At 72.0% G+C, this 115,343-nt stretch carries 98 protein-coding genes, 1 tRNA gene and 1 pseudogene (2 of these 100 running past the window's edge); 43 read left to right on the plus strand and 57 right to left on the minus strand.

Translation table 11 applies throughout. The features are described 5' to 3' along the window. Both OE229_RS12565 and OE229_RS12570 read right to left on the minus strand, forming a co-directional pair. A protein-coding gene (locus tag OE229_RS12565) for an FKBP-type peptidyl-prolyl cis-trans isomerase (protein ID WP_071404621.1) crosses the window boundary here: on the minus strand, nt 1-217 show its beginning. The gene continues 755 nt to the left of window position 1, outside the view; 217 of the gene's 972 nt are visible here — the first part of the coding sequence; the start codon lies at nt 215-217; its stop codon lies off the left edge, out of view. A gap of 6 nt (nt 218-223) precedes the next feature. Next, the gene (locus tag OE229_RS12570) at nt 224-733 is read right to left on the minus strand and encodes an OsmC family protein (RefSeq protein WP_262138278.1); all 510 of its coding nucleotides are present in this window, start codon (nt 731-733) and stop codon (nt 224-226) included. A 34-nt stretch (nt 734-767) separates the two neighbouring features. Here OE229_RS12570 and OE229_RS12575 point away from each other — a divergent pair, with 34 nt between their 5' ends. Continuing rightward, on the plus strand, nt 768-1,760 hold the full coding sequence (locus tag OE229_RS12575; protein ID WP_262138279.1) for an asparaginase: 993 nt from the start codon (nt 768-770) through the stop codon (nt 1,758-1,760). A 17-nt stretch (nt 1,761-1,777) separates the two neighbouring features. On the opposite strand, the gene OE229_RS12580 is transcribed toward OE229_RS12575, so the two are convergent. The 22 genes from OE229_RS12580 to OE229_RS12685 all read right to left on the minus strand — a co-directional run bounded on the left by OE229_RS12580 (nt 1,778) and on the right by OE229_RS12685 (nt 29,456). Then, complete coding sequence (locus tag OE229_RS12580; protein WP_262138281.1) at nt 1,778-2,545, minus strand: hypothetical protein; 768 nt, start codon at nt 2,543-2,545, stop codon at nt 1,778-1,780. A gap of 65 nt (nt 2,546-2,610) precedes the next feature. Continuing rightward, nucleotides 2,611-4,602, minus strand: a complete 1,992-nt coding sequence (locus tag OE229_RS12585) for a zinc-ribbon domain-containing protein (RefSeq protein ID WP_369076257.1) — start codon at nt 4,600-4,602, stop codon at nt 2,611-2,613. Further along, nucleotides 4,599-7,076 carry a DUF3488 and transglutaminase-like domain-containing protein gene (locus tag OE229_RS12590; protein WP_262138283.1) on the minus strand — a complete coding sequence of 826 codons (2,478 nt, stop codon included), beginning with the start codon at nt 7,074-7,076 and terminating at the stop codon, nt 4,599-4,601. Before OE229_RS12590 ends, OE229_RS12585 begins: the two co-directional genes overlap by 4 nt. After that, entirely contained in the window at nt 7,073-8,386 is a 1,314-nt protein-coding gene (locus tag OE229_RS12595; protein WP_262138284.1) for a DUF58 domain-containing protein, read from the minus strand. Before OE229_RS12595 ends, OE229_RS12590 begins: the two co-directional genes overlap by 4 nt. A 98-nt stretch (nt 8,387-8,484) precedes the next feature. Next, a complete protein-coding gene (locus OE229_RS12600; RefSeq protein WP_262138286.1) occupies nt 8,485-9,456 on the minus strand; it encodes an AAA family ATPase in 972 nt (323 codons plus the stop codon). Between the two features lie 67 nt (nt 9,457-9,523). Further along, nucleotides 9,524-15,397 carry an Ig-like domain-containing protein gene (locus tag OE229_RS12605; RefSeq protein ID WP_262138288.1) on the minus strand — a complete coding sequence of 1,958 codons (5,874 nt, stop codon included), beginning with the start codon at nt 15,395-15,397 and terminating at the stop codon, nt 9,524-9,526. After that, entirely contained in the window at nt 15,394-16,806 is a 1,413-nt protein-coding gene (locus OE229_RS12610) for a serine/threonine-protein kinase (RefSeq protein WP_262138291.1), read from the minus strand. The genes OE229_RS12605 and OE229_RS12610 overlap by 4 nt, the downstream gene beginning before the upstream one ends. 130 nt (nt 16,807-16,936) lie before the next feature. Further along, on the minus strand, nt 16,937-17,758 hold the full coding sequence (locus tag OE229_RS12615; protein WP_017885739.1) for a PP2C family protein-serine/threonine phosphatase: 822 nt from the start codon (nt 17,756-17,758) through the stop codon (nt 16,937-16,939). Between the two features lie 3 nt (nt 17,759-17,761). Continuing rightward, nucleotides 17,762-18,577: an FHA domain-containing protein gene (locus OE229_RS12620; RefSeq protein WP_262138292.1), complete on the minus strand. Its 816-nt coding sequence runs from the start codon at nt 18,575-18,577 to the stop codon at nt 17,762-17,764. Between the two features lie 28 nt (nt 18,578-18,605). Further along, complete coding sequence (locus tag OE229_RS12625) at nt 18,606-19,163, minus strand: hypothetical protein (protein ID WP_182065790.1); 558 nt, start codon at nt 19,161-19,163, stop codon at nt 18,606-18,608. 109 nt (nt 19,164-19,272) lie between these two features. Beyond that, on the minus strand, nt 19,273-20,043 hold the full coding sequence (locus OE229_RS12630; RefSeq protein ID WP_315973851.1) for a YaaA family protein: 771 nt from the start codon (nt 20,041-20,043) through the stop codon (nt 19,273-19,275). Next, complete coding sequence (locus OE229_RS12635; protein WP_027465776.1) at nt 20,040-20,303, minus strand: F0F1 ATP synthase subunit epsilon; 264 nt, start codon at nt 20,301-20,303, stop codon at nt 20,040-20,042. The genes OE229_RS12630 and OE229_RS12635 overlap by 4 nt, the downstream gene beginning before the upstream one ends. A 1-nt stretch (nt 20,304) precedes the next feature. Then, nucleotides 20,305-21,759, minus strand: a complete 1,455-nt coding sequence (atpD, locus tag OE229_RS12640) for a F0F1 ATP synthase subunit beta (protein WP_017885744.1) — start codon at nt 21,757-21,759, stop codon at nt 20,305-20,307. A 47-nt stretch (nt 21,760-21,806) separates the two neighbouring features. Beyond that, complete coding sequence (locus OE229_RS12645; protein WP_027465777.1) at nt 21,807-22,709, minus strand: F0F1 ATP synthase subunit gamma; 903 nt, start codon at nt 22,707-22,709, stop codon at nt 21,807-21,809. Then, a complete protein-coding gene (atpA, locus tag OE229_RS12650; RefSeq protein ID WP_110859011.1) occupies nt 22,710-24,338 on the minus strand; it encodes a F0F1 ATP synthase subunit alpha in 1,629 nt (542 codons plus the stop codon). A gap of 108 nt (nt 24,339-24,446) precedes the next feature. Further along, nucleotides 24,447-25,241, minus strand: coding sequence for a F0F1 ATP synthase subunit delta (locus OE229_RS12655; protein WP_182065789.1), 795 nt, complete (start codon nt 25,239-25,241; stop codon nt 24,447-24,449). Between the two features lie 2 nt (nt 25,242-25,243). Beyond that, nucleotides 25,244-25,798 carry a F0F1 ATP synthase subunit B gene (locus OE229_RS12660; protein ID WP_182065788.1) on the minus strand — a complete coding sequence of 185 codons (555 nt, stop codon included), beginning with the start codon at nt 25,796-25,798 and terminating at the stop codon, nt 25,244-25,246. Between the two features lie 9 nt (nt 25,799-25,807). Next, on the minus strand, nt 25,808-26,044 hold the full coding sequence (gene atpE / locus OE229_RS12665) for an ATP synthase F0 subunit C (protein WP_027465781.1): 237 nt from the start codon (nt 26,042-26,044) through the stop codon (nt 25,808-25,810). Between the two features lie 61 nt (nt 26,045-26,105). After that, nucleotides 26,106-26,966 carry a F0F1 ATP synthase subunit A gene (atpB, locus tag OE229_RS12670; protein WP_259362816.1) on the minus strand — a complete coding sequence of 287 codons (861 nt, stop codon included), beginning with the start codon at nt 26,964-26,966 and terminating at the stop codon, nt 26,106-26,108. Nucleotides 26,967-27,070: 104 nt separating this feature from the next. Continuing rightward, nucleotides 27,071-27,562, minus strand: a complete 492-nt coding sequence (locus OE229_RS12675) for a hypothetical protein (protein WP_259362814.1) — start codon at nt 27,560-27,562, stop codon at nt 27,071-27,073. Then, nucleotides 27,559-28,785, minus strand: a complete 1,227-nt coding sequence (locus OE229_RS12680; protein ID WP_182065787.1) for an MraY family glycosyltransferase — start codon at nt 28,783-28,785, stop codon at nt 27,559-27,561. Before OE229_RS12680 ends, OE229_RS12675 begins: the two co-directional genes overlap by 4 nt. Continuing rightward, on the minus strand, nt 28,782-29,456 hold the full coding sequence (locus OE229_RS12685; protein WP_182065786.1) for an L-threonylcarbamoyladenylate synthase: 675 nt from the start codon (nt 29,454-29,456) through the stop codon (nt 28,782-28,784). Before OE229_RS12685 ends, OE229_RS12680 begins: the two co-directional genes overlap by 4 nt. Nucleotides 29,457-29,493: 37 nt before the next feature. Between OE229_RS12685 and OE229_RS12690 the strand changes: the two genes are divergently transcribed. Further along, a complete protein-coding gene (locus OE229_RS12690) occupies nt 29,494-30,147 on the plus strand; it encodes an HAD family hydrolase (RefSeq protein ID WP_262138293.1) in 654 nt (217 codons plus the stop codon). A gap of 34 nt (nt 30,148-30,181) precedes the next feature. On the opposite strand, the gene prmC is transcribed toward OE229_RS12690, so the two are convergent. The 9 genes from prmC to argS form a co-directional block, all read right to left on the minus strand. Then, a complete protein-coding gene (gene prmC / locus OE229_RS12695) occupies nt 30,182-31,057 on the minus strand; it encodes a peptide chain release factor N(5)-glutamine methyltransferase (protein ID WP_410007335.1) in 876 nt (291 codons plus the stop codon). 24 nt (nt 31,058-31,081) lie between these two features. After that, entirely contained in the window at nt 31,082-32,164 is a 1,083-nt protein-coding gene (gene prfA, locus OE229_RS12700; RefSeq protein WP_017885756.1) for a peptide chain release factor 1, read from the minus strand. A gap of 3 nt (nt 32,165-32,167) precedes the next feature. Next, nucleotides 32,168-34,498, minus strand: a complete 2,331-nt coding sequence (gene rho, locus OE229_RS12705; protein WP_262138294.1) for a transcription termination factor Rho — start codon at nt 34,496-34,498, stop codon at nt 32,168-32,170. Between the two features lie 182 nt (nt 34,499-34,680). Next, nucleotides 34,681-35,664 carry a homoserine kinase gene (thrB, locus tag OE229_RS12710; RefSeq protein ID WP_262138296.1) on the minus strand — a complete coding sequence of 328 codons (984 nt, stop codon included), beginning with the start codon at nt 35,662-35,664 and terminating at the stop codon, nt 34,681-34,683. Between the two features lie 32 nt (nt 35,665-35,696). Beyond that, complete coding sequence (gene thrC / locus OE229_RS12715) at nt 35,697-36,776, minus strand: threonine synthase (RefSeq protein WP_182065782.1); 1,080 nt, start codon at nt 36,774-36,776, stop codon at nt 35,697-35,699. Between the two features lie 87 nt (nt 36,777-36,863). Continuing rightward, nucleotides 36,864-38,171, minus strand: a complete 1,308-nt coding sequence (locus OE229_RS12720) for a homoserine dehydrogenase (protein WP_027465790.1) — start codon at nt 38,169-38,171, stop codon at nt 36,864-36,866. 65 nt (nt 38,172-38,236) lie between these two features. Beyond that, nucleotides 38,237-39,658 (minus strand): diaminopimelate decarboxylase, encoded by a 1,422-nt coding sequence (gene lysA / locus OE229_RS12725; RefSeq protein ID WP_262138297.1) that lies wholly within the window; start codon nt 39,656-39,658, stop codon nt 38,237-38,239. Between the two features lie 59 nt (nt 39,659-39,717). Further along, entirely contained in the window at nt 39,718-40,473 is a 756-nt protein-coding gene (locus OE229_RS12730) for a DUF2993 domain-containing protein (RefSeq protein ID WP_262138299.1), read from the minus strand. A gap of 144 nt (nt 40,474-40,617) precedes the next feature. Further along, the gene (gene argS, locus OE229_RS12735; protein ID WP_056068838.1) at nt 40,618-42,288 is read right to left on the minus strand and encodes an arginine--tRNA ligase; all 1,671 of its coding nucleotides are present in this window, start codon (nt 42,286-42,288) and stop codon (nt 40,618-40,620) included. A 59-nt stretch (nt 42,289-42,347) separates the two neighbouring features. On the opposite strand from argS, the gene OE229_RS12740 reads away from it, so the two are divergent. The 4 genes from OE229_RS12740 to OE229_RS12755 all read left to right on the plus strand — a co-directional run bounded on the left by OE229_RS12740 (nt 42,348) and on the right by OE229_RS12755 (nt 48,851). Next, nucleotides 42,348-42,923, plus strand: coding sequence for a hypothetical protein (locus tag OE229_RS12740; RefSeq protein ID WP_262138301.1), 576 nt, complete (start codon nt 42,348-42,350; stop codon nt 42,921-42,923). Nucleotides 42,924-43,169: 246 nt separating this feature from the next. After that, a tRNA-Arg gene (locus OE229_RS12745) sits at nt 43,170-43,241 on the plus strand. 298 nt (nt 43,242-43,539) lie between these two features. Next, the gene (locus OE229_RS12750) at nt 43,540-47,436 is read left to right on the plus strand and encodes a Pls/PosA family non-ribosomal peptide synthetase (protein WP_262138303.1); all 3,897 of its coding nucleotides are present in this window, start codon (nt 43,540-43,542) and stop codon (nt 47,434-47,436) included. Nucleotides 47,437-47,450: 14 nt separating this feature from the next. Further along, nucleotides 47,451-48,851, plus strand: a complete 1,401-nt coding sequence (locus OE229_RS12755; RefSeq protein WP_262138305.1) for a M1 family metallopeptidase — start codon at nt 47,451-47,453, stop codon at nt 48,849-48,851. Here the strand turns inward: OE229_RS12755 and OE229_RS12760 are convergent. Beyond that, entirely contained in the window at nt 48,814-49,083 is a 270-nt protein-coding gene (locus tag OE229_RS12760) for a helix-turn-helix domain-containing protein (RefSeq protein WP_259578032.1), read from the minus strand. The two genes, OE229_RS12755 and OE229_RS12760, sit on opposite strands and share 38 nt — an antisense overlap. A gap of 32 nt (nt 49,084-49,115) precedes the next feature. On the opposite strand from OE229_RS12760, the gene map reads away from it, so the two are divergent. Continuing rightward, nucleotides 49,116-49,883, plus strand: coding sequence for a type I methionyl aminopeptidase (map, locus tag OE229_RS12765; protein ID WP_262138307.1), 768 nt, complete (start codon nt 49,116-49,118; stop codon nt 49,881-49,883). Here the strand turns inward: map and OE229_RS12770 are convergent. Both OE229_RS12770 and OE229_RS12775 read right to left on the minus strand, forming a co-directional pair. Next, a pseudogene (locus OE229_RS12770) lies at nt 49,867-50,178 on the minus strand (4'-phosphopantetheinyl transferase superfamily protein); the annotation flags it as partial. The gene map and the pseudogene OE229_RS12770 overlap by 17 nt on opposite strands. 313 nt (nt 50,179-50,491) lie before the next feature. Beyond that, nucleotides 50,492-50,695, minus strand: a complete 204-nt coding sequence (locus OE229_RS12775; RefSeq protein WP_071255966.1) for a hypothetical protein — start codon at nt 50,693-50,695, stop codon at nt 50,492-50,494. A 284-nt stretch (nt 50,696-50,979) separates the two neighbouring features. On the opposite strand from OE229_RS12775, the gene OE229_RS12780 reads away from it, so the two are divergent. The 5 genes from OE229_RS12780 (at nt 50,980) to OE229_RS12800 (ending at nt 56,405) form a co-directional block, all read left to right on the plus strand. Then, a complete protein-coding gene (locus OE229_RS12780) occupies nt 50,980-52,899 on the plus strand; it encodes a TPM domain-containing protein (protein WP_262138311.1) in 1,920 nt (639 codons plus the stop codon). A 96-nt stretch (nt 52,900-52,995) separates the two neighbouring features. After that, complete coding sequence (locus OE229_RS12785; RefSeq protein WP_182065772.1) at nt 52,996-53,721, plus strand: PspA/IM30 family protein; 726 nt, start codon at nt 52,996-52,998, stop codon at nt 53,719-53,721. Nucleotides 53,722-53,765: 44 nt separating this feature from the next. Beyond that, entirely contained in the window at nt 53,766-54,587 is an 822-nt protein-coding gene (locus tag OE229_RS12790) for an arginase family protein (protein ID WP_262138313.1), read from the plus strand. A 55-nt stretch (nt 54,588-54,642) separates the two neighbouring features. Further along, nucleotides 54,643-56,046 carry a dihydrolipoyl dehydrogenase family protein gene (locus OE229_RS12795; protein ID WP_262138316.1) on the plus strand — a complete coding sequence of 468 codons (1,404 nt, stop codon included), beginning with the start codon at nt 54,643-54,645 and terminating at the stop codon, nt 56,044-56,046. 29 nt (nt 56,047-56,075) lie between these two features. Next, nucleotides 56,076-56,405, plus strand: coding sequence for a Fe-S oxidoreductase (locus OE229_RS12800; protein WP_262138318.1), 330 nt, complete (start codon nt 56,076-56,078; stop codon nt 56,403-56,405). Nucleotides 56,406-56,655: 250 nt separating this feature from the next. Here OE229_RS12800 and OE229_RS12805 read toward each other — a convergent pair whose 3' ends face one another. Beyond that, nucleotides 56,656-57,474 (minus strand): ABC transporter ATP-binding protein, encoded by an 819-nt coding sequence (locus OE229_RS12805; protein ID WP_209134284.1) that lies wholly within the window; start codon nt 57,472-57,474, stop codon nt 56,656-56,658. After that, entirely contained in the window at nt 57,474-58,376 is a 903-nt protein-coding gene (locus OE229_RS12810; RefSeq protein WP_259362808.1) for a siderophore-interacting protein, read from the minus strand. Before OE229_RS12810 ends, OE229_RS12805 begins: the two co-directional genes overlap by 1 nt. A gap of 66 nt (nt 58,377-58,442) precedes the next feature. Here OE229_RS12810 and OE229_RS12815 point away from each other — a divergent pair, with 66 nt between their 5' ends. From OE229_RS12815 to OE229_RS12840, 6 genes are all read left to right on the plus strand, one after another. After that, nucleotides 58,443-59,453 (plus strand): alpha/beta fold hydrolase, encoded by a 1,011-nt coding sequence (locus OE229_RS12815; protein WP_262138319.1) that lies wholly within the window; start codon nt 58,443-58,445, stop codon nt 59,451-59,453. Beyond that, a complete protein-coding gene (locus OE229_RS12820; RefSeq protein ID WP_262138321.1) occupies nt 59,450-60,994 on the plus strand; it encodes an ABC transporter substrate-binding protein in 1,545 nt (514 codons plus the stop codon). The genes OE229_RS12815 and OE229_RS12820 overlap by 4 nt, the downstream gene beginning before the upstream one ends. Before the next feature lie 64 nt (nt 60,995-61,058). Beyond that, nucleotides 61,059-62,012: an ABC transporter permease gene (locus OE229_RS12825; RefSeq protein WP_262138324.1), complete on the plus strand. Its 954-nt coding sequence runs from the start codon at nt 61,059-61,061 to the stop codon at nt 62,010-62,012. Beyond that, nucleotides 62,009-62,875: an ABC transporter permease gene (locus tag OE229_RS12830; protein ID WP_182065766.1), complete on the plus strand. Its 867-nt coding sequence runs from the start codon at nt 62,009-62,011 to the stop codon at nt 62,873-62,875. Before OE229_RS12825 ends, OE229_RS12830 begins: the two co-directional genes overlap by 4 nt. After that, nucleotides 62,872-63,693 carry an ABC transporter ATP-binding protein gene (locus tag OE229_RS12835; RefSeq protein WP_262138326.1) on the plus strand — a complete coding sequence of 274 codons (822 nt, stop codon included), beginning with the start codon at nt 62,872-62,874 and terminating at the stop codon, nt 63,691-63,693. Before OE229_RS12830 ends, OE229_RS12835 begins: the two co-directional genes overlap by 4 nt. Beyond that, a complete protein-coding gene (locus OE229_RS12840; RefSeq protein ID WP_259578056.1) occupies nt 63,690-64,475 on the plus strand; it encodes an ABC transporter ATP-binding protein in 786 nt (261 codons plus the stop codon). Before OE229_RS12835 ends, OE229_RS12840 begins: the two co-directional genes overlap by 4 nt. Nucleotides 64,476-64,629: 154 nt before the next feature. Here OE229_RS12840 and OE229_RS12845 read toward each other — a convergent pair whose 3' ends face one another. Beyond that, entirely contained in the window at nt 64,630-66,075 is a 1,446-nt protein-coding gene (locus tag OE229_RS12845; RefSeq protein ID WP_262138328.1) for an amidase, read from the minus strand. A 40-nt stretch (nt 66,076-66,115) separates the two neighbouring features. On the opposite strand from OE229_RS12845, the gene OE229_RS12850 reads away from it, so the two are divergent. After that, nucleotides 66,116-66,415 (plus strand): hypothetical protein, encoded by a 300-nt coding sequence (locus OE229_RS12850; protein ID WP_262138329.1) that lies wholly within the window; start codon nt 66,116-66,118, stop codon nt 66,413-66,415. A 36-nt stretch (nt 66,416-66,451) separates the two neighbouring features. Here OE229_RS12850 and OE229_RS12855 read toward each other — a convergent pair whose 3' ends face one another. Next, the gene (locus OE229_RS12855) at nt 66,452-66,868 is read right to left on the minus strand and encodes an HIT family protein (RefSeq protein ID WP_262138330.1); all 417 of its coding nucleotides are present in this window, start codon (nt 66,866-66,868) and stop codon (nt 66,452-66,454) included. 52 nt (nt 66,869-66,920) lie between these two features. On the opposite strand from OE229_RS12855, the gene OE229_RS12860 reads away from it, so the two are divergent. Next, nucleotides 66,921-68,594 carry an ABC-F family ATP-binding cassette domain-containing protein gene (locus OE229_RS12860; protein ID WP_262138331.1) on the plus strand — a complete coding sequence of 558 codons (1,674 nt, stop codon included), beginning with the start codon at nt 66,921-66,923 and terminating at the stop codon, nt 68,592-68,594. A 43-nt stretch (nt 68,595-68,637) separates the two neighbouring features. Further along, entirely contained in the window at nt 68,638-69,561 is a 924-nt protein-coding gene (locus OE229_RS12865; protein ID WP_262138332.1) for a L,D-transpeptidase, read from the plus strand. 17 nt (nt 69,562-69,578) lie between these two features. On the opposite strand, the gene OE229_RS12870 is transcribed toward OE229_RS12865, so the two are convergent. Both OE229_RS12870 and OE229_RS12875 read right to left on the minus strand, forming a co-directional pair. Beyond that, nucleotides 69,579-70,151: a gluconokinase gene (locus tag OE229_RS12870; protein ID WP_182066492.1), complete on the minus strand. Its 573-nt coding sequence runs from the start codon at nt 70,149-70,151 to the stop codon at nt 69,579-69,581. Next, entirely contained in the window at nt 70,148-71,704 is a 1,557-nt protein-coding gene (locus tag OE229_RS12875; RefSeq protein WP_262138334.1) for a GntP family permease, read from the minus strand. Before OE229_RS12875 ends, OE229_RS12870 begins: the two co-directional genes overlap by 4 nt. Nucleotides 71,705-71,911: 207 nt before the next feature. Here OE229_RS12875 and OE229_RS12880 point away from each other — a divergent pair, with 207 nt between their 5' ends. Continuing rightward, entirely contained in the window at nt 71,912-72,610 is a 699-nt protein-coding gene (locus tag OE229_RS12880) for a FadR/GntR family transcriptional regulator (protein WP_262138336.1), read from the plus strand. Nucleotides 72,611-72,743: 133 nt separating this feature from the next. On the opposite strand, the gene OE229_RS12885 is transcribed toward OE229_RS12880, so the two are convergent. From OE229_RS12885 to OE229_RS12905, 5 genes are all read right to left on the minus strand, one after another. Beyond that, nucleotides 72,744-73,349, minus strand: a complete 606-nt coding sequence (locus OE229_RS12885; RefSeq protein ID WP_027465815.1) for a GNAT family N-acetyltransferase — start codon at nt 73,347-73,349, stop codon at nt 72,744-72,746. A 9-nt stretch (nt 73,350-73,358) separates the two neighbouring features. Further along, nucleotides 73,359-74,042, minus strand: a complete 684-nt coding sequence (locus tag OE229_RS12890) for a uracil-DNA glycosylase (protein WP_262138338.1) — start codon at nt 74,040-74,042, stop codon at nt 73,359-73,361. Nucleotides 74,043-74,047: 5 nt separating this feature from the next. Continuing rightward, nucleotides 74,048-74,767, minus strand: coding sequence for a Type 1 glutamine amidotransferase-like domain-containing protein (locus tag OE229_RS12895; protein WP_262138339.1), 720 nt, complete (start codon nt 74,765-74,767; stop codon nt 74,048-74,050). Further along, nucleotides 74,764-75,291 carry a phosphoribosyltransferase gene (locus tag OE229_RS12900; RefSeq protein WP_051596753.1) on the minus strand — a complete coding sequence of 176 codons (528 nt, stop codon included), beginning with the start codon at nt 75,289-75,291 and terminating at the stop codon, nt 74,764-74,766. Before OE229_RS12900 ends, OE229_RS12895 begins: the two co-directional genes overlap by 4 nt. A 126-nt stretch (nt 75,292-75,417) precedes the next feature. Beyond that, nucleotides 75,418-76,191: an SDR family oxidoreductase gene (locus OE229_RS12905; RefSeq protein ID WP_262138340.1), complete on the minus strand. Its 774-nt coding sequence runs from the start codon at nt 76,189-76,191 to the stop codon at nt 75,418-75,420. Nucleotides 76,192-76,314: 123 nt separating this feature from the next. Here OE229_RS12905 and OE229_RS12910 point away from each other — a divergent pair, with 123 nt between their 5' ends. The 6 genes from OE229_RS12910 (at nt 76,315) to OE229_RS12935 (ending at nt 83,921) form a co-directional block, all read left to right on the plus strand. Then, nucleotides 76,315-77,403 carry an acyltransferase family protein gene (locus OE229_RS12910; protein WP_262138341.1) on the plus strand — a complete coding sequence of 363 codons (1,089 nt, stop codon included), beginning with the start codon at nt 76,315-76,317 and terminating at the stop codon, nt 77,401-77,403. Between the two features lie 316 nt (nt 77,404-77,719). Next, entirely contained in the window at nt 77,720-79,051 is a 1,332-nt protein-coding gene (locus OE229_RS12915) for a bifunctional o-acetylhomoserine/o-acetylserine sulfhydrylase (protein WP_263344538.1), read from the plus strand. A gap of 299 nt (nt 79,052-79,350) precedes the next feature. Next, nucleotides 79,351-80,553 carry a homoserine O-acetyltransferase MetX gene (gene metX / locus OE229_RS12920; protein WP_263344539.1) on the plus strand — a complete coding sequence of 401 codons (1,203 nt, stop codon included), beginning with the start codon at nt 79,351-79,353 and terminating at the stop codon, nt 80,551-80,553. A gap of 133 nt (nt 80,554-80,686) precedes the next feature. Continuing rightward, nucleotides 80,687-81,844 (plus strand): sensor histidine kinase, encoded by a 1,158-nt coding sequence (locus OE229_RS12925; RefSeq protein WP_182066483.1) that lies wholly within the window; start codon nt 80,687-80,689, stop codon nt 81,842-81,844. Next, a complete protein-coding gene (locus OE229_RS12930; protein ID WP_262138343.1) occupies nt 81,841-83,163 on the plus strand; it encodes a hypothetical protein in 1,323 nt (440 codons plus the stop codon). Before OE229_RS12925 ends, OE229_RS12930 begins: the two co-directional genes overlap by 4 nt. 86 nt (nt 83,164-83,249) lie before the next feature. After that, nucleotides 83,250-83,921 carry a response regulator transcription factor gene (locus OE229_RS12935; RefSeq protein ID WP_262138345.1) on the plus strand — a complete coding sequence of 224 codons (672 nt, stop codon included), beginning with the start codon at nt 83,250-83,252 and terminating at the stop codon, nt 83,919-83,921. Nucleotides 83,922-84,088: 167 nt separating this feature from the next. Here OE229_RS12935 and OE229_RS12940 read toward each other — a convergent pair whose 3' ends face one another. Beyond that, on the minus strand, nt 84,089-85,354 hold the full coding sequence (locus OE229_RS12940) for an MFS transporter (RefSeq protein WP_262138346.1): 1,266 nt from the start codon (nt 85,352-85,354) through the stop codon (nt 84,089-84,091). Between the two features lie 303 nt (nt 85,355-85,657). Then, nucleotides 85,658-85,843, minus strand: coding sequence for a hypothetical protein (locus OE229_RS12945; protein ID WP_259578086.1), 186 nt, complete (start codon nt 85,841-85,843; stop codon nt 85,658-85,660). Nucleotides 85,844-85,967: 124 nt separating this feature from the next. Between OE229_RS12945 and OE229_RS12950 the strand changes: the two genes are divergently transcribed. Beyond that, nucleotides 85,968-86,162, plus strand: coding sequence for a hypothetical protein (locus OE229_RS12950; RefSeq protein ID WP_259578088.1), 195 nt, complete (start codon nt 85,968-85,970; stop codon nt 86,160-86,162). Between the two features lie 59 nt (nt 86,163-86,221). On the opposite strand, the gene OE229_RS12955 is transcribed toward OE229_RS12950, so the two are convergent. Next, entirely contained in the window at nt 86,222-86,530 is a 309-nt protein-coding gene (locus OE229_RS12955) for a thiamine-binding protein (protein ID WP_262138348.1), read from the minus strand. Continuing rightward, nucleotides 86,527-87,783, minus strand: a complete 1,257-nt coding sequence (locus tag OE229_RS12960) for a glycosyltransferase 87 family protein (protein WP_262138350.1) — start codon at nt 87,781-87,783, stop codon at nt 86,527-86,529. The genes OE229_RS12955 and OE229_RS12960 overlap by 4 nt, the downstream gene beginning before the upstream one ends. Before the next feature lie 83 nt (nt 87,784-87,866). Here OE229_RS12960 and OE229_RS12965 point away from each other — a divergent pair, with 83 nt between their 5' ends. Next, nucleotides 87,867-88,574 carry a YceI family protein gene (locus tag OE229_RS12965; RefSeq protein WP_262138352.1) on the plus strand — a complete coding sequence of 236 codons (708 nt, stop codon included), beginning with the start codon at nt 87,867-87,869 and terminating at the stop codon, nt 88,572-88,574. Between the two features lie 259 nt (nt 88,575-88,833). Here the strand turns inward: OE229_RS12965 and OE229_RS12970 are convergent, their stop codons facing one another. Next, nucleotides 88,834-89,694 (minus strand): ADP-dependent NAD(P)H-hydrate dehydratase, encoded by an 861-nt coding sequence (locus OE229_RS12970; protein WP_182066477.1) that lies wholly within the window; start codon nt 89,692-89,694, stop codon nt 88,834-88,836. A gap of 24 nt (nt 89,695-89,718) precedes the next feature. Between OE229_RS12970 and OE229_RS12975 the strand changes: the two genes are divergently transcribed. The 4 genes from OE229_RS12975 to OE229_RS12990 all read left to right on the plus strand — a co-directional run bounded on the left by OE229_RS12975 (nt 89,719) and on the right by OE229_RS12990 (nt 94,034). Next, nucleotides 89,719-90,351: an HAD family hydrolase gene (locus OE229_RS12975; protein WP_111223986.1), complete on the plus strand. Its 633-nt coding sequence runs from the start codon at nt 89,719-89,721 to the stop codon at nt 90,349-90,351. Nucleotides 90,352-90,360: 9 nt separating this feature from the next. Beyond that, entirely contained in the window at nt 90,361-91,443 is a 1,083-nt protein-coding gene (locus OE229_RS12980; RefSeq protein ID WP_262138354.1) for an NADH:flavin oxidoreductase/NADH oxidase, read from the plus strand. A gap of 156 nt (nt 91,444-91,599) precedes the next feature. Further along, entirely contained in the window at nt 91,600-93,000 is a 1,401-nt protein-coding gene (locus tag OE229_RS12985) for a hemolysin family protein (RefSeq protein WP_262138355.1), read from the plus strand. Next, complete coding sequence (locus OE229_RS12990) at nt 92,997-94,034, plus strand: hemolysin family protein (RefSeq protein ID WP_262138356.1); 1,038 nt, start codon at nt 92,997-92,999, stop codon at nt 94,032-94,034. The genes OE229_RS12985 and OE229_RS12990 overlap by 4 nt, the downstream gene beginning before the upstream one ends. 96 nt (nt 94,035-94,130) lie before the next feature. On the opposite strand, the gene guaB1 is transcribed toward OE229_RS12990, so the two are convergent. Further along, nucleotides 94,131-95,570, minus strand: coding sequence for a GMP reductase (gene guaB1, locus OE229_RS12995; RefSeq protein ID WP_182066473.1), 1,440 nt, complete (start codon nt 95,568-95,570; stop codon nt 94,131-94,133). Between the two features lie 177 nt (nt 95,571-95,747). Between guaB1 and OE229_RS13000 the strand changes: the two genes are divergently transcribed. Continuing rightward, a complete protein-coding gene (locus OE229_RS13000) occupies nt 95,748-99,536 on the plus strand; it encodes a multifunctional oxoglutarate decarboxylase/oxoglutarate dehydrogenase thiamine pyrophosphate-binding subunit/dihydrolipoyllysine-residue succinyltransferase subunit (RefSeq protein ID WP_262138358.1) in 3,789 nt (1,262 codons plus the stop codon). Nucleotides 99,537-99,615: 79 nt separating this feature from the next. Here OE229_RS13000 and OE229_RS13005 read toward each other — a convergent pair whose 3' ends face one another. The 3 genes from OE229_RS13005 to OE229_RS13015 all read right to left on the minus strand — a co-directional run bounded on the left by OE229_RS13005 (nt 99,616) and on the right by OE229_RS13015 (nt 101,229). Continuing rightward, nucleotides 99,616-100,056, minus strand: a complete 441-nt coding sequence (locus OE229_RS13005) for a GNAT family N-acetyltransferase (protein WP_262138360.1) — start codon at nt 100,054-100,056, stop codon at nt 99,616-99,618. 136 nt (nt 100,057-100,192) lie between these two features. After that, entirely contained in the window at nt 100,193-100,435 is a 243-nt protein-coding gene (locus tag OE229_RS13010; protein ID WP_262138362.1) for a zf-HC2 domain-containing protein, read from the minus strand. Beyond that, nucleotides 100,432-101,229: a sigma-70 family RNA polymerase sigma factor gene (locus OE229_RS13015; protein ID WP_315973852.1), complete on the minus strand. Its 798-nt coding sequence runs from the start codon at nt 101,227-101,229 to the stop codon at nt 100,432-100,434. Before OE229_RS13015 ends, OE229_RS13010 begins: the two co-directional genes overlap by 4 nt. 135 nt (nt 101,230-101,364) lie before the next feature. Between OE229_RS13015 and aroA the strand changes: the two genes are divergently transcribed. The 4 genes from aroA (at nt 101,365) to hisN (ending at nt 106,114) form a co-directional block, all read left to right on the plus strand. Beyond that, a complete protein-coding gene (aroA, locus tag OE229_RS13020) occupies nt 101,365-102,750 on the plus strand; it encodes a 3-phosphoshikimate 1-carboxyvinyltransferase (protein ID WP_262138363.1) in 1,386 nt (461 codons plus the stop codon). Between the two features lie 3 nt (nt 102,751-102,753). Next, nucleotides 102,754-103,800, plus strand: coding sequence for a ribosome small subunit-dependent GTPase A (rsgA, locus tag OE229_RS13025; RefSeq protein WP_209135498.1), 1,047 nt, complete (start codon nt 102,754-102,756; stop codon nt 103,798-103,800). Nucleotides 103,801-104,133: 333 nt separating this feature from the next. Further along, a complete protein-coding gene (locus OE229_RS13030; RefSeq protein ID WP_262138365.1) occupies nt 104,134-105,306 on the plus strand; it encodes an ABC-2 transporter permease in 1,173 nt (390 codons plus the stop codon). 19 nt (nt 105,307-105,325) lie between these two features. After that, the gene (gene hisN, locus OE229_RS13035) at nt 105,326-106,114 is read left to right on the plus strand and encodes a histidinol-phosphatase (RefSeq protein WP_262138367.1); all 789 of its coding nucleotides are present in this window, start codon (nt 105,326-105,328) and stop codon (nt 106,112-106,114) included. 18 nt (nt 106,115-106,132) lie between these two features. Here hisN and OE229_RS13040 read toward each other — a convergent pair whose 3' ends face one another. Then, a complete protein-coding gene (locus tag OE229_RS13040; RefSeq protein WP_262138369.1) occupies nt 106,133-107,692 on the minus strand; it encodes an MFS transporter in 1,560 nt (519 codons plus the stop codon). A 525-nt stretch (nt 107,693-108,217) separates the two neighbouring features. Here OE229_RS13040 and OE229_RS13045 point away from each other — a divergent pair. The 4 genes from OE229_RS13045 to OE229_RS13060 all read left to right on the plus strand — a co-directional run. Further along, the gene (locus tag OE229_RS13045) at nt 108,218-110,917 is read left to right on the plus strand and encodes a helix-turn-helix transcriptional regulator (RefSeq protein WP_262138371.1); all 2,700 of its coding nucleotides are present in this window, start codon (nt 108,218-108,220) and stop codon (nt 110,915-110,917) included. A 423-nt stretch (nt 110,918-111,340) separates the two neighbouring features. Further along, nucleotides 111,341-113,155, plus strand: a complete 1,815-nt coding sequence (gene glmS, locus OE229_RS13050; protein WP_209135489.1) for a glutamine--fructose-6-phosphate transaminase (isomerizing) — start codon at nt 111,341-111,343, stop codon at nt 113,153-113,155. A 163-nt stretch (nt 113,156-113,318) separates the two neighbouring features. Next, on the plus strand, nt 113,319-114,032 hold the full coding sequence (locus OE229_RS13055) for a M50 family metallopeptidase (RefSeq protein ID WP_259578121.1): 714 nt from the start codon (nt 113,319-113,321) through the stop codon (nt 114,030-114,032). 86 nt (nt 114,033-114,118) lie between these two features. After that, nucleotides 114,119-115,343 carry the 5' portion of an O-acetylhomoserine aminocarboxypropyltransferase/cysteine synthase family protein gene (locus OE229_RS13060; RefSeq protein WP_262138374.1) on the plus strand. Its footprint extends 161 nt past the window's final position, so the window shows 1,225 of its 1,386 coding nt (coding positions 1-1,225); its start codon is at nt 114,119-114,121; its stop codon lies beyond the right edge, outside the window.

Raw genomic sequence — 115,343 nt, forward strand, 5'->3', positions numbered from 1 at the left:
TCACGGTCGGGGCCTTCGGTCCACCGAACGACCCGGTCGCCTTGATGGCATCGGACGACTTGCCCGGGTCCGGGCAGGAGGTGATCGCCGAGGCCGTGGCGCTGGCCGAGGGGGTCGGCGAGGCCGAGGACCCGTTCGAACCGGAGCCGGAGCAGGCGGCGAGTCCCAGCACGACGGCGGGGACGATGGCGATCGGGAGCAGGCGGAGACGCTTCACGAGGACCTAGTCTGCCCCACCTGCCGAAGAGTCCCCTGCCAATGACGCAGGTCGGACGACCAGCTGCGGCTCGTGGTGCACCGGGAACGCCACGGACCGCGCGATGAAGCAGAGCTCGTTGGCGGTGACGTGTGCTGCTTCGGCGTCCGCGACCCGGTCGGCTTCGAGGATCGTGACGACCGGGTGCAGGGTCGCCTCGGTCAGTTCACCCGAACCGTCGCGGTTCAGGCGGAGCGACGCGGTCGCGGTGTCCTGGTAGTCGACGACGGTGAAGCCCTTCGTCACCGCGACGTGCAGGTAGCTGAGCATGTGGCACTGGGCCAGCGCCGCGACCACCATCTCCTCGGGGTTCCAGCGGTCACGGTCCCCGCGGAACGTCGGGTCGGCGGAGCCGGGGACGTCGGGCTTGCCGGTCGCGGAGACCACGTGCTCGCGGCCGTAGTCGCGGTACCCGGAGGTGCCGGTCCCGCGGTCACCGGTCCAGCTGACGGAGACCTCGTAGGAGTGGTCGTGCACGGGTGCGCCCCTTCGCCTTGGCTAGCATGGCGGCATGACGGTGAGCCCCGAAGTCCGCAGTGATCGCCATCCTCTCACCGCCGACGGTTCCGTCGAGCTGGCGGTGCTCGAACGCTCAGGGTTCGACGAGAGCCGGCACGTCGGCGCCGGCGTCGTCGTCGACGCGACCGGCGCGGTGATCGACTCCGTGGGTGACGTGACGGCGAGCATCTACCCACGTTCCACCATGAAGCCGTTCCAGGCCCTGGCGGTCCGCCGTGCAGGTGCGCTGTTCTCCGACGAGGAACTCGTCCTCACCACCGCGAGCCACGCCGGCACCGCGGCGCACCAGGCGCTCGCCCTGCACATGCTCGAGTCCTTCGACCACGTCGAAGCCGACCTCGGCTGCCCGCCCGACATGCCCTTCGACCGCGGGGCCGCTCGGACGATGGACGGCCCCCGCCGCCTGGCGATGAACTGCTCCGGCAAGCACGCCGGCATGCTCGCGGCCTGCCGGGTGAACGGCTGGGACGAAGCCACGTACCTGGACATCGAGCACCCGTTGCAGCAGCGGGTGCGTTCCGTCGTCGAGGAGTACACGCACGAGACCGTCGACCTCGTCGGCACGGACGGCTGCGGCGCCCCTGTCTTCCCGCTCACCCTGACGGGGCTGGCACGCGGGTTCGCCGGTGTCGTGGCGCGGGCCGACGACGACTCCGCTGCGCTGACCGATGCCGTCCTGGCGCACCCGTGGGCGATCGACGGCGTCGGACGCGCGAACACGGTCACCATCGAGCGCCTGCAGGTGCTGGCGAAGCTCGGGGCCGAGGGCGTCATGGTCATGGGCTTGCCCGGAGGCGCCGCCGTGGCCGTGAAGGTGCTCGACGGCTCGCAGCGGGCCGGCACCCTGGCGGCCCTGGCGCTGCTGGAGCGGAACGGGCTCGTCGCATCGGACGGGGTGGCCGAGGTGCTCGAGGCGACCGGTGAGCGGGTGCTCGGCGGTGGTGTTCCCGTCGGCGCGGTGCGGGTCGGCGCCGGGTTGCGCTGATCGCCGCTCGGCGCTGGTCATCGATCGGCGCTCACGGTGTCGGGTACGAGGACCGGCAGCGCCGGGGACACCCGGTCGACCGTGTGGTCGTCGGGTCGACGGACGGAACAGCCGTACCGCGAGACCTCGACGGTGACGTCCCGCTGACGGGGCGCCGATCCGAGTCCGGCCACGAGCACCACGGAGCCGTGGGGTCGGCCGTCGGCGCCCATCCGCACCGCGACCGAGGTCCCCGACGGCAGCGCGTGCACTGACAGGGTGCTCGCTGACCGGGTGCTCCGGGCTTGATCGGCGCTGCCGATCCCCACGGCGTCGAGGACCTCGGGAGCAGCGGCCCAGCGCAGGTCCTCGTCGGTGTGGACGGCAGCGGCTCGGAGCTGCTCGGCGAGCCCGCGGAACACCGCGACGGCGAGTGCTCCGGCACCGACGACCACGAGGTGGGACGCGGCGTCGACCCGGAGCACGCGGCCGCCCGGACAGTGCCCGAGGACGATCGCCGGCGTGCCGTCGCCGTCCTCGGGGACCGTTCCGGTCGGCGCCTCCGGCACACCGAGCGGTTCGAGCTCGGCGGGCTGGTCGGGCCCGGGCGGCGCGACGAACGCGACCGGAGGGGTCCCGGGGTCCGGCGACGCCGAACGGTGCAGCACCACGTCGACCAGGGCGCAGCACGCACCCGCGCCGAGCAGGACACCCTGCCCCGCGCCGCTGATCGGTGCGATGACCCCGGCCACGACGAGCGCGACCGCGGCCCCCACGACCACGCAACGAGCGGCGAACCGGGACATGACCCCATCGCACCAGGAACGAGTGGCTCAGCGCCGGCCCGGGACCCGATCTGTGGAGAAGTCGCCTACTGCACCAGGAAGAACTGCTCACCGATGTCGACGCGTGCACCGCGTTCGACGCGGTACCGCCGGCCGGGCTCGCAGCGGCGGATCGATCCGTCGATGTGCCGCACGACCGTGCCGTTGCCGGAGAACCGGTCGGAGACCCACAGGTCGTCGCCGTCGCGGCCGAGCTCGAGGTGCGTCTTCGACACGGACTTGCCCGGGTCGTGCACGGTCAGCAGGTCGTCGTACCGCTCCCCCGGCTGCGGTCGCGGCAGTCGGCCGAGCAGGCCCGTGCCGTGCACCCCGAGCCGCTCGCCCGTGCTGAAGTGCAGCACGAACGGCGCCCGGGTCGGGGTCTTCGCGACGATGCGGGTCTCGTCGACGTCCTCGTCGGGGTCGTCGAGCGCATCGGCCACCGCGTGCGACTCCGACCGGTCGACGGGCGGGAGCGGCAGCGCGGGTCCGGTCGCTCCCGGGATCGGGGGCAGCGGTGCAGCAGCGGGCGCGCCCGTGGTGGTGGCGGACGGCACCGAGGAGGGGACGGTGGCGGAACCGGGCACCGGCGGGATCGGCGTGCGCGGCACGGCGGACGTCCCGGTCGGCGGATCGGGCTCGATCACCGGGGCAGCGTGCGCCCCGCGGGGGCGTCGGCCGACATCGGACTGCTCGACCTCGGCGCGCAGGGACTCGTCGTCCATCGGGATCCCGTGGTGCGGCTCGTCGCCTGCGGCGCGCGCATCGGACCCGGTCGAACCCGCGGGCTCAGCCGGACCCGGGTCAGACCCGTCCGGTTCGTCCGGCTCGTTGCCCGCGTCGGGGGCCTGCGTGCCGTCGGACTCCTCGGCTGCCCAGTCGGGTCGGGTCATCGGCAGCGGCATGACCGGGCCGGTGAAGGCCGCGGTGACCGCCGGACGGACGGCTCCGCACTCGCCGCAGAAGATGTCATCGGGCTCGAGCCGGTTGCCGCAGACGTGGCAGATGGTCGTCTCGTGCATGCCCGGGGTGACGAGCGGGGCCGGACGGGGCGGTCGACGGTCGATCAGCGGCTCGACCACGGCGGTGTCCCCGGGCTGCGGGGGCGACACGACGGCCGGCTGGTCCTCGGTGGCGCTCTTCTCCGACGCGGCCACGACCAGCTCGTCGGGCTCCGTCCCGGAGGCGTTGCTGCCCTCGTGTGTTTCCTGGGCCTGCCGGGCGAGCTCTTCGTCTGACGCAGGAGCAGCGGTGTGCTGCTCGGTGTCCTGCTCGGTGTCCGGCTCGGAAGCAGGTTCGGCGGGTGCTCCCGGCATCGGCGGGACGACCGGGTCGGCCGGCGCCTCGGCAGCCGCGGTACCGCGGCCCACCCACCAGGACGGACCAGCGGGTGCCGCCGGGGGTGCGGTGGGAGCTGGCGGTGCCCACACCGGCACGGAGGGCTCGGCAGCGGGCTGCGGCTCGACGGACTGGGGCTCGACGGGCTGGGGCTCGACGGGCTGTCGCGCCGCCTGGTCCGGGACCGACGACGCAGCATCGCGGATCGGGTCCTCGGGCGTCTCGGGGCGACCGGGAGCCGGCGCGATCCGCGTGCGTTCGGGGTCGTCGGCATCGAGGGGTCCGGACGGGTACGCGTCGGGATCGAGGGGAGGCTCGGACTCGGACTGGCTCGGTGCACCCGACCAGTCCTCGAGCCCGGACCCGGCACCGTGCACGTGGGAGGGGGCCTGGCGCGGGGCGAAGTCGTCGGGCCGCTGCACCGGCACGGGTGCCGGCGGTTCGGTCCCACGACGGTCGGCACCGGTGAGCCAGGCACGCGTGGCGGGATCCAGCGTGGCTTCGGGCAACCAGGCGTCGGAGGCCGGGTCGGACCGTCGGCCGTGGGCGTCGGGTTGTTGCAACGGTGGCGGCGGTGCCTGTTCGACGGGGGTCGGCGCGACCGGGCGACGGTTCGCCGCGGCGGTGACCGCGCGTCCGCACTCACCGCAGAAGATCGCTCCGTCCGGGAGCATCGATCCGCAGTGTTCGCATCTGATCACGTGGTGCCTCTGTCCTCACTCGGCCGTCCACGACGCGCGTCCGGCCTCTGGACATCGTAGTCGCCGTGCCCCGACGCAGCCTGGCCGTCGGTCGTCCGACGGGACCGTGCCGACGGACGGCGTCCCGTTCCCCGCAGTGACCGGAGCGAGACGGCGGTGCGGAACCGCTCCCGCCGGGTCCGCCCCCTCCGGAGCGAACCGATCGCGTCGTCGGTCGCCGACCACATGCGGTCTGCGGTGGTCTGGTCGGCATCGCTCGGACCGAACACCGCACGGTCGGCCAGCGCGGCGAGTCCGGCGCCGCCGTCGCCCGGTGCACCGACCACGGCTTCGCGTCGGGTGGCGGACCGCCGCACGTCGTGCCCGCGGTCGAGCAGTGCGTCACGGTACTCGTCCCAGGCGCCGACGATGCGACCGCGGGGTGTGGTGGCGTTCCGCCGTCGTCGGCGCCGCAGCCGCTTCAGCAGCACGATCACGGCGAACGGCAGCAGGACGAGCGCGACCACACCGAGGGTCCCGAGGGCCCAGGGCAGCACCGCGAGCAGGATCTGGAGCCAGAGCGGCTGCACCGGCGGCGTGTTCCGGTCGCTCTCGGGCGGCGCCTGCTGGTCCTGGTCCTGCTGGTCGACCGGGGGCGGCGGCACGACCGTCTCCGGTCGGGTGACCGGCTGCGGGGTCTGCTGCTGCTCGTTCGGGATCTCGCGCACCTCGGGGTTGGGATTGAGCATCACCCATCCCCACTGCGCCGTGTCCACCTCGATGCGGGCCGTGACGTCGGACCCACGGAAGGTCGTCGTCCCGCCACGCACTGCGGCGCCGTCGCGGCCCGAGTCTCCCCCGGCCGTGAAGCCCATCACGACCCGTGCGGGGAACCCGATCTCGTCCGCCATCAGCGCAGCCGCCGCGGCGTACTGCTCCTGGTCCCCGATCATCAGGGGTGCGGTGAGGAGCTCCTGGACACGGTCCGCGCCGTGGCCGGACCGACTCATCCGTTCGTCGCCCACACCGTGGCTGACGTACCCGTTCCGCTGCAGGGACTGCACCGCGGCGAGGAGCTTCGCACCGGGTGCCGACACGTCCTTCGTCGTGGACTCCACGGTGTCGCGCACGGCGTCGGGGACGTCCCGTGCGGTGGGCACGGCGGCGCTCCCCGGGCGCGCGGTGGCCAGCTGCCGTTCCGTCGGCTGGTCGGGCAGCACCGCCGTCAGGTCGTAGGACGTGCCGTCCCCCACTCCGCCGACCACGGCGCCGGTGCCGGTCGATCCGTTGTAGAAGAAGGCGCCGCGCTCGTCGTCGGCGTCCTGCCCGGTGAACTCCACGCGCTCCAGGTCACCGACCGTCGGCAGCCACACACCGCGGTACCCGTCGACCGTCACACCGACGTCGACCGTGGTGCCCCGGACGCCACGGACGTCGACCGCGGTCGGCACACGTTCGAAGGTGCCCGAGCCGGCCGAGCCGTCTGCCCCGCCCACGCGGTAGACGACGCCGTCGTAGGTGTCGAGCGTCGCGATGCGGACGAACCCGCCCTCGGGCAGGCCGGTCACCCGGAGCTGGGTCGCGTCCGAGGCGGTGGACTCCTCGTACGCGCGGAACCCGCTGAGCGGACTGACGTAGTCGCGCGGGTCGAACGGCTTCACGACGTCCGTGCGTGCGACGGTGCGCTCACCCGACGGAGGTGCGACGAGTCCGAGTCCGGTCGCCACGACCGCCGCCGCCACGATGGTGCCGGTTCCCACCAGGGCGGGACGGACGATCGACCGCGCCACCGGCACGCGTGCACCGATGGTGGTCGCCACCGCGACCGCGCGACGCGCGTGCCGCACGGTCAGCGCCCAGACGAGGGCGAGGCCGACCAGGACGACCGCGGTCAGGATCGACGTGTCGAGCCGGCTCGGCCCGACGACGACGCCCACCGCGAAGAGCACCAGTGCCGGGATGCTCGCGAGTTCCTGCCTGGAGGCGCGGGTCGCCACGCTCACGGCCGTCACCGTGGCCACGAGCAGCGTCACGGAGTACGGCACGAGGAGCGCCTCGTAGGAGCCCACCGGCAGGCTGATGGTCACCAGCTGCTTCCAGCCGAGGGCGACGCCGGCGAAGAGGTCGAGGAGTCCGCGTCCGGTGGGCAGCAGGCCGTTGGCCTGACTCGGCACGGCGGCGGGGACGCCGGTGAGTGTGAAGGCGGCGACGCTCGCGATCGCCACGACGGCGGTCGGCAGCCGGAACAGGGTGCCGAGGAGCGCGACGACCGTCCCGACGACGATCGCCGTGACGGCGGCCGTGATCATCGCGCCGTCCCGGTACACCGGCCACCAGGACGTGCTCGCGACGGCCAGCAACAGCCAGACCGCCAGCGTGCCGCCGGCGAGCCGGAACGGCACGAGCCGCCGTGCGTCGCGACGGTCGGAACGCCGCGTCGAGCGCCTCGCCCGGTCCACGGCGGGGGCCGGGGCGGTCACGGGAGCGCCGCTCATGCTGCCGACGCCGATCGGTGCAGGGCGTGCCGGAGGTCGTCCAGGTAGCCGATGGTCATCACCGTCAGACCCGCGACGCGCAGGAACCGCGGCTGGGCCTCGGGCTCGCAGATCACCGCGACGACCTCCACCCCGACGGGGAACCGCGTGGCGGCGAGTCGGAGCGCGGGCAGGCCGACGGTCGACCCCACCACGAGGAACGCGACGGAGATGCCCTCGGTGTCGCTCCCGACGATCCGGGAGACCTCGGCGATCGGCAGGCACGCGTCAGCGAGGCCGACCGAGGCGAAGTCGTCGAGCAGGCGCGTCGGCGTCACAGTGGGGAGCGTCCGCACGGCGTACACGGCACGCTTCGCGAACTCGGGCGTGCGCTGGGACACCACGACCGAGACCTCACGGCCGTCGCGGATCGCCCGCGCGCCGAGGGACGCGGCCGCGCTCACCGCGAGCTCGAACTCCTCGTCGTCGGCGAACTCACCTCGGGCGATGCCGAGCGCGACGACGAGGTGCGAGCGACGGGTGTCCTCGAACTGCCGGACCATGAGCGCGCCGGACTTGGCCGTCGACTTCCAGTGGATGGTGCGCGGGTCGTCGCCGGGCATGTACTCGCGGATGGCGTGGAAGGCGATGTCCGCGGGCGACAGGTCCGTCGTCGCCTGCCCCTCGAGGTCGCGCACCAGGCCGGTGCTCGTCGACGGGATCGCGATCGTGCGCGGGTGCACGATGACCTGCTCGCGGGCGGTCCAGACGAGCTCGCGGCGGACGAGTCCCACCGGGTCGGCGCGGACACCCGTCACCGGACCGACGTCGAGCACCCCGCGGCGGAGCGTCGGGACCGGGACCTGCCGCTCGAAGGTACCGTGCGGCCCGATGGCCGGGATCGCGACGTCGACCAGGCCGGATCCGACCGGCACCTCGACGGTGGTCGGCACCGACGGCAGACGCGTGGGGTTCTCGGCCGTGATGACCACGCCGGCGTCGTCGCCGACCGCCACACGGTGCTGCGGCAGCCGCATCCGGATCGCCAGCCGCGACCGGCCGATCAACGCCATCGCGGCGACCACCGCGAGCACGGCGCCGGCGAACCCGACGACGACGATCTCCCGCAGCCCGAACCGGTAGCCGGTCACGAACGCGACGAGCGTCAGGGCGGCGACCGTCCACCCGAGCCCGGTGACGACGGACGAGACCTCGCTCCAGAGACGCAGGACGAGCCTCCAGGCCGTTGCCCAGAGCCGGACGATCCCGATGACCGCATCAGCTGCCACGCCCTCACGGTCACCGACGATGCGCGTCCGGACGTTGGTCATGCCGGTGACCGTCCCCGTGCGCTCGTACGCCGTCGTGCCACGACGCGACCGCGTCGAGGACGGACGGCGCGAGCGCGTGGAGACGGGCCGGCGGTCCGTCACGTCGTGACCCGGTCGGCGGGCGGCGAGGTCTCCACCAGGAGCTGCGCGATGACGCTCGGCGCGCTGACGCCGTCGAACTCGGCCTCGGCGTCGAGCACCAGGCGGTGCGCGAGGACCGGGACGGCCAGCGCTTTCACGTCGTCCGGCGTGACGTAGTGCCGGCCGCTCAGCGCCGCGAGGACACGGGAAGCGCGGATCAGGCCCATCGCCCCACGGACGCTCACGCCGAGCCGGACCTCGCTCGCGGAGCGGGTCGCGTCCACCAGGCGGGCGACGTAGTCGGCGATCACGGCATCGACGTGCACCGTGCGCGCCAGCGCGGCCATCTCGGTGATGGTCGCGGCGGGCACGACGCTCGCCAGCGGGACCGAAGCCGACGGTGCGGACGAGGTCTCGAGGATCTTCACCGTCGCGGCGTGGTCGGGGTAGCCGATGGAGGTCTTCATGAGGAAGCGGTCGAGCTGCGCCTCGGGCAGGCGGTAGGTGCCGGCCTGCTCGATCGGGTTCTGGGTCGCGATGACCATGAAGGGCGCGGCGAGACGATGGCTGACGCCGTCGACCGTGATCGCGGACTCCTCCATCGCCTCGAGCAGCGCGGACTGGGTCTTCGGGCTCGCACGGTTGATCTCGTCGGCGAGCACGATGTTCGCGAAGACCGGCCCGCGGTGGAAGTCGAACTCCTGCGTCCGCTGGTCGTAGACGCTGATGCCGGTGATGTCGCCCGGTAGCAGATCAGGGGTGAACTGGATGCGGTTCGTGGTGCCCTGCACGCTCTGCGCCATCGCCCGGGCGAGGCTCGTCTTGCCCGTTCCGGGGACGTCCTCGAGGAGCAGGTGCCCCTCGCTGAGCATCGCCGTGACCGCGAGGCGGATCACGAACGTCTTCCCGAGGAGCACCTGCTCGACGTTGGTCACGATGCGGCCTGCGACGTCGGCGAACCAGGTGGCCTGCTCCGGGGTCATGCTCATGCGGGGTGGTCCTTCGGTCGTGGGGAGAGGTGCGGCGGAGGGCGGGTCTGGGCAGGTCGGGCGGGCGTCAGCCGCCGGGAGCGGGTTCCGGGGCGGGCTGCTCGGGAGCTGGCTGCTCCGGTTCCGGTGCCGCATCGATCGACGCGCTCGGCGGGTTCGGGTCCTCGTGGCCGTCGACGATCGCCGCGACGTACACGTAGCGCGAGAGCGGTGCGTCCTCGACCGTCGGCAGGGCGTCCGGCGCGTAGACCGTGCCCTCTCCGCAGAGCTGGTAGTACCGAGAGGCGCAGAAGACGACGCGGTAGCCGGTCGGCTGGAGCCCGGCGTTCTGCGGCGGAGCAGTCACCGTCAGTTGCGTCCCCGCCGTCACGGAATCCGGCAGCGTAGCGCGGGTCTGCACCGGGCGCAGCCCGCCCACCGTGGAGCCGTCCCCGCAGAAGTTGGACGTGCCGTCCGCACAGGCCACCACGGTCACGCTCACCGTCGCGCCGAACGCGGCACCGGTGACCCAGGCGCCGTTCCCGCCGAAGGACACGAGGCCGCCGCCGTTGACCGAGTAGGCGTAGTGGTCGATCGATCCGTTGGGGCTCGGCTGGGCTCGTGGGTTCCGGATGCGGATCGCGAACGTGCCGTCGTCCTCGCTGAACCGCTCGACGCCGATGTCGGCCGACGCCGTCCCCGGAGCGGAGAACCCCTGCACGGACGCCGCACGGCTCGGCGTGCAGAACAGACCGTTGTCGGCGAGCGCGACGTACTGGAAGTTGCCGTTCGAGTTCAGCGTGTCGTTGGCGCTGCCGCCGTCCCAACGCTTGTCCGAGCCGGTGGTCGAGCAACCGTTCGGGATGTTCGCCGCGGGCGGGTACCGCACGATCGTGAGCGTTCGGCCACCCCCGGCCCAGTCGCTCTCGGCCGCACTGAGCGACACGTTCGTCCGCCCGGGCGACACGTCGCGCGACGCGTTCAGCGTCGGGACGCCCGGTGTCCCGACGGCGCTGCCGGTGGCGGACGCGGAGTTCCACTGCACGACGGTGCCGTTGCGGTCGGCAGCGTTGCGAGCGGACACGGTGACCTTGTACTGGGCTGCACCCTGGGCGCCGGTGAACGAGGTGCTGGTGGCGGTGCCGGTGTGCCGCGTCGTCGACAGGCCGGGGCCCTCGATCGTGACGATGTAGTCGTCGACCGCGCTGCCGTTGTTGGGCGCGGACACCTTGCCCCACTTGACGTCGAGCTGGTTCGGCGTCGCCTTGCTGGGCGTGACCGTGATGCCCTTCGGCGGTGCCGGCACGAAGTCCGCACTCATCGGACCCGAGCGGGCCGAGGGCTTCGAGTCACCGATCGCGTTGGTCGCGACGACCTGGAACCGGTACGACGCCTTCGGATCGAGTCCGGTGATCGTGCACACCGTCGCGGTCCCGCAGTTCTTCGAGACGCCGTTGGTCCCGACGACGCGGTAGCCCGTGATCGGCGAGTTGTTCCCCTGCGGTGTCGACCAGGTGAGCGTGACCTGACCGCCGTCGTAGGAGCCGGTGCGGGTGGGCGCTCCAGGAGCGTCCGGGACGTCCTGCACCGAGATGGTGACGTCGCCCCAGACGTACCGGTCGGGGTCGTTCGTCGCGTCCGCCACCTGGTACTGCAGGTGGGCGTCGCCGGGCTTCGCGGCGTCCGCGACCGAGACCTGCAAGCGCGTGCGGTCACCGCTCGGCGTCACGGTGACGCCGCTCGGCAGCCCGCCGGACAGACCCCGGATGTTCACGACGCGCAGCCGCTCTCCCGGGAACGGGTTGGTCGGCCGGTCGTTCGTGAGCACGTCGATGGTTGTGGTCGCTCCACGCTTGGTCACCGAGCGGTCGGCGCCTGGCTGGACCACGGGACGGGTGGAGGCGACGACGCCCACCGTGACGGTGCCGGCGCGACCGCTGTTGGCGTCGTCCGCGACACCGATCCCGATCGACGCGGTGGTGTTCTTCCTCGCGGTGTCGGCGACCGCGATCGTGAGCTGCTGCTTCGCGATCGACGCGGTCGTGCCGGCAGCGGGCCGGCCGACGATCGAGTACCGGAGTTCCGGCAGGTCCCGCGGGTACGGGTAGTCGGTCAGCTTCGTCAGGTCGATCTTGCGCGTCTCCCCCGGCTGCATCTCGAGCGAGGACCCCGTGAACGCCGGCGGCTGGTTCGACCGGGGCGTGACCGTGATCGGGAGCACGAGCGTGGCGACGCGGCCCTTGCCGCCGTTCGCGGACGACCCGTCGGTGACCTCGAACGAGATCGACGCCTTGCCGTAGTAGAGCTTCGCTGACGTGAACTGCAGCGTCGACGAGTCCACCACCAGGCTCTGCCCGTTGGCGTGGGTGGCCTTGACCGTGCCGCGGTCGGTGATCTTCGCGGTCTCGCCGTTCGCCGTCACGACGAAGTCCTGCAGCGGGATGCGGACGGTCGCCTCGCTCTTCACCGTGACCGCACCGGCGCTGCGGTTGATCTGGGGCAGGGCGTCGTCGAAGCCCGGCACGTTGATGAAGCCGTAGGAGACGATGTCCGGGTGATCGGTCCGGGCGACCGAGAACGGGATCACCTGCGAGTCGTCGGTCAACCGGACGGTGATGCGGCCGTCGTCGGTCGGCGTCGCCGTGTCACCGTAACCGGGGACGACCCCGACCCGGAGGTCGGCAGCGGTGCCCTCGGCGAAGAAGACGTTGTCGAGCACGTCGACCGTCACGCTCTGCCGGTGCAGGATGTCCTGCAGGTCGAGGGTCGTGTCGTCGACCTCGGGCCGGAGCGGCTGGGCGTCGGGGTCGACGGTCACCGTGAGGAAGGCCGTGCTCGATCCCCCGCTGCTGTTCGCGACCGTGTAGAGCACCGCGAAGTCACCGCTCGTCGCCGACTTCGGGGGCGTGACGCGGATCTGCTGCTTCTGGAGGACCTTCGCGGTGACGTCCTCGGCGGTCGGCTCGGCCTGCGATACGGTCAGCTGCCCACCTTCTGGGTCGGAGTCGTTCTGCAGGACGCGCACCGTCACCGACCCGCCGGGGCGGATCGTGACGTGGTCGGCCTCGGCCACCGGGTTCGAGGCCTGTTCGGCACGGGGTGCGATGCCGACCCGCACGGTGCCGGTGGCGCGGGCACCGAGGGCGTCGACGACGGTGTAGGTGAACTCGTCGGTGCCGGCCGAGTAGTCGCCCGCCTCGTAGGTGAGGGCGTCCGAGGCCACGTCGGTGACCGATCCCTTGTCGGGGTTGGACCCCACGCCGACCAGCTGGACGGAGTCGCCGTCCGGGTCGATCCCGTTCAGCGGCACGCTGACCCGCACCGACGACCCGGCGACGACGCGCGCGGTGACGGTCTGCGGGACCGGCGGGTTGTTCGTGGCGGCGTCGCGCTCGCGCACCGAGATCGACACCGCGGCGTCGGCGTACTGGCCGTCCGGCCCGGCGACGCGGTAGACGGCGGTGTGGTTGCCCGGCGTCTTCGGGGCGAGGTAGCGCAGGTGGTCGCCGGAGGCGAACAGCAGGCCGCCGTCGCCCGGCACGTTCTGCACCAGCTCGGGCTGGAGCGTCAACGGCTCGCCCTCGGGCTGGGTGTCGTTGCCGAGCACGTCGATGTTCGCGACGTCTCCGACGCGCACGGTGGCGGTGTCCGGCTGGGCGACCGGGGGCTGGATGCGGTCGGGCTTCGGGATCTCGACGACGGTGATCGTGCCCGGGGACGACGCCAGGCCGTTCGTCTCCGTGTACCCGAACGACACCGGACCGTCGAGCGGCGCCGTGAGCGTGACGCGGACCGTGTGCTGGTCGAGGATGCTCGCCTGCACACCGCTGCCCCGTGCGGGCCCGTCCAGCGCCGTCACGAGCAGCACACCACCCGCCGGGTCGATGTCGGTCGCGGTGACGTCCGTGTCCTTCGTGGACAGCGTGTTGACGAACACCGTCTTCGGCGTGGTGATCGGCGCCGTCGAGGCGTCCGGCGGCGCGAGGACGGTCACCCGGACGATGCCGCTCGAGGTCTTCACGCCGTCCGTCACCGTGTACTCGAGCTGGTGGTCGCCCGCCCGCTCCCCCTGCACCCGGAAGGTCCCTGCGTCGTAGCTCGGGGTGACCGTGAGCCCGGACGCCGACGACACGCTCGTCAGCGTCACGGTGCCGTTGCCACCGCGCACGTGGTCGAGCGGCTCGACCGTGAAGGCCTTGCCGGCGTAGCCGGACACGGGGAACGGATCGGCGCGCAGCGGGACGGTGCCCTGCTTGGCGACCCGTACCGTCACGGCTCCCCGTCCGTCGGCGCGTCCGTCGCTCACGACCAGCTGCACCGACCGCTCACCGGTGCGGCCGCTGTCGTTCCGGAAGTCGAGCAGGCCGTCCGGCGTGGTGGACACCCGGTCGCCGTCCGACGCGGTCGCCGACTCCAGGTACACCGGATCGCCGTCCGGGTCGACCCAGTCGCCGAGGACGTTCGAGACGACGTGCCCGTTCTGGACGACGTCGGCCGAAGTGTCGCGGACCTGTCGCGGGGCCTCGTTCTCGCTGTCGGGGCGCACGCTGATCCGGACGGTCGCGGTGTCCGATCCCCCGTTGCCGTCGGTGATCGTGTACGGGAACGTCACGGTCCCGGTGGCGCGCGACGACAGCGTGACCTGCAGACGTTGACCGTCGCCGACGATCGCGACGCGACCGGCGGACTTCGAGATGGTGCCGACCTCACTCACGATGATCGGGTCACCGTTCGGGTCGTAGTCGTTGAGCAGGACCGGGAGGCTCGTGGTGCGTCCCGGACGAGCGCCCAGTTCGTCGTCCACCGCAACCGGCGGCTTCTGGTCCTTGTCGACCTCGGGGTCGTCGTCGGAGACCTGCTCCTGCTGCTGGTCGTCGTCCTGCTTGATCAGGTCGGCCCAGTTGTCGATGAGCTGACCGCTCCGGTCGATGGCCCAGGAACGGCCGCTCGTCGGGTCGTTGGCGACGACGGTGGCGCCGTTGTGCAGGATCTGCAGTTCGCTCGTGCCGCCGGTGCTCGCCAGCCGCTGCAACGCGCTGCCGTCACACGTGTCGATCGCCTGTCCGCCTGCCCAGGCCGCGTACGTGCAGGAGCCGTCGACGTAGGGCCGCGCGGCTCGTCCGGACACCTGGAGTGCGGTGGCGTCCACGGTGCCGGAGGCGCTGACGCGGACCAGGCCCGCCGTGCCCGCGACCGTGACCTGGGCGGTGCTGTCGGAGGACCGTTGGAGGGCCGGCGACGACCCGACCCGGTCGCCGAGCTCGACCGTGCGGCCGTCGACCGACAGGGCACCGCTCGTGCGGTCGAGCACGGCAAGGTGCCGGTCGAACGTGGCGACCTGGAAGTCGTCGCCCCGGTCCATGTCGACCTTCCACCGTTCGGCGACGGTGAGGGTCGCGCCGACGTCGACCAACGACGCCGTCCCGGTCTTCGCGGAGTAGACCGCGACGTGGCCGTCGGAGGCGTCGAAGACGGTGTCGGCGCCCAGGGTCAGGTCTGCCTTGGCCGACGCGTCGAACTCGGCGAGGTCGCTCGCGGGGGTCGCCCAGAGCTCGCCTGTGTCCGCGTTGCCGATGACCGCGGTGTCGCCCGCGAAGAAGACCTGCGGCGTCCCCGCCGGCAGCGTGATCGCGTCACCCACGGTGGCGTCGGCGACGTCGACCCGGGCGACCGTGCCCTTGGTCTCGTCGACGCTGTAGACGGTGGAGCCGCGCTGGAGCACGGACAGGTCGTCGCTGGCCGTCTCGACCGCGGTGTTCAACTGCAGGATGCCGGTGTTCGCCCGGCCGACCGCGCCGTACTCGGCCGACGGCACCCACACGGTGCCGTCGCCGAGGTCGACACGTTGTGTGTGGTACCCGGTGGAGACGATGGCGGTGGTCGCGACGACGGCGGCGACGAGCACCGAGGCACCGGTGGTCACGGCGGCGGAGCGGTGCTTGGCGAGGAGTGCCCGGATCACCCGGCGCTCCCGATCGTCGCGCACTTCTGCGCGCTCGCCGCGCCCGTCTTGCCGTCACGGTTCACGGCGACGGCGATGCACTCCTCGTCACCCCGCTCGCCGGAGACGACGAACGTCGTGCCGGTCTGCTGACTCGAGGACCCGTCGGACGAGATGACGTACGTGTCGCCGCTGCGCAGCCCCGGGTCGGTCCAGCTGAAGGACACGGACTGCGGCGACGGCTCGGCACGGACCTCGTCCACGACCGGGATGGCCCCGGCGCCGAGCCGACCGACGACCACGACCGTGGCGATCGCGAGGGCGGCGACCACGACGACGGCGAGGGACGTCGCCCACACCAGGGTCGAACGGGTCCGGCGCCGGGCACGGGTCACGGACCCCGTGCGGTGCACGGTGCCGACGCTGTGCGAACCGCCGGCCACGACCCCGCCCTGCACCGCGCGGCGGGTGCGACGACGCCCGCCGACCCGGGTGGGTGGCTGCAGCTCACGGATCACGGTGCGGTCACCGTGCGGGGTCGGCGTCGAGATCGCCCAGGCCTCGACAGCAACGTCGGCGGACGTCTGCGGGATGCCGAGCTCGGCCTCGACCTGCTGGAACCCACGCACGAGTTCGATCACCGTCGCGGGACGTCCCTGCGGCTTCCGGGACAGCGCCGTCGCGAGCAGGCGCTCGAGCGAGGGCGGCACGTCGGTGCGACCGGTGGGCTTCACGCCGCCCTTGTCGATCCGGTGCATCAGGTCGTTCGCACCGTTCTTGCCGCCGCGGACCTCGAACGGGCTGCGCCCGGCGAGGAGCGAGTACACGGTCGCCGCGAGCGAGTACACCTCCGACTGGATGGTGCCGCGCGACTCGTCGATCAGGACCTCGGGCGCGGACCACGGGATCGACATGCCGATCGGCTCGTCCGGGTCGGTGCCCCCGATCGTCGCGGCGATGCCGAAGTCGGAGAGCACGGGGTTGCCGTAGGCCGTCAGCAGGATGTTCGACGGCTTGATGTCGCGGTGCAGCACGCCCTCACGGTGTGCGGTCTCGAGCGCCGAACCAATGCGGATGCCGATCGACAGCACCTCGGACACGGGGATCGGTTCGCGACGGTAGCGCTCGCTGAGGGACGAGGAGCAGAGCTCCATGACCAGGTAGGGACGTCCGTCAGCGGCGACGCTTGCCTGGAAGACGGTGAGGATCGACGGGTGCGTGCTGAGCCGGGCCATCAGGTTGGCCTCGGCCTGGAACATCTGGCGGACGCGGTCGTCGACGACCTCGTCCAGCAGCACCTTCACCGCGACCTGTCGTCGGGGCATGTCCTGCTCGTACAGGAAGACGTCGGCGAAGCCACCGGACCCGAGGACGTGCACGGGACTGAAACCGCCGATCACGGGCGGGTGGGACGGCAGGCGTCTCGCCATCGTCCTCTCCTCCCCCGGCCGAGCGGCCAGCTCTCTCGACGTGGCCATGTCATTGTACGAAGCGTGGGTGACCGACATTCCGCACGCCGATCCCCCACAGCTCGACGTGTTCCCCCAGTTCGGGGGCCAGCTAGTGCCGCGGCAGCGTGTCCTCGAGGTCGCCGTCGTCCGGCGCGGCATCGACCTGCAGCACCACGACGGTGACGTTGTCACGGCCGCCTGCCACGACGGCGTCGCCGACCAGGCGCTCCGCAAGGTCCTGCGCGCCCGGCTCACGTGCCGCGATGCGTGCGATGCCTGCGTCGCCGAGTTCCTTGGTCAGCCCGTCGGAGCAGACGATGTAGCGGTCACCGGCCCGCAGGGGCAGGGTCCACCAGTCCGGCGCCGGCGGTTCGCCGAAGCCGACCGCTCGCGTGATGACGTTGCTGTCCGGGTGCTGTTCGGCGTCCTCGGCACGCAGCAGGCCGGCGTCCACCATCTCCTGCACCACCGAGTGGTCGACGGTGACGCGGCGGAGCACGCCGTCCTCGATGCGGTAGGTGCGGGAGTCGCCGACGTTGAACACGAGCGCCGCGGGCTGCCCGAGCGACGCCACGAGTGCGATACCGGTGACCGTGGTGCCCGCGCCGATGGCGTTGCCACCGGCCGCACGCTCGATGTCGGCGGTCGCGAGGAGCAGTGCACGCTGGATGCCCTGGCGCGTGGTGAACGGCTCGGCCGTCACCTGTTCGAGCCGACGCACGACCGCGTCGCTGGCGCGGTCGCCGGCGAGGTGCCCGCCCATGCCGTCGGCGACGACGAAGAACGGCGCGCCCACGATGTAGCTGTCCTCGTTGTGGTCACGCCGTCGACCGACGTCGGTCGCGGCTCCCCACGAGAGCGTCAGGGTGGCGCCGTCGGCACCGGGGACGTCGATGGCGTGCGCAGTGGCTGCTCGGCCGAGTTCGGTCACGTGTCAGGATCGCTCTCTGGTGGGTCGGGGCGTGCCGTGTGCTGTCTGATCGGAGGGCCACGGGGGAACCGGAGGCAGCCCCTCTGCCGTCGGTGCGACCCGGAGGTACGGCGAGAGGACCTCGATGGCGTTGCCGTCACCGATCTCGACTACCGTACCCGTCAGCGCGACGATCGACGCACCCGATGCCATGCGGTACGCGGGCGCGCCGGCCGGGCGGACGACGGTGCCGTTCGTGGACCGGAGGTCCTGCACGACGACGGCTTCGCCCTCGGCGTGCATCCGGACGTGGGACGACGACACCTGGCCGTACGCCGACCGCACGGTCACGAGTTCGGGCTGCGGGCCACGGGTGACCCGCGGCAGCGACGGCCGTCTGCCGATGACCACGGGGTGGTCGAGCCGGAAGGTGCGGTCGCCGATGCGGATCGAGGGCACGCGTGCCGTGGGGGCGGCGGGTACCGCCGGGACGGACGGGAGGCCCGGTGCAGCACCCACGAACGGGCTCGCTCCGGCGCCGGGTCGCGCCGGCACCCGGACGACGGTGTCCTCCGGATCGACGTCGACCACGGCTGGCGGTGGCTGACCGGGTGCCCCGGGCGCGGGCCGGATGACCGTGTCACCGAGGACCCCGTCGTCGGACCCGGGGTCTGGATCGGGGTCGGAGTCGGGACCGGGGACGACGGGAGCTGCGCCGCGGATGACGGTGTCGTCGATGGCGTCCGCCGTCCGGTCGCCCAGCGATCGTCGGGGTCGCCGGATGACGGTGTCCTCGATGTCGTCGTCGCGCAACCGGAGCCCTCCCAGCGTGGTCCCCACCACCGTAGACGATCCGGTCGACCCCACGTCATCGACGCTCCCACGACGGCCCGCTGCCCGCGACGACCGAGCGCAGGACGAGGCCGGCGAGCGGGTCGTCCGCGCGGGTCTCGAGAGCGTACCGCGCACGCGTCTCCGCCCGGGCCCACGACCCGAGCGCCCACGCGCACCAGGCACCGAGCGACAGGGCACCGGCAGCGCCCGACGATCCGTCGAACGGGCCGTCCTGCGCCCGCCACACCCGCCACGCTTCGGCGCACCGGTCGCCGGCAACCCGCACGCGGGCCCGATCGGGAGCCGGGCCGAAACCATGGAGCGCGGGCGGAGTCGGATCCGCGAAGGGGTCGAACACCCGGATCGAACGGGGATCCGGCGTGCCCTGCGCCGCGATGAACGGCACCAGGGCCATCCGGGGCGCGAGTGCGCCGCACGCCGTCACCACGGCCGTCGCAGCGGCCGTCGACAGGACGGCGCGGCCGGGCGCGACCAGCGCGGCCGCTGCAGCGGGGAGGGTGACCGCCGCGGCGATCTCGCGAGGGAAACGGACTGCGGAGCCGGGACCGGACTGTGCCGTGAGAGGGATCATGCACGCCATCGAAACGTGCCGCGGGCCTCCAGGCAGGGGCGCCCCGACCATCTGTGGACCGGAGCGACCCCGCTCACGCCTGTGGAGGACGGGCCGACCCAGCACCCGCTCAGGCCGCGACCGGCTCCAGGCTCTCAGCGACCAGGTCCCAGCTGCCCTCGTTGCGCTCGACGACCACGCCGTTCGCGGCCGCCCAACTCACCAGGTCGTCCATGCTGCCGATGCGCGCGCCGGTGCGGGCGAGCAGCGCCACCAGGCGGCCCTTCGCGGTCTTGTTCCAGTGGTTCAGTGCACGACGACGGCCGGAGCCGTCGACGCTCACCACCCGTGGTGCCACCGCCCCGGACACGGGCCCGAGCTGCCGGTACCCCTCGGACCGCAGGTCGAGCACCAGGCCGTCCGCACGGGTCAGCAGGGAGCGGGTCGACACCGCGGGCCAGTGCGCTGCCAACCGGATCGACCCGAGCCGGGAGTCGTGCGAGAGCCGGTACGCCGGGATCGGGTCACCGGCACCGATCGGCCCGAACATCGCGGACTGCACGATCACGTGCTCCGCCCACCACGCACGGGTCGCCACATCCGCGTCCTGCGCGCCCAACGGGTCGTACAGGACCCCGGTGTACCGCTCGATCGCGGGCATGATGCCCGAGGTGTCGAGCTCCAGGTTCCGGAGCCGCTCGGCGATCGACTTCGGACCGAGTTTGAGCGCCGTCCTGGCCGAGGACTCCTCGGAACTGACGAAGCGGGCCGCGGTCATCACCGCGGCCCGCTCATCGGCCAGTTCCGGGAACGAGAGCGCACGCAGATCGAGCGTGCGGCTCGTGTCCCCGCCCTCCCGCTTCGTCTCCGAAGGCGGGAGCAGGACGGTCAGTCCGGTCAGGACGCCAGCGCGGCCTGCCGCGCGACGATCGTCACCGTGTCGTGCTCGACCGACAGGAAGCCGTCCTCGGCGTCGACCGCGACGGTCGACCCATCGGCCCGCGTGATGCGGACCTGACCCTGCGCCAGGATCGCGAGCATCGGCTCGTGTCCGGCGAGGATGCCGATCTGGCCCTCTGTCGTCCGTGCGACGACCATGGTGGTGTCGCCCGACCAGACCTCACGGTCGGCCGAGACGACGCTCACGCTGAGACCCGCCATGTCAGCGGTTCTCCTTCTGGATCTGAGCCCACTTCTCTTCCACGTCGTTGATGCCACCGACGTTGAAGAACGCCTGGGTCGCAACGTGGTCGAACTCGCCGTCGGCGATGGCACGGAAGGACTCGATGGTGTCCTTGAGCGGCACCGTGGATCCCTCGACACCCGTGAACTTCTTCGCCATGTAGGTGTTCTGCGAGAGGAACTGCTGGATACGACGAGCGCGCTCGACCGTGATCTTGTCCTCTTCGGAGAGCTCGTCGACACCGAGGATGGCGATGATCTCCTGCAGTTCCTTGTTCTTCTGGAGGATCTGCTTGACGCGCGTGGCCGTCTCGTAGTGGTCGGCACCCAGGTACCGCGGGTCCATGATGCGCGACGTCGACGCCAGCGGGTCGATCGCGGGGTACAGACCCTGCGAAGCGATCTCACGGGAGAGCTCGGTCGTCGCGTCGAGGTGCGCGAACGTGGTGGCCGGAGCCGGGTCGGTGTAGTCGTCAGCCGGCACGTAGATCGCCTGCAGCGAGGTGATCGAGTGACCGCGCGTCGAGGTGATGCGCTCCTGGAGCACACCCATCTCGTCGGCGAGGTTGGGCTGGTAACCCACGGCGGACGGCATGCGGCCGAGCAGCGTCGAGACCTCGGAGCCGGCCTGCGTGAAGCGGAAGATGTTGTCGATGAAGAGGAGCACGTCCTGCTTCTGGACATCGCGGAAGTACTCCGCCATCGTCAGCGCCGACAGGGCCACGCGCAGACGCGTTCCCGGCGGCTCGTCCATCTGGCCGAACACGAGGGCCGTCTTGTCGAAGACACCCGCCTCTTCCATCTCACCGATGAGGTCGTTGCCCTCACGGGTGCGCTCACCGACACCGGCGAACACCGACACACCGCCGTGGTCCTGCGCAACGCGCTGGATCATCTCCTGGATGAGGACGGTCTTGCCGACGCCCGCACCACCGAAGAGGCCGATCTTGCCACCCTGCACGTACGGGGTGAGGAGGTCGATGGACTTGATGCCGGTCTCGAACATCGAGGTCTTGGACTCGAGCTGGTCGAAGGCCGGAGCCTTGCGGTGGATCGGCCAGCGCTCGGTGATCTCGAGCTTCTCGTCCGTGTTGAGCACGTTCCCGAGGACGTCGAAGACCTTGCCCTTGGTGACGTCGCCGACGGGGACCGAGATCGGAGCGCCCGAGTCACGGACCTCCTGACCACGGACCAGGCCGTCGGTCGGCTTCAGGGAGATGGCACGGACGAGGTCGTCGCCGAGGTGCTGCGCGACCTCGAGGCCGATCTCCTGCGACGAGTCACCGATGGTGATGGTCGTGAACAGGAGGTTGTACATCTCCGGGATTGCGTCGTGGGGGAACTCGATGTCGACGACGGGGCCCGTGACACGGGCGATCCGGCCGACACCGGGCGCCGACGACGTCTCGACCGCGGTGGTTGCGGTGTCGGTCATGGCTGGTGCCTTCCTGAGGGTGGGTATCTGTCCGCGAACGACGCGGACTACTTCTTCTTCGACGAGAGGGCGTCGGCGCCGCCGACGATCTCGGAGATCTGCTGGGTGATCTCCGCCTGACGCGCGTTGTTCGCGAGTCGGGTGAAGTCACGGATCAGCGAGTCGGCGTTGTCGCTGGCCGCCTTCATCGCCTTCTGACGCGCGGCGTGCTCGGAAGCAGCCGACTGCAGCATGGCGTTGAAGATGCGGCTCTCGATGTAGACCGGGAGCAGCGAGTCGAGCACCGCGTCGGCGTCCGGCTCGAACTCGTAGAGCGGCAGAGGCTCGTTGCCCTCGGGCTCGTCGATGCCCTCGACGACCTCGAGGGGCAGCAGGCGAACGACCTGCGGCTCCTGGGTCGCCAGGCTGATGAACCGGTTGAACACGATGTGGATCTCGTCCACGCCGCCGTCAGCGGTGTCCTGGAGGAACTTCGCCACGACGGCGTCGCCGATCTCCTTGGCCGTCGAGAACTCCGGCTGGTCGGTGTTGCCGACCCACTGCTGCTCGGACGGACGCTCACGGAACGCGAAGTACCCGACGGACTTGCGGCCGACCAGGTAGTAGACGACGTCCTTGCCCTCGCTGCGGAGCAGGGAGGCGAGCTCCTCGCCCTGCTTGAGGACGTTCGTGCTGAACGCGCCGTTCAGGCCGCGGTCCGAGGTGAAGAGCACGACGGCTGCACGGGTCGACGACTCCGGCTCGGTGGTCAGCACGTGGTCGACGTTCGAGAACGTCGCCACGGCCGACACCGCACGCGTGACGGCCCGCGAGTACGGACCGGACGCAGCCATGCGGGCCTGCGCCTTCTGGATCCGCGACGCCGAGATCAGCTCCATGGCGCGGGTGACCTTCTTCGTGGTCTTCGCCGACTTGATCCGCTGGCGGTAGACCCGGACCTGCGCTGCCATCTAGCGACGACCCTTGACGATCTGCTCCTGGTCGACGTCCTCGGCGTCAGCCGCGTCGAACTGCTCGGAGCCGAGGGTCTTGCCGTCGCTCGTCTGGAAGCTCTTCGTGAACTCGTCGATCTGCTTGTCCATCTCGGCGACGGTCTCGTCGCTGAGCTGGTTCGTCTCGCGCAGGGTCGTGAGGACGTCGGAGTTGCGACGCAGGTGGTCGAGCAGTTCGGACTCGAAGCGGAGCACGTCCGGCACCGGGACGGTGTCGAGCTTGCCGTTCGTGCCGGCCCAGATCGAGACGACCTGCTCCTCGACCGGGTACGGCGAGTACTGCGGCTGCTTGAGGAGCTCGGTCAGACGTGCACCGCGCTCCAGCTGACGACGCGACGCCTGGTCGAGGTCGGACGCGAACATCGCGAACGCCTCGAGCGAGCGGTACTGCGCCAGCTCGAGCTTCAACGTGCCGGAGACCTTCTTGATCGACTTCACCTGGGCGTCACCACCGACGCGGGACACCGAGATGCCCACGTCGACGGCCGGACGCTGGTTCGCGTTGAAGAGGTCCGACTGCAGGAAGATCTGACCGTCGGTGATGGAGATGACGTTGGTCGGGATGTACGCCGAGACGTCGTTCGCCTTGGTCTCGATGATCGGGAGGCCCGTCATCGAACCGGCGCCGAGCTCGTCGGACAGCTTCGCGCAACGCTCCAGCAGACGGGAGTGCAGGTAGAAGACGTCACCCGGGTAGGCCTCGCGGCCCGGCGGACGACGCAGGAGGAGCGACACCGCACGGTAGGCCTCGGCCTGCTTGGACAGGTCATCGAAGATGATGAGGACGTGCTTGCCCTGGTACATCCAGTGCTGGCCGATGGCCGAACCGGTGTACGGGGCCAGGTACTTGAAGCCGGCCGGGTCAGAGGCCGGGGCGGCGACGATGGTGGTGTACTCCATCGCACCGGCGTCCTCGAGCGCACCCTTGACCGAGGCGATCGTGGAGCCCTTCTGACCGATGGCGACGTAGATGCAGCGGACCTGCTTCTCCTCGTCGCCGGACTCCCAGTTGGCCTTCTGGTTGATGATCGTGTCGATCGCGATGGCCGTCTTGCCGGTCTGGCGGTCGCCGATGATCAGCTGACGCTGACCACGGCCGACGGGGATCATCGCGTCGATGGCCTTGATGCCGGTCTGCAGCGGCTGGTGGACCGACTTGCGGGCCATGACGCCGGGGGCCTGGAGCTCGAGGGCACGACGACCCTCTGCGGCGATCTCGCCGAGACCGTCGATCGGGGCGCCGAGCGGGTCGACGACGCGACCGAGGAAGGCGTCGCCGACGGGGGCGGAGAGGACCTCACCCGTGCGGGTGACCTCCATGCCCTCCTCGATGCCGCCGAACTCGCCGAGCACGATGGCGCCGATCTCGTCTTCGTCGAGGTTCTGCGCGAGGCCGAGCGTGCCGTCCTGGAAGCGGATGAGCTCGTTCGCCATGACGCCGGGGAGACCCTCGACGTGGGCGATGCCGTCACCGGCGTCGGTGACGTGCCCGACCTCGGCCGTGGAGGCCTTCGTCGGCTCGTAGTTCGAGACGAAGTCCTTCAGGGCATCACGGATCTCATCGGGGCTGATGGTGATGTCTGCCATGGGATTTTCCTTGTGGTTTTCCGGGGCCCTTCGGCTCCGAGAGGGTGACGCTGCCGGACTCGGCAGTTCCCGTTGTGGACTTGGGGAGGAGCGGCTTCGACCGTACGCCTAGCCGGCGAGCTGGAGCCGGAGCTCCGAGAGTCGCGTGGACACGGTGCCGTCGATGACGTCGCCGCCGATCTGCACCCGGACCCCGCCGACGACCGTGGGGTCGACGACCTGGTTGATGCTGATGTCCTTGCCGTACCGCTCGGACAGACCGCGTGTGACGCGGGCCGACTGTGCGGGGGTCAGTGGCGTCGCCGTGACGACGGTCGCGACGAGCTTGCCGGCCTGCTCGGCCACGATGCGCGAGGCATCACGGACGATCTCACCGATGCGGCGGCCGCGGGGCTGCTGCACCAGGGCCGAGACGATCGTGATCGTCTGCTCCGATGCCTTGGCACCGAGGAGCCGCTCGACGAGCGCGCCCTTCTGTTCGGGGCTGCCGAGCTTGGTGCCGAGCGCCAGCTCGAGGGCGGCGTCCGACCGGACGGCGGTCTCGAAGGCGAACAGCTCCGACTCGATCGACGAGTCCGGACCCGCGGTGGCGGCGACGGCGCGGATGCCCGCGTCCTCGATGCCGGCGAGCAGGTCCTGCTGCGAGGACCAGCGCGAGCCGGCCACCGCGGTCAGGACCGCACGCGTCGCGTCCGACTGTCCGGCGAAGACACGGTCGATGAGGACCTTCTTGCCGGCCGGGTCGGCCGTGGGGTCGGACAGCAGCCCGAGCAGCTGCGGCGCACCGGCGATCGCACGCCCGGAGGCGAGGATCTCGGCACCCGCGGCCAGGCCGGCGCTCGGACCGAGGTCCGACAGCACCGCCCTGGTGGACGCGAGTGCTTCCCTGGTAGCGCTGCGCATGCTCAGTGCTCCCCCGTCTTCGTGGCCTGCGAGGCCTCGAGGTCGGCGAGGAAGCGGTCGACCACTGCGGTCGACTTGGCGTCGTCCTTGAGGGACTCACCGATCACACCGGACGCGAGGTCCAGCGCGAGGGTGCCCACTTCGGACCGGAGCGCCTGAACGGCGCTCTGACGCTCGGCCTCGATCTGCGCCTGGGCGTTGGCCGTGATGCGTGCTGCATCGGCGGCCGCCTGCTCGCGGACCTCGTTGCCGATCGCCGTGGCGTCGGCGCGGGCCTGCTCACGGATACGCGATGCCTCGGCACGTGCATCGGCGAGCTGCTTGTTGTACTCGTCGAGCGCGGCGGCGGCCTGCTCCTGAGCGGCCTCGGCCTTCTTGATGCCGCCCTCGATGGCCTCGGTGCGCTCATCGAGCATCTTCGTGATGCGCGGCGTGACGACACGCCACATCACCACGAAGATGATGACGAATGCGAGCGCCGACCACACGATGTCGTACAGCGGCGGGATCAGCGGGTTGTGCGCTTCCTCCGCTGCGATGATGAGTGCGTTCTGCATCGAGGAACCTTAGTTGGTGAAGATGAAGTACGTGGCGATACCGATGAAGGCCAGGGCCTCGGTGAAGGCGATACCGATGTACATGAGGGTCGTCAGGCGGCCCTGGAGCTCGGGCTGGCGAGCGACGGACTCGATCGTCTTGCCGACGACGATGCCGACGCCGATGGCCGGGCCGATCGCTGCGAGGCCGTAGCCAACCGTCGCGATGTTGCCGTTGATCTCCGCGAGAACGGTCGTTGCGTCCACGTGTTTTCCTTTCGAGGTGCGGGTCCGACGGTCGCCGGTCCCGTAGGGGGTCAGTGAGGAATCAGTGCTCGTCGGCCAGCGCCAGCTGGATGTAGACGGCGGTGAGGAGCATGAAGACGTAGGCCTGCAGCAGCGCGACGAGGATCTCGAAGAAGCTGAACGCGATGCCGAACGCGATGGTCCCGACGCCGAAGGCCTTGAAGCCGAGCGATGCGTCGAAGAAGAAGAACTGCGTGGCCGAGAAGAACAGCACGAGGAGCAGGTGCCCCACGACCATGTTCATCAGGAGTCGCAGCGTCAGCGTGACGGGACGGAGCACGAAGGTCGAGACGAGCTCGATCGGCGTCACGATGATGTACAGCGGCCACGGCACCCCGGGCGGGAAGAGCGAGTTCTTGAGGAACGTGCCCGGGTGCTTGCGGAGGCCGGCGTAGATGAAGGCGAGGTACGCGACGATCGCCAGGATCATCGGCATCGCGATGCGGCTGGTGCCGGCGAGGTTCATGCCCGGGATCAGACCCGTCAGGTTCATGAACAGCACGCCGAAGAAGATCGTCGCCAGGAGCGGCAGGAAGCGCTTGCCGTCCTTCTCTCCGAGGTTGTCGAAGGTGTTGCGACGGACGACGTCGAACGCGTACTCGATGAACGCCTGACCGCGGTTCGGCACGAGCTTCAGTGCACGGGTGCCCACGAACGCGAACACCAGGAGCACGGCGACGGCGAAGAAGCGGATGAGGACGACCCGATCGATCTCGAACGGCGTCCCTGCCCACAGAAGAGCATCGGGGAAGAACTCGTTGATCGACGGACCATGGAACTCGGCGGCCTTGCTGCTCCCCGCCGCGACGGTGTCAACCGCAGCGGAGAGGGACAGGGGAAGAGCGTGGGATAGCAGCGCTGTCTCCTGTGTCGGCGCGCGCACATCATGGCACGCGATGGTGGACGTTGTGGAGGCTTGTCCGCCCGAGCGGGGCTCCGGAAGCGGACGTCGAGAAGCCTATCAGGTGCGAGAGGCTTCCCGGCTTCTCAGTTGGGCGGGGTCGTGTTCCCAGCGTCCGCGGAGCCGGCACCCTCGTCGCCCGGCAGGCGGACGCCGATCGGGATGCGGGCCTTCGCGACGGCGACGACGTCGATCACCAGGGAGCCGACGACCCCCGCGATGATCACGATCGCCAGCACCGGGAAGTCGACCCAGTCACGGTCCTTGAGCAGGACCAGCAGCACGATGAAGACGATGAACTTGAGCAGCCAGGTGCCCATCACGATGCCGAAGAAGGCACCGGAGATCATCTGGCCCTTCGAGACGCGCAGCGCGACGAGGACACTGACCGCGGTGAGCCCGAGGAACACGACGCTCAGCACGGCGCCGAGCAGTCCCCCGACCAGCCCGGGACCGTCCGCGACGAGGAACCCGACGAGTCCGCCGACCACCGCCAGGGCGACGGCGAGGACCGCTCCCCAGGTGATGATGCGGCGGAACACCGGCCGGACGTGGTCGAGCGCGTTCGGTGCGGTCACGTGAGGTCTCCAGGGATCGTGCGGTCGTTGGCGGCCCGGTCGAGCGGGTCGAGGCTGGCGTCCACCACGGCGGCGGAGCGGTTGGCGGTCTGGGCGGCGATCTCGGTGCGTTTCCGGCCGAGCGGCGCGAACGTGGCGACGGCACAGACGGTGAAGCCGACGGACACGAAGACGACCACCCAGTACCAGTCCACGAAGAGGAACAGCAGACACCCGAAGGCGACGGTCGCGGTCCACGCGTAGAAGATCAGCACCGCGTGGAAGTGCGAGTGCCCCATGTCAAGCAGGCGGTGGTGCAGGTGTTTCCGGTCGGCCGAGAACGGCGACTTGCCCGCGCTGAGTCGGCGGGTGACCGCGAGACCGAAGTCCAGGATCGGCACGATCAGGATCGCGAACGGCAGCAGGATCGGGATGAACGCCGGCAGCAGCGCTTGGCGTGTCTGCACCGCCGCCGGGTCGATGTTGCCCGTGACCGAGACCGCGCTGGTGGCCATCAGGAACCCGACGAGCAGCGCGCCGGCGTCACCCATGAAGAGCTTGGCGGGGTGCCAGTTCAGGATGAGGAAGCCGAAGCAGGCTCCGACGAGGACCGCGGTGAGCAGCGAGGGCAGGTTGAAGAAGAACTCGGTCTGCACGACCACGCGGTTGATGAAGAACGTGTAGAGGAAGAACACCCCACCGGCGATGATCGCGACGCCGGCCACCAGGCCGTCGAGCCCGTCGATGAAGTTCACCGCGTTCATCACGAGCACCACCGCCAGCACGGTGAAGATCAGGCTCATGTACGACGAGCCGACGCCCAGTGTGTTGCCGATCGGGAGCGACACGATCGCGACGCCCTGCCAGGCGAGGATGCCCGCCGCGATGATCTGCCCGGCGAGCTTCGTCATCCAGTCGAGGTCCCAGATGTCGTCCGCGACGCCGAGGACCACGATGATGGTCGCTCCCCCGAGCACCGCGAGCACGCGGCCGGGTTCGGAGAACACGAGCCGGAAGTAGTCGGTCCCCGCGATCGACGGGAACAGGAACCAGGCCGCGAGCAGCGAGACGATGACGCCGATGTACATCGCGATGCCACCGAGCCGCGGCGTCGGCGTCCGGTGCACGTCCCGCTCGCGGACCTGCGGGTACCACTTGTACTTCAGCCCGAGCTTCCAGACGATCAGGCTCATCCCGAAGCTCACGACCGCGGCGATGGCCCCCGCGAGCAGGTAGTACTTCATGTGACGAGGTCGGCTCCGACGACCCGGGTGATCTCCTCGTCGGGGATCACCCCGTGCCGGACGATGCGGAGCTTCCCGCCGTCCGACAGCCCGGTGGCGTCGACGATGGTCGACCCGGTGCTGGCCTCGAAGCCGTCGTGCACCTCGACGGGCCCGCCGTCCAGGTAGATCGCGACGCTGTCACCGAGCATGCGCTCGGCGGCGTCGACGTCCATCGCGGCCGGGTCGCCCGTGGAGTTCGCGGACGAGACCGCGAGGGGTCCGACCTCCTGCAGCAGCTCGAGGGCGATCCGCGAGTCCGGCATCCGCAGCGCGACCGTGCCGCGCGTCTCGCCGAGGTCCCAGTCGAGCGACGGCTGTGCGTGCAGGATGACGGTCAGCCCGCCCGGCCAGAACTCGGCCACCAGGTCGCGCACCGGTTGCGGGACCTCGCTGGCGAGGGCGTCGAGCGTGGGCGGACCGGGGATGAGCACGGGCGGCGGCGACTGCCGCGTGCGGCCCTTCGCGTCGAGCAGCCGCTGCACGGCCGTCGCGCTGAAGGCGTCCGCGGCGAGGCCGTAGACGGTGTCGGTGGGGACCACGACGAGCTCTCCGCGTCCGAGGGCGGCACGTGCGAGCCGCATCCCGGTCAGGAGCCCGTCGGAGTCGGTGCAGTCGTATCGGGATGCCATGACTCGACGATGATAGTGCGACACAATGGTGGACATCGTGAACGAGACGCCCGCACCCCCGCTCCTGTTCCTCTTCGACATGGACGACGTCCTGGTCCGGTACGACTGGCAGGTTCGCATGGCCGCACTCTCCGAGTTCACCGGACACGAGTTCCAGGAGCTCCGTCGCCGCTGGTGGGACTGCGGCCACGAGATGCGTGCCGAGGCCGGTGGGTTCGCCGACGGCGACGAGTACCTCGCCGCGTTCGAGCGCGCGATGGAGTGCGACGTCCCCGAGGCCGACTGGGCCCGGATCCGGGGATCCGCCATGACCGAGCTGCCGGAACGCATCGAGGCGGTCCGGATCGCGAGCGAACACGGGCGTGTCGGGCTGCTCACCAACAACGGACCGCTCGCCGGCCGCTGGATCCACGAGTGGGCGCCGTCCCTGCCCGAGGTCTTCGGGGAGCACCTGGACACGTCGAGCAACTTCGGCGCCCGGAAGCCCGAGCCCGAGGTCTTCCAGCGTGCGGTCGCGCACCACGGCGTCCCCGCGGAGCGCACCTTCTTCGCCGACGACATGCCCGAGAACGTCGCGGGTGCGAGGAGCGTCGGCATCCACGCGGTCCTGGTCGAGCACGACACCGACCTGCGGGAGCACGTCCGCTCCTTCGTCGCGGCGCAGCAACAGACGGCGACTCCGGTCGCGTGACGCGGCACCGCACTGGAGGCGCGACTCGCCCCGTCTAGCGCGTCGCGGTGGTCGTGCGGTCGCGCCCCGTCAGGTCGACGTGCGTCTCGGGGGTGCGGAACCCCCGGCGCGCCAGGACCTGCCGGACACCGGCGCCCTGCGGTTCGGCGTGCTCGATGACCAGGACTCCCCCGGGCACCAGCAACCGCCAGGCCGTCTCGGCGAGTGCCCGGACGGCGTCGAGACCGTCCGGCCCGCCGTAGAGCGCCATCGCCGGGTCGTGGTCGCGGACCTCGGGGTCGATCGGGATCGCGTCGTCCGGCACGTACGGCGGGTTCGACACGACGACGGACACGGTGCCGTCGAGTTCCGGCAGCGCGTCGGCGAGGTCGCCCTCGACGAGCCGGACCGTCCCGCCGTGGGCGTCGACGTTGCGCCGGGTCCAGGGCAGGGCCTCCGCAGACCGCTCGACGGCGTAGACCACGGCGTTCGGCACCTCGGTGTCCATCGCGATCGCGATCGCACCGCTGCCGGAGCCCAGGTCCACGGCGATCGGCTCGGGGACGGCGGTCGCCCGCAGCGCGTCGATGCCGAACTGCACGACGCCCTCGGTCTCCGGACGGGGCACGAACACGCCCGGTCCGACGGACAGGGTGAGCGCGCGGAAGTACGCCTGCCCGGTGATGTGCTGCAGCGGCTCACGGGTGGCACGGCGGGCGACGGCGTGCCGGAAGCGCTCGACGTGCTCCGGGGCGATGCCGCCACCGATGAGCGCGCGGGCCTGGACGGCACCGCGCGAGGTGTCGGTCGCCCACGCGAGCAGCAGCTCGGCGTCGACCCGGGGGGTCGGGACACCGACGGCGACGAGCGCCGCGGTCGCCTGCTCGAGCAGGCGATCCGCGGCGTACGTGAGGGGCGTGTCGGCGGTGATCCGGGCCTCCAGGCTGGTGTGCGGTTACGCGTCCTGGTCGCCGATGGCGGCCAGACGTGCCTCTTCGTCCGCCTGGATGGCGGACTGGATGACGGGCTCGAGGGCACCGTTCATCACGCGGTCGAGGTCGTACGCCTTGTAGCCGGTGCGGTGGTCCGCGATCCGGTTCTCCGGGAAGTTATACGTGCGGATGCGCTCCGAACGATCCATCCCCCGGATCTGCGACTTGCGCGCATCCGAGGCGATCGCGTCGAGCTCCTCCTGCTGGCGCGCGAGGATGCGTGCACGGAGCACGCGCATGCCGGCCTCGCGGTTCTGCAGCTGCGACTTCTCGTTCTGCATCGCCACCGTGATGCCCGTGGGCAGGTGGGTGATGCGGACCGCGGAGTCCGTCGTGTTCACGGACTGTCCGCCCGGGCCGGAGGACCGGTAGACGTCGATCTTGAGGTCGTTCTGGTTGATCTGGACCTCTTCGGGCTCGTCCACCTCGGGGAACACCAGCACGCCGGTGGTCGAGGTGTGGATGCGCCCCTGCGACTCGGTCTGCGGCACCCGCTGGACGCGGTGCACACCGCCCTCGTACTTCAGGTGGGCCCAGACGCCCTGGGACGGATCGGTCGTGTTCGACTTGATCGCGACCTGGACGTCCTTGTAGCCACCCAGGTCGGACTCGGTGCGCTCGAGGAGCTCGACCTTCCAGCCCTTGGTCTCGGCGTAGTGCGAGTACATGCGCAGCAGATCGGCCGCGAACAGCGCCGATTCCTCGCCGCCCTCGCCGCCCTTGATCTCCATGATGACGTCACGGCCGTCGTCGGGGTCGCGCGGGATCAGCAGCCGGCGGAGACGCTCCTGGCGCTCCGACAGCTGCTCCTCGAGCCCGGGGACCTCGTCCGCGAACGCCGCGTCTTCACGCGCGAGTTCCTGGGCGGCGGCGAGGTCGTCCCCCGCCGCCTGCCAGGCCTCGTACGCGGACTTGATCTGGTTGAGCTCGGCGTACCGCCGGTTCACCTTCTTCGCCCGGGCCGCATCGGCGTGGAGCGCGGGGTCCGACAGCTGCTGCGTCAGGTCCTCGTGTTCCGCCAGCAGCCCCGCTACCGACTCGAACACGCGTTACTCCTGGTGACCGTTGTGGTGGGCGCCGGTCGTGGGCACCGACTTCTGCACCTGCACCAGGAACTCGACGTTCGACTGCGTCTCCTTGAGGTTCCGCAGCACGATCTCGAGGGCCTGCTGCGGGTCGAGCCCGGCGAGGGCGCGGCGCAGACGCCAGGTGATCTTGACCTCGTCGGCGGAGAGCAGCTGCTCCTCGCGACGGGTACCCGAGGCGTTCACGTCGACGGCGGGGAAGATGCGCTTGTCGGCGAGGTGACGGTTCAGGCGGAGCTCCATGTTGCCGGTGCCCTTGAACTCCTCGAAGATGACCTCGTCCATCTTGGAGCCGGTCTCGACGAGCGCGGTCGCGAGGATCGTCAGCGAGCCGCCGTCCTCGATGTTGCGCGCGGCGCCGAAGAAGCGCTTCGGCGGGTACAGCGCCGCCGAGTCGACGCCCCCGGAGAGCACACGGCCCGACGGCGGGGTCGACAGGTTGTACGCGCGGCCCAGGCGGGTGATCGAGTCGAGCAGCAGCACGACGTCGTGGCCCAGCTCCACCAGGCGCTTCGCACGCTCGATGGCGAGCTCGGCGACGGTGGTGTGGTCCTCGGCGGGACGGTCGAAGGTCGAGGCGATGACCTCGCCCTTCACCGTGCGCTGCATGTCGGTGACCTCTTCGGGCCGCTCGTCGACGAGGACGACCATCAGGTGCGCCTCGGGGTTGTTCTTGGCGACGGCGTTCGCGATGGCCTGCAGCACGACGGTCTTGCCGGCCTTCGGCGGGGACACGATGAGACCGCGCTGGCCCTTGCCGATCGGCGACACGAGGTCGATGATGCGGGTCGACAGCTTGCCCGGCTCCGTCTCGAGGCGCAGGCGCTCGTTCGGGTACAGCGGGGTGAGGTCGTTGAAGTCGACGCGGGCCGCGGCCTCGTCGGCGGACTGGCCGTTGATCGACTCGACGGCGACGAGCGCGTTGTACTTCTGGCGGCTCTGCTGCTCGCCGTCACGCGGCTGCTTGATCGAACCGACGACGGCGTCGCCCTTGCGCAGGTGGTACTTCTTCACCTGGCCGAGGGAGACGTAGACGTCGCTCGGGCCCGGCAGGTACCCGGTGGTGCGGACGAACGCGTAGTTGTCGAGGACGTCGAGGATGCCCGCGATCGGGATCAGGACGTCGTCCTCGGTGACCTCGGGCTCGAAGTCGTCGTTCTGGCCGCCACGGCCGCGCTTGCGGTCGCGCTGGCGACGGCTGCGGCCGCTCTCGGCCTCGTCGGCGTGCTGTTGCTGCTGCTGCTTCTGCTGACCGCTGGTCTGCTGCTTCTGCTGACCGGCGTTCTGCTGCTGCTTCTGGTCGGCCTTGTCGTCCTGCTTGGCCTCGGCCTGCTTCGGCTGGTCGTTCTGCTTCTGGCCGCCGTTCTGCTGGCCGTTCTGCTGCTCGCCGCCGTTCTGCTTCGGCTGGTTCTGCTGGTCGGCGCCGTTCTGCTTCTGCTGGCCGGCGTTCTGGCCGCCGTTCTGCTGGTCGGTGCCGTTCTGCTGCTCGCCGTTCTCGGCGTTCTGCCCACGGCCACGACCGCGACCACGGCTGCGACGACCGCGACGCGAGCCGCCCTCGCCCTGCTCGGAGTTCTGGTCGCCCTGCTCGTTCTGGTCGCCGGACTCGTTCCGGTCCTGATCGACCCGGACGGCGGACGTCGGAGCCTGCTGGCCCTGCTGGGCCGCCTGGCTCGGCTGCTCGGCCTCGGCAGGTGCCGACGCCTGCTGCCCCTGGTCGGTGCCACGTTGCTCGGTGCCACGCTGCTCGGCGTTCCGCTGGCCACGGCCACGGCGCTGCGAGCCGGACTGCGCGGCTTCCTGGGCGTCCTTCTCGGCGCGGACCTGGTCGAGCCCGGCGAGGAGGTCCTCGGTGCCGGTCTGGCCGTGGTTGGTGTGCTCGGCGGCCGAGGTCGGCGCGGCGTTCACGGTGCCACCGGACGACGCGCGGCGCGAACGACGGGCGCGGCTCGGGGCTGCCGACTCGGCGGGTGCCTCGGGGTCGGCGACGGGGGCCTCGGGGTCGGCGACGGGGGCCTCGGCGGCGGGCTGCGCGAGGGCCTCGGCGGGCTCCGGCAGGGTCGGCTGCTCGGTTGCGGCCGGCTCGGCGGGGGTCTCGGCGACGACGGTGGCGGCCGGGGCGGCCGGGGTCTCGTCGACGGGACGCTTGTCCTCGATGGAGGCGATCAGGTCGCCCTTGCGGAGCTTGGAGAGCCCGGTGATGCCGAGCGAGGATGCGATGCGCTGGAGCTCCGGGAGACGGAGGGCACGCAGGTCGCTGGGGATCTCCACCTGGGCGGAGTTGTTGTCGGTCAAGGTCGGTGTTTCCTTTCGAACCGCAGAACGCGGAGAGTTTCCACCGTCCCGGATGCGCAGGGTGAGCATCGACCGCCGTTCAGACGACGGATCGGGATTCGGTGATCAGAAAGAGATGCACACTCGCGCACCGGACCCTGCGACGTCGCAGGAGCTGTCCTGAGGACGAGCGATCCGTACGGTTACGCGGGTTCGGCTTCGAGCGCCGAGTGCGCTGCCACTGTAGCACCACCGAGATCGACGGCCAGCATGAGCGGCCGCCAGTCGGATTCGGCGTGTCGGTGCACCAGTTCGGCGGCGGTCAGACGCTGTGCCGGGTCACTGCCGAGGACGAGCAGGCTCGGCCCGGCACCGGAGACCACCGCGGCGAGGCCGTGTTGCCGGAGCAACCGGATCAGGGCGTCGGTCTCGGGCATGGCGCTGGCGCGGTACGCCTGGTGCAGCCGGTCCTCGGTCGCGGCGAGCAGCAGCTCGGGGCTCTGGATGAGCGCCGCGACGAGCAGCGCCGAGCGGGAGACGTTGAACGCGGCGTCGGCGTGCGGGACCTGCTCGGGCTGCAGGGAGCGCGCGAGCTTGGTCGAGAGCGTCGAGGTCGGCACGAACACCACCGGGGCGACACCGCGGTGCACCAGGAGCCGCTTGTAGGCCGGGCCTTCGGCGGTCATCCACGCGATCGTCAGGCCGCCGAAGAGCGCCGGTGCGACGTTGTCCGGGTGGCCCTCCATCTCGGTGGCCAGGGTCAGGAGCGTCGAGGCGTCCAGGTCGACGATGCCCTCGAGCAGCCCACGGGCCGCCATCAGCCCGGCGACGATCGCCGCGGCGGAGGAACCGAGACCGCGGCCGTGCGGGATCGCGTTCGTGGCGTGCAGCTCGAGACCGGGCTGGTCGACACCGGCGTGCTCCAGGCCACGGCGGACCGCGCGGACGACGAGGTTCGTGTCGTCGGTGGCGACCTCACCGGCACCGACGCCCTCGACCGTGACGGTCGCGCCGGGTTCGCGGCGGACGCGCACCACGACCTCGTCGTAGAGCGAGAGCGCGAGGCCGAGCGAGTCGAAACCGGGGCCGAGGTTCGCCGACGTCGCCGGCACCCGGACGCGCACCGCTGATCCGGCCGGCAGCGCACGGACCGCCCGTCCGGCCGGTACAGCACTGCGGGCGGTCATGCCCTCACCCGGTCCGGACGAGCGGTCGGAGATCACTGCTCGCTGACCAGACCGAGCACGTCGGCGATCGACTTCGTGTCGACCGGGACGCTCGTCGGGGTGACCTCGCCGCCGTCCGACGTGCGGAGGGCCCACTGCGGGTCCTTCAGGCCGTGGCCCGTGACCGTGATGACGACCTTCGCGCCCTTCGGCACGACACCCGCGTCGGCACGCTCGAGCAGCCCGGCGACACCGATGGCGGACGCGGGCTCGACGAAGACGCCGACCTCGGCCGACAGGATGCGGTGCGCGGCGAGGATGGCCTCGTCGGTGATGGCCCCGAAGTAGCCGTCGGTCTCCTCTCGTGCCTCGAGCGCGAACTGCCACGAGGCCGGGTTGCCGATGCGGATCGCCGACGCGATGGTGTCGGGGTGCCGGACGACCTCGCCGTGCACGATCGGGGCGGAACCGGCGGCCTGGAACCCGAACATGCGGGGCAGCTTGGTGCTGCGGCCGGCGGCGACGTCCTCGCGGTAGCCACGCGAGTACGCGGTGTAGTTACCCGCGTTGCCGACGGGCAGGAAGTGGAAGTCCGGTGCGTCACCGAGGACGTCGACGACCTCGAACGCGGCGGTCTTCTGCCCCTCGATGCGGTCGTTGTTGACGGAGTTGACGAGGTGCACCGGGTAGTTCGCCGCCAGGTCGCGGGCGATGTCGAGGCAGTCGTCGAAGTTGCCCTGCACCTGCAGCAGCTGGGCGTCGTGGGCGACGGCCTGGCTGAGCTTGCCCATGGCGATCTTGCCCTCCGGCACGAGCACCGCGGCGGTGATGCCGGCGTGCGTGGCGTACGCCGCGGCCGAGGCGCTGGTGTTGCCGGTGGAGGCGCAGATGACGGCCTTCGCGCCGTGCTCGACGGCCTTGGAGATCGCCATCGTCATGCCGCGGTCCTTGAACGAACCCGTCGGGTTCATGCCCTCGAACTTCACGTAGACCTCGGCGCCGGTGCGCTCGGAGAGCCGACGAGCCGGGATGAGCGGCGTGCCGCCCTCACCGAGCGTGACGATGGGCGTCGCCTCGGTCACGTCGAGTCGGTCGGCGTACTCGCGCAGGACTCCCTGCCACTGGTGGGCCATCAGGCTTCTCTCTCTGTCCGGTGGGGTGGATCTGGTGGTGGTTCGGCTCGGTGGGCCCGCTGGTCGGCCTGGAGGCCCGTGGTCGCGTCAGCGACCGACGACGCGCAGGACGCTGGTGACGTCCAGGACGACGTCCTCGCCGCGGAGGGCGACGACGGTGTCGGCGAGGTCGGCCTCGCGCGCCAGGTGGGTGCCGATGACGAGCGTCGCGGTCCCCTCGGCAGCGCCGGTGGTGGTCTGCTCGACCGTCTCGACGCTGACGCCGTGCTTCGCGAGCACGCCGGCGACGGTCGACAGCACGCCGGGGGCGTCCGTGACGTGCAGGGTGATCTGGTAGCTCGTGCGGACGGTGCCGATCGGGAACACCGGCAGCTCGGACTGCGTCGACTCGGCGACCCCCGGGCCGCCGATGACGTGTCGGCGGGCAGCGGAGACCAGGTCGCCGAGGACCGCCGAGGCCGTCTCGACACCGCCGGCACCCGCGCCGTAGAACATCAGGTCGCCGGCGGCCTCGGCCTCGACGAACACGGCGTTCTTCGCACCGTGCACGCTCGCGAGCGGGTGCGACTCGGGGACGAGGGCCGGGTAGACGCGGGCGCTGACGCCCTCGCGGCCGTCCTCGTCGGTCAGACGCTCGGCGGTCGCCAGGATCTTCACGACGTAGCCGGCCTTGCGGGCGGCGCGGACCTGGTCGATCGTGACGTGCGTGATGCCCTCGCGGTGCACGGCGGCGAGCGGCACCGAGGTGTGGAACGCCAGCGAGGCCAGGATCGCTGCCTTCTGCGCGGCGTCGTAGCCCTCGACGTCGGCGGTCGGGTCGGCCTCGGCGTACCCGAGCTCCGTCGCGGTGGCCAGGGCGTCCTCGAACGTGGAGCCCTTGCGGTCCATCAGGTCGAGGATGAAGTTCGTGGTGCCGTTGACGATACCCATGATCCGGACGATGCGGTCACCGGCGAGCGAGTCGTGCAGCGGCCGGATGATCGGGATCGCCCCCGCCACGGCGGCCTCGTAGTAGAGCTGCGCGCCGACCTGCTCGGCCGCGGCGAAGAGTTCCGGGCCGTGGGTCGCGAGCAGCGCCTTGTTGCCGGTGACGACGTCCGCGCCGGACTGCAGGGCCTGGAGCACGAGGGTGCGCGCCGGCTCGATGCCGCCGATCAGCTCGACGACGATGTCCGCACCGAGGATGAGCGATGCCGCGTCCGTGGTGAAGAGCTCCGCCGGCAGGTCGACGTCGCGCTGCGCGTCCACGTCGCGCACGGCGATCCCGACGAGCTCCAGCCCCGCACCGGCGCGCGAGGCCAGCTCGTCGCCGTGCTCGAGGAGCAGCCGCGCGACCTGGGAACCGACCGAGCCGGCCCCGAGCAGCGCGACACGGACGTTGCGGTATTCGATCATCTGGTAGCGGTTCCTGTCGGTGGGGGTGCGCCCTGCGGGGTGGGCGGACCCGGTCGGGTCGGGGGTCAGCGGCCGGTGCCGTCGGCGGGCACGGCGGCGACCCCGGTATCACGGGCGAGCAGGTCGTCGATCGTCTCGCCCCGCACGAGGATACGGGCTGTGCCGTCCGCGACGGCGACGACCGGCGGACGGCCCACGTGGTTGTAGTTGCTCGACAGCGCCCAGCAGTACGCACCGGTGGCCGCGACGGCCAGCAGGTCGCCCCGCCGCACGTCGCCGGGCAGGTACTCGTCGTCCACCACGACGTCACCGCTCTCACAGTGCTTGCCGACGACTCGGCTCAGCACCGCCGGGGCATCGGAGGTGCGGGCGAGCCGGGCCGTGTAGTCGGCGCCGTACAGGGCGGGACGGATGTTGTCGCTCATCCCGCCGTCGACGGAGACGTACGTGCGGGTCGCACTGCCGCCGTCGTCGGTCTCGAGCGTGACCGGCTTGATCGTACCGACGCGGTAGAGCGTCACCCCTGGCGGGCCGATGATGTAGCGGCCCGGCTCGACGGCGATGTCCGGCACCGGGATGCCGCGCTCGGCGCAGGCCTCGCCGATGATCGTGGCCAGTGCGTCGGCGACGTCCTCCGGGGCGAAGGCGGAGTCGGCCTCGGTGTAGTCGATGCCCCAGCCGCCGCCGAGGTTCAGCTCGGGCACCGGACCGGACGCCACGAGCGTCGCGTGCACGTCCATCAGTCGGCGTGCGGCCTCGCGGAAGCCGGCGTCGTCGAAGATCTGCGAACCGATGTGCGAGTGCAGCCCGACGAAGGCGAGCGACGGCTCGGCCCGGACGGCTGCCGCGGCCTCGACGGCTTCGGACAGCGGGATGCCGAACTTCTGGTCCTCGCGAGCGGTCGCCAGGTACTCGTGGGTGGACGCGTGCACCCCGGTGTTGATCCGGATGCGCACCCGCTGCACGACCCCGGCGTCGGCGGCGGCACGGGCGACGCGCCGCACCTCTTCGTGACTGTCGAGCACGATCGTGCCGATGCCGACCTCGACCGCGCGGGCGATCTCGGCGTCGGACTTGTCGTTGCCGTGGAAGCCGAGCCGACCGGGGTCGATGCCGCCGGCCAGGGCGACCGCGAGCTCACCGGCGGTGCAGACGTCGACGCGCAGGTCGGCCTCGGCCATCCACGCGACGACCTGCGTCGTCAGGAAGGCCTTGCCGGCGTAGTAGACGTGCGCATGGCTGCCGATGCGCTCGAACGCGTCGGCGAACGCGTTCCGCACACGGACGGCGCGGGACTGGACGTCACGCTCGTCGACGACGTACAGGGGCGTGCCGAACTGCGCGACCAGGTCCGTCGCGCTGATGCCGCCGATCGCCAGGGTGCCGTCGTCGGTCCGCGTCGCGGACGCGGGCCAGATGCGGTCCACCAGTTCGGAGGCGTCCGTCGGGAACCGCAGCCGCGGCGGTGCAAGGGGGTTCTCGCTCACGGGACCCGATCCTACCGACGCGAGCCGTGCCTCCCGGGCCGCGTTACGCACCCGTCCGCTCAGCCGCAGCTGCCCACGGTCCGCAGGCCGTCCTCGTTGAGCGGCAGCGCGTCCGCGGTGATCCGGACCGTCGCGTCGGACTTCGACACGTCGAGCGAGCGCACCCGCAGCGGCTCGGGCAGGAACTGCGCGGTGCAGACCTGCATTGGGACGCCGGTGACGCCCGGGATCGAGTCGACCTTGAGGCCGAGGTCGGAGTTCGTGATCCGGACGCTCTCCGGGGTGATCGTGATGCCGCGGCCGTCGTCCTGCGCGACGACGGCACCCTTCGCCGCGTAGGTGATGTCGTAGCCGAGCACCGACGACGACCCCGTCAGTTCGACGCCGCCGTCGACCAGGTTCAGCCGGTCGAACAGCGGGCTGTACTTCGCCAGGTCCTTGACGCTCGACGACGCCAGGGTGACCGTGCCGTCGACGTCGCGGACATCGCCCTTGCCGTCCACCGGGACGTCCTGCGCGGTGACGTCGGCGGCGAGCGGGATGCCGTCGACGGTGAGCTTCGCCGAGGAGATCTCGACGCGGTCGAGCGTGCCGCTGATCAGCTGCGGGATGACGATGCCCTCGGCGTGGGCGTCGACCTCGCCGGTCGTGCCGTCCGGCAGCGACTGCTCGACCTGCTGGGCGATGATCCGGTCGACGACGCCGCGCAGCACGAGCTCGGCGATCACGACGAGGGCTGCGAGCACGACGACGACCACGAGCAGGACGACGGGCCAGCGGCGGCGCGTGGTGGGGCGTTCGGTGGCTGCGGGCATGCGTCCCACCCTGCCAGTCCGGTCTGCGGCGCAGCTGCGGCCCGGCCTGCGGCCGGGCCTGCAGAACGCCGGTGTTCGCGCTCGACACCCCGGGATGCGGGTGTTCGGTGCGCGAACACCGGTGTTCTGCGGGAAGCGCGACCGCTACATGCGGGACGGAGCCGACACGCCGAGCAGGCCGAGGCCGTTCCGGACGACCTGGCCGGTGGCGTCGTTCAGCCACAGGCGCGTGCGGTGCAGGTCGGTCACGGGCTCGTCGCCGAGGGGCGTGACACGGCAGGAGTCGTACCAGCGGTGGTACAGGCCGGCGAGCTGTTCGATGTACCGCGCGATGCGGTGCGGCTCGCGCAGTTCGGCGGCGTGCCGGACCACCCGCGGGTACTCGGCGAGGGCTCCGAGGAGCGCGCTCTCGGACTCGTGGGTCAGCAGCGAGGCGTCGAACACAGACCGGTCGACCCCGGCGGCCGCGGCGTTCCGGGCCACCGACTGCGTGCGGGCGTGGGCGTACTGCACGTAGAAGACGGGATTGTCGTTCGTGCGCTTCGTGAGCAGGTCGAGGTCGATGTCGATCGCGGTGTCGCTGGCGAAGCGGACCAGGGCGTACCGGCCGGCGTCGACACCGACGGCGTCGACGAGGTCCTCCATCGTGACGATGGTGCCGTTGCGCTTCGACATGCGCATCGGTTCGCCGTCCTTGAGCAGGTTCACCATCTGCCCGATCAGGATCTCGAGGTTCTTGCCCGGCTCGTCCCCGAACGCGGCGCACATCGCCATCATGCGGCCGACGTAGCCGTGGTGGTCGGCACCGAGCATGATCAGGTTCCGCTCGAACCCGCGCTCGCGCTTGTCGAGGTAGTACGCCAGGTCGCCGGCGATGTACGCGGGCTCGCCGTCCGACTTGATGACGACGCGGTCGCGGTCGTCGCCGAAGTCGGTCGTGCGGAGCCACTCGGCACCCTCGGCCTCGTACATCACGCCGGCCGACCGCAGCCGGGCGATGGCACGCTCGACGGCCTTCGACTCGTGCAGGGCGTTCTCGTGGAAGTAGACGTCGAAGTCGACGCCGAAGTCGTGCAGCGACGACTTGATGTCCGCGAACATGAAGTCGACGCCCTCGCGACGGAAGAGCTCCTGCGCCTCGTCGCGCGGCAGGTCACGGACGTCGATGCCCGGCTCGAGGGTCGCGATGACCCGCGCCGCGATCTCGGCAATGTAGGCGCCGCCGTAGCCGTCCTCGGGCGTGGGCTCACCGAGGGCGCTGGCCACGAGGGAGCGGGCGAAGCGGTCGATCTGCGCACCGTGGTCGTTGAAGTAGTACTCGCGGGTGACGAGCCCGCCCTGCGCCTGGAACACGCGGGCCAGGCTGTCGCCGACCGCGGCCCAGCGGACGCCGCCCATGTGGATCGGGCCGGTGGGGTTGGCGGAGACGAACTCCAGGTTGATCCGGACGCCGTCGTACAGGTCGCCGGTACCGAAGGACTCGCCGCCGTCCACGATGGTGCGCGCGATCTCGCCGGCGGCGGCCGCCTCGAGCGTGATGTTGATGAAGCCGGGACCGGCGACGTCGACGGAGTCCACACCGTCGAGCTCGGTCAGCTCCCCGGCGATCTCGGTCGCGAGCTCGCGCGGGTTCGTGCCGAGCCGCTTCGCGAGCTGCATGGCCGCGTTCGAGGCCCAGTCGCCGTGGGCGCGGTTCTTCGGACGCTCGAGCACCACGTGGGACTCCTCGATCGTCACGGTCTCGGACGCGCCTCGGCGCTCGACGATCCCGGTCAGGATCGACAGGTACGCGGCGGAGAGTTCGGCTGGAGTCACGAGGACCGATCCTACCGGGACGCCCAGGTCCGCACCGGTCGATGCAGCATCATGTCGGGATGACCCCCCGCAGCCGTGCCCGGGCGCTCACCGTCGCCACCCTCACCACCGCAGCAGCCGTCGTGCTCGCCGGGTGCTCGGGCGGCGGAGACGGCACCCCGTCGGCCACTGCGACCCCGGCGGGCAAGCCGGTGTCGCAGACCTGCGCGGAGCTCCTGCCGTCGAGCGCGCTGTCGGTGTACGGGAAGACCTTCGAGCTCGACGACGCCTTCACCCCGGCGAAGGGCTCCCCCGCCGCGGCCATCGCGAAGCAGCAGGGCCGCGTCTGCCGGTTCGTCAGCACCGACCCGGACGCCACGGCGATCACGCTCGCGGTCGCCGACCTGCCTGAGAAGTCGCTCACCAACCTGAAGGACGCCCTGTACGAGCGGGGCGGGTCCGTCCCCACCTACCGCGTGGAGGGCTACTTCGCCCTGAGCGGCGACGTCGGCCGCGCGGACGCCTTCGCCGATCCGTACTGGATCACCGCACAGTCGACGCTGTTCACCGAACCGGGCGGCGCGCAGCCCGTCGTCGACGCGGTGCGCGCCGCGCTGCAGCCGTCCGCGTCGGCGACGGCCACGCCCGGGGGCTGACGCGGTGCGGCGGCCGCGCACGGTGTCGGGGCCGCCGACTGGTGCGAGGTTGCGTGCGTGGTGCGCGTTTGCAGCGCCGCACGGGACACGGAACCTCGCACCGGCTCGCGACGGACGCACCGTGCGGGCGGGAGGCCCGCGGCGGGCCCGCACCGTGCCTCCTGACCGTCCGACGCCGCGTCCACACCGCGACACGCGCTGTCCGGCACCACCCGCCGGACCTGCTACGGTTGTTGACACCCCTTGGCCCCCATAGCTCAGGGGATAGAGCACTGCCCTCCGGAGGCAGGGGCGGAGGTTCGAATCCTCCTGGGGGCACTGGAAGTCGCCGGCCAAGGTGACGTCTCCGCTCCGCGGAGTCGGTACCGGCCGATGTCGCCTGCGGCGACTGCCCCCCGTTGAGGTCCTCCCCTCCGGGTCCGGTCGCGCTTCTGGTCGCTGGTGCCCTCGTCGAGTGAGCAGAACGCGCCGAGTCGGGGCGGGTGATCCGACGTCTTCTGCTCACTCGGCGCACGACGCAGCCGTCCAGTGCGGCACCGTCCGTTCCCGAGCAGGACACCTCGACCCCCTAGGATCACGGGCCGGTCGTCCCGCACGCGACCGGGAAGAGGCCTCGATGACCACCGGCACCGGGAACGCGCAGCTCGAACTCGCCCGCGGCGGCGACGCACCCGCACCACGGACCCTGTTCGACGTCCTGGCGGCGACCGCGGCGACCCACCCGGACGCGACCGCCCTCGAGGACCCTGCCGGCAGCGTCGACTACGCCGCCCTGCTCGACCTCGTGCGCGCGCAGGCCGACGACCTCGCCCGCCGCGGCGTCCGACGGGGAGACCGGGTCGGGGTGCGGATCCCCTCCGGCGGACGTGACCTGTACCTGTCGATCCTCGCCGTGCTCGCCGCCGGAGCGGCGTACGTGCCGGTCGACGCCGACGACCCCGAGGAGCGCGCCACCCTGGTGTTCGGCGAGGCCGGTGTCGTCGGGGTGATCGGCGCGGGCGGCGTCCTGCGAGACCGTGCCGGCGCCGAGCTGCCGGTGACGGACCCTGCGGCGAGCGCCGAACTCCCCCGCGAGACCGATGACGCGTGGATCATCTTCACGTCCGGGTCGACCGGGGTGCCGAAGGGCGTGGCGGTCACTCACCGCAGTGCAGCGGCGTTCGTGGACGCCGAGGCGCGGATGTTCCTGCAGGCGGCGCCGATCGGTCCGGGCGACCGGGTGCTGGCGGGGTTGAGCGTGGCGTTCGACGCGTCGTGCGAGGAGATGTGGCTGGCGTGGGGGCACGGCGCGGCGCTGGTGCCGGCGCCCCGGTCGCTCGTGCGGACGGGCGTGGACCTGGGGCCGTGGCTCATCGCGCACACGATCACGGTGGTGTCGACGGTGCCGACGCTCGCGGCCCTGTGGCCGGACGACGCGCTCGAGCAGGTGCGGCTCGTCATCTTCGGTGGTGAGGCGTGCCCGCCGGAGCTGGCGGCGCGCATCGCCTCGCGCGATCGGGAGCTCTGGAACACGTACGGTCCGACCGAGGCCACCGTCGTCGCGTGCGGCGCGCTGATGGACGGCGGGTCACCGGTGCGGATCGGGCTGCCGCTGGACGGGTGGGACCTGGCCGTCGTCGATGCGTCGGGGGCCCGTGTCGCGCCCGGGGACGTCGGTGAGCTGGTGATCGGTGGTGTCGGGCTGGGGCGGTACCTGGACCCGGCGAAGGACGCCGAGAAGTACGCGCCGTTCCCCGAGCTCGGGTGGGAGCGGGCGTACCGGAGCGGCGACCTGGTGCGGTACGACCCGGAGGGGCTGGTGTTCCAGGGCCGTGCGGACGACCAGGTCAAGCTCGGTGGTCGTCGGATCGAGCTGGGCGAGATCGAGGCGGCGCTGCGGGCGCTGGACGACGTCGCGGGCGGTGCCGCGGTGGTGCAGCGGACCCCGGCGGGCAACCAGGTGCTGGTCGGCTACGTCGCCCCGGTGGCGGGGGCGACGGTGGACGTGACTGCCGCGAACGCGCGGTTGCGTGAGGAGCTGCCGGCGGCGCTGGTGCCGTTGATCGCGGTGGTGGAGTCGCTGCCGACGCGCACCTCGGGCAAGGTCGACCGGGCAGCGCTGCCCTGGCCGCTGCCTGGAGCGTCCGAGGCGGCGATGCTGCCGGACACGGTCGCGTGGATCGCCGAGCGGTGGTCGGCGATCCTCGGGGTGCCGGTGGCGAGTGTCGACGACGACTTCTTCGCGCACGGCGGCGGGTCGTTGACGGCGGCGCAGCTGGTGTCTGCGATCCGGGAGCGGTTCCCGTCGACGACGGTGGCGGACGTGTACGACCATCCGCGGATCGGTGCGCTGGCGGCGGCGCTCGACGAGTCGGGTCCGGTGGCGGCGTCCTCGCGGGACGTCGCTCCGGTGCCTCCGGCGACCGGGCTGCTCATGACGGTGCTCGGGTTGCCGGTGCAGGTGCTCCGGGGGCTGCGTGTCCTGACGTGGACGGCCGTGGTGGCTGTGGTGCTGCACGCGACGACGCTGCCGTTCCTGCCGGTGCTGCCCTGGCCGGTGCTCGTGCTCGCGGTGCTGGTGTTCGTGACGCCGATCGGCAAGATGGCGCTGACGGTGGTGCTGGCGCGGCTGCTGCTCGCCGGGGTCCGGCCGGGGTCGTACCCCCGTGGCGGTCCGGTGCACCTGCGGGTGTGGCTGGCCGAGCGCATCGCCGAGGCCGTCGACGGCCCCTCGACGGCGGGCGCCCCCTGGATCAGCTACTACGCCCGGGCACTCGGTGCGCGGATCGGCAGGGACGTCGACCTGCACACGCTGCCACCCGTGACCGGGATGCTCACGATCGGCAAGCGTGCGTCGATCGAGCCCGAGGTCGACCTGGCCGGGCACTGGCTCGACGGCGACGTGTTCCACCTGGGGCACGTCCGCATCGACGAGGACGCCGTGGTGCGCAGCCGGACGACGCTGCTGCCCGGGGCGCACGTCGGTGCGGGTGCCGAGATCACCGCGGGTTCCGCCGTCGGCGGCCCGGTGCCCGCGGGCGAACGCTGGGCAGGGGCGCCTGCGGAGCGCACCGGGTCGGCTCGCGACGACCGGGAGGCCCGCCCCGCGACCCGTCGACGCTGGCTGCTCGCGTACGGGGCCGGGTCCCTGGCCGTGGCCGGGTTGCCGGTGGTCGGTGTCGCGGTCGGACTGCTGGTCGCCCTCGCCCTGGTCGGGCGGGCGTCGACCCTCGGGGACGCGGTGCTCCGCGCGCTGCTGACGGTCCCCCTGGCGACGGTCGTCGCCGGGGCGGTGTACGCGCTGCTGGTGGTGGTCGCGGTGCGGCTGCTCGGCATCGGCCTGCACGAGGGGCGGCACCCGGTGCGCTCCCGGATCGGCTGGCAGGTGTGGTCGACCGAGCGGGTGCTCGATGCGGCGCGCACCCTGCTGTTCCCGCTGTACGCCTCGCTCGTGACGCCGGTGTGGCTGCGGCTGCTCGGCGCCCGGGTCGGTCGGGACACCGAGATCTCGACGGTGCTGCTCATCCCCGCGTTGACGCAGATCGCTTCGGGGGCGTTCCTGGCCGACGACACGATGGTGGCGACGTACGAGCTCGGCGGCGGTCGGGTGCGGATCGGTCGCTCGAAGGTCGGCCGTCGGGCGTTCCTCGGCAACAGCGGGATGACGGGAGCCGGACGCTCGGTGCCGCGCGAGGCCCTGGTGGCGGTGCTGTCCGCGGTGCCGAAGAAGGCCAAGCGCGGCTCGTCGTGGCTCGGGTCGCCCCCGGTGCGGCTGCGGCGTGCGGCGACGGAGTTCGACGAGGCGCGCACGTTCCGTCCGTCCAGGCGGCTGAAGGTCGCCCGCGGCTGCTGGGAGCTGCTGCGCCTGGTCGCCCCGATGGTCTCCGCCGCAATCGCGCTCGGCGTCGCCGGAGCCCTGCTGGCGCTGTGGTCGGCCCTCGGGATCGGGTGGACGGTACTGCTCGCCGGGCCGGTGCTCATCGCCGCCGGTGCGGTCGCCGCCGTGGTGTCGACGATCGCGAAGTGGGCGTTCGTCGGCCGGATCACGGCCCGGGAGCATCCGCTGTGGTCGTCGTTCGTGTGGCGCAACGAGGTGCAGGACACGTTCGTCGAGACCGTCGCGCGCCCCTGGTTCGCCGAGCAGGCCACCGGCACCCCCGCGCTGGCCGTCTGGCTGCGGAGCCTCGGTGCGACGATCGGCCGCGGCACCTGGCTCGAGACGTACTGGCTGCCCGAGGCCGACCTCGTCACCATCGGCTCCGGGGCGTCGGTGGCGCGCGGCACGGTCGTGCAGACGCACCTGTTCCACGACCGCGTGATGCAGCTCGACACCGTCCGACTCGACGCGGGTGCGACGCTCGGGCCGCACAGTGTGGTCCTGCCGGCGGCCGGCATCGGTGCGGGGGCGACCGTCGGGCCGTCCTCGCTCGTCATGCGCGGTGAGCAGGTACCGACGGGCTCCCGCTGGTCCGGCAACCCGATCGCTCCGTGGACATCGGCAGCCCCCTCGGTGACCGCCCCACCGGCGCCATGAGGTTGACTGTCCCCGTGCCCTCCGATCCCGCCGCAGACCCGTACACCCCGCACAGCGGCGACCGACGGTGGAGCGCCGAGCACTACGAGCTCCGTCTCGACTACCGCGTCGCCACGAACCGGCTGGACGGCACCGCCACGATCACCGCGCGCGCCCTCGAGCCGCTCGACAAGGTCGTGATCGACCTGCACGGGCTCACGGTCGACCGGGTCGACGTCGACGGACGTCGGGCCAAGAAGGTCTCGACCGCGACGCACAAGGTGACGGTCACCCCGGCCGACCCCATCGCCGCCGACACCGTGTTCAGCGTGCACCTGCGGTACCGCGGCACCCCGCACCCCGTCCGGAGCGCATGGGGGCAGGTCGGCTGGGAAGAACTGTCCGACGGCGTCATCGTCGCCGCGCAGCCCACGGGGGCGCCGTCGTGGTTCCCGTGCAACGACCGCCCCGACGACAAGGCCACGTACCGGATCGAGATCGCGGCCGAGGCGGCGTACGACGTCCTGGCGAACGGGGAGCTGCTCGCCAAGGAGCGCGACCGTGTCGGCACCCGCTGGACCTACGCCACCACCGAGCCGATGGCGACCTACCTGGCGACCGTGCAGATCGGGCGGTACCGCACCACGAAGCTGCGCACGAGCGGGGTGCCCGTCACGCTGCACCACCCCGCCGACCTCGCCGCCGCCGCGAAGACCGACTTCGGACAGGTGCCGCAGATGCTCACGCTGTTCGGTGACCGGTTCGGCCCGTACCCGTTCGCGGCGTACGGCGTCGTGGTGACCGACGACGACCTGGAGATCCCACTCGAGGCCCACGGCCTGGCGGTGTTCGGCCGGAACCACGTCGACGGCGAGCACGGCACCGACCGCCTCATCGCCCACGAGCTCGCCCACCAGTGGTTCGGCAACTCCGTCACGGTCACCCGGTGGCAGGACATCTGGCTGCACGAGGGGTTCGCCTGCTACGCCGAGTGGCTGTGGTCCGAGGATCGCGGCGACGACACCGCGGACCAGCTGGCCGAGCGGTACCGGCAGGGACTGCTCGAGCAGCCGGAGGACCTGGTGGTCGGTGACCCGGGCGCGGAGGACATGTTCGACGACCGCGTCTACAAGCGCGGCGCCCTCGCCCTGCACGCCGTCCGCCGCACGATCGGCGACGGCGCCTTCTTCACCGGGCTGCGGAGCATCACCGAGCGGCACCGGCACGGATCCGTCACCGTGCCCGACGTGCTCGATGCGTTCGCGGACGCGGCCGGCAGTTCCGTCGCGGACGTCCGTGCGGTGGCCGGGCCCTGGATCGACGAGGCGTCCGTGCCGGCGCTGCCCGCTGGCGAGCAGGCTCCGCCGCGTCGGCTGGCAGGCTCCGCCGCCGCGTCGGCTAGCCGGCCAGCTCGCCGTCGGCCGGGTCACAGCTGACCTCGGACCACACCGCGTCGAGCGACAGCCCGACCTCGCCGGCGACCGACGCGATGGTCGAGAACGCCGGCGTCGCGATGCGGCCGGTCTCGATCTTCCGGAGCGTCTCCGGCGAGATCCCCGCGGCCAGGGCGGTGTCCACGATCGATCGCGGACCACGGGCACGACGGAGCAGCGCTCCGAGGCGACGACCGCGCGCGACCTCGTCGGGGCGGAGTGGGAGACGGACCATGCCCACATAGTAATACCGGTATGATCATCCGCGTGATCGAGATCCTGACCCCCGCCGAGGTCGACAAGGGCCGCGCCACCGGAGCCCTCGTCGGCACGATCCTGCAGACCCTGCGCGAACGCACCCGCGTCGGCACGAACCTGCTCGAGATCGACCGGTGGGCGAAGCAGATGATCGAGGCCGCTGGCGCCGACTCCTGCTACGTCGACTACGCACCCTCGTTCGGCCGCGGTCCGTTCGGCCACCACATCTGCACGGCCGTGAACGACGCCGTCCTGCACGGGCTGCCGCACGACCAGGCGCTGCAGGACGGCGACCTGCTGACCCTCGACCTCGCGGTGTCCCTGGACGGCATCGCCGCCGACGCCGCGATCAGCTTCGTCGTCGGCACCGCACGCCCCGAGGACCTCGCACTCATCGACGCCACCGAACGCGCGCTGGCCGCGGGCATCGCCGCCGCCGGACCGGGCGCCCGCATCGGTGACCTGTCCCACGCGATCGGCACCGTGCTCGAAGCCGCGGGCTACCCGGTGAACGTCGAGTTCGGCGGACACGGCATCGGCTCGACCATGCACCAGGACCCGCACGTGTCGAACACCGGGCGCGCCGGTCGCGGCTACACGCTCCGGCCCGGGCTCCTGCTCGCGCTCGAACCGTGGGTGATGGCGGACACCGACGTCCTGGTCACCGACGCCGACGGCTGGACCCTGCGGAGCGCCACCGGAGCGCGGACCGCCCACACCGAGCACACGATCGCGATCACCGATGACGGCGCCGAGGTGCTCACGCTCCCCCGCTGACCGTCCCGACGACCTCGACTGGCAGGCCACCCGCCGCGACGACGAGCACCACGTCCGGCGCGGCGTACAGCACGGTGAGCGGTCGTTCGACGCCTTCGAACCGGGCCGTGCCGGCGGCCACGTCGACCTCCACCGCGATCGGGTCGACGCGCAGCCCGCGTCCGTCGCGTTTCAGCACGGCCTCCTTCGCCGCCCACGCTGCGGCGAGGAGCGCCGGATCCCCGTCGGCTCGACGGAGTTCGTCCGGAGTGAAGACGTCGAGCGGCGCAGCGGCGACCCGCGACACCCGCTCGACGTCGACGCCGAGCGCCGACGGACCGACCGCGAGGGCGACGACCCCCGGCGCGCGACAGGCTCACGCCGACCGGGACGCCCGCGGCGGTCGCCCACGGACGACCGTGGTCGGTCCCCGCACAGTGCGGGCAGACGCGACCCGCGCGCACCGCGAGCGGGTCGACGCCGGTCGCCGACGCGACGGCAGCGAGCAGCGCCTCCCGGTCGTCCGCGCGGTCAGCAGCCGACGTCCGGAGCGTCACCGTGACGGTCTGGAGGCACGACCCGGCGACCGGGGCAGCGCCCGTCGGTCGTGTGGTCGCGCCCAGGGCGGATCAGGCGTGCGTCAGCGCGATGAGCGCGACGTTCATGGTGCTGTACAGGCCTTCGGAGCGGGTCGCCTGGCGAACTCGTCCGCGCAGGACCTCGTAGCGGCCGTCGTGCTCGCGCACGAAACCGATCACGCCCGTCGCCGGAGTCGACACCCGGTGGTAGCCGTCCTCGAGCGGGACGACCTCGGTGCTCGTGGTGCGTTCCATCGTTCTTCCCCTTCCGTTCATCCTCGAACAGTGGCGCCAGCATACCCCGGTCCGGGGGACAAGACGTCCACAGGAAGCACGGTCCGGAGCGTTCCCCCAGAGTCTGTCCGTGCCCCTGCGTGGCCTGGATAGACTCCGGGCGACAGCGCACTCGTGGCGCGGTCCGGGGCGGTGCCACGGGGTACCGACCGGCGACGGACGGAGGACGGATGCGAGCGGTCCAGCACGGATCGGGCACGGACGGGTCGAACGGGCACAGGGGGACAACGCGGCTGTGGAGCCGCGTGACGGCCGCCCTCGTCGCCATGCTGATCGTCCTGGCTCCGGCAGCGACCGCCCACGCCACGGCACCCGTCGACCTGGGCGGCGCGTACGTCCTCGACGAGGCCGACGCGTTGACCGCATCCCAGCAGGCGCGGGTCGAGCAGGCCGTGCAGGACCTGTACTCCGACACGCAGACGCAGCTGTTCGTCGTGTTCGTACCGTCCTTCACCGACCCCACCGACCACACCGAGTGGGGTCGGGCCGTGCTCGAGCAGAACCAGATCGACACCGACGGCATCCTGCTCTCGGTCGCGGTCGACGAGCGGAACTACGACGTCCAGCAGACGAACGAGACCGCGATCTCCTCGTCCGACGTGGAGAACGCCGTCAACGACTCGCTGCTCCCCGAGCTCAAGCAGGGCGACTGGTCCGGCGCCGCCGTGGCCTTCGCCGACGGGCTGACCCAGTCGCAGGCCCCGGTCGACCTCACCTGGCTGTGGATCCTGCTGCTCGTCGTGGTCGTCGGGCTCATCGTCGTGGTCCTGGTCATCCGGACCCGGAACAAGCGCCGCACCGCCGCAGCCACCGAGGCGCAGGAGGCCTCGCTCGCCGACCTCGAACGCACCGCCGGCGGCGCCCTGGTCACCATCGACGACGAACTCCGCACCGCCGAGCAAGAGGTCGGGTTCGCGAGCGCGCAGTTCGGCCCGGACGCCGCCAAGCCCTTCGCCGACGCCGTGCAGGCCGCCCAGCGCGAGGTCCGCAAGGCCTTCGCGATCCGGCAGCAGCTCGACGACGAGGTCCCCGACACCCCGCAGCAGCGCGCCGAGTGGGCGAACCAGATCATCGTCATCTGCGAACGCGCGCACGCCGCGATCGAGGAGCAGACCGAAGCGTTCGACCAACTCCGCTCGCTCGAGGACGGCATCGAGGACGCAGCCAGATCGCTCGCCCAGGCCGTGGCGGCCGCACCGGCCTCGGTCGGCGCCGCCGCCGCTGCACTCGACCGCGTCCGCGCCCGCTACACCGGTCGCACCCTCGCCACCGTGTCGGACAACGTCGACCAGGCCCACCAGGTGCTCGCCTTCGCCACCGATCGGTCGAACGCCGCCACCGCGTCGATCGCCGCCGGTGACAAGGGCGAGGCGGTCGTCGCCGTCCGCGATGCCCAGCACGCGCTCGCCCAGGTGCAGCAGCTCACCGACGGCGCACTCGCCGCCGAGCAGTCCTTCGACGAGGCCACCGCCCGCGCCGAGGCGATGCGCATCGACATCCAGGGGGACGTCGCCGCCGCCCGCAGCCTGCGCTCGGGCGGGCCGGACCTCGCCGCCGCGGTCACCCGTGCCGAGACCGTGCTCCGCCAGGGGCTCGACCCGAAGGACCCGGTGGCGGCCGTCGACGCGCTGACCCGGGCGAACACCGAGATCGACCAGGCCATCGCCGCGGCGCGGGGTGCCGAGGAACAGCGCCAGCGCGCCACCCAGGCGCTCGACGCGGCCCTGCGCGACGCCCGCAACCGGATCAGTCAGGCCCGTGACTACGTGTCCCTGCACCGCGGCGGCATCGGACCGACCGCTCGGACCCGGCTGTCCGAGGCCCAGCGCGCCTACGACGACGCCGTCGAACTCGCCCCGAGCAACCCCGGACAGGCGCTCAACGCCGCCCGCGCGGCCGAGCAGTACGCGGCCGCCGCGATGGACGCCGCGAACGACGACCTCGGCGGCTGGGGTGGCGGCCAGGGCGGCGGCGGTGCCCAGCTGGGTGGTCTCGTCACCGGACTCGTCCTCGGCGGCCTGCTCGGCGGTCGCGGCGGCAGCTACGGCGGCGGCTCCTTCGGGGGCGGGGGCTTCGGCGGAGGCGGGGGCTTCAGCGGCGGGGGCGGCTTCGGCGGAGGCGGCGGCGGGGGTGGCGGCGGCTTCTCCGGCGGCGGCCGCTTCTGACCCGACCGACTCCCCCGGCACCCCAGAACCAGACCCGACCCGACCCGACCCGACCCGACCACACCGTCCACAGGACTTCCACGAAAGGGAACAGCAATGGCCAAGCAGACCATCTTCGGACGCATCTCCACCCTCGTGCGCGCGAACATCAACCAGATCATCGACGACGCCGAGGACCCGCAGAAGATGCTGGACCAGCTCGTCCGCGACTACACGAACAACATCGCCGACGCGAAGACCGCGATCGCGCAGACCATCGGAAACGTGCGTCTGCTCGAGCAGGACCACGAAGAGGACAAGAAGGCCGCGGTCGAATGGGGCCAGAAGGCCGCCAACGCCTCCGCCGCAGCCGACAAGTACCGCTCCGAGGGCAAGTCGGCCGAGGCGGACAAGTTCGACAACCTCGCCAAGATCGCGATCGGCAAGCAGATCGCCGCCGAGCAGGAGGTCAAGGACGCGGAGCCGAACCTGGCGTCGCAGAACGAGGCCGTCGAGAAGCTCAAGTCCGGTCTCGCCGGCATGGAGCAGAAGCTCGAGCAGCTCCGTGCGAAGCGGGACAACCTCGTCGCCCGCTCGAAGACCGCCGAGGCGCAGTCCCGCGTCAACGACGCTCTCGGCAACATCGACGTGCTCGACCCGACGAGCGACCTCGGCCGCTTCGAGGAGAAGGTCCGCCGCGAAGAGGCGAAGGTGCTCGGCCAGCAGGAGCTGCAGTCGTCCAGCCTCGACGCCCAGTTCGAGAGCCTCGAGGACGTCGGTAAGGACGCCGAGGTCGAGGCACGACTCGCCGCGCTGAAGTCCGGCGGATCCTCGAGCATCTGACGAACGCCCTGACGACGCCGGACCCCAGCTGACAGACTGAGACGATGCACTTCCTCGTGGTCGGTCAGTGGCAGGGTTCGGCGTCGTCGCGCGCGATGCGACTCGGGGACGGCGCGTCGGCGATCGCGGCCGACCTCCCCCGGGCGTCCACCACCGTGGTCGACGTCCCGGCCGGAGCGGGTGACCGCCTCGAGACCGCCGTCGCCCGCTACACCTCGGTGCTCGCCGTCGCCGAACGCGTCGCGGAAGAGACGGCCGTCGCCACGGAACCGGTGCTCGTCGTCGGCGGTGACGGCGCCAGTGTCCTCGGCGCGACCGCCGCCCTCGCATCGGACACCGCGTTCGTCCGCATCTCCGGCTCCGGCGGGTACCGCGCGCTCAACCGGGCCCAGCCCGTCGCCGCCGAGACCGCCGCCCTGCGCCTGCTGGTCGACCGCCCCGACGACCTGTTCCCCGGCCTGCCGGTGGTGCCGGCGTCCTCGGTCGTCGTCGCCGGGGTCCGCGGCGTCGAGGACGCCGAACGGGCCGCCCTCGACAGAGCCGGGATCGTGCACCTCGACGTCGACGCCGCCACCCCGGACGCCCTCGCCGCAGCGGTCGAACGGACCGGTGCCGCATCGGTCTTCGTGCACGTCGACCTCGACGTCCTCGACCCGTCCGAGGTCGACGGACTCCTCGAACCCGTCCCGTTCGGCCTCGACGGCGCAGCGCTCGTCGAGCGCATCCAGGCCGCGACCCGCGGCCGGCGCCTCGTCGGCGCCGCGCTCACCGGGTTCGCCCCCGTCGACCCGGACCGGGCGGTGGACGACCTCGGCGTGATCCTGCGCGTCGTCGGAGCGGTGACCAGCGCCTCCCGGGTGGGCTGACCACCGGCACGACGCGACCGGCGGACCCCCTGCCGTTCCGCGTACGCTCGGGAGCATGACGGACTACGACCTCATCGTGATCGGAGCCGGCGCTGTCGGCGAGAACGTGGCGGACTACGCCAGGAAGCGCGACCTGTCGGTCGCGATCGTGGAGGCCGAGCTCGTCGGCGGCGAGTGCTCCTACTGGGCGTGCATGCCCTCGAAGGCGCTCCTGCGCAGCGGACACGCCCTCGCCGCGGCGAAGCGGCTCGACGGTGCGAAGCAGGCCGTGACCGGCACGCTCGACGCCGCCCACGTGCTCGCCCGACGCAACTCGTTCACCTCGGACTGGAAGGACGACAGCCAGGTCTCGTGGCTCGAGTCCGCCGGCATCGACCTGATCCGCGGGCACGCCCGCATCACCGGCCCGAAGACCATCGACGTCGACGGTGCGACGCACACCGCGCGCGCCGCCGTCGCGGTCGTCACCGGTTCCCTGCACACGTTGCCGCCCGTGCCCGGTCTCGCCGACGCGAAGCCGTGGGGCACCCGGGAGGGCACCAGCGCCCAGCAGGTCCCCGAGAGCCTGCTCGTCATCGGCGGCGGCGTCTCCGGCTCCGAGCTCGCGACAGCGTGGGCATCCCTCGGCGCGAAGGTCACCCTCGTCGCCCGGCACGGTCTGCTCGGCGGCATGGAGCCCTTCGCCGGAGAACTCGTCGCCGACTCCCTGCGCGAACTCGGCGTCGACGTCCGCACCGGCGTCAACCCCGTCCGGGTCGACCGCGACGAGCACGGTCTCGTCACCACGGAGCTCGACGACGGCACCACGGTGATCACGAGCGAGGTGCTCGCCGCCACCGGTCGTGCCGCACACACGCGTGACCTCGGGCTCGAGACCGTCGGCCTGACCGCGGGCGACTGGCTCGACGTCGACGACACCATGCTCGTGCACGGCACTGACTGGCTTTACGCGGTGGGAGACGTCAACCACCGCGTCCTGCTCACGCACCAGGGCAAGTACCAGGCGCGTGCCGCCGGTGAGGCGATCGCCGCGCGGTACCAGGGCACGCCGCTCCACACCGAGCCGTGGGGTGCACACGTCGCCACCGCCGACCACGCCGCCTCGCCGCAGGTCACCTTCACCGACCCCGAGGTCGCGAGCGTCGGACTCACCGAGGCGAAGGCCCGCGAGCAGGGGCTGAACGTCCGCGCGGTCGAGTACGACCTCGGTGCGATCGCCGGGTCCTCGCTGCAGGCCGACGGCTACACGGGCCGCGCGAAGATGGTCGTCGACGAGGACCGCGGGGTCGTCGTGGGCGTCACGTTCGTCGGCCAGGACGTCGCCGAGATGCTGCACGGAGCCACCGTCGCCGTCGTGGGCGAGGTCCCGATCGACCGGCTGTGGCACGCCGTGCCGGCCTACCCGACGATGAACGAGATCTGGCTCCGCCTGCTCGAGACGTACGGCCGCCCGGCCTGAGCGTGCGCAACCCGCTGCTCGAATCCCCCGTGTCCCGTGCGGGGTGGGTGTTCGCGACGGCCGTCGGGCTCGCCGTGGGCGTCCCCCTGTCGACCGGGCGGATCCGGGTGGAGGACGGGCTCGTGGTCTGCACGGGGCTGCCGCGCTGGGTCTTCCGGCGCGGCGGCACCTGCGTCGGGTCGGTGTACCTGACCCGCGACAACGACGGCCCGCGAGTGCTCCGGCACGAGCGGGTGCACGTCGAGCAGTGGCGCCGGTACGGGATGCTCATGCCGCTGCTCTACGCCGTCGCCGGGCGGGATCCCATGCGGAACCGGTTCGAGGTCGAGGCCGGCCTGGAGGACGGCGGCTACCGCTGACGGGTGCGGGTGCGGGTGCGGTCGCACGACACGCCACTCGCGCATCGTCGTGGTCGCACGAACTGTCGCCCCGACGCCGTTCGGGCGGCGATTCGTGGGACCTCGGCAGGCCTGCCGGCCGGCGGCCGGTCGCAACACCCCGCCTGGGCCGCGGCGAGCGGTCGCAGACCGTCGCCTGCGGCACCGCCAGCCGACACTTCGTGACCGCTCGACGCGCGCGCCACGACGCGTCGTGACCAGCCTCCGCGCGTCAGGCCGCGCGCCGCCGCGGCACCACGAGGGGCGTGCCGGTCTCGGGGTCGGGCACGACGACGCACGGCAGGCCGAAGACGTCCTCGACGAGGTCCGCGGTGAGCACCGACGACGGCTCCCCCGCCGAGACGATCGCCCCGTCGCGCATCGCGATGACGTGGGTGGCGTAGCGCGCGGCCTGGTTCAGGTCGTGCAGCACCGCGACGACCGTGCGACCGGCGGCGTGCAGCGTGGAGGCCAGTTCGAGCACGTCGTACTGGTGCGCGATGTCGAGGAACGTCGTCGGCTCGTCGAGCAGCACGATGTCGGTCTGCTGCGCGAGCACCATCGCGATCCACACCCGCTGCCGCTGCCCGCCGGAGAGCTCGTCGACGCTGCGATCGGCCAGCTCCACCGTCGACGTCTGCTCGAGTGCGGCCTGCACGGCCTGCCGGTCGGACCCGGACGACGGGTGCAGCAGGTCCTGGTGCGGGAAGCGGCCCCGCGACACCAGGTCGCGCACGGTGATGCCATCGGGGGCGATCGGGGTCTGCGGGAGCATCCCGACCCGCCGGGCGACGGCCTTCGGGCGGTACGAGTCGATCGGCGCACCGTCGAGGAACACCGTGCCGGCGCGGGGCTTCAGGGTGCGGGCGAAGGACTTCAGCAGCGTCGACTTGCCGCAGGCGTTCGGCCCGACGATGACCGTCAGTTCGCCGTCGGGGATGTCGACGTCGAGCGTGTCCACCACGACCCGGTCGTCGTAGGCCAGGGTCAGTCCACGGGCCCCCAGCGCGGTGGTCGGGACCGGACCGAGCGCGGTGCCCGCGGCCGGCATCAGTGCTCGGCCTTGCCGTGCCGCCAGTACCCCATGAACGCGACCTGCTTGCGGTCGATGCCGACGCCGCGCACCAGGTGGCGGCGGAGTTCCTTGACGCAGCCGGCCTCACCGGCGATCCACGCGTAGACGGGACGCTCGTCGACCGGAGCGGGGACGTCCCACAGCACCTGCTCGTCGACGTCGACGTCGGTGAGCTCGGCGGCCGGCTCGCACGCGGCGGCGGACGCCGGCACGACGGTGGAGGCCCAGGCGTGCACCTGGTCGGTCATCCGGACCCCGTGGGTGGCGCCGTTGCGGGCGATCCAGCGGACCTCGACCCCGGCGGGCGCGGTCACCGGCAGCCGGTCGGCGTCGGTGGGCACCTCGATGAAGACGTGGCCGACGGTCGAGACGTCGAGGGCTTCGAGGATGGCGCAGATGGCCGGTGCGGCGGTCTCGTCCCCGGCGAGCAGGATCCGGTTCGCGTGCCCGGGGGCGAACTCGGCGGCACCGGTCGGCAGGTCCTCCGGCGACTCGGGGACGCGCGGCCCGACGATGCGGAGCTCGTCGCCGATGCGGCAGGCCGACACCCAGCGCGACGCCGGACCGGTGTCGCCGTGGGCGACGAAGTCGATGTCGAGCTCACGGGCGTCCGGCCGGAACGAGCGGACCGTGTACGTGCGGAGCGGGTTGCGGGCGTCGTCCGGCAGCGCACGCCAGGCGGCGTACCAGTCCTCGTCCTCCGGCAGTTCCGAGAAGCCGATGCCGGGCAGGGGCAGCACGATTTTGATCCGCTGGTCGAGACCGACCGAGGAGAAGTCGGCGAGCGCGTCGCCCGTCAGCGTGACCCGGACGAAGTTCGGGGTGAGTGACGTGACGGCGGCCACGCGGACGGAGAAGACGCGATACCGGGTTGCCACGGAATCGAGTATGGCATGCCTTACCTAACGTCTCCAGGCCCCCGGAACGGTGCGAGGATCGTCCCCGTGTCCGAAGCCCCCGACGACGAATTCGCCGACCTGCCCGCCCTCGCCAGCGCGAGCGGCGTGACCACGCCGCTCCGCGCCTCCAGGCAGGTGGTCCGCACCGCGGACGGGCAGGAGACCTCCGCGATCCGGTGGGGCGACGACGGCCAGGAGGCCCGGATCACCTACCTGCACGGGCTCGGCATCGACGCCCACAGCTTCGACACCACGGCACTCGCTGTGGGCGAGCCGGCGGTCGCCCTCGACCTGCCCGGCCACGGCCGGTCGTCGTGGCGGGAGGACGCGGACTACGCGGCGACCGCGACGGCGCCGAGCGTGCTCGCCGCGCTCGACGCGCTCGCGGTGCCGCCGGGCATCGTCGTCGGCCACTCGCTCGGTGCCATCCTGTCCGCTCGGCTCGCGGCCACAGCACCAGAGCGGGTCACCGGGCTCGTGCTCGTCGACATGTCGCCGGACTTCGCGCAGCGCGCGGTCGACCGCATCGCCCGCGCGCTCGAGGCCGAGGAGCCGTTCGAGTCGCTCGAGCAGGTCGTCGACCGGGCGATCGAGGCGCGGGTCGGCGACGACCGGCAGGTGCTGCTGCGCGAGGCCCGGCACACGACGGCCCTCGGTGCGGACGGGCGACTCGTACGCCGCCACCACTTCCCGCACCTGCCCGCCGGGCGGACGTCGTCGGTGGGGCGCTTCGCCGACGCGTGGCCCGACCTCGAGGCACTGCGCGTGCCGATCCTGCTCGTCCGGGGTGACCGCGGGTACGTCTCCCCGAAGCTGCACGCCGGGTTCGCCGAACGCCTGCCGGACGCCGAGATCGTGACGGTGACCTCGCGGCACGCGGTGCAGAACCAGGCACCCCTCGAACTGGCTTCGGCGATCCGGGCATGGGCGGAGCGGCACGGATTGTTGCACCCGATCGAAGAACCGTCGCCGGACGGCACCAGCCGCCGGTACCCTCGTGCGAGCGCGAGGCCCGATCCCAGCCCTCGCGCCCGGAAGGAACCCACAACCCCATGAGTCCGCTCCTGCCCCGTCGCACCGCGCGCACCTCGCGCATCGGGCGCGCCGCCCTCGCCGCCACCGCGGTCGCCGTCGTCTCCGCACTGGCGCTGACCGGCTGCTCCGGTTCGTCCGACACCACCGGGGGCAAGGACGCCACGGTGCGCGTCGGGCTGGTGCTCGAGCCGACGAGCCTCGACATCCGCACCCAGTCCGGGGCGGCGCTCGACCAGGTGCTCATCGACAACGTGTACCAGGGGCTCGTCGGCCGCACCGCCGACGGCGAGATCCGTGACGTGCTGGCCTCGTCGCACGAGGTCTCGGACGACGGGCTGACCTACACGTTCACGCTGCGGGACGGCACGACGTTCCAGGACGGCAAGCCGGTCACCGCGGCCGACGTCGTGTGGTCACTCGAGCAGGTCAAGTCGAACGACTCGTACGTCGACTCCGCCAAGCTCGCGGGCGTCACGTCGATCACCTCGCCGTCGGACGACTCCGTCGTGCTGCAACTCGCGAAGCCCGACTCCGACCTGCTCTGGAACCTGACCGGCCGCTCGGGCCTGGTGCTCGAGAAGGCCGCGGACAACGACCTCTCCGACAGCGCCAACGGCACCGGCCCGTTCGAGGTGGCCGACTGGAAGCAGGGCGACTCGCTCACCTTCGACCGCAACGAGGACTACTGGGGCACGAAGGCGAAGGTCGCGAAGATCGTCTTCCGGTACATCACGGACCCGTCGACCGCCGTCAACGCGATGGCGAACGGTGACCTCGACGTCCTGAACCCGGTCGACGGCACGCTGCAGAGCCAGCTGCAGGGCAACGCCGACATCGCGCTCCACAGCGGCAAGACGACCGACAAGTACACACTGGCGTTCAACGACCGCAAGGAACCCTTCACCGACGAGCGCGTGCGCCGGGCGATCCGGCAGGCGATCGATGCGAAGGCGCTCATCAAGGCGATCGGCGGCACCGGCGTGGAGCAGGGCGGCCCGATCCCGGAGCTCGACCCGGGCTACGAGGACCTGACCGACATCGACGCGTACGATCCCGCGAACGCGAAGAAGCTCCTGGCCGCCGCCGGGCAGCAGGACCTGAAGCTGACGCTCACCTACGCGAACATCTACCCGACCACGATCGGCGACGTGCTGAAGTCGCAGCTCGCCGATGTCGGCATCACCCTGACGGTCGAACGCGTCGACTTCGCCACCTGGCTGTCCTCGGTGTTCCAGGCACCGAAGTCCGGCGAGCGGGACTTCGACCTGTCGATGGTCGACCACGTCGAGGCCCGTGACTTCGGCAACTGGGCGAACCCGGACTACTACTTCGGCTACGACAACGCGAAGGTGCAGGCGCTCTACGCCCAGTCGATCGCGGCGACCGACGAGGCCACGAAGACCGAGGCACTCCGGAAGGCGGCACGCATCGTCAGCGAGGACGCGGCCGGCGAGTGGCTCTACACGGCGACCGAGATCACCGCGGTGCGCTCCGGCGTGACGGGCTTCCCGGTCGACGGCGGGAACTCACGCCTCGACCTGGCGAAGCTCGCGGTCGAGTGAAGCGGGGCGGGCGCGTGCGGCGCAGCGGCCGCGGCGGGGTGTCCGTCCCCGTAGCATCGGTGTCGTGACCCGGTTCCTCATCGGGCGGGTGCTCCTGCTCGTCGTCGGCCTGCTCGTGGCGAGCGTCATCATCTTCGCCACGCTCCGCGTGCTGCCCGGTGACGTCGCCCAGGTCGTCGCCGGCACGCAGTCGACCCCCGCGCAGGTCGAGCAACTCCGGCAGCAGCTCGGACTCGACCGGCCCGTCGTGGTGCAGTACCTCGACTGGATCGGCGGGGTGTTCCGCGGTGACCTCGGCCGCTCCCTGGTGACGAACGGCGCCGTCGCACCGGAGATCGCCCAGAAGCTCGCGATCACCCTGCCACTCGCTGCGATGTCCCTGGCGACCGCGCTGGTGATCGGCGTCCCGCTCGGGGTGATCGCCGCGGTGCTCCGTCGCCGACCGGGCGGTGCGGTGATCGGGTTCGCGGCGCAGGCGGTCGCCGCCGTGCCCGTCGTGTGGGCCGGCATGCTCCTGGTCGCCCTGTTCGCGGTGACGCTGCACTGGCTGCCGACGCAGGGCTTCCCGCTCGACGGCTGGTCGGAACCCGGGCGGGCGTTCGCGTCGCTCGTGCTGCCCGCGCTGACGATCGGTGCCGTCGAGGGTGCCGTGATCCTCCGGTTCACCCGGTCCGCCACGCTCTCCGTGCTCGATGCCGACCACCTGCGCACCGCCGCCGCCGTCGGGCTCACCCGCACGCAGGCGTTGCTCCGACACGGCCTGCCGAGCGTCGCCCTCACGGTGCTCGCCGTGCTCGGGGTGCAGATCGCCGGGCTGCTCGTCGGGGCCGTCGTCGTCGAGCAGCTGTTCTCCCTGCCCGGAGTGGGCCGGATGCTCGTGACCGACGTCGGCCGCCGCGACATCACGAAGGTGCAGTCGGAACTGCTCGTGCTCACCGGACTCGTGCTGCTCGTCGGGTTCGCCGTCGACGTCGTGCACCGCGCCCTCGATCCCCGACAGCGCGAGGTGCAGGGATGATCCGCCGCCTGGTGTCCCGGCCGACCGGGGTTTTCGCCGTCGTCGTGCTCGGACTGCTGCTCGTGCTCGCCGCCGTGTCGCTCGTCTGGACGCCGCAGGACCCGTTCCGCGCCGACCCGTTCCACCAGTGGGAGGGTCCGAGCGCCGCCCACTGGTTCGGTACCGACGCCGCCGGCCGCGACATCGCGAGCTACCTGCTCGCCGGCACCCGCACCACCGTGCTCGTCGCCGTCGGCTCCGGGGTGATCGCGAGCTTCGTCGGGATCGTCCTCACCGCGATCGGTTCGCTCACCGCCCGCTGGGTGCGCGAGGGCACCGCGGTCCTGCTCGACATCCTGGTGGCGTTCCCGACCCTGCTCACCGCGATGCTCCTGACCGCGGTGTTCGGCGGCTCGCTCGGCGTGGTGATCGTCAGCGTCGGGTTGTCCTTCGGCGTGACGATCGCCCGCGTGGCCCGCGGTGAGATCCGGCGGATCGCCCGGAGCGATTACGTGACCGCGGCCCGGGCGTCCGGCGTCGGTGGTGCCGGGGTGCTCTTCCGTCACCTGGTGCCGAACGCGGCGCCGCTGTTCACCGTGCAGCTGTCGCTCGCGATGGCCACGGCGGTGCTCGCCGAGGCCGGGCTGTCCTACCTGGGCTACGGCGCCGGATCGGACACCGCGTCCTGGGGCAGCCTGCTGTCCGACCTGCAGACCTACATCGGGGTCCACCCCTGGAGTGCGACCTGGCCGGGAGCCGCCATCGCCCTCGTCGTCGCGGCACTGTCGTTGCTCGGCGACGCGGTGCGTGACGCCTCGGACCCACGGCTGACGACGAACGACCGCACCGATCCCGCCACGACGACCCCGGGGCTGACCGCATGACCGCCCACGCAGCCGGCACAGCCGGCACAGCCCACGCCACCGCAGCCTCCGGGCTCGAGGTGCGCGGGTTGTCGGTCCGGATCACGGGGCGGACGATCCTGGACGACGTCAGCTTCACCGTGCCTCCCGGCCAGCGCGTCGGCGTGATCGGCGCGAGCGGATCCGGCAAGTCGATGACCTCGCTCGCCCTGATGGGGCTGGAGCCCACCGGCGCCGTCGTGACCGGCAGCGTCCGCCTGGACGGCACCGAACTCGTCGGGCTGCCCGACCGCGAGCGCGCACGACACCGCGGATCGGGCATCGCGATGGTGTTCCAGGAGCCGGGCACCGCCCTCGACCCGCTGCGCCGCGTCGGCGCGCAGATCGCGGAGCCGCTCCGGCTGCACCGCGGGCTCGACCGGCGTGCGGCCCGCGCGGCGGCCGTCGACCTGGCGGCGTCCGTGGGCCTGCCCGACCCGGAGTCACTGCTGCGGCAGTACCCGCACCAGCTGTCCGGCGGGCAGCGGCAGCGGATCTGCATCGCGATGGCGATGGCGGGCGAGCCGTCGTACCTGGTGGCCGACGAGCCGACCACGGCGCTCGACGTCACCACCGAGGCCCGCATCCTCGACCTGTTCGAGCACCTGCCGGCGGGCATGGTGTTCGTCACCCACGACCTCGCCGTGCTCGCGCGCATCGCCGACACCGCCGTGGTGCTCGACGCCGGCCGGGTGGTCGAGCAGGGCCGCGTCGCGGACCTGCTCGCCGCACCGCAGCACCCCGCCACCGCCGCGCTCGTCGACGCCGCACGTGCCACCGCCAGGAGGACCGCCCCGTGACCCTCCCCGTCCTCGAGGCCACCGGTCTCCACCGCACCTACCGGCTCCCCCGCCGCGGCCCGTTCGAGCCCGGTCCGGTCCGCACCGCCGTCGACGGTGTCGACCTGATGGTCGCCCCCGGCGCACGGCTCGGCATCGTCGGCGAATCGGGATCCGGCAAGTCCACGCTGGTCCGGTTGCTCGCCGGCCTGGAGGCCCCTTCCGCAGGCACCGTCGCAGCCTCCGGCCGCCCGGTGGTCGCGTCCCGGTCCGCGCGTGCGTTGCGCTGGTTCCGTCGCGAGACCGGGGTGGTGTTCCAGGACCCGTACGCGTCCCTCGACCCGCGGATGCGAGTCGGCGCGATCGTCGCCGAGCCGCTGCGTGCCCTGCAGGTCCCGGGGTCGCACGCGTCGCTCGTGCGCGAGGTGTTGGAGCGCGTCGACCTGCCCGCCGACACGGTCGACCGGTTCCCGCACGAGTTCTCCGGCGGGCAGCGACAGCGGATCGCGATCGCCCGCGCCGTCGTGCACTCGCCGCGGATCCTGTTCGGCGACGAGCCGATGAGCGCCCTCGACGTGGTCGTCCGCGCCCGGGTGATCGAGCTGTTCCGGTCGCTCGCCGACGACCTCGGGCTGACGCTCGTGCTGGTGTCGCACGACATCGGTGTCGTGCAGCGGCTGTGCGACACGGTCGCGGTGATGTCCGACGGCCGGATCGTCGAGCACGGGCCGGTGTCGCTCCTGGACGCGCCGCAGCACCCGGTGACGCGGGCGTTGGTGGCGGCGGCGCCGACGCTGCCGTAGGCGGGGCGGCGCGGGGCGGCGCAGAGCGGGCGGGGCGGCGCGGAGCGGAGCGGCGCACCGTGCGCGTCCCGTCGCTCCGGCCTGACTACGCCGCACGGTGCGCCCAGCGCCCGCACCCCGCGCACCGGTGCGCGGAGCAGCCACGGGCCTCCCGTCAGGCGGTCCAGGCGGCCGGGTGCCGCCGCTGCCAGCGCAACCGGCGCTCGAGCTGCGCGCCGATCGCGAGCAGGACGCGCTCGCCGCCGGGGCGTCCGATCAACTGCACGCCCATCGGCAGGCCGCCGCCGTCCGGGTGGTCGTCGTCGGTCACGCCGACCGGCAGGGTGATCGCGGGGAGCCCGGACACGTTCGCCATCGACGTCCACGGCGAGTACGCGCACTGGCGGCGGAAGTCCTCGTCCGGGTCGTCGCCGTACCAGCCGAGGGGCCTCGGCGTCATCGCGAGGGTCGGCGTGAGCACCGCATCGAACCGGTCGAACGCGCCGATGAGCGTCGTCGAGAAGGTGTCGAGCGTCGACATCGCGTCGAGGACCTGCGTGCCGGACAACGCCTGTCCGCGGGCCACGAGCCAGGCCACGAGCGGGGTCAGCGACGACAGGTCGATGCCGGGCACCTCCGGCAGTCGGGCGGCCGAGCTCTCCCACGCCACCCGGAACGCGTCCGCGTACGGCACGCGGGGCATCCGGACGTCCTCGACGCCGTGTCCGACCTCGCCGAGCACCCGCACGGCGGTCTCCACGGCGGCCCGGGCCGCGGGGTCGACGACCACGTCGACGGTGTCGTCCCAGGGCGAACCCTCGAGCACCCCGACGACGAACCGGCCCTCGCCGCGGACGGCGGCTGCGGTGAACGGCCCCTCGCCGACGTCGGGGGTGACGAGTGCGTACGGCGACGGCTCCGGCAGCCCGGTCGGCGCGACCAGCGCGTCGAGGAGCATGCCCGCGTCGGCGACGGAGCGGGTGAGCGGCCCGGCCACGGACAGGCCGCCGACTCCGGAGCGGCCGGGCATCGACGGCACGCGTCCGCGGCTCGGCTTCAGGCCGACGAGTCCGGTCGCCGCGGCGGGGATCCGCACGGATCCGCCGCCGTCCGACCCGACCGCGGCGGGCACGAGTCCGGCGGCGACGGCGACGGCCGCACCACTCGACGACCCGCCCGGCGCGCGCGTGGTGTCGTAGGGGTTCCGCGTCAGGCCGAGCCGGGTCTCGGACGACGAGGACATGCCGAACTCCGGTGACGCGGTCTTGCCGAGGCTGACGGTGCCCGCAGCGTCGAGCGCGGCGACGAGCGGGTGGTCGGCCGACGCGGGCCGCTCCGGCAGGCTCGCGGTGCCGTTCCGCGTGGGGACCCCGGCGCGGTCGTACAGGTCCTTGTCGGCGGTCGGGAGGCCCCACAACGGTCTCGACGTCGGCACCAGGTGGCCCAGACGATCGGCTCGGGCCCGGGCAGCGTCCGCGGTGACCGTCACGAAGGCGCCGAGTCCGGCGTCCAGGCGTTCCACGCGGGACAGGTAGTGCTCGGTGACCTCGAGGGCGGTCGCCTCGCCCCGGCGGATCCAGTCCCAGAGTTCCTGTGCGGAGAGGTGGTGGAGTTCGAACACGGCTCCGAGCCTAGGCGGCGGTGGCCCGTATCCTTCGACGGTGGACACCACTCTCCCCTCCGGCACGACGAAGCGCCGGATCGAACTCCGGCTCGTCCGGCCCCTGTTCGCCTGGTTCGCCCGGCCGACCGTCACCGTCGACGGGGTGGGGCACCCGGCCCAGTGGGGCACCGGCACGTGGGCGGTGCCGGACGACGGCGACACGGTGATCGGCGTGTACCTGTTCAACCGAGCGTGGCGGTTCGGGGCGGCCTCGGTGTCGGTCGCCGGCGCGACGGCGCTCGAGTACCGAGGCGGGCTGCTGCCGGTGGGTGCGGGTCGGCTGACCCCGCGGGGCTGAGGGTCGCGCCGGGCCGGGCAGGGTCTGCTCGGGCGGCTAGTCGAACATCTCAGCGAGGAGCGCGTGCGGGTCACCGTCGACCACGTGCGCCGATCGTCGCTCCGGCCAGTGCGTCGTGGCGTCGTCCGGCCAGCACGGCACGACGTGGAGGTGCAGGTGCGGCACGCTCTGACCGGCGTCCGCACCCGATGCCTGCAGCACGACGGTCCCGGTCGCACCGAGCGCCCCCTTCATCGCACGGGCGACACGCTGCGCCAGTGCCGTGGTGGCGGCGAGTGCCGTGGGCCCGGCGGTGAGCAGATCGGCGGTGTGCTCGACCGGTACGACCAGGGTGTGGCCGGGAGCCAGCGCCGAGTCGGGCAGGGGTGCGAAGGCGACGGCGTGGTCCTCGCGTTCGACCCACACGGCGGGTTCGTCACCGACGATCACGGCACAGAAGACGCAGGAGTCCATCGGCCCAGTCTGCTGCACCCGGGGTGCCCGCTCCGCGTGGGACGATGGGCGCATGACCGCCACGCTCGTCGCCAAGGGCCTGTCCGGCGGGTACGCCGCTCGCACACTGTTCGACTCCCTCGACCTGACGGTGGCGCCCGGTGACGTGATCGGGGTCGTCGGTGTGAACGGTGCCGGCAAGTCGACGCTGCTCCGGCTGCTGGCCGGGGTCGACGAGCCGCTGGCCGGCACGGTGTCCCTGGCGCCGACGGACGCGTTCGTGGGGTGGCTCCCCCAGGAGCACGAGCGCATCGCGGGCGAGACCGTCGCGGCGTACCTCGGGCGGCGGACCGGCTGCACCGAGGCGACCGTGACGATGGACGCAGCAGCGGCGGCGCTCGGGGACCCCGATGCCGGCGACGCAGCGGCCGATAGGTACTCGGCGGCGCTCGACCGCTGGCTCGCCGCGGGAGCCGCCGATCTGGAGGACCGGATCCCGGCGGTGCTCGCGGACCTCGGGCTCGAACCCGGCACCGGCGACTCCACGGCGGACGGCGTCGGCCCGGACTCCCTGATGACCGCGCTGTCCGGCGGGCAGGTCGCCCGGGTCGGGCTCGCCGCGCTGCTGCTGTCGCGGTTCGACATCGTCCTGCTCGACGAACCCACCAACGACCTCGACCTGGACGGCCTCGACCGGCTCGAGGCGTTCGTGCGCGGGCTGCGCGGCGGGGTGGTGCTCGTCAGCCACGACCGTGAGTTCCTGGCGCGCTCGGTGACCTCGGTGCTCGAGCTCGACCTGGCGCAGTCGTCGAACCGGCTGTTCGGCGGCGGGTACGACTCGTTCCTCGAGGAGCGCGAGATCGCCCGGCAGCACAAGCGGGACGCGTACGACGAGTTCGCGTCGACGAAGGCCGACCTGGTCGCACGGGCACGGACGCAGCGCGAGTGGTCGAGCCAGGGTGTCCGGAACGCCATGAAGAAGAGCCCGGACAACGACAAGATCCGCCGCCGTGCCGCCTCGGAGTCGAGCGAGAAGCAGGCGCAGAAGGTCCGGCAGATGGAGTCCCGCATCGCCCGGCTCGACGAGGTCGAGGAACCGCGCAAGGAGTGGCAGCTCGAGTTCACGATCGGCAGCGCACCGCGGTCGTCGGCCGTCGTCGCGACGCTGTCGGACGCCACGTTCACCCAGGGCGACTTCACCCTCGGCCCGGTCTCGCTGCAGGTCGACGGCGGTGACCGGATCGGCATCACCGGCCCGAACGGCGCCGGCAAGTCCACCCTGCTGCGGGCGCTGCTCGGCAAGCAGGCGCCGACGACGGGCACGGCCTCGCTCGGCTCCAGCGTCGCGGTCGGCGAGGTCGACCAGGCGCGCGCCGCGTTCACCGGCGACCAGCCCCTGGCGGCGGCGTTCGAGGCGATCGTCCCCGAGTACACGACCGCCGACGTCCGGACGCTGCTCGCGAAGTTCGGGCTGAAGGCGGACCACGTCGGCCGACCGGCCTCGGCGCTCTCCCCCGGCGAGCGCACCCGGGCAGGCCTCGCGCTGCTGCAGGCCCGCGGGGTGAACGTGCTCGTGCTCGACGAGCCGACCAACCACCTCGACCTGACCGCGATCGAGCAGCTCGAGCAGGCGCTGGAGTCCTACGACGGGACCCTGCTGCTCGTCACACACGACCGGCGCATGCTGGAGACCGTCCGACTCGACCGGCAGTGGCGGGTCGAGGGCGGCACCGTCACCGAACGCTGACGGGTCGACCGGACGCTGACGCATCGACCGAGGGGGACGCACCATGCGACGCAACACCTGGATCGCGACGACCGCCGGGGTGGTGGTGCTCGCCGTCGCCGCCGTCGTGGTGGGGGTGACCGTCGGGTCGCCGGCATCGGAGCCGACCCGCACGGCCCGGGCCACGACGACACCGACCCCGACCCCGAGCGCCACGCCGAAACCGAAGCCGACGCTCGCGGCCGTCCCCTCCGCTCCGTCCGACGCGACCCTGGCCGCGCTGCCGTTGGCGTTCCACGACGCCGTCGTACCGCAGTTGCTCGACGGCGGGGACGTCGACCCCGAGGACACCTGGCAGATCGCGACCCCGCGTACGCCGCTCGTCGCCCTGTACGCGAGCCCGTCGAGCCGCGCTCGGCCGGTGGCGACCCTGTCCCACCTGGTGTCGACGATCAACCGGCCCGCGGCGACCGCAGTGTGGGGTCGTTCCCCCGGCCGGGACGGCGGGATGCTCCTGGTGTCGACGCCGTCCCGCAACCGCACCCCCGGTGACGGCGGCGACCCGGACGCCCCGAGCGCGACGTTCGCCTGGGCCCGGGCCGCCGACTTCACCCTGACGCGCACCGACCGGATGATCACGGTCGACGTCGCCGCCAGCACGGTGTCCGTCGTCACCCGCACGGGCACGGTCACCGCCACCGAGACCGCGCGGCTCGGCACCCCGGAGGATCCGACACCGACCGACACCGCCACCTACGTCGAGGCGGCGTACGTCGACACCCGCGTCGCGTACACGCAGGGCAACCCGATCATCCTGACCGGGGCGCACTCGTCCCGGATCCCGTCGTACGGCGGCAACGCCGCGCTGACCGCGCTGCACTACTACCCGGACCCGACCGGCAGCTCGCACGGCTGCGTCCGGATCTCGGCGGAGATGACCCGCACCCTGGCGGCGCTGCCCGTCGGCACCCCGATCCGGTTCAGCTGAGGACCGGCGCCGGCCGATCAGTCGCTCGGAGTCCGCACCAACCCGAGTCGCTCCACGACCTCGGCGCTCTCCTCTTCCGGCGTGCGGTCGGCGGCGATGGTCAGGTGGGCCTCGTCAGGCTGCGGCGGCTCGAGCGTGGCGAGCTGCGACCGCAGCAGCGACGTCGGCATGAAGTGCCCGGAACGCTGTGACATCCGCTCCTCGATGAGGGCACCGTCACCGGCCACGTGCACGAACACCACCCCGGGCGCCCGCAGCACGTCGCGGTACGAACGCTTCAGCGCCGAGCAGGTCACGACGCCGTTCGTCCCGGCGTCCAGGTGCCCGCGGATCCACCCGGCGACGACGTCGAGCCACGGCCAGCGGTCCTCGTCGGTGAGCGGGGTGCCGGCGCGCATCTTGTCGACGTTCACCTGTGGGTGCATCGCGTCGCCCTCGGCGAACTCCCACCCGACCTGCTCCGCCACCATGGCGGCGACGGTCGACTTGCCGGACCCGGAGACCCCCATCACGACCAGGACGCGGGCATCCAGCCCGGTATCGGCCGCCCGGGCAGCACCGGCCCCGCCGGCACCTCCTGCGCCGCTCATCGGATGAACACCCCGGCCAGCAGGACCCCGAGCAGCCCGAACACCGAGATGAGGCACTCGAGCACCGTCCACGTCTTGAACGTCTGCCCCACCGTGGTGCCGAGGTACCCCTTCACCAGCCAGAAGCCGGCGTCGTTGACGTGCGACAGGAACACGGAGCCGGCACCGATCGCGAGCACGAGCAACGACGTCATCGGGGTCGACAGGTCGGCGGCGATCGGCGCCATGATGCCGGCGGCGGTCACGGTGGCGACCGTGGCCGACCCGGTCGCCACGCGCACCAGGGCCGAGACGACCCAGGCGACGAGCAGTACCGAGACACCGGAGTCCTTGACGGCGTCGGCGATCACGCCGCCGATCCCGGTGTCGATGAGCACCTGCTTGAAGCCGCCGCCGGCGCCGACGATGAGCAGCACCCCGGCGATCGGGGGCAGCGCGCTCTCGAGCGACTTCGACACCGCCGAGCGGTCCATCCCGCCACCGATCGCGAAGAAGACCATCGCGTAGACGGCCGCGATGCCGATGGCGATCATCGGCGAACCGAGGAAGTCGAGCAGGCTCACCCACGAGCCGGCGGCGTCGGGGGCGGTGGCCTCACGGATCGCCTGGGCGAGCATGAGCACGACCGGCAGCAGGATGCCGATCAGGGCGACGGTGAACGACGGGCTGCGCGGCTCGCTGATGACGCGCGTGAAGTCGCTCTTGCCGTTGGGCAGGGACGCGGTGTCCTGCGTTGCGGGGCGACGGCGTGCCTGGCGTCCCGAGTGTGCCGGGTCGTCGGCGAAGGCGGCGGACCCGGAACCCGACCCCGAACCCGGCCCGGCGGTGGCGACCGCCCCACGCGACCCGAACATGTCGGGCACGGGGATGTCGACCCAGCGGGCCGCGAACCGGGCGAAGAGCGGTCCGGCCAGGATGATCACCGGGATCGCCAGCACGATGCCGAAGGCGAGCGTGGTGCCGAGGTTCGCGCCGACGGTGGAGATCGCGACGAGCGGGCCGGGGTGCGGCGGGACGAACGCGTGCATCGTCGACAGGCCGACCAGGGCGGGGACGGCGATCTTCATGATCGGCACCTCGCTGCGCTTGGCGACCAGCACGATGATGGGGATGAGCAGGACGAGCCCGACCTCGAAGAACATGGGCAGCCCGATGAGCGCCCCGATCAGGGCCATCGTCCACGGCAGCGCCGCCTTCGACGACTTCCGCACCAGCGTGTCCACCACGCGGTCCGCTGCGCCCGAGTCGACGAGCATCTTGCCGAACATCGCCCCGAGCCCGACCAGGATGCCGACGCTCGTCATGGTCGCGCCGAAGCCGTTGCCGAAGCTGGTGACCGCCTTGTCGGGAGCGAGCCCCGCGCCGATGCCGACGCCGAGCGCGCCGATCGTGAGCGCGATGAACGGGTGCACCTTGAGCCAGGTGATGAGCGCGATGATCACCACGATGCCGACGAGCGCCGCGATGATCAGCTGCGGGATCGAACCGGACGGGTCGACCGTCTCGGTGGTGCCACCCGCGGCGAGCAGGTGGTCCGGGAGAGCGTGAGGCATCAGCGCCCCTTCCTGGAGTCGCTGCTGCGCGGCTCCGTCGCCTTCGTGTCGAGGGTGGACTGGCGCGACGAACGCCGACCCTCAATAATCTGATTAATCAGACTATACGACGTCGTCCCGCGCGCCAACCGCCCGTCCCCGGAGTCTGCCGCTTCGATGGGACCGGCGTCACGGCGACCGCGTGACCCGTAGTGCACGGAGGAAACGATGCCCACCGCACGCGGACTGCACGCCCACGTGCTCGACACCCTGGGCCAGCGGATCGTCGACGGCGACCTGGCCACGGGTTCCGTCGTGCGACCCGAACTGGTCGCCGACGAGTTCGGGGTGTCCCGTTCGGTCGTCCGCGAGGCCCTGCGCGTCCTGCAGTCCCTCGGCCTGGTCGAGCCCCGGCAGCGCGTCGGCACGCTCGTCCGCGACATCACCGCGTGGGAGCTGCTCGCCCCCACGGTGATCCGGTGGCGCGGTACCTCACCGGCGTACTTCGTGCAGCAGCGGGAGCTCGTCGAGCTCCGGCTCGGCGTCGAACCGGTCGCGGCGTCCCTGACCGCCGGCTCCGCGGGCGCGGACGCCGTGCTCGCCGCCGCCGAGGACATGCTCGACGCCTGCGGACGTGAGGACAGCCGCGCCTACCTGGAGGCCGACGTCCGCTTCCACCGTGCACTGCTCACCGGGTCCGGGAACGCCGTGTTCGCGCACTTCGCCGGCACGGTCGAAGCCCTGCTCCGCACCCGCACCTCGGAGTCGCGCGACCCCATCACGCGCTGGACGCGCGAGGCGGCGCTCCGGCACCAGGCGGTCGGGCGCGCAGCGGTCGACGGTGACGCGGTCGCCGCAGCGGCGGCCGCAACCGCGCTGCTCCGCGTGACGCGCGACGAGTTCATCACCGAGGCGCCGGCGGACTGACGCGACCGGGCGACGGCCTGGAGGCGCGTGCCGGGGCCGCCACGGGCCTCCCGTCCGCCCCGCGGCCGCGGCTCGAGCATGACGGACGTCCGTCAGGTCCGTCGCGTCGGTACCGGCGCCGCTGCAGGCTCGGTCAGCGTCGACGCGCGAACAGCCGCGGGCCGCGCAGGCGGAGCCGCATCGTGACCGTGCCGAGCCAGCGGTCGTACTTGTAGCCGACCTTGCCCATCCGGCCGACCTCCTCGAAGCCGAGCCGCTCGTGCAGCCGGATCGACGCCTCGGCCTGCCGGTCCGCGATGACGGCGACGACCTCGCGCACGCCGGCCGAACGGCACTCGTCGAGCAGCGCCTCCATCAGCGCGCGACCGAGCCCCTTGCCACCAGACGCGGCACCGAGGTAGATCGAGTCCTCGACGACGTGGTTCGAACGGTCCCGCGGGTTCCACGCGTCGACCAGGGCGTACCCGAGGATCTGCCCGGCGGGGTTCTCCGCCACCAGGAAGGGCAGGCGGCGCTTCCGGATGTCGTCGTAGCGCTTCTTCCACGCGGCGTACGTGAACGCCGCCGGGTCGAAGGTCACCGACGAGTTGCGGACGTAGTGCGTGTGGATCTCGCGCACGTGGGGCAGGTCCCCCACCTCGGCCGCACGGATGCGGTACTCGAAGGCCGTCTCGGTCGCCGCCGGGGCACGCAGGTGTCGCGGCAGGACCCGCCGTCGCTGGTATTCCTCCTCGAGCACGTGCCGAGCCTACTGAGCGGGCAGCGTCCAGTCGACGGGCGGTGCGCCCTGCGACTCGAGCAGCGCGTTCACCTGCGAGAACGGGCGACTGCCGAAGAACCCGCGCGACGCGCTCAGCGGGCTCGGGTGGGCCGACGCGACGACGGGGGTGTCGCCGAGGAGCGGCCGCACCGACCCGGCCTGGGCACCCCAGAGCACGGCGACGAGCGGGGTGCCACGGGCGACGAGCGCGCGGACGGCCTGGTCGGTCACCGCCTCCCAGCCCTTGCCACGGTGGCTGCCGGCCTCGCCCGCCTGCACGGTGAGCACCCGGTTGAGCAGCAGGACGCCCTGGTCGGACCACGCCCGCAGGTCGCCGTGCGGGGGCGGCGTCACCCCGAGGTCGTCGGCGAGCTCGCGGTAGATGTTCGCCAGGCTCCGCGGCACCGGACGGACGGCCGGGTCGACCGCGAAGGACAGACCGATCGGGTGGCCGGGCGTCGGGTACGGGTCCTGCCCGACGACCAGCACCTTGACGGCATCGAACGGGGTCGTGAACGCGCGCAGGACGTCACCGCCGGCGGGCAGGTAGTGCCGGCCCGCGGCGGTCTCGTCGCGCAGCCACGCACCGATCCGGTGCACGTCGGGCTCGACCGTTGCGAGGGCATCGGCCCAACCGGGGTCGACCAGGTCGGCGAGCGGCCGTGGTTCCACGGCGGCTACGCGCCCATGGTGGCGACGGCCACCGACTCCTCGCCGGCCATCACGCGCCAGACGCTGCCGGTCCCCCGGACCTCGAGCGCGCCCTCGCCGACGACGAGCGTGGTGTCCTCGTCGATCGCGAGTCCGGCGGTGACGAACTCGGCCTCGGCGCTGGCGATGAGCCGCGCGAGTGTGCCGGCCTGCACCGCGTGCACGTCGATGGTCAGGTCGACCAGGCCGAGGCCCTCGCGGAGCTCGACCTCGTCCAGACCCTCGGACGCCGCCTCGGGGCAGATCTCGACGCCGCCGATGCGCCAGCCGCCCACCAGGGCACGGTCGGCGGCGATCATCGCACCGGCCGAGTAGCCGAGGTAGGGCAGACCGTCGGAGACGAGCAGCCGGAGCTGGTCGACGAGCGGGACGATCGCCGCCAGGTAGTCGGGGGTGACGCCGCCACCGACCACCAGGGCGTCGACGTCGCTCAGGACGGTGGTGTCGAAGACCTGACCGGCCGCGACCTCGGTGACGAGCACCTCGGCCGTGCGCGCACCGCCGAGGACCTCGGCGATGTCGGCGGCCGACGACGGACTGCCGCCGTCCGTGCCCGCCACGGAGAGCAGGGCGATGCGCGGGACGCTCCGACCGACCGCTGCCGAACGGGCGGTCGCCTCGGCGAGGAACGGTGCAGCGGCGTCCGAGGCGGCGAAGAGACCGCCGCCGACCAGGTGGATGCTCACGACTCGGCCGTCACGGGGGCGAGGGCGCTCCACGGGAACGTGATCCAGCCGTCGACCCGGCGCCACACGTGGTCGGGCTCGAGGACGGTGCCGGGCTTCGAGTACAGGCAGGCGCTCCGGACGTCGGCACCGGCGTTCCGGATGATGTCGACCACCAGGCGCAGGGTGCGGCCGGAGTCCGACACGTCGTCGACGACGAGGACGCGCTTGCCGGCCAGGCTCGGGGCGTCGAGGGCGGGGGCCAGCACGACCGGCTCTTCCAGCCGCTGCTCGACGTCGGTGTAGAACTCGACGTTGATCGAGCCGCACTCCTTGGTGCCGAGGGCGTACGCGACGGCGCCGGCGATGATCAGTCCGCCGCGGGCGACGGCGACGACGACCTCGGGCTCGAAGCCGCTGGACAGGACGTCCTTGGCGAGCAGTCGTGCGGCGTCACCGAACTCCAGCCAGCCGAGTACCTCGGGCCCACTCGTCACGGTCACGGTGGACGGAGCCGCGGGCTCGGGTTCGCTGCTGATCGGCATCCGACCACGGTACCGGCAGGGAGCCCACGCCCGCGACCCACGCCCGCCGCCCGGGCGCTGCGCGGGTCCGGCGCAGGCACTGCGCGGGTCCGGCACAGGTGCGGCGGGGGTCCCGCGCGCGTCGGCTCAGCGGGGCGTCAGCGGGCCGCGCGCCAGCTTGTGCTGCGCCGACTGCGCCACCGGCCGGATCGTCACGAGGTCGAGGTTCACGTGCGTCGGCAGCTCCACCGCGTGCACGATCGCCTCGGCGACGTCGTCGGCCACGAGCGGCTCCGGCACGTCGTCGTACACCGCGGCGGCCTTCTGCTGGTCCCCGCGGAACCGGGTGAGCGCGAACTCGTCGGTCTTCACCATGCCCGGCGCGATCTCGACGACGCGGATCGGCTCGCCGTTCAGCTCGAGCCGGAGTGCGCCGACCAGGGCGTGCTCGGCGAACTTCGCGGCGTTGTAGCCGCCACCGTTCTCGTACGCGACGAACCCTGCGGTACTGGTCACCGTGACGATGTCCGCTCCCCCGGACGCGCGAGCGCGGTCACGCAGGTGCGGCAGCAGCGCGGAGACGACACGCTTCGTGCCGATCACGTTGACCTCGAACATGGCGCGCCAGTCGTCGACCTCGGACTCCTCGACGCTCGCCGAACCGAACGCCCCACCGGCGTTGTTCACGAGCACGTCGGCGCCGCCGAGGTCCGCGACCCGCGCGGCGAGCGCCGCGACGTCGTCGGCGGCCGTGATGTCGGCGACCAGGGTGTCGGCCCCGGTCTCCGCGGCGAGCGCCTCGAGCTTCGCGGCGCGGCGGGCCACGGCGAGCACGTCCCAGCCCCGCGACCGGAACAGCCGGACGGTGGCCGCCCCGATGCCCGAGCTCGCTCCGGTGACGACTGCGCGCCGTGCTGCCATGTGATCTGCCTCCTGCGTCGGTGACCGGAGCGCGTGGTGGCCCGGTCCGTCCACCGTACCGAGCGGGACGCTTCCGGCACCGCACCGGGCCGTCCAGGTCACGATCCGGTAACGTGACCGGCGATGACGACGGATGCCGCCCCTCCCGCCCCCTCGGCCCCGGCGACGCAGCTCGAGCCCGGCCGAGCCCCGCGCCGGATCCCGATGTGGGACACCGCGCGGTTCGTCGCGGTCACGCTGGTGGTCATCGGCCACGCGATCCAGCGCCAGACGCCGGCGAGCGAGCACGCCCTGGCCCTCTACACGTTCATCTACGCGTTCCACATGCCGGCGTTCGGCGTGATCAGCGGCTACTTCTCGTCGGCGGACACCCCGACGGCGAAGCGGATGCGCCGGACGATCACGGACATCGTCGTGCCGTACATCATCATGCAGACGATCTGGACCGTGGTGCAGGGCATCGTCGAGGGCGGCAAGGACTTCAACCCGACGAAGCCGACGTGGACCCTGTGGTTCCTGCTGGCCCTGGGCATCTTCAAGCTGATCCTGCCGTACCTTGCGCAGCTGCGGTGGCCGCTGTTCTGGGCGGTCGTGTTCAGCATCGGCGTCGGCTACTTCGACAACGTCGACTCGACGCTCTCGCTGTCCCGCGCGATCAGCCTGCTGCCGTTCTTCCTGCTCGGGTGGCAGGTCAAGCAGTGGGGCGTCTTCGACCGCTGGTACGAGGCGTCCCGCCGCACGGTCGTCCGGGTGCGGATCGCCGCCGTCGTGGTGTTCGCCGCGTGGGCGGTGTCGTGCGCGGTCTGGATCCCGCAGTTCAAGGAGTTCGACCTGCACCACTGGTTCTTCTACGACGACTCCTACTCGGGGCTCGGCGAGGACGCCTGGTGGGCGGGTGCGGTGCGCTTCGGCCTGATGCTGCTCGCGACCCTGCTGACGGCGTCGTTCCTGGTGCTGATCCCCCGTCGGAACATCTGGATCACCCAGTTCGGCGCGGCGACGATGTACGTGTACCTGCTCCACACGTTCGTGCTCTACCCGATCCGGGAGTCCGGCGTCCTGGCCGGCGAGCACTCGGCCTGGCCGTTCGTGCTCCTCATGGTCGTCATCGCGTGTGCTGTCAGCCTCTTCCTGGCGCAGCCCTTCGTGCGACGCGGGATGCGGTGGTTGCTCGAGCCCAAGGTCGACTGGCTGTTCCGCCGCGACGCGTGACCCCTTCCCCCTTCCTCGCACCGTGCGAGACCCATCCGCGAACGGTGCGAGGTTCCGTCCGTGGTGCAGGGGACCGAGGCTTGCACCGAGTCCGGAACCTCGCACCACAGGTGACCTCGCACGGTGCGACCCAGCGTCGCGCTCCGCGGACGGGAGGCGCGGGGTGCGTCGGGCGGGTGCGTTACGTCCCGAGGCGGGTGCGGTGGTGCGGGCCCGGCCACCTGCGTACCGTGACACCCGACGCACAGCCGCGCCGCGCCTCCAGCCCGAGCGCAGGGCGACCCGACGACCAGCCGCACCGGACAGGAGCACCAAGATGACCGAGCACGACGCCGCGCAGTGGCAGTTCGAGACCACCCAGGTCCACGCCGGCGCGCAGCCGGACCCGACCACGGGCGCCCGGGCGACGCCGATCTACAAGACGACCTCGTACGTCTTCGCGAACTCGGACGAGGCACGCGACCTGTTCGCGCTCGCCAAGCCGGGCAACATCTACTCCCGGATCATGAACCCGACGAACGACGTCGTCGAGCAGCGGGTCGCCGCGCTCGAGGGCGGCTCCGGGGCCCTGCTCGTCGCGTCCGGCCAGGCGGCCGAGACCTACGCGGTGCTGAACATCGCCGGTGCGGGTGACCACATCGTGTCGTCGTCGTCGATCTACGGCGGCACGTACAACCTGTTCAAGTACACGCTGGCGAAGCTCGGCATCGAGACGACGTTCGTCGAGGACCAGGACGACCTCGAGGAGTGGCGCCGCGCGGTCCGACCGAACACGAAGCTGTTCTTCGCCGAGACCATCGGCAACCCGAAGATCAACGTCCTCGACATCACGGGCGTCAGCGACGTCGCCCACGAGTCCGGCGTCCCGCTCATCGTCGACAACACGATCGCGACGCCGTACCTGATCCGTCCGTTCGAGCACGGCGCCGACATCGTGGTGCACTCGGCCACGAAGTTCCTCGGCGGCCACGGCACGGTCATCGGCGGGATCATCGTCGACGGCGGGACGTTCGCCTGGTCGCAGCACGCCGACCGGTTCCCGGAGTTCAACACGCCCGACCCGTCGTACCACGGTGCGGTCTTCGCCGAGGCGGTCGGCAACGAGCTCGCGTACATCGTGAAGGCCCGGGTGCAGCTGCTCCGCGACCTCGGTGCATCGAACTCGGCGGACACGGCGTTCGCCCTGCTCCAGGGCATCGAGACCCTGTCGCTCCGCATCGAGCGGCACGTGTCCAACGCGCAGGAGATCGCGGAGTGGCTCGACCAGCACCCCGACGTCGCCACCGTCGCCTACGCCGGGCTGCCGACGTCCCCCTGGTACGCGGCCGCGAACCGGTACGCGCCGAGGGGCGTCGGTGCCGTGCTGTCGTTCGAGCTCAAGGGCGGGGTCACCGCGGGCAAGGCGTTCGTCGACAACCTGCAGCTGTTCTCGCACCTGGCGAACATCGGCGACGTCCGCTCGCTCGTCATCCACCCGGCGTCGACCACGCACTCGCAGCTCACCCCCGAGCAGCAGCTCACCACCGGGGTCACCCCCGGCCTGGTCCGCCTGTCGGTCGGCATCGAGAACATCGCCGACCTGAAGGCCGACCTCGAGGCCGGGCTCGCCGCGGCCCGGGCGATCACGCAGGAGAGCCAGCGCGCCTAGGGGGAGAGCCAGCGCGCGGAGGGGTGGTACGCCACCGGCTGCGTGCTCGCCTGCCGATGCGCGCGCATGTTGCGACGCCCCACGTGTCGATCGACGCGTGGGACGTCGTTCGTTGCACACGCATCCGGTACCTGCGCATGGTGCGACGATCCACGAGTCGAACGACGCGCACGATGTCGGAAGATGCGCACACACGGAACGGCGAGCGCGATCCGAGCGCGGCCCGGAGGCCGGCCACGCGGCGGGCGTGACGTAACACGGCGGCGGCGACCCGCGCCTCCCGGCAGACTGGACGCACGATGGACTGGCAGACGACCCCCGAGGACTCCGTGCCGTCCACCCTGGTGCCCGGCACCGAACTCGGCACCCTGGGCAAGCCGCCCGTGACCGGTGCCTGGCGTCCCGGTGACCACCCGGGTGCACGCCGGTTCGAGTCCCTCGGCGAGCAGTGGGTGCGCGGCGGCCGTCTACCGTCCGTGCGCGTGGCGTACGAGACGTGGGGCACGCTCAACACCGCTCGCGACAACGCGGTGCTCGTCCTGCACGCACTGACCGGGGACTCGCACGTCGCGGGTGCCGCCGGCCCTGGCCACCGCACCGCCGGATGGTGGGGCAACGTCGTCGGCCCGGGGCGGGCGATCGACACCGACCGGTGGTTCGTGATCGCGCCGAACATGCTCGGCGGGTGCCAGGGCACCACCGGGCCGTCGTCGGTGTCGCCGTCGGGCGCGGAGTGGGGCGCACGGTTCCCGTTCGTGACGGTGCGCGACCAGGTCGAGGTGCAGGCGCAGCTCGCCGACCGGCTCGGCATCGAGACCTTCGCGGCCGTCGTCGGGGGGTCGATGGGCGGGATGCACGCCCTCGAGTTCGCGGTCTCGCACCCCGCGCGCGTGCAGCGGCTGGCGGTCCTCGCGTCGACGGCGCAGACCACCGCCGACCAGATCGCGGCGAACTCGCTGCAGCGGGCGGCGATCCAGATGGACCCGGCGTTCGCCGGCGGCGACTACTACGAGGCCGATGTCGGCGAGGGCCCGCACCGCGGACTGTCCCTGGCCCGGCGGATGGCGCTCATGACGTACCGCGCCTCGGACGAGCTGAACAGCCGCTTCGCGCGGTCCTGGCAGAGCGACGTCTCCCCGCTCGGCGACGACGGGCGGTTCTCGGTGGAAAGCTACCTCGACTTCCACGGCAACAAGTTCACCCGGCGGTTCGACGCCTCGAGCTACGTCACGCTGACGTACGCGATGGACTCGCACGACGTCGGTGCCGGGCGTGGCGGGGTGTCGGCCGCCCTCGGGCTGGTGACCGCACGGACCCTGGTCGTGGGGATCTCGAGCGATCGGCTGTTCCCCGTCGAGGACCAGCACCGGATCGCCGCGGGCGTGCCGGACGCACTCGACGGGGACACCGCAGCGGTGATCGAGAGCGAGTTCGGACACGACGGGTTCCTCATCGAGCACGAGCAGGTCGGGGCGCACCTGCGGCGGCTGCTCGAGTCCTGATCGGGCGTGCCGGCCACCACGGCGCGCCGAAGACCCCCCAACGGGTGGCGCGCGTGGAATGATGGCGTGGAGCCCGGCACTGACCGACGCTCGGTTTCCCGCACCACCCAGATCGTCACCAACCAGGACATCGATGGACTTCATCGCACAGGAACGCGACCGCTTGCTGCGGTCGGCGACCCGTGTCGTGGGCATCGTCTGCGCGCTCGTCAGCGTCGTGGGCATCCTCTCCGCCGCCGCCGTGCCCACGCTGCCCCTCGTCGGCGCGCTCCTCTGCATCGCCGCGATGATCACCGCGCTCGTGTGCTTCGGCCGCGGCGGCGAGGTGTGGTGGACCGCCGCCATCGTCGTCGCCGGACTCGCCGCGATGGTGCTGCTCTTCACCGGCGTCGACGACTCGGCACGTCCGCTCGTCGCCAGCGCCGTCATGCCCCTCGCCGCCGGCGGGCTCTCGGCACCGCTGATGGCGCAGCGCGGGCACCCGGTCGGTCTCGGCATCACCATCGCCGGGGGCGGCGCCGTGGTGGTGCTCATGGTCTGGGGGTCGGGCTCACTCCTGTCCACCCCCGTCAGCGGCGCACTGCTCGGGTGGGTCCTGATGGCCGTCGTGGCGATCTGGATCTCGCGCAGCATCCCCCGCGTCGCCCGACGCATCTACAGCATCGGCACCGCCCACCGTGCCGAACGGCAGGCCAGCGAGACCGAGGCGCAGCGCCGCCAGGGTGCCCGCCTGCTGCACGACACCGTGCTCGCGACCCTGACGCTGCTGGCGCACTCCGGCGTCGGCGTCTCCGAGCAGGCGATGCGCGAGCAGGCCGCCGAGGACGCCCGACTGCTGCGCCACCTGCGCCTCGGTGCGACCCCGCAGCCCTCGCAGTCCGGTGACTACTCACTCACCCGCGAAGAGGAGTCGCCCCTCGGGCAGACCCTGGAGTCGGTCAAGCAGCGCTTCGGCCGCATGGGACTCGAGGTCAGCTGGCACGGCACCGGTCAGGTCCTGCTGCCGTCGAACGTGCTCGACGCGTTCTTGCTCGCGCTCGGCGAGTGCCTCGAGAACGTCCGTCGGCACGCCGGCGTCGGCGAGGCGCACGTCACGATCGTCCACGACAACGAGGTCGTCCGTGCGATGGTCACCGACTCCGGCGTCGGCTTCGACCTCACCACCGTCAGCGCCGAGCGACTCGGCTTCAAGGAGAGCGTCGTCAACCGCCTGCGCGAGGTCGGCGGCGACGCGAAGCTCTTCTCCGCGCCGGGCTCCGGCACAACCGTCGTCCTGGAGGCACCGCGATGACCCGGGTCCCCGAGGACACCATCGGCCGCAGCCTGCCCGGCGAGACGGCTCCGCCCGCACCCCGCACCCGCCGCGAGGCCCGCGAGCTGTACCGGACGAGCGAGCGCCGACAGGCCAGAGGGCTCCCGTCGACGTCGACCGGCGCCCGGTCCCTGCGGCAGGCCGCGAAGCCCGGTGCCTCGCTCGGCGCCGGTTACCTCGGACTCGGCGCCGCGGTCCTCACCGCGATCGAGGCCGCCGCCGGCATCGCGTTCTTCCTGGTGCGCTGGAACGAGTACTCCGACCCGTGGCTGCCCGCGGTCGCGTGGGCGCTCTACGTCGTCGCCGCCGTCGGCGTCGGGCTCAGTGTCCTGACGTACGGCGAACGACTGACGGGCCCGGCCTTCGCGTTGATCTGCGTCGTGCTGGCCTGCGTGGTCACGCTCGACTTCATCGGCATCTGGCCGGAGCACGACATCGCGCACACCGCAACGGCGTCGATGGCCGCGGGGTTCGCCCTGCTGCCGATCGCCACGCTCCGGCCTGCCCGCGAGGTCGCAGCCGCCATCGCCGTACTCGGCCTCGCGTTCGTCGTGATGGCCGTTGCGTCGACGCCGATCACGAACGACACCATGCCCGGCATCGTGTCCCTGCTGTCGCTCGTCGTCGTGCCGCCGGCGCTCGCGCTGTACGTCGTGCAGCGGTTCCGCCAGCTCGTGCAGCGCGAACTCGACCGGGTGCTCGTGCAGAGCAACGTGCAGGCACCGCAGTTCGCCGTCGGCATGCTCGCCTCGGACGAACTCGCCCGGCTCGACCTGGCCGCCGAGAAGCTGCTCGACGCCGTCGCCAACGGCACCGACCCGCTGCCGTTGTCCGACGCCTCGAGCTCCGTCGCCGCGTCGCTCGCCACCGAGCTCCGCCTGCACCTGATCGAGGGCCGCCGCGAGACCTGGCTCTACCACGCGATCACCGAGTCCGACCACCTCGGCCGCTCGGTGAGCGTCGCCGACCCGACGGCCCTGGCCGGGCACCTCTCCCCGACCCAGCGCGACGGGCTCCTGCAGGCGATCTGGCAGATGGTCGGCGACGGCCGCACCGCGCAGCCCGGCATGCCCGTCGTCTCCGTCACCCTCGGCCCGATCGGCTCCGACGGCCACCCGGTCAGCGACGACACGATGGACGTGCCCGTCGTCATCGAGTCCCGCGGCGTGCCGCGGCGCAGCCTCGGTCCGACGGCCTGGAGCGCCCTGCAGCGCATCGGCCCGTACACCGAGACCGTCCGGGACGGCACGCTGCACATCGTCGCGCACTGCGTCGTGAACCGACATCCGTCGATGTAGCCGCCGGACACCCGCACGCCTCACCGACTTCCAGCCCGCATCCTCCTAGGATCGGCCGAGCAACCGCACCGAGAAAGGACGCCAGCATGGCGACTCCAGAGGAACCGATCCGACTCGCACTGGTCGACGACCACAGGATGCTCCTCGGCGCGCTCACGGAGTGGATCCGGAACGCCGCCGACGACATCACCCTGGTGGCCGCCGTCACGACCTGGCCCGAGCTGCTGACGAGCCCGGCGTTCCCCGTCGACGTGGTGCTGCTGGACCTGGACCTCAAGGACTCCATCCCGGTGTCGCTGAAGATCTCGACGCTCAAGACCGCGGGCGTCAAGACCGTCGTGATGAGCACCTACTCGGAGCCGAACGTCGTGCGCGAAGCCCTCGGCGCCGGCGCCCTCGGGTACCTCGTCAAGAGCGAGGACGCCGACATGATCGTCGAGGCGATCCGCTCCGCCCAGCGCGGCGAGCAGTACGTCTCGGCTGAGCTCGACCTCGCCATCAACAGCGGCAACGTCGGCGGCGTCCCGAAGCTCAGCGCCCAGGAGCGTCGCGTGATGGCCCTGTACGGCGGTGGCGAGCCCGTCAAGAGCGTCGCCTACCAGCTCGGCATCTCCGAGGAGACCGCGAAGAGCTACCTCAAGCGCATCCGCGAGAAGTACCGCGTCGCCGGCTTCGACGTCGGCACGAAGGTCGCACTCCGGAAGCGTGCGATCACCGACGGCATCATCGTGCAGGACGGCAGTCCGCTGGGTCTGTAGCGCGCGTTGCGTTGCGCTTCGTGAGCACAAATGGTCGGGTTCCGTCACGGAACCCGACCATTGCTGCTCACCATGTGCAGTGGCCGCGCCACGAGACGGACGGGAGGCCCGTGGCGGCGGCGCCACGGGCCTCCCGTCCGGTGGGTGCGTGCGTGCACCCCGCGCGGTCAGTGGATCGGGACCGGTGCGGTGATCGGACCGGTGGACGGTGACGAGGAGCGGACCGCGGCACGACGGGTGCTCCGCCGCTCGACCGCGTAGCTGACCATCGTCACCAGGACGCCGAGCAGCGCCAGGCCGATGCCGAGCCAGCCCGGTGCGAGGAACCCGAAGCCGGCCGCGATGACGGCGCCGCCCAGGGCCGCACCGATCGAGTTGCCGATGTTGAACGCCGAGTGGTTCAGCGCCGCCGCGATCGTGCGCGCGTCGCCGGCAACGTCCATCAGGCGCGACTGCACCGCGGGCGGGATCGCCGACGAGGTGGCCCCGAGTAGGAACGCGCCGAGCAGCATGCCCCAGAGCCACTGCGCCGTCAGCACGGTGATGAGCAGGGCGCCGATGAGCGCGAACATCCCGACGTAGATCGTGCGCTTCACGCTGTGGTCGGCCAGGTGTCCGCCGAGCACCCCGCCGACGACCATGCCGATGCCCACGACGACGAGCACGACGGGCACGAACGACTCGGGCATCCCGGTGACGTTCTGCACGAGCGGCGAGATGTACGAGTAGACCGCGAAGAACCCGCCGAACCCGACGGCGCCGAGGCCCATCACGATCCACACCTGCGGGACGCGGAACGCCCGGAGCTCGCGACCGATCGTGGCGTGCTCGTCGCGGGCGCTCTTCGGTACGAAGGCCGCGACGGCCAGGAACGTCAGGGCGAACAGCGCGGCGACGACGCCGTACGCGACCCGCCACCCGGCCACCTGTCCGACCCAGGTGATCGCCGGGACGCCGACGACGTTCGCGACCGACAGGCCGAGCAGCACCATCGCGATGCCCTTGCCGCGCTTGCCCGGACCCATCATGTCGCCGGCGACGATCGACGCGATGCCGAAGTAGGCGCCGTGCGGCAGACCCGCGACGAAGCGGGCGACGAGCACCAGACCGAACGAGGGCAGCAGCGCGCTCGCGATCGTCGCGACGACGAACCCGACGAGCAGCACGAGGATCAGGCCCTTGCGCGGGAAGCGGGCGGACATCGCCGCGATGGTCGGCGCACCGACGACGACCCCGAGGGCGTAGGCGCTGACGAGCCAGCCGGCGTGCGCGATGCCGGCGTCGGGGTCGATGCCGTACTGCTGCGGCAGCAGCGCCTGCGCGATGTTCGGCAGCAGGCCCATCGCGACGAACTCGGTCGACCCGATGGCGAAGCCACCGAGGGCGAGCGAGATGAGCGCGAGGGTGCGACGCGCAGGCGTGAGCTGTGACATGGGGCCTGTTCTCGGACGACGTCCTGCACGGACGGCGTCGGATCGGGGTGTCGGCTGGACGGTGTCGGCGGGGGCGGTCCGCGATCGTGGCGGTCCGCGTGCCGATCGGCAGCGCGGCCACACCCGAACGGGGTGCCGGTCCGGATTCAGCAGCGAACGGGACGGTCCGGGTGGCGACGACCATCCGGTCCGAGCAGTGTAGACCGCTCCAAAGGCCGAACGGAAGTCGCCGTGCGCGGCCGACACGGGTCGTGCCCGGGCTGAAGCGGCGCGCTGACGTGGCCGCACCCGAGCGGGTCCGGGTCAGGCCGCCCGACGCTCCGTGTGGGCGGGACGCGTGGATGCGGGAGCGAGTTCGGGCAGCTCGTCCCGGTGCGTCCAGCCGACACCGCACTCGGCGCACGTGGCCCAGGCGTTCTCGCCCTGTTCGTCCGTGTCGATGACGACCGTTTGCAGGTCGCAGTCAGGGCACCAGCCGTCGTGGGTCATCACGCGCTCCTCGTCGTCTCGGGGCCACCGGATGTGGCTCGACACGGGCCATGAGACACCCGACCACCGACATCCGTGGGAGGGCGTCGGCGTGTCGCGCGTGCCCTCGTTGTTTAATGACCACGTGACCCTCACGACGACCGTGCTCGCCTCGTGCCCCGCCGGTGCGCCCGCGAACTGCGAGGACGCCACCGACCCGATGGGCATGGTCATCGTGCTCGTCGCCGTGCTCGCCGGCATCGCGCTGCTCACCGTGCTCGTGGTGCTCGGGCCGGACCCCCGCCGTCGAACCCGGGCACGGCGACGCGACAAGCGCTGAGCGCCGAACGCCGAACGCCGAACGCCGAACGCCGAACGCCGAACGCCGAACGCCGAACGCTACTCGCCCAGTGCCGCCTCGAGCCGCTCGAGCTTGCCGTCGATCTCGCCGGTGTGGCCCGGTCGGATGTCGGCCTTGAGCACGAGCGACACCCGCGTGCCGTAGGCGCTCACGGCCTCGGTCGCGCGCTTGACGACGTCCATGACCTCGTCCCACTCCCCCTCGAGCTCGGTGAACATCGACGAGGTGCGGTTCGGCAGCCCGCTCTCGCGTACCACGCGCACGGCGGCCGCGACGGCGTCGTGCACGGACCCGTCGGACGTTGCAGCGGGACCACCGGACGGAGCGACGGAGAAGGCGACGATCATGTGTCCATCCTGCCCGCAGCCCGCCCCATCCGCACCAGCACGACCACGCTCCACACCAGGATCGCCACCTCGAGCACGTTCCGCACCGTGAGCACCACGAGGATCCACGGCTGCACGCCGAGCAACTGGTCGTAGTAGCCCGGGTAGACCACCTGCGTGAACAGGGCCATCGGCAGCGCGAGCACGGCGATCGGCACGAACCGGCGCACACTCGGCGTCCCTGCGGCCAGCCCCCACACGATCGGCACGGCGAGCCACCCGATGTACTGCGGCGACCCCACCTTGTTCGTCGCGATGAGCGCCGCGACGAACAGGAGCGCGAGGACCGGTGCGAGCTCGGCCCGACGGGCGCCGCGGCGGGCGGCCCAGAGCGCGAGCACGACCCCGGCCACCACGACGACGGCCATCAACGGCGTCGACACCGCGGCGGCGGCGGACGTGCCGGCACCGGACACCTCGAAGGTCAGGATCTCCTGGTCGTAGAACACCGCTGCACCCGGAACGCCGAAGGCTGCGGCCCACATGAACGGCGTCGCGAGCGGTGACTCGATCTGCAGCGCACGGCCGGTCTGCTCACCGACGAAGGACAGCAGGTACGGCGCACCGCCCCACAGCACGTCGACGAGCACGATCAGGGCGCTCAGCACCAGGGCTCCGGCGAGCACACCCCGGCGGTGTCCTCGACGCAGGAGCAGCAGCACCGCGACGAGCGCCGCGGGCCACACCTTCGTCCACGCGCCGGCGGTGAAGAGCGCGGCGGCGATGGCCGGCCTCGAGGCCACGAACGCCACGCCCACCAGCGCGAACACCGTCGCGACGGTGTCGATCCGACCGAGCGCGATCGGCCCGAGCGCGAGCAGGAACAGCAGCCACCACCAGACGACCCGCACGCCGTGCACACCGAAGCGGTCGGACGACCCCACACGCGCCCGGAACCGCCACAGGAACGCGCACGCCACGGCGTCGAGCAGCACCATCAGCAGCAGCCACCCGGAGCCGATCGACGCGATCCCCCCGAGCGCCGCGGCGGCCATCGGCACGATCGCCAGGATCGGGTACACCCACGCGCCGTCGATGCCGACCCAGAAGTCCGCGGTCCGCCCGGTCTCGATCCAGCGACTGTAGGTGATGGTGACGTCGCCGAGCGGCAGGTTCGCCGACACGAGGGTCAGCCACCACAGGAACCCGTGCACGGCGACGAACGCCAGGACGAATCCGGCGAGTTCGAGCCACCGGGTCGAGGTCCTCTGCACCGGACGAGCGTAGCGGCCGGACCGGGGGCGATCGCTGCCACGATCTCAGGCTCTCCCGAGCATGACGTGTCACCGTTCAGCTCGTGACCTCCGACACCCCGCGCAAGCGCCGCAAGGCCGTCATCTGGATCTCCGTCATCGCCGTCGTCGTCCTCGGCGTCGTGGGTGCGGTGGTCTTCACGAACGTCTACACGAGCACCGAGAACGCGAAGGCCTCGGCCGCGCCGTCCGTGGCCGCCACCCGCGAGGCCTCCACCCTCGACGACACGGACCTGTCCGGCGAGTGGACGGTCGGCGGCGACTCCGAGGCCGGGTACCGCGTCCACGAGGTCCTGAACGGCTCCGACGTCACCGTCACCGGCCGCACCGACAGCGTCTCCGGCACCGCGACCGTCGACGGCACGAGCATCACCGCCGCGAAGATCACGGTGCAGGTCGCCGACATCACCACCGACTCCGACCAGCGCGACGCCTACTTCCGCGACTCCGCGATGGACGCCGCGGCCTTCCCCGAGGCCACGTTCGAACTCACCGAGCCGATCGCCGACGCGGTCCCGAGCGGTTCCGACACGACGACCGTGACGGCTCCGGGGAAGCTCACCCTGCACGGCGTCACGAAGGACGTCACCGCGAAGCTGCAGGTCGGCCTGAACGGCGACGGCGTCGACATCTCCGGTTCGGTCCCGATCACCTTCTCGGACTACGGCGTGCAGGCCCCGAGCCTGGGGTTCGTCAAGGTCGACGACGCCGGTTCGGTCGAGTTCCTCGTGCACGCGACCCCCGCGAGCTGACGTCCGCGACGCGCGTCGCGCCCGTGACGTGACCGCCGACGGCCTGGAGGCGCGGTGCCAGCTGGCCCCGCGCCTCCCGTCCGTCGTCGTGTCCGGGGCTGCACCCGCTGCCCGATGCGTGCGCATGTTGCGACCTTCCACCTGTCGAACCCGCGGTGTTCCGTCGCTGGATGCGCACGTACCCATTGCGTGCGCATCCTCCGACTGAACACGCGTCGATCACCTCGTGGATCGTCGGAAGGTGCACGCGCACCGAGCGCTACCCGCGCGCGTCGCCGTCCACGACCAGGTCGCGCACGACGCCGGGCAGCTCGGCGACGAGCCTCGTCATCGGGAACGGCCCACCGCCGGACGCCCGCCGGGCCGCGAGCCCGTGCACCACCGCGGCCGACGCGGCCAGGTGCGCGAGGTCCGACGGCGTCAGCGACGACCCGGCCGCCTCGACGGAGCCCTGCCGCGCGGCGACGAGCGCCCCGAGCACGCCGCCCAGCACGTCCCCGGCCCCGGCCGCCGCGAGCCACGGCGTCGCCGACGACGCCACGAGCCGCACCGCCCCGTCCGGGGTGACCACGTGGGTCCGCTCCCCCTTGAGCAGCACGACGCTGCCGGTCTGCTCGGCCGCACGGAGCGCCGCGGCGGCCGGGTCCTGTTCGATCTCGGCGCGGTCGGCCCCCAGGAACGAAGCGAGCTCACCGGCGTGCGGGGTGAGCACGGCGAGCGGCCCGAGGTCGACGAGCGGGATCGCCCCGGCGTCGACGACGACCGGCACGCCGTCGTCGGACGCGTGCGAGAACCCCGATGCCGTCGTCTCGTCCAGGTCGCCGAGCGACGGTGCCGAGATCCCGCTGCCGACGAGCCAGGCCTGCACGCGGCCGACGCCGGACACGACCTCGGGGCGGCGGGTGAGCACGTGGTCGGTGGCACGTGCGGGTCCGACGTACCGGACCATGCCGACGCCGGTGTGCACGGCGGCGTCGACCCCGAGCACCGCGGCGCCCGGGTACTGGTCGGAGCCGGTCGCGACGCCGAGCACCCCGCGGCGGTACTTGGTGGACTCCCCCGTCGGCGCGGTGACCCACGCGGCGGCATCGGACGGTCGGACGGGCACGAAGTCGTTCACCGGCCCCACGTTACGGTGGAGCACATGAGCCTGTTCCTGCCTGGTCGCGTGGTGGTCTTCGACTACGGCGAGGTGATCAGCCGGACGCCGCACGCCTCGCGGGACGCCCTCGTGGCCGCCACCGGGGTCCCGGCGGACGAGCTGTTCCCGGTCTACCAGGAGCTCCGGCACGACCTGGACCGTGGGGACCTGTCCGTCGTGGCGTACTGGCGTGCCATCGCGGAGCGGACCGGACGGACCTGGAGCATCTCCGAGATCCACCGGTTCTGGGCGATCGACTTCACCGGGTGGTTCGAGGTCGAGCCGGAGACCCTCGAGATCGTCGAGGAGCTGCACGACGCCGGCACCCGGCTGGCCCTGCTCTCGAACGCGGGCTTCGACTTCGGCGACCCGTACCGCCGCTCCCCGATGGGCTCGTTGTTCGAGACCGTCGTGGTGAGCGCCGAGGAGCACGTCCTGAAGCCCGCGGCATCCATCTACCGCGACACCTGTGCGCGCTTGGGAATCGACCCGGGTCAGATGGTGTTCGTGGACAACAGGGCCGAGAACGCCACCGGTGCGGAAGCGATCGGGGCGGTCGGCCACCACTACACGTCGCCGGCGTCGCTGCGGTCGTTCCTGACGGGACTGGCCGAGGCGCCGGCACCCGTCCTCTGAGGAGCCCGCGTGACGCACGCCCTGTTCGACCCGATCACCGTCCGTGACCTGACCGTCCGCAACCGCATCTGGGTCTCCCCGATGTGCCAGTACTCGGTGGACCAGCAGGACGGCGTGGCGACCCCGTGGCACCTCGTGCACCTGGGCGGGTTCGCCAAGGGCGGCGCCGGCGCGGTCGTGGTCGAGGCGACGGGGGTCGTGCCCGAGGGACGGATCACCCCGCAGGACCTCGGGCTGTGGAACGACCAGCAGCGCGACGCGTTCAAGCCGATCGTCGACTTCCTGCACGAGCAGGGGGCCGCAGCGGGCATCCAGCTGGCGCACGCCGGCCGCAAGGCGTCGACCTACCGCCCCTGGGACACCACGCACGGCACGGTCCCCGCCGACCAGGGCGGCTGGACCACGGTCGCTCCGTCGGCCGTGGCGTTCGACGGCTACGACGTCCCGCGCGAGCTGGCGGTCGAGGACATCCGCGTCGTCGCCCTCGCCTTCGCGCAGTCCGCCCGCCGCGCGGTGGAGGCCGGGTTCGACCTGGTCGAGATCCACGCGGCCCACGGCTACCTGCTGCACCAGTTCCTCTCGCCGCTGAGCAACCAGCGCATCGACCAGTACGGCGGCTCGCTCGAGAACCGTGCGCGCGCGCTGCTCGAGGTCGTCGACGCCGTGCGCGCCGAGGTCGGCGAGGGCTTCCCGATCGTCGTCCGGTTCTCGGCCACCGACTGGGTCGACGGCGGGCTCACGCTCGACGAGACCACCGTCGTCGCCCGCTGGGCCGCGGAGCACGGTGCCGACCTGGCCGACGTGTCGACCGGCGGCAACGTCGCGAGCGCGCCGATCCCGGTCGGCCCCGGCTACCAGGTGCCGCACGCGGCGGCGATCAAGCGCGACGCCGGCATCCCGACGATCGCCGTGGGCATGATTTCCGAGGCGTTCCAGGCCGAGCAGATCGTCGCGACCGGCCTCGCCGACGTCGTGATGATCGGTCGTGAGATGCTCCGCGACCCGTCGTTCGCGCTCCGTGCCGCCGTCGAACTCCGCGTGCCGGTCGACTACGAGCCGCAGCAGTACCACCGCGCGCGGATCACGGCGTAGGCGCGGTCGGTTCTGCACGGATTCACGGCCCAGCGACCGCGCAGGCAGTACGATTGGCAGCACTGTGGACGATCCCCCGAATAGTTCTTCGCCTCACTCATCCGCCGCTCACTCGGTGAGCTGCACGTCATCCCTGTGCGCGAACGGGGGTGAATCATGAGTCCGATCGACATCGTCATGCTGATCGGCGGCATCCTGCTGACCCTCGGCACGGGTGTCTTCGTCGCGTCCGAGTTCGCGCTGGTCAACCTCGACCGCGCCGACGTCGAAGCGCGGCGCGACCGCGGTGAAGCCGGCCTCGCACCGGTCATCGGCGCGCTGAAGGTCACCTCGACGCACCTGTCCAGCGCGCAGCTCGGCATCACGCTGACCACGCTGCTGACCGGCTACCTGCTCGAACCCTCGATCGCGACGCTGCTCGAGGCGCCGTTCCTGGCGATGAACCTGCCGGAGGGCATCGTCGAGACCGTCGGCTCGATCGTGGCGCTCGTCATCGCGACCCTGCTGTCGATGATCCTCGGCGAGCTCGTGCCGAAGAACTTCGCGCTCGCGCTGCCCCTGCAGACCGCCCGGCTCGTGGTCCCGCTGCAGATCGCGTTCACGACGGTCTTCAAGCCCGCCGTCGCGCTGCTGAACGGCACCGCGAACGCCGTGCTCCGGTCGCTGGGCATCGAGCCGCAGGAGGAACTCTCCGGTGCCCGCAGCGCCGAGGAACTCACCTCGCTGCTGCGCCGGTCGGCGTCCGAGGGCTCGCTCGAACAGGACACCGCGACGCTCCTCGAGCGCACCATCTCGTTCTCCGAGCTAAGCGCCAGCGACGTGATGACCCCGCGCCCGAGGCTCTCCACCATCCGCGTGTCCGAGTCCGCCGAGGACGTCATCGCCCTCGCCCGCAAGACCGGCTTCAGCCGCTTCCCCGTCATCGAGGAGGACGCGGACGACGTCGTCGGCATCGTGCACGTCAAGCAGGCCGTCGCCGTGCCGCGCGAGAAGCGTCCGGAAGTCCCCGTCGGGGCGCTCATGACCGACGCCGAACGCGTGCCGGAGACCATGCCCGGCGACACCCTGCTCGCCGAGGTCCGGGGTCGCGGCTACCAGATGGTCATCGTCGTCGACGAGTACGGCGGCACCGCCGGGGTCGTCACGCTCGAGGACCTGATCGAGGAGATCGTCGGCGAGGTCTCGGACGAGCACGACCGCGCCCGCATCGACGTGGTCCGCTCCCGTGACTGGCTGACCTTCCCCGGTCTGCTGCGTCCCGACGAGCTCGAGGACCGCGCCGGCGTCAAGGTGCCCGAGGAGGGCCCGTACGAGACCGTCGGCGGGTTCGTCATGTCCACGCTGGGCCGTCTGCCCGTCGTCGGTGACGAAGTCCCGCTGGACGGCGGCGTCTTCCGCGTCGAGCGGCTGGACGGCCGTCGGATCGACCGCATCCGGTGGACCCCGACGCGCCCGGCGACCGACACGGCGGCGACCGCGATCATCATCCCGTCCACCGGGAGCACCCCGACCACCACGAAGGCCGCGACCACCACGACGAAGGGCAGCACCCGATGAGCTCCGACTGGTGGGGCATCTTCTGGCTCGTCGTCCTGTTGATGGGCAACGCGTACTTCGTCGCGGCGGAGTTCGCGGTCATCTCGGCTCGCCGCTCCCAGATCGAGCCCCGCGCCGAAGAGGGCTCGAAGGCCGCGCAGATGACGCTGTGGGCGATGGAGCACGCCACCCGCATGCTCGCGACCACCCAGCTCGGCATCACGGTCTGCTCGTTGCTCATCCTGAACGTGTCCGAGCCGGCGATCCACCACCTGCTCGAGGTCCCGCTGCACCTGACCGGCTGGAGCGCCGAGGTGATCGGCACCGTGGCCTTCGTGTTCACGCTGCTGCTCGTGTCGTTCCTGCACGTGGTGTTCGGCGAGATGGTGCCGAAGAACATCTCGTTCTCGATGCCGGACCGCGCCGCGCTGCTGCTGGTCCCGACGCTCTGGTACATCGGTCACGGCCTGCACTGGGTCATCGTCGGCCTGAACGAGGTCGCGAACGCCGTGCTGCGGCTGTTCCGCGTCGAGCCCAAGGACGAAGCGGTGAGCGCGTTCACGGTGGAAGAGGTGCAGACCATCGTGGAGCAGTCCCGGCGGGAGGGCACCCTGACCGACGACGGCAAGCTCGCCCTGGCGTTCGAGTTCACCGAGAAGAAGGTCCGTGACGTCGCCGTGCCGATGGCCGAACTCGTCACGCTGCCCGACGACGCGACCCCGAGTGACGTCGAGCACGCCGTGGCACAGCGCGGGTTCTCCCGCTACGTGCTCGTCGGCGAGGACGGCTCCCCCACGGGCTACGTGCACGTGAAGGACGTCATCGACCTGCGTCCGGACGAGTTCGACGACCCGGTGCCGCCGAAGCGGATCCGACAGCTCATCTCGCTGTACACCGAGATGGACCTCGAGGACGCGCTCGCGACCATGCGGGCCGCCGGGCGCCACGTGGCCCGCGCCTTCGACGCGGACGGCCGCACGATCGGCGTGCTGTTCCTCGAGGACATCCTCGAAGAACTGGTGGGCGAGGTCGAGGACGCGACCCGACGCCGGTAGACGCACCGAAGATCGGACGGGAGGCGCGGTGCCAGCTGGCACCGCGCCTCCCGTCCGTCCGTGGTCGCGACCAGGGCGACGCGCGCCCCGTCCGCGCTACCAGCTGACGGGCAGGGGCTTGCCTTCCTCGTACCCGGCGGCGGACTGGATGCCGACCAGCGCGCGCTCGGAGAACTCGGCGAGGGACGACGCGCCCGCGTATGTCGCGGAGCTGCGGACGCCGGTGGTGATCATGTCGAGCAGGTCCTCGACGCTCGGGCGCTCCGGGTCGAGGTAGATCGTCGACGACGAGATCCCCTCGGCGAAGAGCGCCTTGCGGGCACGCTCGTACGGGTCGAGCCGCTCGAACCGCTCACGCACGGCCTTGGCCGAGGCCATGCCCCAGCTCTCCTTGTAGGCCTTGCCGGCGTCGTCGCGGCGGAGCACGCCGGGCGCCTCGAGCGTGCCGGCGAACCACGAGCCGATCATGACGGCGGACGCCCCTGCTGCCAGGGCGAGCGCGACGTCGCGCGGGTAGCGCACCCCGCCGTCCGCCCAGACGTGCGCGCCGAGCGAGCGGGCTGCCGCGGCGGTCTCGAGCACGGCGGAGAACTGCGGACGACCGACGGCCGTCATCATGCGGGTGGTGCACATGGCACCCGGGCCGACGCCGACCTTGATGATGTCCGCTCCGGCCCCGACCAGGTGCGCGACGGCGTCGGCGGTGACGACGTTGCCGGCGACGAGCGGGATGCCGAGCTGCAGCGACGCGACCGTGCGGAGTGCGCGGAGCATGCCGTCCTGGTGGCCGTGCGCGGTGTCGAGGACCAGGACGTCCACGCCCGCGGCGGCCAGCGCCTTCGCCTTCGCGGCGACGTCGCCGTTGATGCCGAGCGCGGCGGCGACCCGGAGCCGGCCGGAGGCGTCGACGGCGGGCGTGTAGATGTCGGAGCGGATCGCGCTCGTCTGGCTCGTGGTGCCGACGACCCGGCCGTGCCGCACCACCGGCGCGAAGTCGACCTCGGCGGCCGAGAGGACGTCGTAGACGTGGCGGGGCGTACCGGCGTCCTCGGCGTCGATCGCGGTCGAGGCGCCGTGCAGCAGGTCACCGAGGACGGCGTCGGGGCCGGCGGTGCCGAGGCGGGACGCGGGCACGCAGCCCAGGTACTCGCCGTCGGCGTCGCGGACGACCACACCACGGCCGGCCACGGGCAGGAGCTGCTCGAGGGCCTCGGCGACGGTGGTCTGGGCACCCATGTCGTAGGCGGTGTCGAAGTCGACCGGCTGGTCCTTGACCCAGCGGATCGCGGCGTCGAGGTCCTGCAGGTGCATGTCCTGCGGCAGCACGCCCAGACCACCGCGGCGGGCCAGCGTCGCGGCGAGTCGCGGGCCGGTGACCGAGTTCATGTTGGCGCTGACGATCGGGATCGTGGCGCCGCTGCCGTCGTTCGCGGCGAGGTCGACATCGAAGCGGCTCGTCACGCCGGAACGGCTCGGGACGAGGAAGACGTCGGAGTAGGTCAGGTCGTGCGTCGGCCGCGTCTCGTAGAACCTCATGCGCTCCACTGTACGGCCCTCGTCAGGGCCCCGACCGGGTGCTCGGGGGCTGCCGACTCGCGCCGCGGCTGACACGGAACGGACATGTCGGAGCGGCTAGGCTTGGCACCTGTGCGGCGCAGGGTTGCTCCGCACGACACACACGAGCATCTATCGACGGAGAGTGGGCGATCGGCTGTGTCGAGCCATCTGACCGGAACGGACGAGACCGCGGGCGAATTCGGGGCGAACGAGTGGCTCGTCGACGAGCTCTACGAGCAGTTCGTCGCGGACAAGGAGTCGGTCGACAAGTCCTGGTGGCCGGTCCTCGAGAGCTACCACCGCACGCAGGTCGGTGACGCTCCGGCTCCGGCGGGATCCCCCGCACCACAGGCTGCGGCCGGGCAGCAGGCGTCGGCGGCGCAGCAGGCCCCCGCTTCGCAGCAGCAGCAGTCCTCGACGCAGCAGCCGGCCACCGGGGACACCCCGGGCGAGGCGAAGTCGGGCCCGATCCAGGCGAAGACCACCTCGCGCCAGCCGGCACCGCAGCCGATCCCGGCCGAGGCGAACGACGCGGCCGACGACCACGAGGAGACCCACGAGGACGTGGCGACCCCGCTCCGGGGCATGGCCAAGACGCTGGCGTCGAACATGGACGCCTCGCTGACGGTCCCGACCGCCACGAGCGTCCGGACCATCCCGGCGAAGCTGATGATCGACAACCGGATCGTCATCAACAACCACCTGCGACGCGCCCGCGGCGGCAAGATCTCCTTCACGCACCTGATCGGGTGGGCGATGGTGCAGGCGCTCAAGGACTTCCCGAGCCAGAACGTCTACTACGAGGAGCGCGACGGCAAGCCGTTCGTCGTCGCCCCGGCACACGTGAACCTCGGCATCGCGATCGACGTCCCGAAGAAGGACGGCACCCGCTCGCTCCTGGTGCCGAGCATCAAGCGCGCGGAGACCCTGACGTTCGGCCAGTTCCTCTCCGCCTACGAGGACCTCGTCAAGCGCGCCCGCGACAACAAGCTCACCCCGGCGGACTTCCAGGGCACGACGATCTCGCTCACCAACCCCGGCGGCATCGGCACCGTGCACTCGGTCCCGCGCCTGACGAAGGGGCAGGGCTCGATCATCGGTGCCGGCGCCCTCGAGTACCCCGCGCAGTTCCAGGGCTCGGCGTCGAAGACCCTGGTCGAGCTCGGCATCGGCAAGACCATCACCCTGACGAGCACCTACGACCACCGCGTCATCCAGGGCGCCGGTTCGGGCGAGTACCTCAAGCACGTGCACGAGCGCCTGATCGGCGAGCACGGCTTCTACGACGGCATCTTCGCCGCGCTCCGGATCCCCTACAAGCCGATCCAGTGGGCGAACGACATCAACGTCGACCTGGCGCACCGGGTGAACAAGACCGCCCGCGTGCAGGAGCTCATCAACAGCTTCCGCGTCCGCGGGCACCTGATGGCCGACATCGACCCGCTCGAGTACCGCCAGCGCACGCACCCGGACCTCGAGATCGAGAGCCACGGGCTGACCTTCTGGGACCTCGACCGCGAGTTCGTCACCGGCGGGCTCGCCGGCACCACCTCTGCACCGCTGCGCGACGTCCTCGGGATCCTGCGCGACGCCTACTGCCGCACGGTCGGCATCGAGTACATGCACATCCAGGACCCGGAACAGCGTCGCTGGGTGCAGGAGCGCATCGAGGTGCCGTACTCGAAGCCCTCGAAGGAAGAGCAGCTCCGCGTCCTCGGCAAGCTCAACGAGGCCGAGGCGTTCGAGACCTTCCTGCAGACCAAGTACGTCGGCCAGAAGCGCTTCTCGCTCGAGGGCGGCGAGTCCACCATCGCCTTCCTCGACACCCTGATCCAGCACGCCGCCGGTGCCGGGCTGGCCGAGGTCGCGATCGGCATGGCCCACCGTGGCCGCCTGAACGTGCTGACGAACATCGCCGGCAAGACCTACGGGCAGATCTTCCGTGAGTTCGAGGGGTCCTCGCTGCCGGGCACGGTGTCCGGTCAGGGGTCCGGCGACGTGAAGTACCACGTCGGCACCGAGGGCGTGTTCCGCACGTCCGACGGCTCGAGCATCCCGGTGACGATCGCCGCGAACCCCTCCCACCTCGAAGCCGTCGACGGCGTGCTCGAGGGCATCGTCCGAGCCAAGCAGGACCGCGAGGCCCCCGGCAGCTTCGGTGTGCTCCCCGTGCTCGTGCACGGCGACGCGGCGATGGCCGGCCAGGGTGTGGTCGTCGAGACGCTGCAGATGTCGCAGCTCCGCGGCTACCGCACCGGCGGCACGGTCCACCTCGTCATCAACAACCAGGTCGGGTTCACCACCCCGCCCGAGTCGGCGCGCAGCTCGGTGTACTCCACCGACGTCGCGAAGACGATCCAGGCGCCGATCTTCCACGTGAACGGTGACGACCCCGAGGCCGTCGCGCGCGTCGCCGAACTCGCCTTCGCGTACCGCGAGGAGTTCCACCGCGACGTCGTGATCGACCTGATCTGCTACCGCCGTCGCGGGCACAACGAGGGCGACGACCCCTCGATGACGCAGCCGCTGATGTACAACCTCATCGAGGCGAAGCGCTCCGTCCGCACGCTGTACACCGAGGCCCTCGTCGGCCGCGGTGACATCACGCAAGAGGAGTACGACGAGGCGCACCGCGACTTCCAGGACCGCCTGGAACGCGCCTTCGCCGAGACGCACGAGGCACAGACCGGCACGATCCCGGTGATCGACGTCGACGACGACGGTGCGGTGCAGGGTCTCGAACGCCCGGCCGCGCAGCGCGACGACGCCGAGGTCGAGGTGCACGAGACCGCCGTGTCCGAGGAGCTCGTCCGGGCGATCGGTGACGCGCACAGCAACCCGCCCGCCGGGTTCTCCATCCACCCGAAGCTGCAGCAGCTGCTCACCAAGCGCACCGAGATGACCCGCAACGGCGGAATCGACTGGGCGATGGCGGAGCTCATGGCGATCGGGTCGATCCTGGTCGAGGGCAAGCCCGTCCGCCTCGCCGGACAGGACGCCCGCCGCGGCACCTTCGTCCAGCGCCAGTCGGTGTTCCACGACCGGGTGAACGGCCAGGAATGGCTGCCGCTGTCGAACCTCACCGAGGACCAGGCACGGTTCTACGTGTACGACTCGCTGCTGAGCGAGTACGCGGCGATGGCCTTCGAGTACGGCTACTCGGTGGAGCGCCCCGAGTCGCTCGTGCTCTGGGAGGCGCAGTTCGGCGACTTCGCCAACGGTGCCCAGATCGTCATCGACGAGTTCATCTCGTCCGCCGAGCAGAAGTGGGGGCAACGCTCCGGCCTCGTCCTGCTGCTGCCGCACGGGTACGAGGGTCAGGGGCCGGACCACTCGTCGGCGCGCATCGAGCGCTACCTGCAGCTGTGCGCCGAGGACAACATGATCGTCGCGCGCCCGTCGACCCCGGCCTCGTACTTCCACCTGCTCCGCCGGCAGGCCTGGGCCCGTCCCCAGAAGCCGCTCATCGTGTTCTCCCCGAAGGCGATGCTCCGGCTCCGCCAGGCGACGAGTGCGGTCGAGGACTTCACGACCGGGACGTTCGAGCCCGTGCTGGACGACGCGCGGATCACCGACAAGAGCGCCGTCCGCCGCGTGGTGCTGCACTCCGGCAAGGTGCACCACGACCTGCGTGCCGAGGTCGACAAGCGCGGCGTCACCGACGTCGCACTCGTCCGGCTCGAGCAGCTCGCCCCGCTCCCCCTCGACCGCATCCTCGAGGTCCTGGCGGGCTACCCGGACGCCGACGTCGTGTGGGCGCAGGAGGAGCCGGAGAACCAGGGCGCCTGGCCGTTCGTCTGCATGAACCTGTCGCCGCACCTGGGTGGCCGACCGTTGTCCGTGGCGGCCCGCTCGGCGAGTGCCGCACCCGCCACCGGTTCCTCGAAGCGCTCCGCGCAAGAAGCCACCGAGGTCATCGACACGGCGCTGCGCGCGTCGGCCTGACCACGAGGAAGCGCCCCGTGCGGGAGTCCGACGGACTCCGGCACGGGGCGCTTCGACGTTGGCGGGGAAGGCGGCGGCGCTACGCGATCTTCGTGTAGCGCACCCCGGCGTCGTGGTACCCGCGCTTCTGGTAGAAGCGGTGCGCGCTGTCCGTCGCGGCCGCACTGACGGCACTGAGGCGACGCGCGCCCTGCTCGACCGCCCATGCTTCGAACGTGCCGATGAGCGCGGAACCGGTGCCGCGCCTCCTGGCCGTGTCGTCGACGACCAGCAGCAGCAGCTGCGCCGTCGGCTCGTCGCTGGCGTACGCCCACGTGACCTGTGCGCCGGCGACGGCGACGACCCGTCCGTCGTCCCCCCGGACCACCCAGGTGCGGTGCCCGGCTTCGGGGGTGAGCCGGTCGAGGCGGTCGCGCATCGACGCGTCGTCGACGTCGTGACCGAGCAGGCGGACGAGGGCGGCGACGTCGGCGACGTCCGTGTCGGACCAGGTGGTGGTCGACTCGACGGAGAGGGTCATGTCGGCCAACCTACCCGGGCCGTCGGTCGTGTTGCGACGGGCTCCCACTGCGCCCTCGTGTCCACACGTCGTCGCGCGCGACGGCGAGCAGCCGAGCCGTCCAGGTCCGGGCTGACGAGCCCGCACCCCTGCAGCGTCAGTGCGTCGCCTGCTCCACCCGGATGCGCGCGAGGATCTCGCTGCGCAGCTGGTCGGGAGCGGTCTCCTTGCAGGCGCGACGGACGGTCTCCATGAGCACGACGCCGACGCGGTGCTCGGTCTGGCAGTCCTCGCACCCGTCCATGTGCTCGCGGATGTCCGTGGCGTCCTCGTGGCGGAGCTCGTCGTGCAGGAACTCCTCGAGCTCGGCCTTCGCCTTCGAGCAGTCGCAGCCGCTCATCGTGCGTCCTTCCGTCCGGTGCGACCCGTGGCCGCGGTTGCCTTCGTCGTCTGTGCCGCGCCTCGTCCCCGTCCACGCATCGTCGCCGTCGACGCTGCGTCCGGGACGATGCCGGTCTCACGGGCGTGTTCCGCCAGGAGCCCACGGAGGAGCCGGCGGCCACGGTGGAGGCGGCTCATGACCGTCCCCACGGGGGTCTTCATGATGTCGGCGATCTCCTGGTACGAGAAGCCTTCGACATCGGCGAAGTACACGGCCATCCGGAAGTCCTCCGGGATGGCCTGCAGGGCGTCCTTCACGGCGGAGGACGGCAGGTGGTCGATCGCGTCGGCCTCGGCGGACCGGGCGGAGATCGACTGGGTCACGCTCTCCGCGCCGCCGAGCTGCCAGTCCTCGAGCTCGTCGATGGTGCCCTGGTACGGGTTCCGCTGGTTCTTGCGGTACGTGTTGATGAACGTGTTCGTGAGGATCCGGTACAGCCAGGCCTTCAGGTTCGTGCCCTGCTTGAACTGACGGAACGCGGCGAAGGCCTTGACGAACGTCTCCTGCACCAGGTCGGACGCGTCGGCGGGGTTGCGGGTCATCCGCATGGCCGCACCGTAGAGCTGGTCCATGAAGGGCAGCGCCTGGTCCTCGAACAGGGACCGCAGCTCCCCCTCGGAGACGGTCTTCGCGTCCACCGGCTCGTCTGCTGCGTCGTCGAGGGCGTCGTGTTCCTCTTCGACGGCGTCGAGCTGCACCTCGGTCTCGTCAACCAGGTGGTGCGGAGCTGCCTGCGGTTCGTCGGTCGTCATCGCCGCCAAGTCTAGGCCGAGCGTGCCGAGCGTCGTCGGCACCGCGGTCAGCACGGTCGCCGTGCCGGTCCGCTCTCGTGCGAGTGTTGCTGTCGCCACTGATCCTCCCGGTGCGTTCAGTACCCTGGTGAACCGATGGCAGACACGACGCATTCCCACAGCGGGGCCCAGCCCGCCGACCCCTGGATCGCCCCGGTCGCAGGGGGTCCGCTCCGCGGCGACGTCGCGCTGCCCGGGTCGAAGTCACTGACGAACCGAGAGCTCGTGCTCGCGGCCCTCGCGGACGGCCCCTCGACGATCCGGCTCCCGCTGCACTCCCGTGACTCGGCGCTGATGATCGCGGGCCTCCGGGCGCTCGGCGTCGGCATCGAAGCGCTCGAGCCGGCGGCCGGCACCGCCCCGAACCCGTACGGCCCGGACCTCAGGATCACGCCCGCCCCGATGCACGGCGCCGTCCGCCTGGACTGCGGACTGGCCGGCACCGTGATGCGCTTCCTGCCGCCGCTCGCCGCCCTGGCCGTCGGGCCCGTCACGGTCGACGGCGACCCCTACGCCCGCAAGCGGCCGATGCACGCCATCGTGCAGGGACTCGTGGACCTCGGTGTCGACGTCACGGACGACGGCGGCGGTTCGATGCCGTTCTCGTTCACCGGCACCGGCTCGGTTCGCGGCGGCGCCCTGACGATCGACGCGTCGGCGTCCTCGCAGTTCGTCTCCGGGCTGCTGCTGTCGGCCCCCCGCTTCGACGAGGGCCTGCACCTCACCCACGTGGGCGAACGCCTGCCGAGCATGCCGCACATCGAGATGACCGTCGCGGCACTCCGTGCCCGCGGCGTCCGCGTCGAGGAGCCGGCGGTCGGCGAGTGGGTCGTGCACCCCGGCCCGATCGGCGTGCGTGACGTCACGATCGAACCCGACCTGTCGAACGCCGCGCCGTTCGCGGTCGCCGCGCTCGTCGCCGGCGGCACGGTCCGCATCCGCACCTGGCCCAGCGAGACGACGCAGGTCGGCGCCGACCTCGAGACGCTCCTGCCCCTGTGGGGGGCGAGCGTGGCCCGTGACGGTGACGACCTGGTCGTCGACGGCGGCGTCGGGATCCGGGGTGGGGCCTCCTTGCCGGGTCTCGAACTCGACCTGAGCCGCGGCGGCGAACTCGCACCGGCGCTCGTCGCGCTGGCCGCGCTGGCGGACGGACCGAGCGAGATCACCGGGATCGGGCACCTGCGCGGGCACGAGACCGACCGCCTGGCCGCGCTGGCGGCGGACCTCAACCGGTCTGGAGGCGCGGTGCACGAACTCGACGACGGCCTGCGGATCGAGCCGGCGCCGCTCCACGGCAGCGCCTGGGGCGCGTACGACGACCACCGGATGGCGACCGCGGGGGCGATCGTGGGCCTCGTCGTCGACGGCGTCGCCGTCGACGACATCGGGTCGACCGCGAAGACGCTGCCGCAGTTCCCGGAGCTGTGGGCGGCGCTCGTGGCGTCCTCGGTGGCCGCTGCACCGGTGAGCGGGGACTGACGCATGAGCTGGTGGGACGACGTCGACGGCGACGACTCCGACGCGGACGAGCCGTACGGGCAGTACGACGAGTCGAGCGTGCGGGTGCGCCCGAACCCGAAGGGCAACCGACCGCGCACGAAGACCCGTCCGACGTACGACGACGCCCCGGTCGGCTGGGTGACGAACGTCGACCGCGGGCGGTTCGGCGTGCTGATCGACGACCACGTCATCACCGCGACGAAGGCCCGCGAGCTCGGCAAGAAGTCCGTCGTCACGGGCGACCACGTGTCGCTCGTCGGGGACGTCTCCGGCGACCCGGGCTCGCTGGCACGCATCGTGAAGGTCGCCGAGCGCACCACCCTGCTGCGGCGGAGTGCCGACGACTCCGACGAGGTCGAGCGCGTCATCGTGGCGAACGCCGACCAGATGCTCATCGTGGTGGCCGCCGCCGACCCCGAGCCGCGCACCCGCCTGATCGACCGGTACCTGGTGGCCGCGTTCGACGCCGGGCTCGACCCGATCCTCTGCATCACGAAGACCGACCTCGCCGACCCGGCCCCGTTCCTGGCGCACTTCGCGTGCCTGGACCTTCGGATCGTGACGAGCCGATCGGACGACGTCCCGTTCGAGGCGCTGCACGAGCTCCTCGACGACAAGGTGACCGTGACCGTCGGGCACTCCGGTGTGGGCAAGTCGACCCTGGTGAACGCCCTGACCGGGTCGACGCGCGCGATCGGCGTCGTGAACTCCGTGACCGGCCGCGGGCGGCACACGTCGTCGTCGTCGATCGCGCTGCGGGTCCGTGACGGCGGGTGGATCATCGACACGCCGGGTGTGCGGTCGTTCGGCCTGGGGCACGTCGACCCCGCGAACGTCTTCCGGGCGTTCGCGTCGCACGCCGTGCCGGTGCTGCCCGCGCGGGACGGCATCCCGCTGGCGCAGGCGCACGACTGGGAGATCGTCGACCGCGTGCAGGACGGGGAGCTCGGGCCGACCGGCGTCGAGCGGCTCGACTCGTTCCGGGCACTGCTCACCGGGATGGGCGCGTCCGACCCCGGTTCCGAGTAGCCCGCCGGGCGATGTCGGCCGGGCGGTCGGTGCTGATCGGCGCTGGTCGGCCGACTGGTCACGACATCCCGCGATGTGTGCGTCGAGCGGTCACGAACTGTCGGCTGGCGCGGCGGCACCCGACAGTTCGTGACCATCCGGGCATCGGCGCGCGGTGCGTCGTGACCACTCCGGACGCCCCCCTCGCACCGTGCGAGGGGCGCACGAATGGTGCGAGGTTGTGCACTCCGCGGGCTCGCGCACCTCGCACCGAGTGGGCAACCGCGCACCGGACGACGCCTCGGCACCGGGTCGGCGTCGACAAGCGCGCATCGAGGTTGTACTGTTGCGGTCGTGTCTGAAGTTGCAAAGTACAACTTTGCGCCGACTCCCGCTGTCGACGCCCCGTCCCCGAGCACGACGACGACGTCGCACGCGCATCACTCCCCCACCCACAAGTCCGCACGAGCCCCGAAGCCGCAACGGTCCGACAGCGTCCTGCGCCCCGCCGGGCTCGGTCGCGTGCTGCTGACGTTCGCCTCGCACATCCTCGTGCCGCTGTTCCTGGCCGCAGGCATGGGCCTGGCCTACCTCGGTGCCTTCCACGCCCCGGCACCGCGGGAACTGCCCGTCGGCATCGTCGGCCAGGGCGCGGCCACCCAGGTGTTCGCCCAGACCGTGACCGACCAGTCGAACGGCGCCCTCGTGGCCCACGTCGTGGCCTCGACGAAGGCGGCCGAGCAGCAGGTGCGCGACCGCGACCTCGCCGCCGTGTACGCGCCGACTGCGGCGGGTGCCACGCTCTACGTCTCGACCGCCGCGTCGGAGACCACCGCGAGCGCAGCGCAGAAGGTGTTCCTGCCGATCGCCTACGACCAACACGTGCCGTTCCGGGTCGTCGACGTCGTGCCGACGGGCGACCAGGACACCACCGGCCAGGGGCTGTTCTTCCTGCTCGTGGCGCTGAGCGTCGGTGGGTACGCGTCCGCGATCGCCGTGGCCTCGGTCGCGACGAAGCTCCGTGCCGTGTGGACCGCGGTCATCGGGCTCGCCACCGCGGGGGTCGTCGCCGGCATCGGCGTGATCGTCGCCGGACCGATCTACGGCGTCATCACCACCCACCACTGGCAGGTGTTCCTGTTCGCCTGGCTCTACGACGCGATCATCGTCGCGCTCGGCGTCGGGCTCCACCCCGTGCTCGGACGGTGGACGACCCCGATCCTCACGATGCTGTTCGTGATGCTGAACTTCACGTCGTCCGGCGGGATCTTCCAACCGGCGTTCCAGCCCGGGTTCTTCGCCGCCCTGCACACCTTCTGGAGCGGTGCCGCGTGGCTGCAGGCCGCACAGGACCTGCAGTACTTCCCGGACGCCTCGCTCGGCCGGTCGTCGCTCGTGCTCGCCCTCTGGCTGGCCGCCGCGCTCCTGCTCTGCGTCGTCGTGCACGGACTCGTCGCCCGCCGGACCCGCATCGCCCGTGAGCGCGAGGTCACCCGGCTCGAGGAAGAAGAGGTCGTCGCCGCGTAGCGACGGTAGGTTGGGCGACGTGGACCTCAGCGCCGACCTGGACTTCGCCCGCTCCCTCGCCGACACCGCCGACGCGATCAGCCTCGAGCGCTTCCGTGCCGCCGACCTGCACGTGACGAAGAAGGCCGACAGCACGCACGTCACCGACGCCGACCAGGCCGTCGAACGGGCACTGCGCGAGCGGCTCGCCGCCGAGCGACCGGACGACGCGTTCCTCGGCGAGGAGACGACGGCGGACACCGGGGCCGAGGCTGTCAGCGAAGGACACCGCCAGTGGGTGGTCGACCCGATCGACGGCACCGCCAACTACCTGCGGGGCGTGCCGGTGTGGGCGACCCTCATCGCGCTCGCGGTCGACGGCCGCCCGGTGCTCGGCGTCGTCAGTGCGCCCGCCCTCGGCAAGCGCTGGTGGGCGGCCGAGGGCTCCGGCGCGTTCTCGCTGGACGGACCGCTCCGGGTCTCCGGGGTGGCCGAGCTCGGGGACGCGAGTCTGAGCTACAACAGCATCCAGCAGTGGGACGACGACGACCGCCTCGAGCCACTCGTCGACTTGTCGCGCCGGGTCTGGCGCACCCGGGCCTACGGCGACATGTGGTCCTACATGATGGTGGCCGAGGGCGTCCTCGACGTCGCCGGCGAACCGGACCTGAAGCCGTGGGACATCGCGGCCCTCGTCCCCATCGTCGAAGAGGCCGGCGGCCGCTTCACCTCGCTCGACGGCGATCCCGGGCCGTGGCACGGCAGCGCGCTCGCCTCGAACGGCCTGGTGCACGATGCCGTCGTCGAGGTCATCCGTCGCGACTCCTAGGCCCGGTCGGCGGGCCGGTCAGCCGCGATCGGCGGACCCCGGCGCGCCGGTCCGGTCGGCGGACTCAGCAGCGGCGTCCGAGCCCTCGGACTCCCCGTCCGGCCGCCGCGCCGCGCGACGACGCGCCACCAGGTCCGCGCCGGCCAGCGCGAGCGCGAGTGCCATCAGCGACACCGTGAACGTCGTGCCGCTGCGGAAGGCGTCGTGGTAGGCGTCGAGACGCCCGCCCGACCCGCCCGAACCCGACCCTGCCGCCTCGCTCCGCACGATCCCGTAGAAGATGCTGGTCGCCACCGCGGTACCGATCGCCGTGCCGACCCGCTGGCCGAGCTGCTGCATCGACCCCGCCACCCCGGACTGCTCGACGGGGATCTCGGCCAGGGTCAGGGTCTGGTTCGGCGACACCACGAACCCGCCACCGAGTCCGCCGACCAGGAACGCGCCCGCCATCGCCCACGGGGTGACCTCCGGTGGGGTGACGACGGCGGCGACCATGAGCAGCAGGAAGCCGACGACGACCATCCCGAGCCCGGCGACGACCAGCGCCCGCCCGACCCGGTCGACGATCCGTCCGCCGATGTACGAGCCCACCGCACTCGTCGCGGCGAAGGGGATGCTCACCATGCCGGCGAACAGCGGTGAGAGCCCGAGGCCCTCCTGCAGGTACAGCGTGACCATGAGGAACGACGCCGGCAGCGCGGCGAAGTAGACGGCCACGATCGACAGGCCGTTGCGGTACGACGACAGCCGGAACAGCTCGAAGTGCACCACGGGCGACTTGCCCTGCCGCTTGAACCGCTGCTCCCAGAGCACGAACAGCACGAGGAACACCGCGAAGCCGACGAGCCAGAACCAGCGGGTCGCGGAACCACCACCACCGCTGGTCAGCACGAACGGCAGCATCAGGGTGACGATGGCGGCTCCGAGCAACAGGATGCCGACGACGTCCAGTTCGCGGTCCTGCGCCTTCCCCTGGGCGCCCTTCGGCAGCAGGCGGACGGCGAAGAGCAGTGCGGCGATCCCGAGGGGCACGTTCATCCAGAACAGCAGCCGCCAGCCGGACTCCTCGCCGCCGATCGCGATGAGGCCACCGCCGATGGTCGGCCCGAGGGCGGTGGAGATGCCGATCATCGCCCCGAAGAGCCCGAACGCGCGGCCACGCTCCGGCCCGCGGAACAGCTGCTGCACGAGTCCGATGACCTGGGGCATCTGGATCCCGGCGGCGAAGCCCTGCAGGATCCGGGTGACGATCAGGACTTCGATGTTCGGTGCGACGGCGCACAGCAGGCTCGATCCGGTGAACGCGCTGAGCCCCACGATGAACATGACGCGCCGGCTCTGCAAGTCCCCGAGCCGACCCGCGGGCACGAGGGCGAGGCCGAACGCCAGCGCGTACCCCGCGACGATGAGCTGGAGCGACGAGCTGGTGGCCCCGAGGGACTGCTCGATCGAGGGCAGCCCGACGTTCACCTTGGACAGGTCGAGGATCGTCAGGGCCGCCACCGCCACACACACGCCGAAGGCCCGCCACCGGGTGCGGTCATCGAGGCGGGCGTCGGTCGGTTCGGCGTTGGACATCCCGTCCTGGCTACACCTGCGACGACGAACGAGGTCCGGACAGCCCTGTACCCCGGTTGCGTCCGGAGGACCCGGATCGGGGTCAGGAGGGCCGGTGCCACTCCCCCATCGTGGCCCCCCGTACTGGGGGCACCGTTCTGGACATCTGCTCGCGGGAGTCCGCCGCGTGGACCGGTACCTGAGTTATCGTGCTCCAGACGGCAGGTCACGTGATGCGCTCGGATTCCCTAGATCCGGACGGCGGAACAGACCGGTCGTGTTCGTCCGAAGACCCTAACCCGAGGGGTGATACAGACGATGACATCATCGTTCCCGAGCGGAACCGAGTGCACCCACACTCGTCGACCGCATCCAATCCACGACAGTTCCGGCGCGCGCTCAGTCGCCGCCGCTCGTCCGCACTCCGCCACGGTCACCCGCCGTGCAGCAGTCCGGTCCGCCTCCGTGCGCCCCGTCGCCGCGACCCCCGTGTTCGCCGACGCCCTCCTCGCAGCATCCGCCTCCGGACCCGGAGGCCGGTGAGTCATGGCACTCACCGGTCGACGTCTCGAGGTCGACCGGATCGCGACCCTCGCAGTGCTCCCACGGGAGTCCGCGATGGTCGTGGTCGGCGACCCTGGTTCCGGACGCAGCAGCGTCCTCGACGCGGTCTCGAACCGCGTTTCCCTCCCCGTCGTCCGGGTCGGTGTCAACGGGAGTGAATCCCGTTGGCCACTGGCCGGGGTGACCTCCCTGTTCACCGCGCTCGACGACCCTCGAGCGACCGCACACATCGCCCACCTGCTGCAAGCCGGCGGGACCGCGGCCGCCGTGACGGCCGGGCTGGCGGCGGCGCACGACTTCCTCGACGCCGTGCACGCTCTGACCCTCCCGCCGACGCTCGTCCTCATCGACGACCTCGACCGGATGGACGCGGAGAGCCAGGAACTCATCGCGTTCCTCGCCGGACGGCTCGCAGGCACCGCCTTGCGCGTCGTGGCGACGGTCCGCTCGGTGCCGTCGGACGGTCCGCTCGCGGCCCTGCCGACCCTGCGGATCGAACCGCTCGCCGCGGACGAGGCCCTGGTCCTCGCCCGGGACATGGCACCGGCCGAGGCGAACGACGGCGTCCTCGCCGTCCTCGCCGCGGAGACCGGTGGCAACCCCGGCGCGCTCCGCGAACAGCTCGCGGTGCTCACCCGGGAGCAGCTCACCGGCGCGGAGCCGATCGTGCTCCCGCTCCGACCCACTCCGACGACCGAGGCCATCGCGGCACTCGCGCTCGGGCCCGCCGCGGGACGCGATCTGGACGTCCTCGCGAAGCTCGCCCTGGTGCCCGTCGCGAAGACCACGGCGTGGGACCGGGACGAGCTGGACGACCTGGTCGGGGCCGGTCTCGCGACCGTCCGCGGGCAGAGCGTCACCGTCCGGCACCCACTCGTCCGTTCCGCGCTCTACTGGCGGATGCCCGCCCGTGACCGTCGTGCGGCACACGCCGCGCTCGCCGCGGCGAGCGCGGAGACCGACCCGCGGTCGGCCGCGTGGCACCGGAGCTTCGTCGACGACGTCCCCGACGTGGTCGCGCTGCTCCAAGCCGCACGGTCGTACGTCGTGGACGGCAACGTGCACGCCGCGATCGCGCTGACCGAGCGTGCCCTGCACATCGGCGGCGGGACCGAGGACGAGCACGTCGCGCTCCTCGGGGTCGCGGAGGCCATGCTCGGCAAGCGCCTGCTCGGCTTCGCCGCGCGGTACCTCGCGGCGCTCCGTCCGTTCCGGACGACGCCGAACGAGGTCCGTCGGCTCCGGCTGCAGTACTCGGCCGAGTACCTCAGCGGTGACGCCGTGCACGCGGACGAGCTGCTCGTCCCCGTCGACGCGACCGACCCGGCCGAGGTGGACGCCGTCGCCGGGCTGATGGCAATGGTGGCGTGCTTCCGCGCCGAGGCGTGGGAGCTCGACCAGGCCAAGGACCTGCTGCACCGGATCGAACCGCTCGAGGGGTCGGCGTCCGCGCACACCCTCGAGATCGCGACGACCGCGCGGGAGCTCATCGCCGCCGTGGACGGCGTACTTCCGCCCGACACCGAGCTGCACGACGGGCTCGCGACGTCGGAGCTCGTGGCGATGTCGGACCCGGCCCTGCTGCTCCTCGCCCACGCGCTGAGCATCGGCGAGCGCTACCGGAGCGCGCGACGAGTGTTCGCACTCGTGCTCGCCCGGGGGCAGGAGACCGCGGCGGTGTGGACCGAGGCGGCCCGCTACCTGACGGCCGAGAACGAGGTGCGCTCCGGCAACTTCCGGCAGGCGCTCCGCGCGATCGACGTGTGGGAATCCGGTTCGTCCGTCGCCGAGCGGTTGCGTGAGCCCTCCCGGGCGATCGCCGTCGCGTGGCGGCACTTCGCCGAGGGCCGTTCCGCCGAGGCGCTCGACGTCGTGGACCGGTGCCTCGAGCACCGATCGACGAGTCGTCTCTGGGGAGCCACGGCGAAGCTGCACGCGCTCCGCGGCAAGGTCCTGCTGCTCGACGGCCGCCTCGACGAGGCCGCCACCGCGCTCGAGGCCGCCGACGCCGTCGGTCGGTCGCTCCGGAACCCCGCGGTGCTCCGACACCTCGGCGACCTCGTCGAGGCGTACGTGCGCCTCGGACGGATCGACGACGCGCGCACGATCACGGCCCGCCTGGCGGCGGACCACCATGCCCGTCCCGGGCGCTGGGGTGCCCTGGTGCTGGCGCGGAGCCTCGCACTCGTCGCCGACGACACCACCCGCGAGCCGGCCCGTCGCCGCGCGCTGGAACTGTTCCAGCCGCACGACTCGCAGTACGAGCGGGCTCGCACGTTCGCCGCGCTGGCCGCGGTCGGCAACCCGGCGGAACGTCCGCGTCTCGGCGCGGCGGCCGCAGCGGCGTACGAGGCGGCCGGCCTGCGTCGACCGCTGGTGACGCCGGCACCGGCTGCGGCGATGCCGCAGTTCGGCACGGGCTCGTCGTCGATCCGGTCCGCACCGGCGCTCTCGCCGGCGTTCCCCGGGACGCCGCGCAGTGCCCCCGACGCGTCGGCGGTGCTCACGTCGCTGACCGCCGAGGAGCGTGCGGTGGTGCAGAAGGTCACCGAGGGGTACCGCAACCGCGAGATCGCCTCGTCGCTGTTCATGTCGCAGCGCACTGTGGAGCTGCGGCTCACGCAGATCTACCGCAAGGTCGGCGCGCGGTCGCGATCGCACCTGGTCGCGCTGCTCACGTAGGAGACGCACCACAGGACGCACAGGAGGCCCGGTACCAGCTGGTACCGGGCCTCCTGTCCGCGCGCCCTCCGTTCGCTGTCACGGCGGTTGCGGGAGTCCGCACGCGACCGCAGCGCGGAGTGCCCCGCACGCGGGGAACCGCAAGAGCGTCCGACGGGTGTTGCCGTGCGGTCGGCGGCGGGTGAGGCTTCTCCTGCACCGACCGCCGTGCCCCTCCCCCGGGGGCCAGCCCGCGCTACCCGAGTCCGGTACCCGAACCCCTCGGCCCAACGACACCGACGTCCGTCCTCGCCTGATCCGAGGACGGGCGTCGGTTCCCGGGCCGGGAGGCCCCGGACGCGCGGCAGACCCGACGGCGGTCGGTGCCGCACCAGTCCCGACCTCCCCGTTCCACCCACCCTCGTTCCCCCGAAGGGACAGCCGATGTGCGGCATCATCGCGGCCCGCGTGTCTGACGACGCGACCCCCTACCTGCTCGACGGACTCGAACGACTCGAGTACCGCGGGTACGACTCCGCCGGCATCGCCGTCCGGACGGCCGTCGGCCGCACCGAGACCATCCGCTCGGTCTCCCGAGTCGGCGACCTGCGCACGCTCGTCGCGGCACGCTCGGGTGACGCGCTCACCGGCGTCGGCATCGGTCACACCCGCTGGGCCACACACGGTGCCGTGCGCGAGGCGAACGCGCACCCGCACGCCGACTGCACGGGCCGGATCTCGATCGTGCACAACGGCATCATCGAGAACGCGGAGCGGCTGCGGCAGACGCTCGAGGCCCAGGGCCACCGTTTCCGGTCCGACGTCGACTCCGAGGTCATCGCGCACCTGGTCGAGCGGTCCCTGGCGGTCGACCCGGACCTGATGCTCGCGGTGCAGATCGCGACGGCGCAGCTCGAGGGCTCGTGGGCGATCGTGGTCCTGGACGCCCGCGACGGCCGCATGGTCGTGGCGGCGGACCGTTCGCCGCTCGTCGTCGCCCGCTCCGGCCGCGGTGACTTCGTGGCGAGCGACATCGGCGCGATCGCCGAGTGGTGCGAGACGTTCGTGGCGCTGCGCGACGGCGACGTCGTGGAGCTCGGTGAGGCCTGGACCTGGTCGTCCGACGGCATCACGGTGCCGGTGCCGTTCCCCACGCCGTCCCCGTTCGCCGCCGCCGCGCTCGACCTCGGCGACCACACCGACCACATGGCGAAGGAGATCGACGAGCAGGCCGACGTCGTCGCGACGATCCTGGACCGGGTGACCCGCCGCACCGCCGACGGCAGCATGTGGGTGGGCCTCGGCCTGGCCGGCTTCCACCGGCTGGCGATCGTCGCCTGCGGCACGTCGCTGAACGCGGGCCAGGTGATCGCGACCGCACTGCGCGGGATCGGCGGCGTGCCGACCGACATCGTCGTCGCGAGCGAGGCCGACCAGGCCGTGCTCGGTCCGGGCACCCTGGTCGTCGCGATCAGCCAGTCCGGAGAGACCGCTGACGTGCTCCGCGCCCTGGACCGGTTCGAGGACCGCCACCCGGTGCTCGCGCTGACGAACAACATGCACTCCTCGCTCGCCCGACGGGCCGACGCCGTGCTGGACTGCCACGCCGGTCCGGAGATCGGTGTCGCCGCAACGAAGACGTTCACGGCGCAGGTCGTCGTCGGCGTCGCGGCGATGATCTCCGCGATGGTCGCCTCCGGCCGGATCGAACCGTCGCGCGCGCAGGTGCTCGTCGACGAGCTGCTCGACCTGCCGGCACGGATCGAGCACGCCGCGCGGGTATCAGCCGAGCGGATGCCGCTGCTGGTGTCGAGTGTCAAGGAGGCGACGGGCTTCCTGTTCCTCGGCCGCGGCGCCGGACTGCCGTACGCCGCCGAGGGCGCCCTGAAGCTCAAGGAGCTCAGTTACCGCTGGGCCGAGGCCTACCCAGCCGGCGAACTCAAGCACGGGCCGCTCGCGCTGGTGGACGACGGCACCCCGGTGGTCGTCATCGACCACGGTGAACCGAAGATCCGGTCGGCGATCGCCGAGGTCCGGGCCCGTGGCGGCTTCGTCATCACGATCGGCGGCGAGTCCGCGGACATCCCCGCGCTCGGCCGCCGTGGCACCGGCGACCTGGCCTGGGGTGCGATGACCGCGCCGTGGGGTCCGCTCGAGGCCGTCGTACCGCTGCAGATGCTGGCCCGCGAACTGGCCCTGCAGCTCGGGTGCGACGTCGACAAACCACGGAACCTCGCGAAGTCGGTGACGGTCGAATAGCCGGGCGCCGACGCGTGAACCGCCTGACGGTCTTCCTCGCCGTCCTCACCGCCCTGGCGATCGCCGGCACCGTGGTCCTGGTCACGGTGGTGCTGACGACGCCCGTGCTCCCCTGACGCCGAGCCCGCAGGGTCTTCCTGGGCGGGGCTGCGATGCTGGTCACTTGACCACCGCAGCCCCGCCCCTCGTCTTCGTCGCGCTCCTCGTCGGCGCCGTCCTGCCGTTCGTGCCGTTCGTCGGCCGGGTGGCCCGCATCGCCGCGACCATCGCGCACGAGGTCGGGCACGCGATCGTCGTCGTGCCGTTCGGCGGGCGGATCCAGCGGATCGAGCTGCACCCGGACGGGTCCGGCGAGGCCTGGGTCCAGCTCGGCCGGGTGCCCGGCGGCATCCGGTGGCTCGTCCGGATCCTGAACCTGTACGCCGGCTACAGCGCACCCCTGTGGGCGGGGGTGCTCCTGGTGACCGGGGTGCTGCACGGCTCCCGCTGGCTGCCCGTGGTGGTGCTGGCGATCATCGGGCTCGTGGCGCTGGCGTTCGTCCGGAACTGGTTCGGCCTGCTCGTCGTGCTCGGCTTCGACGCGCTCGCCCTGTGGGTGGCCTTGCGCCCGTCCGAGGCCACCGTCCTGGTGGTCGCCGCCGTCGGGGCGTTCTTCGTCGTCGACGGCCTGCGCTCCGTGGTGCAGGTCGGTCGCTGGCTGGTCACCGGCGCCCGGGTACAGACCGACTTCCACATCGCCGCGGCCGAGATGCGGGTGCCGGCGTCCCTGTGGTTCGTGCTGTTCGTCGTCGTGAACGCCGTCGCCGTGTGGCTGGCGCGCGAGCCGCTGCTCCAGGTCTGGGACACCGTCGCCACCGGGGTCCGCTCGCTCGTCTGAGGCTGCTCGCGTAACCGGGGGCCGCAATCGCCAGTCCGCGCCGAGGGGCTGCGAGGCTACCGCCAGACGACCCCCGGAGGTGTCCCATGGCGACCGACGACCACGGCTTCGCGACCGAGCAGGTACACGGCGGCTTCGTGCCCGACGCCGGGCACGGCGCCCGCGTCCCCGCGATCCACATGTCCTCCGGGTTCCTGTTCGACGACTTCGACCAGGCCCGCGACCGCTTCGCCGACACCGACGACGGCTACACCTACACGCGCCTCGGCAACCCCACGAACGCCGACGTCGAGCGTCGCGTGGCGCTGCTCGAACGCGGTGTCCAGGCGATCCTGGTCGGCAGCGGCCAGGCGGCGGCGGCCGTGGCGTTCCTCGGTCTGCTGCAGGCCGGCGACCACGTCGTCAGCGCCCGGAGCATCTACGAGGGCACCCGCGGGCTGCTGCTGCAGAACCTCGGACGGCTCGGCATCGAGGTCGACTTCGTCACCGACGCCCGCGACCTCGACGCCTGGGCCGCCGCGGTCCGACCGAACACGAAGGCGTTCTTCGCCGAGACCATCCCGAACCCGAAGAACGACGTCCTCGACATCACCGGCGTCGCGGAGACCGCGCACCGCGCCGGCGTCCCGCTGATCGTCGACAACACCCTCGCCACGCCGTACCTGGTGCGCCCGGTCGAGCACGGTGCCGACATCGTCGTGCACTCGGCGTCGAAGTTCCTGTCCGGGCACGGAGCCGGACTCGGCGGCGTGGTCGTCGACGGCGGCCGGTTCGACTGGACCGCCGCCCCCGAGCGCTGGACGCACCTGACCAGCCCCGAACGGTCCCTCGGCGGCGAGAGCTACGTCGAGCGGTACGGCAACCGGGCGTTCGCCGTGTTCGCCCGCGACGTCGTCGCCGCACGCATCGGTCCGGCGCCGTCCCCGTTCAACGCGTTCCTGCTCCGGCAGGGCATCGAGACGCTGTCGCTGCGTGTGGAACGCCACTGCGCGAACGCGCTGGCCGTCGCGTCCTGGCTGGACCAGCAGCCGGAGGTGACAAGCGTCGACCACGCGGGCCTGGCCTCCAGTCCCTTCCACGACCTCGCCCGACGCTACCTGCCCCGCGGAGCAGGGTCCGTCTTCGCCTTCACGCTCGCCGGTGGCGAAGCCGCCGCGCGGGCGTTCATCGACGCCGTGCAGCTGTTCAGCCGGATGACACACCTGGGCGACGTCCGCTCGCTGATCCTGCACCCGGCGACCACCACGCACGCCGGCCGCACGCCGGAAGAGCGAGCCGAGCAGGGCATCGACGACGGCTTGATCCGCCTGT

Origin of the sequence: Curtobacterium poinsettiae (assembly GCF_025677645.1) — a bacterium.
GTDB classification, from domain to species: domain Bacteria; phylum Actinomycetota; class Actinomycetes; order Actinomycetales; family Microbacteriaceae; genus Curtobacterium; species Curtobacterium poinsettiae_A.

Coding starts and splice junctions, on each gene's coding strand:
- OE229_RS12575 (WP_262138279.1), top strand. CDS start 768: ATGACGGTGAGCCCCGAAGTCCGCAGTGATCGCCATCCTCTCACCGCC.
- OE229_RS12580 (WP_262138281.1), bottom strand. CDS start 2,545: ATGTCCCGGTTCGCCGCTCGTTGCGTGGTCGTGGGGGCCGCGGTCGCG.
- OE229_RS12590 (WP_262138283.1), bottom strand. CDS start 7,076: ATGAGCGGCGCTCCCGTGACCGCCCCGGCCCCCGCCGTGGACCGGGCG.
- OE229_RS12595 (WP_262138284.1), bottom strand. CDS start 8,386: ATGACCAACGTCCGGACGCGCATCGTCGGTGACCGTGAGGGCGTGGCA.
- OE229_RS12600 (WP_262138286.1), bottom strand. CDS start 9,456: ATGAGCATGACCCCGGAGCAGGCCACCTGGTTCGCCGACGTCGCAGGC.
- OE229_RS12610 (WP_262138291.1), bottom strand. CDS start 16,806: ATGGCGAGACGCCTGCCGTCCCACCCGCCCGTGATCGGCGGTTTCAGT.
- OE229_RS12625 (WP_182065790.1), bottom strand. CDS start 19,163: ATGATCCCTCTCACGGCACAGTCCGGTCCCGGCTCCGCAGTCCGTTTC.
- OE229_RS12635 (WP_027465776.1), bottom strand. CDS start 20,303: ATGGCGGGTCTCAGCGTGAGCGTCGTCTCGGCCGACCGTGAGGTCTGG.
- atpD (WP_017885744.1), bottom strand. CDS start 21,759: ATGACCGACACCGCAACCACCGCGGTCGAGACGTCGTCGGCGCCCGGT.
- OE229_RS12645 (WP_027465777.1), bottom strand. CDS start 22,709: ATGGCAGCGCAGGTCCGGGTCTACCGCCAGCGGATCAAGTCGGCGAAG.
- atpA (WP_110859011.1), bottom strand. CDS start 24,338: ATGGCAGACATCACCATCAGCCCCGATGAGATCCGTGATGCCCTGAAG.
- OE229_RS12655 (WP_182065789.1), bottom strand. CDS start 25,241: ATGCGCAGCGCTACCAGGGAAGCACTCGCGTCCACCAGGGCGGTGCTG.
- OE229_RS12660 (WP_182065788.1), bottom strand. CDS start 25,798: ATGCAGAACGCACTCATCATCGCAGCGGAGGAAGCGCACAACCCGCTG.
- OE229_RS12680 (WP_182065787.1), bottom strand. CDS start 28,785: ATGAAGTACTACCTGCTCGCGGGGGCCATCGCCGCGGTCGTGAGCTTC.
- OE229_RS12685 (WP_182065786.1), bottom strand. CDS start 29,456: ATGGCATCCCGATACGACTGCACCGACTCCGACGGGCTCCTGACCGGG.
- thrB (WP_262138296.1), bottom strand. CDS start 35,664: ATGACCGCCCGCAGTGCTGTACCGGCCGGACGGGCGGTCCGTGCGCTG.
- thrC (WP_182065782.1), bottom strand. CDS start 36,776: ATGGCCCACCAGTGGCAGGGAGTCCTGCGCGAGTACGCCGACCGACTC.
- OE229_RS12720 (WP_027465790.1), bottom strand. CDS start 38,171: ATGATCGAATACCGCAACGTCCGTGTCGCGCTGCTCGGGGCCGGCTCG.
- OE229_RS12730 (WP_262138299.1), bottom strand. CDS start 40,473: ATGCCCGCAGCCACCGAACGCCCCACCACGCGCCGCCGCTGGCCCGTC.
- OE229_RS12740 (WP_262138301.1), top strand. CDS start 42,348: ATGACCCCCCGCAGCCGTGCCCGGGCGCTCACCGTCGCCACCCTCACC.
- OE229_RS12750 (WP_262138303.1), top strand. CDS start 43,540: ATGACCACCGGCACCGGGAACGCGCAGCTCGAACTCGCCCGCGGCGGC.
- OE229_RS12760 (WP_259578032.1), bottom strand. CDS start 49,083: ATGGTCCGTCTCCCACTCCGCCCCGACGAGGTCGCGCGCGGTCGTCGC.
- OE229_RS12775 (WP_071255966.1), bottom strand. CDS start 50,695: ATGGAACGCACCACGAGCACCGAGGTCGTCCCGCTCGAGGACGGCTAC.
- OE229_RS12785 (WP_182065772.1), top strand. CDS start 52,996: ATGGCCAAGCAGACCATCTTCGGACGCATCTCCACCCTCGTGCGCGCG.
- OE229_RS12790 (WP_262138313.1), top strand. CDS start 53,766: ATGCACTTCCTCGTGGTCGGTCAGTGGCAGGGTTCGGCGTCGTCGCGC.
- OE229_RS12795 (WP_262138316.1), top strand. CDS start 54,643: ATGACGGACTACGACCTCATCGTGATCGGAGCCGGCGCTGTCGGCGAG.
- OE229_RS12805 (WP_209134284.1), bottom strand. CDS start 57,474: ATGCCGGCCGCGGGCACCGCGCTCGGTCCGGTCCCGACCACCGCGCTG.
- OE229_RS12820 (WP_262138321.1), top strand. CDS start 59,450: ATGAGTCCGCTCCTGCCCCGTCGCACCGCGCGCACCTCGCGCATCGGG.
- OE229_RS12830 (WP_182065766.1), top strand. CDS start 62,009: ATGATCCGCCGCCTGGTGTCCCGGCCGACCGGGGTTTTCGCCGTCGTC.
- OE229_RS12835 (WP_262138326.1), top strand. CDS start 62,872: ATGACCGCCCACGCAGCCGGCACAGCCGGCACAGCCCACGCCACCGCA.
- OE229_RS12855 (WP_262138330.1), bottom strand. CDS start 66,868: ATGGACTCCTGCGTCTTCTGTGCCGTGATCGTCGGTGACGAACCCGCC.
- OE229_RS12860 (WP_262138331.1), top strand. CDS start 66,921: ATGACCGCCACGCTCGTCGCCAAGGGCCTGTCCGGCGGGTACGCCGCT.
- OE229_RS12865 (WP_262138332.1), top strand. CDS start 68,638: ATGCGACGCAACACCTGGATCGCGACGACCGCCGGGGTGGTGGTGCTC.
- OE229_RS12870 (WP_182066492.1), bottom strand. CDS start 70,151: ATGAGCGGCGCAGGAGGTGCCGGCGGGGCCGGTGCTGCCCGGGCGGCC.
- OE229_RS12875 (WP_262138334.1), bottom strand. CDS start 71,704: ATGCCTCACGCTCTCCCGGACCACCTGCTCGCCGCGGGTGGCACCACC.
- OE229_RS12880 (WP_262138336.1), top strand. CDS start 71,912: ATGCCCACCGCACGCGGACTGCACGCCCACGTGCTCGACACCCTGGGC.
- OE229_RS12900 (WP_051596753.1), bottom strand. CDS start 75,291: ATGCCGATCAGCAGCGAACCCGAGCCCGCGGCTCCGTCCACCGTGACC.
- OE229_RS12905 (WP_262138340.1), bottom strand. CDS start 76,191: ATGGCAGCACGGCGCGCAGTCGTCACCGGAGCGAGCTCGGGCATCGGG.
- OE229_RS12910 (WP_262138341.1), top strand. CDS start 76,315: ATGACGACGGATGCCGCCCCTCCCGCCCCCTCGGCCCCGGCGACGCAG.
- OE229_RS12915 (WP_263344538.1), top strand. CDS start 77,720: ATGACCGAGCACGACGCCGCGCAGTGGCAGTTCGAGACCACCCAGGTC.
- metX (WP_263344539.1), top strand. CDS start 79,351: ATGGACTGGCAGACGACCCCCGAGGACTCCGTGCCGTCCACCCTGGTG.
- OE229_RS12925 (WP_182066483.1), top strand. CDS start 80,687: ATGGACTTCATCGCACAGGAACGCGACCGCTTGCTGCGGTCGGCGACC.
- OE229_RS12930 (WP_262138343.1), top strand. CDS start 81,841: ATGACCCGGGTCCCCGAGGACACCATCGGCCGCAGCCTGCCCGGCGAG.
- OE229_RS12935 (WP_262138345.1), top strand. CDS start 83,250: ATGGCGACTCCAGAGGAACCGATCCGACTCGCACTGGTCGACGACCAC.
- OE229_RS12940 (WP_262138346.1), bottom strand. CDS start 85,354: ATGTCACAGCTCACGCCTGCGCGTCGCACCCTCGCGCTCATCTCGCTC.
- OE229_RS12945 (WP_259578086.1), bottom strand. CDS start 85,843: ATGACCCACGACGGCTGGTGCCCTGACTGCGACCTGCAAACGGTCGTC.
- OE229_RS12955 (WP_262138348.1), bottom strand. CDS start 86,530: ATGATCGTCGCCTTCTCCGTCGCTCCGTCCGGTGGTCCCGCTGCAACG.
- OE229_RS12975 (WP_111223986.1), top strand. CDS start 89,719: ATGAGCCTGTTCCTGCCTGGTCGCGTGGTGGTCTTCGACTACGGCGAG.
- OE229_RS12985 (WP_262138355.1), top strand. CDS start 91,600: ATGAGTCCGATCGACATCGTCATGCTGATCGGCGGCATCCTGCTGACC.
- OE229_RS12990 (WP_262138356.1), top strand. CDS start 92,997: ATGAGCTCCGACTGGTGGGGCATCTTCTGGCTCGTCGTCCTGTTGATG.
- guaB1 (WP_182066473.1), bottom strand. CDS start 95,570: ATGAGGTTCTACGAGACGCGGCCGACGCACGACCTGACCTACTCCGAC.
- OE229_RS13005 (WP_262138360.1), bottom strand. CDS start 100,056: ATGACCCTCTCCGTCGAGTCGACCACCACCTGGTCCGACACGGACGTC.
- OE229_RS13010 (WP_262138362.1), bottom strand. CDS start 100,435: ATGAGCGGCTGCGACTGCTCGAAGGCGAAGGCCGAGCTCGAGGAGTTC.
- OE229_RS13015 (WP_315973852.1), bottom strand. CDS start 101,229: ATGACGACCGACGAACCGCAGGCAGCTCCGCACCACCTGGTTGACGAG.
- aroA (WP_262138363.1), top strand. CDS start 101,365: ATGGCAGACACGACGCATTCCCACAGCGGGGCCCAGCCCGCCGACCCC.
- rsgA (WP_209135498.1), top strand. CDS start 102,754: ATGAGCTGGTGGGACGACGTCGACGGCGACGACTCCGACGCGGACGAG.
- OE229_RS13040 (WP_262138369.1), bottom strand. CDS start 107,692: ATGTCCAACGCCGAACCGACCGACGCCCGCCTCGATGACCGCACCCGG.
- OE229_RS13045 (WP_262138371.1), top strand. CDS start 108,218: ATGGCACTCACCGGTCGACGTCTCGAGGTCGACCGGATCGCGACCCTC.
- glmS (WP_209135489.1), top strand. CDS start 111,341: ATGTGCGGCATCATCGCGGCCCGCGTGTCTGACGACGCGACCCCCTAC.